The sequence below is a fragment of the Burkholderia sp. S171 genome (assembly GCF_009766085.1).
Taxonomy (GTDB): domain Bacteria; phylum Pseudomonadota; class Gammaproteobacteria; order Burkholderiales; family Burkholderiaceae; genus Caballeronia.
The window spans coordinates 502,085-617,252 of record NZ_LMUF01000052.1 but is presented as its reverse complement, the minus strand read 5'-3'; the positions used below and the strand labels follow the sequence as shown (position 1 = coordinate 617,252).

The 115,168-nt window shown below is 59.3% G+C and carries 101 protein-coding genes and 1 pseudogene; 56 read left to right on the top strand and 46 right to left on the bottom strand.

The features are described 5' to 3' along the window. Positions 1–134 precede the first annotated feature (134 nt). The 6 genes from GSQ93_RS31625 to GSQ93_RS31600 all read right to left on the bottom strand — a co-directional run bounded on the left by GSQ93_RS31625 (position 135) and on the right by GSQ93_RS31600 (position 6,648). The gene (locus GSQ93_RS31625; protein ID WP_174254698.1) at positions 135–1,544 is read right to left on the bottom strand and encodes an MFS transporter; all 1,410 of its coding nucleotides are present in this window, start codon (positions 1,542–1,544) and stop codon (positions 135–137) included. A 100-nt stretch (positions 1,545–1,644) separates the two neighbouring features. Next, positions 1,645–3,090, bottom strand: a complete 1,446-nt coding sequence (locus tag GSQ93_RS31620; RefSeq protein ID WP_158939831.1) for an NAD-dependent succinate-semialdehyde dehydrogenase — start codon at positions 3,088–3,090, stop codon at positions 1,645–1,647. After that, positions 3,087–4,124, bottom strand: a complete 1,038-nt coding sequence (locus tag GSQ93_RS31615) for an aldo/keto reductase (RefSeq protein WP_158939830.1) — start codon at positions 4,122–4,124, stop codon at positions 3,087–3,089. Before GSQ93_RS31615 ends, GSQ93_RS31620 begins: the two co-directional genes overlap by 4 nt. A 61-nt stretch (positions 4,125–4,185) precedes the next feature. Further along, positions 4,186–4,725: a formaldehyde-activating enzyme gene (gene fae / locus GSQ93_RS31610; protein WP_158939829.1), complete on the bottom strand. Its 540-nt coding sequence runs from the start codon at positions 4,723–4,725 to the stop codon at positions 4,186–4,188. Between the two features lie 179 nt (positions 4,726–4,904). Further along, positions 4,905–5,195 carry a DUF1272 domain-containing protein gene (locus GSQ93_RS31605; RefSeq protein ID WP_158939828.1) on the bottom strand — a complete coding sequence of 97 codons (291 nt, stop codon included), beginning with the start codon at positions 5,193–5,195 and terminating at the stop codon, positions 4,905–4,907. Positions 5,196–5,262: 67 nt separating this feature from the next. Continuing rightward, positions 5,263–6,648, bottom strand: a complete 1,386-nt coding sequence (locus tag GSQ93_RS31600) for a gluconate:H+ symporter (protein WP_158939827.1) — start codon at positions 6,646–6,648, stop codon at positions 5,263–5,265. A gap of 1,357 nt (positions 6,649–8,005) precedes the next feature. Between GSQ93_RS31600 and parA the strand changes: the two genes are divergently transcribed. Both parA and GSQ93_RS31590 read left to right on the top strand, forming a co-directional pair. Further along, positions 8,006–8,668 carry a ParA family partition ATPase gene (gene parA, locus GSQ93_RS31595; protein WP_158939826.1) on the top strand — a complete coding sequence of 221 codons (663 nt, stop codon included), beginning with the start codon at positions 8,006–8,008 and terminating at the stop codon, positions 8,666–8,668. Positions 8,669–8,692: 24 nt separating this feature from the next. Beyond that, positions 8,693–9,757, top strand: a complete 1,065-nt coding sequence (locus tag GSQ93_RS31590) for a ParB/RepB/Spo0J family partition protein (protein WP_158939825.1) — start codon at positions 8,693–8,695, stop codon at positions 9,755–9,757. Between the two features lie 85 nt (positions 9,758–9,842). Here GSQ93_RS31590 and GSQ93_RS31585 read toward each other — a convergent pair whose 3' ends face one another. Then, on the bottom strand, positions 9,843–11,192 hold the full coding sequence (locus tag GSQ93_RS31585; protein WP_158939824.1) for a replication initiation protein: 1,350 nt from the start codon (positions 11,190–11,192) through the stop codon (positions 9,843–9,845). A gap of 1,752 nt (positions 11,193–12,944) precedes the next feature. Between GSQ93_RS31585 and GSQ93_RS31580 the strand changes: the two genes are divergently transcribed. After that, positions 12,945–14,159, top strand: a complete 1,215-nt coding sequence (locus GSQ93_RS31580) for a DNA-binding protein (RefSeq protein ID WP_158939823.1) — start codon at positions 12,945–12,947, stop codon at positions 14,157–14,159. Between the two features lie 20 nt (positions 14,160–14,179). On the opposite strand, the gene GSQ93_RS31575 is transcribed toward GSQ93_RS31580, so the two are convergent. Together GSQ93_RS31575 and GSQ93_RS31570 are read right to left on the bottom strand one after the other, a co-directional pair. After that, on the bottom strand, positions 14,180–15,199 hold the full coding sequence (locus GSQ93_RS31575) for a tyrosine-type recombinase/integrase (RefSeq protein WP_158939822.1): 1,020 nt from the start codon (positions 15,197–15,199) through the stop codon (positions 14,180–14,182). A 356-nt stretch (positions 15,200–15,555) separates the two neighbouring features. Then, positions 15,556–15,915 carry a DUF2471 family protein gene (locus GSQ93_RS31570; protein ID WP_158939821.1) on the bottom strand — a complete coding sequence of 120 codons (360 nt, stop codon included), beginning with the start codon at positions 15,913–15,915 and terminating at the stop codon, positions 15,556–15,558. A 260-nt stretch (positions 15,916–16,175) separates the two neighbouring features. On the opposite strand from GSQ93_RS31570, the gene GSQ93_RS31565 reads away from it, so the two are divergent. The 5 genes from GSQ93_RS31565 to GSQ93_RS31545 all read left to right on the top strand — a co-directional run bounded on the left by GSQ93_RS31565 (position 16,176) and on the right by GSQ93_RS31545 (position 21,928). Further along, a complete protein-coding gene (locus tag GSQ93_RS31565; RefSeq protein WP_158939820.1) occupies positions 16,176–16,361 on the top strand; it encodes a CsbD family protein in 186 nt (61 codons plus the stop codon). Positions 16,362–17,140: 779 nt separating this feature from the next. Further along, positions 17,141–17,602, top strand: coding sequence for a hypothetical protein (locus tag GSQ93_RS31560; RefSeq protein ID WP_158939883.1), 462 nt, complete (start codon positions 17,141–17,143; stop codon positions 17,600–17,602). 845 nt (positions 17,603–18,447) lie between these two features. After that, complete coding sequence (locus tag GSQ93_RS31555) at positions 18,448–20,568, top strand: phosphocholine-specific phospholipase C (protein ID WP_158939819.1); 2,121 nt, start codon at positions 18,448–18,450, stop codon at positions 20,566–20,568. Between the two features lie 251 nt (positions 20,569–20,819). Further along, the gene (locus GSQ93_RS31550; protein ID WP_158939818.1) at positions 20,820–21,386 is read left to right on the top strand and encodes an XRE family transcriptional regulator; all 567 of its coding nucleotides are present in this window, start codon (positions 20,820–20,822) and stop codon (positions 21,384–21,386) included. A 5-nt stretch (positions 21,387–21,391) separates the two neighbouring features. Continuing rightward, a complete protein-coding gene (locus GSQ93_RS31545; RefSeq protein ID WP_158939817.1) occupies positions 21,392–21,928 on the top strand; it encodes a GNAT family N-acetyltransferase in 537 nt (178 codons plus the stop codon). A 101-nt stretch (positions 21,929–22,029) separates the two neighbouring features. Here GSQ93_RS31545 and GSQ93_RS31540 read toward each other — a convergent pair whose 3' ends face one another. The 3 genes from GSQ93_RS31540 to GSQ93_RS31530 form a co-directional block, all read right to left on the bottom strand. Beyond that, positions 22,030–22,569, bottom strand: coding sequence for a DUF1003 domain-containing protein (locus GSQ93_RS31540; protein ID WP_158939816.1), 540 nt, complete (start codon positions 22,567–22,569; stop codon positions 22,030–22,032). A gap of 355 nt (positions 22,570–22,924) precedes the next feature. Further along, positions 22,925–23,626 carry a fumarylacetoacetate hydrolase family protein gene (locus GSQ93_RS31535; RefSeq protein WP_158939815.1) on the bottom strand — a complete coding sequence of 234 codons (702 nt, stop codon included), beginning with the start codon at positions 23,624–23,626 and terminating at the stop codon, positions 22,925–22,927. Between the two features lie 155 nt (positions 23,627–23,781). After that, positions 23,782–24,699 (bottom strand): AraC family transcriptional regulator, encoded by a 918-nt coding sequence (locus GSQ93_RS31530; protein WP_254074153.1) that lies wholly within the window; start codon positions 24,697–24,699, stop codon positions 23,782–23,784. Positions 24,700–25,140: 441 nt separating this feature from the next. On the opposite strand from GSQ93_RS31530, the gene serA reads away from it, so the two are divergent. Then, positions 25,141–26,361, top strand: coding sequence for a phosphoglycerate dehydrogenase (gene serA / locus GSQ93_RS31525; protein WP_301952101.1), 1,221 nt, complete (start codon positions 25,141–25,143; stop codon positions 26,359–26,361). A gap of 349 nt (positions 26,362–26,710) precedes the next feature. Here the strand turns inward: serA and GSQ93_RS31520 are convergent, their stop codons facing one another. From GSQ93_RS31520 to GSQ93_RS31510, 3 genes are all read right to left on the bottom strand, one after another. After that, the gene (locus tag GSQ93_RS31520) at positions 26,711–28,063 is read right to left on the bottom strand and encodes an MFS transporter (protein ID WP_158939813.1); all 1,353 of its coding nucleotides are present in this window, start codon (positions 28,061–28,063) and stop codon (positions 26,711–26,713) included. Positions 28,064–28,307: 244 nt separating this feature from the next. After that, positions 28,308–29,240, bottom strand: coding sequence for a 3-keto-5-aminohexanoate cleavage protein (locus tag GSQ93_RS31515; protein WP_158939812.1), 933 nt, complete (start codon positions 29,238–29,240; stop codon positions 28,308–28,310). Positions 29,241–29,280: 40 nt separating this feature from the next. Continuing rightward, a complete protein-coding gene (locus GSQ93_RS31510; protein WP_158939811.1) occupies positions 29,281–30,078 on the bottom strand; it encodes an SDR family oxidoreductase in 798 nt (265 codons plus the stop codon). A 362-nt stretch (positions 30,079–30,440) separates the two neighbouring features. On the opposite strand from GSQ93_RS31510, the gene GSQ93_RS31505 reads away from it, so the two are divergent. Next, positions 30,441–30,953, top strand: coding sequence for a hypothetical protein (locus GSQ93_RS31505; protein WP_158939810.1), 513 nt, complete (start codon positions 30,441–30,443; stop codon positions 30,951–30,953). A gap of 26 nt (positions 30,954–30,979) precedes the next feature. Beyond that, on the top strand, positions 30,980–31,330 hold the full coding sequence (locus GSQ93_RS31500; RefSeq protein WP_158939809.1) for a VOC family protein: 351 nt from the start codon (positions 30,980–30,982) through the stop codon (positions 31,328–31,330). A gap of 58 nt (positions 31,331–31,388) precedes the next feature. Here GSQ93_RS31500 and GSQ93_RS31495 read toward each other — a convergent pair whose 3' ends face one another. Then, entirely contained in the window at positions 31,389–31,724 is a 336-nt protein-coding gene (locus GSQ93_RS31495) for a hypothetical protein (protein ID WP_254074152.1), read from the bottom strand. Between the two features lie 151 nt (positions 31,725–31,875). Continuing rightward, a complete protein-coding gene (locus GSQ93_RS31490; RefSeq protein WP_158939808.1) occupies positions 31,876–32,058 on the bottom strand; it encodes a DUF1289 domain-containing protein in 183 nt (60 codons plus the stop codon). A 211-nt stretch (positions 32,059–32,269) separates the two neighbouring features. On the opposite strand from GSQ93_RS31490, the gene GSQ93_RS31485 reads away from it, so the two are divergent. Further along, positions 32,270–34,777, top strand: coding sequence for a PAS domain-containing protein (locus GSQ93_RS31485; RefSeq protein WP_158939807.1), 2,508 nt, complete (start codon positions 32,270–32,272; stop codon positions 34,775–34,777). Positions 34,778–35,074: 297 nt separating this feature from the next. After that, positions 35,075–37,093 (top strand): AI-2E family transporter, encoded by a 2,019-nt coding sequence (locus tag GSQ93_RS31480; RefSeq protein ID WP_158939806.1) that lies wholly within the window; start codon positions 35,075–35,077, stop codon positions 37,091–37,093. A gap of 75 nt (positions 37,094–37,168) precedes the next feature. Here GSQ93_RS31480 and GSQ93_RS31475 read toward each other — a convergent pair whose 3' ends face one another. The 3 genes from GSQ93_RS31475 to GSQ93_RS31465 form a co-directional block, all read right to left on the bottom strand. Beyond that, entirely contained in the window at positions 37,169–37,402 is a 234-nt protein-coding gene (locus tag GSQ93_RS31475) for a hypothetical protein (RefSeq protein ID WP_158939805.1), read from the bottom strand. An 84-nt stretch (positions 37,403–37,486) separates the two neighbouring features. Then, positions 37,487–38,287: a 3-hydroxybutyrate dehydrogenase gene (locus tag GSQ93_RS31470; RefSeq protein WP_158939804.1), complete on the bottom strand. Its 801-nt coding sequence runs from the start codon at positions 38,285–38,287 to the stop codon at positions 37,487–37,489. A 135-nt stretch (positions 38,288–38,422) separates the two neighbouring features. Further along, the gene (locus GSQ93_RS31465; RefSeq protein ID WP_158939803.1) at positions 38,423–39,823 is read right to left on the bottom strand and encodes a GntP family permease; all 1,401 of its coding nucleotides are present in this window, start codon (positions 39,821–39,823) and stop codon (positions 38,423–38,425) included. Between the two features lie 308 nt (positions 39,824–40,131). Here GSQ93_RS31465 and GSQ93_RS31460 point away from each other — a divergent pair, with 308 nt between their 5' ends. The 3 genes from GSQ93_RS31460 to GSQ93_RS31450 all read left to right on the top strand — a co-directional run bounded on the left by GSQ93_RS31460 (position 40,132) and on the right by GSQ93_RS31450 (position 42,232). Beyond that, positions 40,132–41,577, top strand: coding sequence for a sigma-54-dependent Fis family transcriptional regulator (locus GSQ93_RS31460; protein ID WP_158939802.1), 1,446 nt, complete (start codon positions 40,132–40,134; stop codon positions 41,575–41,577). A gap of 18 nt (positions 41,578–41,595) precedes the next feature. Then, positions 41,596–41,844: a DUF2164 domain-containing protein gene (locus tag GSQ93_RS31455; protein WP_158939801.1), complete on the top strand. Its 249-nt coding sequence runs from the start codon at positions 41,596–41,598 to the stop codon at positions 41,842–41,844. A 121-nt stretch (positions 41,845–41,965) separates the two neighbouring features. Then, positions 41,966–42,232: a hypothetical protein gene (locus tag GSQ93_RS31450; RefSeq protein WP_254074151.1), complete on the top strand. Its 267-nt coding sequence runs from the start codon at positions 41,966–41,968 to the stop codon at positions 42,230–42,232. A gap of 43 nt (positions 42,233–42,275) precedes the next feature. On the opposite strand, the gene GSQ93_RS31445 is transcribed toward GSQ93_RS31450, so the two are convergent. After that, positions 42,276–42,998 carry a helix-turn-helix transcriptional regulator gene (locus GSQ93_RS31445; RefSeq protein ID WP_158939800.1) on the bottom strand — a complete coding sequence of 241 codons (723 nt, stop codon included), beginning with the start codon at positions 42,996–42,998 and terminating at the stop codon, positions 42,276–42,278. A 631-nt stretch (positions 42,999–43,629) separates the two neighbouring features. Between GSQ93_RS31445 and GSQ93_RS31440 the strand changes: the two genes are divergently transcribed. Both GSQ93_RS31440 and GSQ93_RS31435 read left to right on the top strand, forming a co-directional pair. Continuing rightward, the gene (locus tag GSQ93_RS31440) at positions 43,630–43,848 is read left to right on the top strand and encodes a hypothetical protein (protein ID WP_158939799.1); all 219 of its coding nucleotides are present in this window, start codon (positions 43,630–43,632) and stop codon (positions 43,846–43,848) included. Between the two features lie 260 nt (positions 43,849–44,108). After that, a pseudogene (locus GSQ93_RS31435) lies at positions 44,109–44,400 on the top strand (H-NS family nucleoid-associated regulatory protein). Between the two features lie 54 nt (positions 44,401–44,454). Here GSQ93_RS31435 and GSQ93_RS31430 read toward each other — a convergent pair. Then, positions 44,455–45,021, bottom strand: a complete 567-nt coding sequence (locus GSQ93_RS31430) for a lipocalin family protein (RefSeq protein WP_158939798.1) — start codon at positions 45,019–45,021, stop codon at positions 44,455–44,457. A gap of 640 nt (positions 45,022–45,661) precedes the next feature. Between GSQ93_RS31430 and GSQ93_RS31425 the strand changes: the two genes are divergently transcribed. From GSQ93_RS31425 to GSQ93_RS31410, 4 genes are all read left to right on the top strand, one after another. Continuing rightward, complete coding sequence (locus GSQ93_RS31425; protein ID WP_158939797.1) at positions 45,662–46,627, top strand: AEC family transporter; 966 nt, start codon at positions 45,662–45,664, stop codon at positions 46,625–46,627. Between the two features lie 76 nt (positions 46,628–46,703). After that, positions 46,704–46,850, top strand: coding sequence for a hypothetical protein (locus tag GSQ93_RS31420; RefSeq protein WP_158939796.1), 147 nt, complete (start codon positions 46,704–46,706; stop codon positions 46,848–46,850). A 276-nt stretch (positions 46,851–47,126) separates the two neighbouring features. After that, positions 47,127–47,456 carry a helix-turn-helix transcriptional regulator gene (locus GSQ93_RS31415; protein WP_158939795.1) on the top strand — a complete coding sequence of 110 codons (330 nt, stop codon included), beginning with the start codon at positions 47,127–47,129 and terminating at the stop codon, positions 47,454–47,456. Then, positions 47,456–48,784, top strand: a complete 1,329-nt coding sequence (locus GSQ93_RS31410) for a type II toxin-antitoxin system HipA family toxin (protein WP_158939794.1) — start codon at positions 47,456–47,458, stop codon at positions 48,782–48,784. Before GSQ93_RS31415 ends, GSQ93_RS31410 begins: the two co-directional genes overlap by 1 nt. A 91-nt stretch (positions 48,785–48,875) precedes the next feature. Here GSQ93_RS31410 and GSQ93_RS31405 read toward each other — a convergent pair whose 3' ends face one another. Next, positions 48,876–49,163: a DUF4148 domain-containing protein gene (locus GSQ93_RS31405; protein ID WP_158939793.1), complete on the bottom strand. Its 288-nt coding sequence runs from the start codon at positions 49,161–49,163 to the stop codon at positions 48,876–48,878. Between the two features lie 827 nt (positions 49,164–49,990). Here GSQ93_RS31405 and GSQ93_RS31400 point away from each other — a divergent pair. Beyond that, the gene (locus GSQ93_RS31400; RefSeq protein WP_158939792.1) at positions 49,991–50,545 is read left to right on the top strand and encodes an NADPH-dependent FMN reductase; all 555 of its coding nucleotides are present in this window, start codon (positions 49,991–49,993) and stop codon (positions 50,543–50,545) included. Positions 50,546–50,632: 87 nt separating this feature from the next. On the opposite strand, the gene GSQ93_RS31395 is transcribed toward GSQ93_RS31400, so the two are convergent. The 5 genes from GSQ93_RS31395 to GSQ93_RS31375 form a co-directional block, all read right to left on the bottom strand. Further along, positions 50,633–51,895 (bottom strand): hypothetical protein, encoded by a 1,263-nt coding sequence (locus GSQ93_RS31395; protein ID WP_158939791.1) that lies wholly within the window; start codon positions 51,893–51,895, stop codon positions 50,633–50,635. Between the two features lie 196 nt (positions 51,896–52,091). Continuing rightward, a complete protein-coding gene (locus GSQ93_RS31390; RefSeq protein WP_158939790.1) occupies positions 52,092–54,353 on the bottom strand; it encodes a hybrid sensor histidine kinase/response regulator in 2,262 nt (753 codons plus the stop codon). A gap of 358 nt (positions 54,354–54,711) precedes the next feature. Then, positions 54,712–55,530, bottom strand: coding sequence for an ABC transporter ATP-binding protein (locus GSQ93_RS31385; RefSeq protein ID WP_158939789.1), 819 nt, complete (start codon positions 55,528–55,530; stop codon positions 54,712–54,714). After that, positions 55,530–56,606, bottom strand: a complete 1,077-nt coding sequence (locus GSQ93_RS31380) for an iron ABC transporter permease (protein WP_158939788.1) — start codon at positions 56,604–56,606, stop codon at positions 55,530–55,532. The genes GSQ93_RS31385 and GSQ93_RS31380 overlap by 1 nt, the downstream gene beginning before the upstream one ends. 8 nt (positions 56,607–56,614) lie before the next feature. Then, positions 56,615–57,823 (bottom strand): ABC transporter substrate-binding protein, encoded by a 1,209-nt coding sequence (locus GSQ93_RS31375; RefSeq protein WP_158939787.1) that lies wholly within the window; start codon positions 57,821–57,823, stop codon positions 56,615–56,617. A 191-nt stretch (positions 57,824–58,014) separates the two neighbouring features. Between GSQ93_RS31375 and GSQ93_RS31370 the strand changes: the two genes are divergently transcribed. From GSQ93_RS31370 to GSQ93_RS31350, 5 genes are all read left to right on the top strand, one after another. Next, a complete protein-coding gene (locus GSQ93_RS31370; protein WP_158939786.1) occupies positions 58,015–58,728 on the top strand; it encodes a response regulator in 714 nt (237 codons plus the stop codon). A gap of 239 nt (positions 58,729–58,967) precedes the next feature. After that, positions 58,968–59,813, top strand: coding sequence for a presqualene diphosphate synthase HpnD (hpnD, locus tag GSQ93_RS31365; RefSeq protein WP_158939785.1), 846 nt, complete (start codon positions 58,968–58,970; stop codon positions 59,811–59,813). Continuing rightward, positions 59,813–61,096, top strand: coding sequence for a hydroxysqualene dehydroxylase HpnE (gene hpnE, locus GSQ93_RS31360; protein WP_158939784.1), 1,284 nt, complete (start codon positions 59,813–59,815; stop codon positions 61,094–61,096). The genes hpnD and hpnE overlap by 1 nt, the downstream gene beginning before the upstream one ends. Beyond that, on the top strand, positions 61,096–63,075 hold the full coding sequence (shc, locus tag GSQ93_RS31355) for a squalene--hopene cyclase (RefSeq protein WP_158939783.1): 1,980 nt from the start codon (positions 61,096–61,098) through the stop codon (positions 63,073–63,075). Before hpnE ends, shc begins: the two co-directional genes overlap by 1 nt. Before the next feature lie 98 nt (positions 63,076–63,173). Further along, positions 63,174–63,827 (top strand): phosphorylase, encoded by a 654-nt coding sequence (locus GSQ93_RS31350; protein ID WP_158939879.1) that lies wholly within the window; start codon positions 63,174–63,176, stop codon positions 63,825–63,827. 102 nt (positions 63,828–63,929) lie between these two features. Here GSQ93_RS31350 and GSQ93_RS31345 read toward each other — a convergent pair whose 3' ends face one another. Then, complete coding sequence (locus GSQ93_RS31345) at positions 63,930–64,340, bottom strand: DUF2000 domain-containing protein (protein ID WP_158939782.1); 411 nt, start codon at positions 64,338–64,340, stop codon at positions 63,930–63,932. A gap of 639 nt (positions 64,341–64,979) precedes the next feature. On the opposite strand from GSQ93_RS31345, the gene GSQ93_RS31340 reads away from it, so the two are divergent. The 3 genes from GSQ93_RS31340 (at position 64,980) to GSQ93_RS31330 (ending at position 67,612) form a co-directional block, all read left to right on the top strand. After that, positions 64,980–66,101: a pentapeptide repeat-containing protein gene (locus GSQ93_RS31340; protein WP_158939781.1), complete on the top strand. Its 1,122-nt coding sequence runs from the start codon at positions 64,980–64,982 to the stop codon at positions 66,099–66,101. Then, on the top strand, positions 66,101–66,790 hold the full coding sequence (locus GSQ93_RS31335; RefSeq protein ID WP_158939780.1) for a nucleotidyltransferase domain-containing protein: 690 nt from the start codon (positions 66,101–66,103) through the stop codon (positions 66,788–66,790). Before GSQ93_RS31340 ends, GSQ93_RS31335 begins: the two co-directional genes overlap by 1 nt. A 204-nt stretch (positions 66,791–66,994) precedes the next feature. Continuing rightward, on the top strand, positions 66,995–67,612 hold the full coding sequence (locus tag GSQ93_RS31330) for a DUF2971 domain-containing protein (protein ID WP_158939779.1): 618 nt from the start codon (positions 66,995–66,997) through the stop codon (positions 67,610–67,612). A gap of 194 nt (positions 67,613–67,806) precedes the next feature. Here GSQ93_RS31330 and GSQ93_RS31325 read toward each other — a convergent pair whose 3' ends face one another. From GSQ93_RS31325 to GSQ93_RS31315, 3 genes are all read right to left on the bottom strand, one after another. Next, positions 67,807–69,204: a hypothetical protein gene (locus GSQ93_RS31325; protein WP_158939778.1), complete on the bottom strand. Its 1,398-nt coding sequence runs from the start codon at positions 69,202–69,204 to the stop codon at positions 67,807–67,809. A gap of 446 nt (positions 69,205–69,650) precedes the next feature. Beyond that, positions 69,651–70,004 (bottom strand): hypothetical protein, encoded by a 354-nt coding sequence (locus GSQ93_RS31320; protein ID WP_254074150.1) that lies wholly within the window; start codon positions 70,002–70,004, stop codon positions 69,651–69,653. A gap of 201 nt (positions 70,005–70,205) precedes the next feature. Then, positions 70,206–70,517: a hypothetical protein gene (locus GSQ93_RS31315; protein WP_254074149.1), complete on the bottom strand. Its 312-nt coding sequence runs from the start codon at positions 70,515–70,517 to the stop codon at positions 70,206–70,208. 582 nt (positions 70,518–71,099) lie between these two features. On the opposite strand from GSQ93_RS31315, the gene GSQ93_RS31310 reads away from it, so the two are divergent. Continuing rightward, on the top strand, positions 71,100–71,354 hold the full coding sequence (locus GSQ93_RS31310; RefSeq protein ID WP_158939776.1) for a hypothetical protein: 255 nt from the start codon (positions 71,100–71,102) through the stop codon (positions 71,352–71,354). Positions 71,355–71,727: 373 nt separating this feature from the next. Here GSQ93_RS31310 and GSQ93_RS31305 read toward each other — a convergent pair whose 3' ends face one another. After that, the gene (locus GSQ93_RS31305) at positions 71,728–72,639 is read right to left on the bottom strand and encodes a LysR family transcriptional regulator (RefSeq protein ID WP_158939775.1); all 912 of its coding nucleotides are present in this window, start codon (positions 72,637–72,639) and stop codon (positions 71,728–71,730) included. Between the two features lie 94 nt (positions 72,640–72,733). Here GSQ93_RS31305 and GSQ93_RS31300 point away from each other — a divergent pair, with 94 nt between their 5' ends. From GSQ93_RS31300 to GSQ93_RS31285, 4 genes are all read left to right on the top strand, one after another. Then, positions 72,734–73,612: an alpha/beta fold hydrolase gene (locus tag GSQ93_RS31300; RefSeq protein WP_158939774.1), complete on the top strand. Its 879-nt coding sequence runs from the start codon at positions 72,734–72,736 to the stop codon at positions 73,610–73,612. A 5-nt stretch (positions 73,613–73,617) separates the two neighbouring features. After that, positions 73,618–75,039 (top strand): 3-isopropylmalate dehydratase large subunit, encoded by a 1,422-nt coding sequence (gene leuC, locus GSQ93_RS31295; protein ID WP_158939773.1) that lies wholly within the window; start codon positions 73,618–73,620, stop codon positions 75,037–75,039. Continuing rightward, positions 75,032–75,661, top strand: coding sequence for a 3-isopropylmalate dehydratase small subunit (gene leuD, locus GSQ93_RS31290; protein ID WP_158939772.1), 630 nt, complete (start codon positions 75,032–75,034; stop codon positions 75,659–75,661). The genes leuC and leuD overlap by 8 nt, the downstream gene beginning before the upstream one ends. A 113-nt stretch (positions 75,662–75,774) precedes the next feature. After that, positions 75,775–77,103, top strand: a complete 1,329-nt coding sequence (locus GSQ93_RS31285) for a dicarboxylate/amino acid:cation symporter (protein ID WP_158939771.1) — start codon at positions 75,775–75,777, stop codon at positions 77,101–77,103. A 54-nt stretch (positions 77,104–77,157) separates the two neighbouring features. Here the strand turns inward: GSQ93_RS31285 and GSQ93_RS31280 are convergent, their stop codons facing one another. Then, positions 77,158–78,048 carry a VacJ family lipoprotein gene (locus GSQ93_RS31280; protein WP_254074148.1) on the bottom strand — a complete coding sequence of 297 codons (891 nt, stop codon included), beginning with the start codon at positions 78,046–78,048 and terminating at the stop codon, positions 77,158–77,160. Between the two features lie 67 nt (positions 78,049–78,115). Further along, on the bottom strand, positions 78,116–80,731 hold the full coding sequence (locus tag GSQ93_RS31275; RefSeq protein ID WP_158939770.1) for an MMPL family transporter: 2,616 nt from the start codon (positions 80,729–80,731) through the stop codon (positions 78,116–78,118). A 289-nt stretch (positions 80,732–81,020) separates the two neighbouring features. On the opposite strand from GSQ93_RS31275, the gene GSQ93_RS31270 reads away from it, so the two are divergent. Beyond that, complete coding sequence (locus GSQ93_RS31270) at positions 81,021–81,269, top strand: AbrB/MazE/SpoVT family DNA-binding domain-containing protein (RefSeq protein ID WP_158939769.1); 249 nt, start codon at positions 81,021–81,023, stop codon at positions 81,267–81,269. Beyond that, positions 81,263–81,583: a type II toxin-antitoxin system PemK/MazF family toxin gene (locus GSQ93_RS31265; RefSeq protein WP_158939768.1), complete on the top strand. Its 321-nt coding sequence runs from the start codon at positions 81,263–81,265 to the stop codon at positions 81,581–81,583. Before GSQ93_RS31270 ends, GSQ93_RS31265 begins: the two co-directional genes overlap by 7 nt. Positions 81,584–81,594: 11 nt before the next feature. Here GSQ93_RS31265 and GSQ93_RS31260 read toward each other — a convergent pair whose 3' ends face one another. The 3 genes from GSQ93_RS31260 to GSQ93_RS31250 form a co-directional block, all read right to left on the bottom strand. Continuing rightward, a complete protein-coding gene (locus GSQ93_RS31260; protein WP_158939767.1) occupies positions 81,595–82,278 on the bottom strand; it encodes a Fe2+-dependent dioxygenase in 684 nt (227 codons plus the stop codon). A gap of 61 nt (positions 82,279–82,339) precedes the next feature. Continuing rightward, complete coding sequence (locus GSQ93_RS31255; RefSeq protein WP_158939766.1) at positions 82,340–84,580, bottom strand: TonB-dependent siderophore receptor; 2,241 nt, start codon at positions 84,578–84,580, stop codon at positions 82,340–82,342. A gap of 417 nt (positions 84,581–84,997) precedes the next feature. Next, positions 84,998–85,711, bottom strand: a complete 714-nt coding sequence (locus tag GSQ93_RS31250) for a TetR/AcrR family transcriptional regulator (RefSeq protein ID WP_158939765.1) — start codon at positions 85,709–85,711, stop codon at positions 84,998–85,000. Between the two features lie 177 nt (positions 85,712–85,888). Here GSQ93_RS31250 and GSQ93_RS31245 point away from each other — a divergent pair, with 177 nt between their 5' ends. The 6 genes from GSQ93_RS31245 to GSQ93_RS31220 all read left to right on the top strand — a co-directional run bounded on the left by GSQ93_RS31245 (position 85,889) and on the right by GSQ93_RS31220 (position 90,695). Continuing rightward, positions 85,889–86,833: an SDR family oxidoreductase gene (locus GSQ93_RS31245; protein ID WP_158939764.1), complete on the top strand. Its 945-nt coding sequence runs from the start codon at positions 85,889–85,891 to the stop codon at positions 86,831–86,833. Between the two features lie 70 nt (positions 86,834–86,903). After that, entirely contained in the window at positions 86,904–88,544 is a 1,641-nt protein-coding gene (locus GSQ93_RS31240) for an acyl-CoA synthetase (protein WP_158939876.1), read from the top strand. Positions 88,545–88,554: 10 nt separating this feature from the next. Further along, entirely contained in the window at positions 88,555–89,046 is a 492-nt protein-coding gene (locus tag GSQ93_RS31235) for an Lrp/AsnC family transcriptional regulator (protein ID WP_158939763.1), read from the top strand. A gap of 194 nt (positions 89,047–89,240) precedes the next feature. Beyond that, positions 89,241–89,867: a phospholipid-binding protein MlaC gene (locus GSQ93_RS31230; protein WP_158939762.1), complete on the top strand. Its 627-nt coding sequence runs from the start codon at positions 89,241–89,243 to the stop codon at positions 89,865–89,867. A 199-nt stretch (positions 89,868–90,066) separates the two neighbouring features. Continuing rightward, a complete protein-coding gene (locus GSQ93_RS31225; protein WP_158939761.1) occupies positions 90,067–90,303 on the top strand; it encodes a type II toxin-antitoxin system Phd/YefM family antitoxin in 237 nt (78 codons plus the stop codon). Next, positions 90,300–90,695 (top strand): type II toxin-antitoxin system VapC family toxin, encoded by a 396-nt coding sequence (locus tag GSQ93_RS31220; RefSeq protein WP_158939760.1) that lies wholly within the window; start codon positions 90,300–90,302, stop codon positions 90,693–90,695. Before GSQ93_RS31225 ends, GSQ93_RS31220 begins: the two co-directional genes overlap by 4 nt. A 104-nt stretch (positions 90,696–90,799) precedes the next feature. Here the strand turns inward: GSQ93_RS31220 and GSQ93_RS31215 are convergent, their stop codons facing one another. From GSQ93_RS31215 to ispH, 3 genes are all read right to left on the bottom strand, one after another. Beyond that, complete coding sequence (locus GSQ93_RS31215; RefSeq protein ID WP_089162788.1) at positions 90,800–91,051, bottom strand: hypothetical protein; 252 nt, start codon at positions 91,049–91,051, stop codon at positions 90,800–90,802. A gap of 176 nt (positions 91,052–91,227) precedes the next feature. Further along, positions 91,228–92,382 carry an adenosyl-hopene transferase HpnH gene (hpnH, locus tag GSQ93_RS31210; RefSeq protein ID WP_158939759.1) on the bottom strand — a complete coding sequence of 385 codons (1,155 nt, stop codon included), beginning with the start codon at positions 92,380–92,382 and terminating at the stop codon, positions 91,228–91,230. Between the two features lie 13 nt (positions 92,383–92,395). Further along, positions 92,396–93,364: a 4-hydroxy-3-methylbut-2-enyl diphosphate reductase gene (gene ispH / locus GSQ93_RS31205; protein ID WP_158939758.1), complete on the bottom strand. Its 969-nt coding sequence runs from the start codon at positions 93,362–93,364 to the stop codon at positions 92,396–92,398. A gap of 760 nt (positions 93,365–94,124) precedes the next feature. Between ispH and hpnC the strand changes: the two genes are divergently transcribed. Both hpnC and GSQ93_RS31195 read left to right on the top strand, forming a co-directional pair. Continuing rightward, on the top strand, positions 94,125–94,985 hold the full coding sequence (gene hpnC, locus GSQ93_RS31200) for a squalene synthase HpnC (protein WP_158939875.1): 861 nt from the start codon (positions 94,125–94,127) through the stop codon (positions 94,983–94,985). 68 nt (positions 94,986–95,053) lie between these two features. After that, entirely contained in the window at positions 95,054–96,241 is a 1,188-nt protein-coding gene (locus GSQ93_RS31195; RefSeq protein WP_158939757.1) for a glycosyltransferase, read from the top strand. Between the two features lie 52 nt (positions 96,242–96,293). Here the strand turns inward: GSQ93_RS31195 and GSQ93_RS31190 are convergent, their stop codons facing one another. Both GSQ93_RS31190 and hpnA read right to left on the bottom strand, forming a co-directional pair. Continuing rightward, on the bottom strand, positions 96,294–96,818 hold the full coding sequence (locus tag GSQ93_RS31190) for a hypothetical protein (protein ID WP_158939756.1): 525 nt from the start codon (positions 96,816–96,818) through the stop codon (positions 96,294–96,296). Positions 96,819–96,978: 160 nt separating this feature from the next. After that, the gene (gene hpnA / locus GSQ93_RS31185; RefSeq protein WP_158939755.1) at positions 96,979–98,001 is read right to left on the bottom strand and encodes a hopanoid-associated sugar epimerase; all 1,023 of its coding nucleotides are present in this window, start codon (positions 97,999–98,001) and stop codon (positions 96,979–96,981) included. A gap of 209 nt (positions 98,002–98,210) precedes the next feature. Between hpnA and GSQ93_RS31180 the strand changes: the two genes are divergently transcribed. From GSQ93_RS31180 to GSQ93_RS31160, 5 genes are all read left to right on the top strand, one after another. Next, the gene (locus GSQ93_RS31180) at positions 98,211–101,381 is read left to right on the top strand and encodes a response regulator (RefSeq protein WP_254074163.1); all 3,171 of its coding nucleotides are present in this window, start codon (positions 98,211–98,213) and stop codon (positions 101,379–101,381) included. Between the two features lie 12 nt (positions 101,382–101,393). Continuing rightward, positions 101,394–102,236: a protein-glutamate O-methyltransferase CheR gene (locus GSQ93_RS31175; RefSeq protein WP_158939753.1), complete on the top strand. Its 843-nt coding sequence runs from the start codon at positions 101,394–101,396 to the stop codon at positions 102,234–102,236. A gap of 2 nt (positions 102,237–102,238) precedes the next feature. Then, a complete protein-coding gene (locus GSQ93_RS31170) occupies positions 102,239–102,847 on the top strand; it encodes a chemotaxis protein CheB (protein ID WP_158939752.1) in 609 nt (202 codons plus the stop codon). A gap of 32 nt (positions 102,848–102,879) precedes the next feature. Further along, positions 102,880–104,061, top strand: a complete 1,182-nt coding sequence (locus GSQ93_RS31165) for a hybrid sensor histidine kinase/response regulator (RefSeq protein WP_158939751.1) — start codon at positions 102,880–102,882, stop codon at positions 104,059–104,061. 189 nt (positions 104,062–104,250) lie between these two features. Continuing rightward, on the top strand, positions 104,251–104,547 hold the full coding sequence (locus GSQ93_RS31160; protein WP_158939750.1) for an acylphosphatase: 297 nt from the start codon (positions 104,251–104,253) through the stop codon (positions 104,545–104,547). A 399-nt stretch (positions 104,548–104,946) separates the two neighbouring features. On the opposite strand, the gene egtD is transcribed toward GSQ93_RS31160, so the two are convergent. Then, positions 104,947–105,927 (bottom strand): L-histidine N(alpha)-methyltransferase, encoded by a 981-nt coding sequence (egtD, locus tag GSQ93_RS31155; RefSeq protein WP_158939749.1) that lies wholly within the window; start codon positions 105,925–105,927, stop codon positions 104,947–104,949. A gap of 627 nt (positions 105,928–106,554) precedes the next feature. Between egtD and GSQ93_RS31150 the strand changes: the two genes are divergently transcribed. Then, positions 106,555–108,837 (top strand): response regulator, encoded by a 2,283-nt coding sequence (locus tag GSQ93_RS31150; protein WP_216857701.1) that lies wholly within the window; start codon positions 106,555–106,557, stop codon positions 108,835–108,837. On the opposite strand, the gene GSQ93_RS31145 is transcribed toward GSQ93_RS31150, so the two are convergent. Then, complete coding sequence (locus tag GSQ93_RS31145) at positions 108,824–110,125, bottom strand: ATP-binding protein (protein ID WP_254074162.1); 1,302 nt, start codon at positions 110,123–110,125, stop codon at positions 108,824–108,826. The genes GSQ93_RS31150 and GSQ93_RS31145 overlap by 14 nt on opposite strands. Positions 110,126–110,265: 140 nt before the next feature. Next, the gene (locus tag GSQ93_RS31140; protein ID WP_158939747.1) at positions 110,266–111,051 is read right to left on the bottom strand and encodes a response regulator; all 786 of its coding nucleotides are present in this window, start codon (positions 111,049–111,051) and stop codon (positions 110,266–110,268) included. A 247-nt stretch (positions 111,052–111,298) separates the two neighbouring features. Here GSQ93_RS31140 and GSQ93_RS31135 point away from each other — a divergent pair, with 247 nt between their 5' ends. The 4 genes from GSQ93_RS31135 to GSQ93_RS31120 all read left to right on the top strand — a co-directional run. After that, complete coding sequence (locus GSQ93_RS31135) at positions 111,299–112,048, top strand: response regulator (protein ID WP_158939746.1); 750 nt, start codon at positions 111,299–111,301, stop codon at positions 112,046–112,048. 152 nt (positions 112,049–112,200) lie between these two features. Continuing rightward, entirely contained in the window at positions 112,201–112,542 is a 342-nt protein-coding gene (locus tag GSQ93_RS31130) for a hypothetical protein (protein ID WP_089162774.1), read from the top strand. A gap of 273 nt (positions 112,543–112,815) precedes the next feature. After that, entirely contained in the window at positions 112,816–113,187 is a 372-nt protein-coding gene (locus GSQ93_RS31125) for a hypothetical protein (RefSeq protein ID WP_158939745.1), read from the top strand. 167 nt (positions 113,188–113,354) lie between these two features. Further along, positions 113,355–115,168: hybrid sensor histidine kinase/response regulator (locus tag GSQ93_RS31120; RefSeq protein WP_158939744.1), on the top strand; the 1,814-nt coding region annotated here is incomplete at its 3' end.

Genomic DNA, 115,168 nt, shown 5'->3' with positions numbered 1-115,168 from the left:
GGGTGAAACGCGCGCGTTGATGAACGGCACGCCAAAAGCCCCAAAGGCGTCCGCTTGGGACGCCTTTGGGGCTTTAATGAACTCAGATGGGTGAGGGTTTTCGGGAGCGCGGGGTTGCGCGAGGTTTGTTGGGGTTATGAGGAACCGCTTGCGGCGCGCAAAGTGAGGTTACGCGTCTCGGGCGCCCAGGCTATCGATACGATCATGCCAACCAGCAGCACAGCGGCCAGCACCATCATTGTGTAATGGAACCCGATCTCCGCTATGCCAACGGGCAAAAGGAACGTGCCAATCGCCGAACCAAGCCGACTGCATGCAATCGCTAACCCAACACCCGATGCGCGGACTTCTGTCGGAAAGCATTCTGGAGGGAAGACCCCAACGAGATTGCTGAATGCCGACATGGTCAAGGTAAAGACAGCGAAGGCAACAATCATGGCGAGCGTGGAGGACGATGGCAGCAAGCTCATAGTCACCAGCATTGCGCAGGTGACCGCGAACGATCCGATCAGGAAGTGCCGGCGCGGCAGCTTGATGGTCAGCCAAATTCCCAGCACAGCGCCAATGACCAGCACCGCATTGAGCAACAGATCCGCGCCGAAACCGTTGCTCAGGCCGATTACCTTCAGGATGCCGGGCAGGAAAGTGTAGATCGCGAAGTAGGGAATCACGAGGCACACAAAGAACCCGCAATTGAACAGCGTCCTGCGGATCAGGTCGGGCTGAAACAGACGCGCATAACCCTGTTTCGTGGTGACGCTGGCCATTGCATCCTCCGGGTCGAGCGCGACCCCTGGCCCGAAATGCTTAAGCACAATGTCATTCGCCTCCTTGACGCGCCCCTTGCCAAGCAGCCAACGCGGCGATTCCGGCGTACCGATACGCAAGACCAGCACAATAAACGCTGGAAGACTCGCGGACGCGAGAAGCCAACGCCAGGCGTCGGGTCCGGCATCTCCGTACGACATGCCGAGCACGTTCGCCACGACGTAACCAATAGTCCACACTACGCTGAAGGAGCCCAGAAGCGCACCTCGATGCTTTCGCGGCGAAAATTCGGCGAGGATGGCGTGGCCAACCGTGAAGTCACCGCCCATTCCGAAGCCAATCAATACCCGCAACGCGAACAACTCCATAGGCGAGGTAGCGAAGAATTGCAGAAACGCCGCTACTGTGATGATGACAAAGCTGCTAAGAAAGATGCTCTGCCGTCCCAGTCGATCCGACAGCCGACCAAATACGAGGCTGCCGAGAAAAATCCCGATCAAAGCGGAACTACCGATTGCACCCATCCAGAATGAATCGAGTGGCATCTGCCGGTTCATCGATGCGAGCGCGTATCCCACCGTGCCAAGCGCATAACCCTCGGTGAAGTGCGCGCCAAATGTCAGGCCCGCTATTTTCATGTGAAACCGGTTTAACGGAATGTCGTCGAGTAAAACCGGCTTCGGTGTTTGCGGTGCTTGCGCACGAACAGGCGTTGCACCCGCATGAGGCGGCGGACTGATTGGGAATGCACTACTTGAGGTGTCCTGATGACTCACTGCGTCTCCTTACTATATGTTCTTCAATTGCGCTGACGCTGGCGATACGGCGGCGGCAGCACTGCTTGGCGCATAGCCAGCGTCTTTCGGCGTTAAGCGTTCAGTGCTCAGCGCCCATCAGGCCGCTGATCATCATGTACTTCATTTCCACGTATTCATCGAGGCCATACTTCGATCCCTCGCGGCCAAGACCTGATTGCTTGACGCCGCCAAACGGCGCCACCTCCGTCGATATGATTCCTTCGTTGATCCCTACCATGCCCGTCTCGAGTGCGTCGGCCACGCGCCACGCGCGGCCCAAGTCGCGCGTATAAAAATAGGCGGCTAATCCGAACGGGGTGTCATTGGCAAGCGTGATCGCTTCTGTCTCTGTTTCGAAGCGAAAGCAAGCCGCCACCGGTCCGAACGTTTCTTCCTGCGCGATCGACATGGTGCGGTTCGCGTGGACGAGGACCGTCGGTTCGTAGAACGTCCCGCCCAGCGCGTGGGGATGCCCGCCGATGAGTGCGGACGCGCCCTTGCTTAGTGCGTCCGCGACGTGATCGCCCACTTTCCTGAACGCCGCCTCGTTGATGAGCGGCCCCTGATCGACCTCCCGCTCGAGCGCGTCCCCTACGCGAAGCTTGCGTACTGCCTCGGTCAGGCGCTGTGTGAATTCGGCATATACGCCCGCCTGCACGAAGAATCGATTCACGCATACGCAGGTCTGGCCGGTGTTGCGAAACTTCGATGCCATCGCGCCTTGCACTGCAGCGTCCAAGTCGGCGTCGTCGAACACAATGAACGGCGCGTTACCGCCAAGTTCCAGCGAGAGTTTCTTCAACGTGTCCGCGGATTGCGCGGCGAGCAGCTTGCCCACGCGCGTTGATCCGGTGAAGGACAACTTGCGCACCACGGGCGATGCGGTCAAGGTCGCGCCAATTGCGACAGCGTCTCCGGATACGACGTTGAACACGCCCGCCGGGATGCCCGCTTCCGCCGCGAGCGCGGCTAGTGCCAACGCGCTCAACGGCGTTTCCTCGGACGGCTTCAACACCATCGTGCAACCAGCCGCCAATGCAGGGCCAGCTTTGCGCGTGATCATGGCAAGCGGGAAGTTCCAGGGCGTGATGGCTGCGACCACACCGACCGGCTCGCGCGTCACGATGATCTTCGAGCCAGGCTTCGAACTCGGAATCACATCTCCGTAGCTACGTTTCGCTTCCTCGGCAAACCATTCAAGGAAGCTGGCGGCATAGGCCACTTCGCCTTTTGCTTCCGCGAGCGGCTTGCCTTGCTCCCGCGTCAGCAGTTCAGCGAGCGCATCGCGATGCTCCAGCATCAGTTCGCCCCAGCGCCTGACCCGCGCCCCACGCTCTTTCGCGGTGAGTGAGCGCCAAACGGGAAACGCGATCTCCGCGGCGCGGATGGCTTCGTGTGTTTCCGCAGCGCCGGCCTTCGCGACATCTGCGATCACTTCTCCCGTAGCCGGATTGCGGACGGCGTAAGTCTCGGCGCTTTTGTGCCAGGCGCCATCGATGTAATGCTCTTTGCGAAGCAGATTCATGCGGCGTCCTTCATCGGTTGAACAAAGTCACCTTGTGGCGCACGTGATTCGCGCGCGGTGCGACTCCCGGCCGTGTAGTCATTAATGACGTCGCACGGCGTGTAGTTGCGCTCAAGTTCGTACAGTTCGTCCCCGTCCAGGTGAGTGCCGAGCGCGCTGAGCGCGCTATCGAACTGGGCAGGTGAATCCGCACCGACCAGCATGCTGGCGACGCCATCGCGCTGGAGCACCCACGCCTGCGCGATTTGCGCCGCACTCACGCCACGCCGCTTCGCCACACGCGCCACCGATGCCGCAATCTCCCGCGACGCGGCATCGCCGTACATTTGCGACGTGAAGAAGTCGGTCTGGTTACGCGTAGACGCGGGGTCACACGTCAGGAGACCGCGCGCCAGCGGGCTGAAGACGGATACGCCCATTCCCTGGTCGGCGCAATACGGCATCATTTCGCGCTCTTCCTCGCGGTAGGCGAGATTCAACTGCAACTGCATGTTGATAGGCTTGTGCCAGCCATGGCGCTCGCAGATCTGGACAATCTTCGCCAGCTGCCACGTGTACATGGTCGATACCCCGATATAACGGGCCTTGCCCGAACGGACGATGTCGTTCAGCGCGCCCATGGTTTCCTCCACGGGCGTGGTGGTATCGAAGTAATGCAGCATGTAGATGTCGACATAGTCCATGCCTAGCCTCCGCAACGACGCGTCGATACCGTCAAGCACATGCTTGCGCGAATGACCGCCAGCGTTCTGATAAGCGCCCATGTCATAGCCGACCTTGGTTGTCACCACGATTTCCTCGCGCCGCGCGAGACGTCCGAGAATGCGGCCGACGACTTCCTCTCCAACACCAGCCGAATAAAAATCCGCCAGGTCGATAAAGTTCACCCCTGCCTCCAACGCGTGGCGGACGATGGGTTCACTCTTCTGTTCGTCAAAAATCCACGGCTTCCATTGCGGCGTGCCCATGTTCATGGTGCCGAGACACAGGCGCGATACTTTCAGGCCTGACTGGCCTAGGCGGACAAATTCCATTCTTTAAGTCTCCATGACGCGTGGCGACGGTTGCCGACGCACGGCACCGGCGCGCTGATTTTTAGAGGGCTGCCTTCGGCAAGCGGGGGGTGTAGAAGGGATTCGATACTTCGCGCGCGGCGGCGAACACGTCTTCCTTCGACGGCAAGCCGAGCATGGCGGCCGTGATGGCGTTTTTCGTCGCGCGGTAGTTGTTGCGAAAGACCGCGTCGAGATCGTCGGTAGACGGGTTGACCCAGTTCGCCGTTACCACCACCCAATCGTTTTCCGCTTCAGGCGGCAAGGTGCCGTCTTCGAGCGATTCGGCGACGGCCTTCGCGATGCCTGCCTGCGATGCCCCCCAGGTCGCATTGCCGTGAAATTCACCGGCAATGGGGGCCTTGTTGACATACAGCGTGAGCGGTTTGGTCGGCACGCCAGGTTGCGCAATGACGACGAACGGCGCGTGGCCGGCCGAAGGCGTAGCAAGCGCGGTGGCGAACGCTTGACCCGCCGGGCCATTGCGCGGACCGACAAGCACGTTGATGTGAGCGAGATTGACGCCCGGGCCTTCAAAGCCCTCGCCAATATGGAGGGTGCGACCGGTTTGAGGTGTTGGCATGCTGGCTTCCGTTCATGGAGTGGATCGATGAACAGATTGTGCGAGCGAGGGCCGATGAGGAGGAATCGATGATTCGTGCGGACGGGGTATGAGCGCCGCTCAGATCAGGGAATGCCCTGAGGTTGGGGAATGTGACGCATGCGAGGTCATCGGCTGACGGTCATCAGACCCGCTTGCGTTTATCGTTCGTAAGGCGGGATCGCACTGTAGCGATCGAACAATGCGCGATGCGCCTCTTCATTCACGCCGGCCGGGTGCACGTCGGTTGAGGCCGGACGGTGCTCGAGCATGGCTTTCGGCCGAATCGGGCGGAGCTGGAAGCCGCCGCCGCAATTGGGGCACACGTTGCTCAGCCGGGACAACACGCAGGTTTCGCAGAACGTGCATTCGAAGCTGCAGATCATCGCGTCGCGCCCGTCCGGCGGCAGCGATTTTCCACAGCATTCACAAGAGGGGCGCAAGGCAAGCATGATCGATATCTCCTTTTTTGTAGTTTAGGGTCGGAGTGCCCGCTTGCCCTGCCAATCTGCCCACGATTTACGTCAGCACGCCCCACATGACCAGCGTCAACGCGAGGCCGACTACCGAGACGATGGTCTGCAGCACCGACCAGACGTAGACAGTCTGCTTCAACTGCAAGCCGAAATACTCGCGGATCATCCAGAAACCGGCGTCGTTGACGTGGCAGAAAAACACCGAACCCGCGCCGATCGCCAGCGCCAGCAGCGAGTTGTGGGTCGCGCTCAAGCCCGCCACGACCGGGGCGATGATCCCCGCGGTGGTCGTGGTCGCGACGGTCGCCGAACCGGTCGCCTGCCGCAAGGCCACTGCGATCAGCCAGGCCAGCAGGATCAGCGGCATGTGCGAGCCGATGGCGATCTTGCCGATCGTCGTGGCGATGCCCGCTGCGACGAGCGTCTGTTTGAGACCGCCCCCCGCGCCGATGGTCAGCAGCAAAGCGCAGATCGGCGGCAGGCTTTTGCGCAGGATGCCGCCCACCCGGTCACGCGGCATGCCGCGCGACCAGCCCAGCGCGACGATCGCGAAAAGAACGGTGAGTCCCAACGCGATAAGTGGCTCACCGAGAAAATTGAGGGTATCGAAGAGAAGGGTTTCGGGCTGGATCGCCAGTTTCGCCACCGTTCGGCCAAGCATCAGGACAACTGGCAGAAGAATGGTCAGCAACGAGATCCCGAAGCTCGGCGCATCGAGCGTTCCGTTTGCATCGACTTTCGATGAAAACAGCTTGCCCATCTCCTCCGGCTGCTCCACGTGCATGCGGCGCGACAGCCACATGCCATAGACCGGCCCGGCGAGAATCACGGCAGGAATAGCGATGATAAAACCAAGGCCCATGGTGATGCCGAGGTCCGCGTGCAGCGCACTAACCGCGATCAGCGGGCCCGGATGCGGCGGCAGCAGCGCGTGCAGCGTGGTCATGCCGGCGAGCGCGGGAATCGCGATACGCAGGATCGGCTGCTTCGAGCGGCGCGCCATCACGAAGATGATCGGCACCATCATGACGAGACCCACCTCGAAGAACAGAGGCAAGCCGATGATGATGGCCACCAGCGCCATCAGCCACGGCAACGTGCGCGGCGTGGAGTGATCGAGGATGGTCGAGACCAACCGGTCCGCCGCGCCCGATTCCGCCATCAGCGCGCCGAGCATGGCCCCGAGCGCGATGATGATGCCTACATCCCCCAGGATTCCGCCCGCCCCTTTACTGAACGCACCCGCGACGGCTTCCAGCGGCAAGCTCGCCGTGAAACCCGCGACAAAAGTGCCGACGAGGATTGAGAGAAACGGCGCAAGTTTTAGCGCGCTGATGAGAACGATGATTGACGCCAGACCGAGCGCGCATGCAATGAGAAGACGCGTGTCGTGGGCGGACCACGCGGCGAGAGTCGAGGTCAGATGCACTGAAATGCCCTTGGCTAAGTGGAGGGAGTGACTGGTTTGTCCGTTTGCTTTTGTCAGCGATGGCGGTGTTGATAAATCGCAGGCATCGCACGGTCGCCGGATTTTACGAGCGAAGACTTACAAAATACTTGGGATGCTTTCAGATCGTAGGGGTTTGGCGGTGATTTTAAGTGGTGAGGATGACGTTTGATTGGAAGTGGTCGAATTGGCCTCGTTGTTTAGCGGACAAGGGGCGGACACGAGTGCGCGCTTTACGACTTCAGCGTGTCGAGTGGGTTGAGCGTTTGCCCCACTTTTGGTTCGATTCATTTTTGCGTTTTTCGCGTCTTGAAGTTTCGTGGCCGATTAGAGACTTCTTCGCGACTGGCTTTCGAAATTGGCTAACCTTGGCTGTGATACATGAGGTTTACCACGTCTAATAATTTTAATTATTATAATTGCTATATGCATCAGTGAACGTGACGAGCATTACGACCGCAGTGACCCGCGCGAAGAGATGGGCGTCAACGAGAGACGGGCCGAGATTACGAATTTCGATAGCGTCGGGAAATGGCGGCATGCATATGCAGATAGGTTCAGGACTGTGCTTCATCCAGACATCTTGAATTCGATCCGGCCAATTTGAACTGTGCGCATTAAGACGCCGACAGCACTGACTAATCGAGTTTTGCTCCAATCGCCGGGGTGGAACTTCGGGCCCCTCGGCTAGCGAACTCGGAAATCACATGCGTGACGCCAGACTTTATGCGCATAAAGCTCCACCTCCTCGAAGAATTTCCTAGCTTGCTCCCGACGTGCGGGCGCTTGCTGTTAAGCAAGGTATTCACGACAACCAAACGGCTACGACACATAGAGAACGTCAATCGTCATTGAACGGGCCTGACGGCGCTATGTACTTACTTCGCGGTGCGAGGGGGCATTAATCAAAATCAATCAGCATTCTCCAGCGAGGGGACTTCCCGAGCCCGCACTTTCACTCAACACTGGAAGCCGCCAGCGCGCTGCTGAAATATCCAAAACCGAACCAAAACTCTGCAGCCAAATCAGAGTTTCCCGATTCAATCGGACTAGCGGTAGACCCGAATTGTTGCCGACTCGCACCGACTCGTTCGCACACCGACCAAGCATCAAAAGCCAGTGGGTAGGTCAAAGCCAACATTACCTCCTCAGTCCCTTCGCACGATGGCAGATTGACACGCACGACATCCGCATCGGCGCGCAGCCCGACAGCGCGACGTGCCAGACTTTATGCGCATAAACCTCACGGAAATCGACCAAACGGCTAACTAGATGAGTTATCGCTAGAAAAATAGAGTTTTCAATGTAAAATTCGAAAAGCTAAATTTGGGAGCAAAACGTGGCAGCTGAAATCATTGCGATCACGCAGCAGAAGGGCGGAGTGGGAAAAAGCACGATAGCAATGCATCTGGGCGCTGCGTTTCACGAGAAAGGAAAGCGGGTACTCGTCGTCGACGCGGACGGGCAAAATACCCTGGTCCATTGGGCTAGCGCTGCGTCCGACGAAGCCAGCGGCATCCCATTCCCTATCGTGAACTTGTCTGAAGCAGGGGCCCAGATTCATCGAGAAATCAAGAAATTCGTCAACGACTACGACATCATCGTCGTCGATTGCCCGCCTTCAATTACGGAAAAGGTATCGGGCGTCGTCCTTCTCGCTGCAACGGTTGCCATTGTCCCGACATCGTCGTCGCCTGCCGACTACTGGTCCAGCGTGGGCCTCGTCAAACTCATTCAGCAAGCGCAGGTCATGAATGAAGATCTGCGCGCAGTGTTTCTCCTCAACAAAACCGAGGAGAAACGCATGCTGACGCGCGAACTGAAGCGTGCACTGGAAGAGTTGGGATTCCCTTTGCTAAAAACCCAGATTCCGACCCGCGAGTGCTACAAGCAGGCGATGGCACTAGGCCAGACCGTACTTCAGATGAACGACCGCGGCGCCCGATTGGCCGCCATTGAGATACGTGCCTGCGCAGACGAAGTTCTCGCCATGCTTCCCTGACTTTATGCGCATAAAGGATCCTGAATGAAACCTACCCAGTTCGCAAAAGGCTTCAAAGCCCGGCCGGATACGACGAGCAGCGAAAAGCGCACGGCCCTTGATCGCATCAATGCTATCGACGAAATCGTCAATCAAGAGGCGGGAAATGATAAGCAGGCCACCGGCCGCTCCAGCGCTTACACCGAAGATGAGTTTCACGATGACCCAGCGGCGCCGGAGTCGGAAAGTTTCAAGGCGTGGCGCCGGAAAAACCGATACGTACATGGCCAGGTCATTGAGTTGCCGCTAAAGGCCATCAAGCCGAGCCCGTTCAACCCCCGGCATTTTTATCTGAAGGCGTCGATCGCAGAATTGGCCGTCAATCTGGCGAAGCAGGGCCAGCAACAAGCCATTCACGTGATCCCCGATCACGAAAACCCGGGCACATTCTTTGTCAGCGACGGCGGCCGACGGGTACGGGCGCTGAAGGAAGCCAACAAAGAAACCGTGAAGGCGATTGTCATTGACCTTCCCATTGGCATCGAAAGCTACAAGCTGGGTTATGACCTAAACGTACAACGGGACTCGCAAACCGTCTTCGATAACGCCATTGTCTGGAAGCGTTTCCTCGATGAAAAGCACTTCCAGAGCCAGCGGGAACTCGCCGACCACCTGGGCCTCGACGAATCCACGATTGCCGTTGCTTTGGCTATCGCAAAGCTACCTGAGAACGTGATGCATGAAATGGTCGCCCGGCCGGATCGATTTGGTTCAAACATGGGTTATCAGGTTTCACGCTTTCATACGGCGCGCGGTGCGGACGCCACGCTGCGGTTGATCAACAAAATTGCATCGGATGATTTGAGCACCCGGCAAGTCGCCGACATTGTGAAAGGCCGTGCAAGCGCACAAGAAACGCCGAAACCCGCGGGGCGTCAACGCTATGCTCAGCGGTTGGAAATCAAACTGGACGGGCTTGCCGTGGGCGATCTCAAGACGTATGGAGACGACAGGCTTGAGTTGCGCTTACGTGGTTTGTCGAAAGACAAACGCGACGAAATTCTTCAACAGATAGAGAAGATGCTGCAGGCGGATACCGTAAAACAATAAAGCAACAGGAGTAACGGCACGCTAAAACGCATAGAGGAAGGAGGGACACACGCGAGAGTTCGGCGACTGTCCCTCTGGCGTGGTTCTATGCGGTGCGGCTCTGATTCAACGTGAATGCAAGCAGGTCACCGTCGGTCGGCTCTCCCCAAGTCTTGCGCGCAAGCCAGTCAAAAAACGACGTTTCCCCCATTTTTGAATCGAGTCCCCGTTTGCGCCAATCGTCGCGCATGTGGGTGCCGAGCTCGGGCAACACATCTTCCTCAAAGGTTTGACGGGCTAACTCCCGCTCAGACTCACCTTGCTCCTCGTATAACGAGCGCGCTTCCTTCCGGCGAAACACGGAATATTCGCTCAGCAAACGCGCCTTCAGGTCGTCCGCCGGCGCTCCATTGGCTTTCGGCGGTGCCGCTACTGCCGGCAAGGCTTCGACCTGAGGTGCGTAACCCTTCTTCAACGCATCCTTGAAAAGGGCTGCGGCACTTCGCACCGGGGGCAACGACGTGCTTCGCATTCTCTGCTCGGTCATTTGCAACGCCGAACGGATTCGGTTTTCCTCGCTGTCCGCGTAAAGCGTTTGCGCATCTTTCAGCGGAATTCCAATTTTCACCATGCGATCGACCAACGTACTGTCGAAGACGTTCGGATGTTCGTCGAGTGCGAGCATGGGTTGCTTGCGCTCAGTCACGCGAAACTGAATTTCAGCTACCCGACGGCCTTCCCGGTGCTCGATCAATTCGACGAAGATGTTGGTGACGGCGTTGACTTCCGCAATCGCGGGTCGAAGATAGTCGCGCTTAAAATATTTGTACTCGCGCTTGGCTTCATCGCCCGCTTCGGTGTCAGGCGTTCCTGAGAGGATCGGTCGCCACCATTCCCAAGTCTCGCGCATGGTGAGATGGCTCGGATTCGTCAGATAGCGGACGCAGATTTCATACAGCGCGAGGCCAGCGCTGCTGCGGAGCTGGCTTTGAAACTGCAGACTCAAGCGCGCGTATTGCACAGGGTCAAGCAGCTTTTTCTTGATCTTTGGAGCGAAGGAAAACTCGACCCACACCCGGCGCGTGGCGGGGTCTTCGAGAATTTCGGCGTCTGCGATCAACGTCGATATGCCCCACTTACGCCCGGGCTTCAGACTCGACGTGCCTGTGCTCCACTCAACCTGCACCGACACCATACGGCGCAAATGCTCTTTCACCAGGGCTGTGTCGTTGGAATCGAACGCTGCATTTGCGACAATATCCGATAAAAGCGCGCGGTAAGTGTCCCCGGATTCATCAGCCTGCTGAGCGACAGCCAGCAGCACGTTGAATAATTTGCGAGTCAAAAGCGTGATCTTGCCGCTTTTTGGCTGGATAGCGATGGCTTCGACGGCTTTTCTCAGCTCAGCCGAACTCGGACTCACTATATCGGTCTTCTTCGCGCGTTTGGTTGCCATGCTGGAGTCAGGAGAATTTTGGGAAAGCATACTCATGACGGTGAAGCTCGTCTACAGGTGCACACTCACCCTGTAGTGGTGAAGTCGATGTCATGCGCAAAACTCACTGAGGTGCGCTCCTGAAAACCCTCACCTTCACCGTCGTACCTCATCTCATTTATGCCCCGTGCCATGCGGGTAAACGGATTGGGGGCTCGCGAAAACGAATCGAACCGATCCAAACGTGGTCCCGTATCTTCTCACCTGAAATTTTTTTTACGCGTCCCTGTGGTTTTTCCGAAATCTTCCCGGAAGCCGGAAATTCATGAAAACACCGAGAAAGTGCGGTAATTCCTGAGTTATCAGCGCTTTAACTCTTGATAGCACCCCTGTTACCGGGCAATTACTCCCGCAAAAGCTCACCTCGACTCCGGCGGGGAACCCTATTCAACCGAGTTGAGATCTAAATACAGGCTCTCAAAGCTCGCGTCCACCGTCCCGCATAACCTCACCTTTGGACTTCCTTGCACCTGGTAACTTCGGTACGCGTCCCTCATCAGCCCCCGCAAACACTCACCTTTAGAGTCAGAAATCGATGTTTTTCTGGATTTCGGCACGACAGAAGCTCTTTTAGCACCCCAATTCGGCCGAACGCGGCCCCGTAAAAGCTCACCTTTGGCTATTTTTGACACTGAATAGATAGCCGCGCACAGCGGGCTATTACTCCCGAACATCCTCACCTTTGCCGCAATGGCAGCACATGTGATCACCATAAAATCTCTTTAAATCATGCACTTAAGATGTTATCCGTGTACGGGGTACCTGCCGAGCCAGATCTGCAAGCCTTGACCTCGAGACAATACAGTCCCGAAAAGCCTCACCTTTGACCTTGGCCAGAGCTGTCGATGTGATATTCGACGAGCCACAAACTGCTCCCGAAAACCCTCACCTTCAACCCCGTTTCGCAGAAATACCCCTTAAAACCAGCAAGATCGTCAAAATGGGCAGGTCCAAATACTGCCGCCTAACTCTCCCGTATTCCCTCACCCTTGCGGTTTGTGCGCCTTGCTAACTAGCCCTTCCGAGCCACTCACACCCGCATAGTCTCACCGTCGAATTGGTTTGACCCCTGCAAAGCCTCACCTATAAGTAATAATTACCTATTTCTTATTGGAATTTTCGTATTTTCTCAATCCTGCAAACCCTCACTGCGGAAATTGGCGAGTTGTCGCGTGCGGTGCCGCCGCATATGGGCCATAGCCGAGGCGGCCCCTGTATTCCCTCACCGTCCCGAAACGCCTGCCTCCCGAACTCACTCACGTTTGCTCCCGTGACTCCTCACGCTAGTCCCCGAACCTCTTCACCGATAGCCCTGTGTTGTCTCACCTTGTATCCCGCAGACCCTCACCGACGTGCCCGGAAAGCCTTATCAGGTAAGGCTTTGCCGTGGCGTTAACGTCTTTAACTAGGTTTCAAAGGTGTTTACTTCTAATACTCTCAAGCAGCAGAGATATCCGAAAAGAGAGAACCGTGAAACAAGAACTCCGTGGAACATTTGCAGAGATGCTCGAATCGAAAAAATTCACTAGTAATCAAGGGCTTGAAGGAATAACCTCGACATGTTTCACGGATGCCACCGTAGCGCATGTGTGATATAGGCTATCCGGACAAAAAGAGAGTAACCAAGAGCACTAGCTTCTGCACCGATCCTAAATATGTAGCGTTTGATACGTAAAGTATTATTATACGAACGAATTCGACTTGGAGCTTCGTATGAACGATGCAGAACGTCTTGAGCTGCGGGCTGAACTCGCGACAATGCGAACCAGCGGTGCGCGTCGACAAGATCTCTCGCAGCACGCTTGCAAACGGCTTTTCTTCGATTTCGGCATTCGCCCGTCAATGGCCACTGTCAGGGATCTCACCCAAACCGGTAGCGCAAGCGATATCCCAAAGGATATCGACGCGTTCTGGGCTCGGATCAGATCCGCATCGCGCGTTCGTATCGAAAGTGGAGCGATTCCGGAAGGGCTGCAGGAACGAGCCGGAGAATTGCTCGGGCAGCTTTTCCTGGAGGCGCAGGAATTTGCGACTCGATCGCTCGAAAATGAGCGCCATGCTGCGAAAGATGACGTGGATGCTGCGTTAAGCCGGCTTCGCGATGCGGAGGTACGTTGCGCGACGGTCGACGAGGCGCTTCACCGGAGCGAGGCGCGCGCCGATACTGCGCTGGCACGCAATTCCTCGTTGGAGATCGAATTAGCGTCGCTTCGTGGGCGCGCACTGGAGGCACAAAGCGGTTTGCATGCGTCGACTCGTCGATTAGAACGGGAAAATGCTGCGTTGACTCAACGGCTCGAAACAGAGCAAACGGCTAACGCCGCGCTGCGCGATCGTGTGGATGCGTTGAATGGTGAACTGCGACACAACACCGAGCACTATGCGCAACAAATCAAGGATGCAATCAGCGAGGCTGAGAGGCGGGTGAAGCCGATGCTCGTGGAGCTCGATTCTTTGCGTGGTATGGCGGCGACTTATCAAGCCGGCGTGCGTCAAGCAAGCCAGAAGGAATTCGATTTTATTCAACAACTTAGCATCGCGAAGGCGCGTACGGATCGGCTGGAACTGCGAATTCGCGAGCAATCGGACGAGATCGATTCGTTGGCCTTCGAACGTGACGCGTTACTCGGACAAAGCGGAATGAACGAAAACGTTGCCGGGCTGATCTGCTCGATGGTCGAGGAAGGACGGCTATCCGTTCAGGAAATGCAGGCATTGGGAACGGACATCGATGGTTTTGTCACTGTGCCAACCCGTTGTCCCTCGTGTGGCACTGGCGAGCCGGAGCTTACGCAGCGCCATGATGAGTTCGAGTTGTCGTGTCCGGATTGCGATCGGTCGTCAGGAACTGCGTCGTCGCGGTTGATCGCGGTAGCCCAATTTCACGCCATCAAGATCGCCGAGACCAGCGAGCAGACTGAGAGGTGAGACTTTTCGGGAGCAGGCCGCTATTCGAATTTGTGGCTTTCTTCACGGGCGCTTTCTTGCGCCTGCGCTAAATCGCGCTCCCGTATTTCCTCACCTGTCCAGTTTTGCCAGGCTCGATGCAACCGATGCGCTGAGATTTGTTGCTGGAAACCTAACCATTGCCCGACGCGCTCGGGTGCCGTGCCACTTTCGAACAGGTCGGCGGCGAAGGTATTGCGCAAGGTTTGCGGACTGGCGCGCGCCGTTCGTGAATGGGCAATGCCGGCGGCTTCGATCACGGCATCGATCGCGCGCAGCATGGTGGCCTTGTGCATCGGGCGCCCCGATGGCGCGGACGGAAAAAGCAGATTGCCGAGTAATCGTGCTGTCTTGCGCTCGCTGATCCAATGGTCGAGTAACGCAATCGCAAAGGGTGCGAGCCGGGTTTCGCGATGGACTGCGGAGTTAGGTGCCTCGACAGCAAGCCACGGCTGATTCCATGAATAGTCACTAACGGTCAGCGCCGCTGCTTCACCCGTTTTTACCCCGCCGCCCAGGAATGCGCCGACCAGCGCACGATCGCGGCGCTCTCGCCAACGTTGCGCGGCTGGCAGATCGCCGATTGGAGAGAAAAGATAGCTGATCAGGGCTGCTCGTTCACCGTGGGCGAGAAATCCTGTTGGCTCGTTTTCACGTGCATCGCGCCATGGCGCTTCACCGTCCTGGGCGATGAAGCGAGCTGGGTTTGTCGATGCCATTTCAATTTTGCGCACATGGTCGAGTACCCGTTCGATAAGGCGTAAATAGCGAACGCGCTGTGGTTTTCGAATCTTTAATTGGGTGACGAACTGTTCAATGGCAAGTCGATCGACTGTTCGGAGATCAATTCGTTTAACGCTCAGCCATTCGAGGAAGAGGCCCCATTGCGCTCGATAGACGTCCGCGGAAGATGCTTTGAACGCTTGATGCGCCATCCAGGAGTCAAACGCGCTACGCGGATCGGCGTACCAATCGGCGCGCTCGTGATCGAAGATTTCGTGGGTTTCCTCAGGAGTGGTCATCGGCCTGTCGATCCGTTAGTTGTGAAACGCGTACGCAACAGGTTACGCGAAAGCTGACGGCGTTCCAAGGAAACGTGACTGCAACGCGATTGAGGTTCAGCTTCATCTAAGTGCCGCTTGCAAGCGGAAAGGCGCTTTGCCATGCGTTAGCGAGGAAATCGCACATGACGGCGTGCCGACGCGCGTCGGCAATGCGAAGCGTATAGGCGGGCATTCTGGTTTGTCCGGTGCATGACACGCGACGCCACGCTTATGTGCTCAAGTCTGGCGACAAACTCGAGTCGCAGTTGCAAAAGTAATGGCCACCGGTTTCCCGCTGGCCATGCTCGCATTTCGTGCGATCGCGAATTTAGACCTCAATGCGTTAAGGCCACTGCCAGCTCTGGGTGTCCAGCACGGGCGGCACAATCATAGGCATCGACGGCAAATACAAACACGGGCGGTAAAGCATTCGACGCCCCGAAATCGACGAGATCATCGGTTTCGGGAAAAACCATGTCGTCCGGGCGCGCAAACAGGGCGCGGAGTGCGGACTCGTGCCGCCCTGCAAAACCGAGATCCGCGAGCGCTTCTGCCTCAATGGCGAGCAACAATCGCCAAGTCAAACGTACACCTTGCACGATGTAGCGCGCGGCTATGTCGCGCGTAATCCGCTCAAGGTCGCGCACTGTGCGTGCGAATTCGGGGGTGTCCATACGATCTTCGTCGAAGTCCATTGTCTTCTCCTCCATCCATGCCATTGCGCCAAGGTGTGTACTGTACAAACATACAGTGTTTATCGCAATGTTCCTCTAGAGTCGCGCCGAGCGCTTCTCGCGTATGTGCGATTCCGCCTACGTGGGAATCAGACGTGCGCGGCTGTTCTGCGGCGTTCGAAATCGCCATTCTGATTACACGTTCAGGGCGCTTTCCCTGACATGACGCCGCGAATCCCAAGGGACCGGAAATTCGCGCTTCGATACGAAAGGAGATCAAGATGAACAAGGATCAGAAAGACGGTGTGGTGAATCAGGCCAAGGGTAAAGTCAACGAGGCGGTTGGCAAGGTAACCGGCAACAAGAGCCAGGAAGCAAAGGGCGATATGCAACAGGCGGCCGGTAAGGTGCAAAAAGGTGTCGGTGATGCACGCGAAGACGTGAAGGACGCGCTCAAAAAACCTTAATTGGTGAGGGCGGGTTGCGGCGAGCAGGTTGCCCCGTCCCGCCCTAGCGCGCGCTCCGCGTTAGAAATTGGCTCTAAAGTGATTGGCCGTTCCAGAACGATTTGGAACGGCTTTTTACGCTTACGTCTCCGTCACGATGACCGTTGCGTGCGCCGAGCACGATCGTCATCTACTGGCAGCTTGCCGATTCCATTATCAGTGTTGGGAAATTGTCCAGCCAGGTGTGAATGGTCTATCTCGCTTTTCGTACTAATCGAATTGGAAAGCTGAACGAGTCGGAAAGCCGGACTTTACGTGAGCGGCGTTTTTAAACTAAATGCCGTTGCAGGTGGGTCCCCTCCTTGACTTGACGCGCACCGGAAAACTTTATGCGCATCAAGTTCCGGCCATCGGCGGCAAACTGCACGCGCCAACTCCATGCGGTCCGGATCGAGCCAATCGGAGGCAAAGAGTTTCCGCGTCCCATCCCCCAACACACAGCGGGCCACTTACCACAGCGAACTACACATCGACATAAGGATACGGTCTAGCTATCAAGCTGCTAAAAAGCTGAAAGACTTCAGCTAAATATCAAATCCCCACTCAATTTCCATTCGCAAAAACTCGTTCCCCAATTTCACACAAATGCCCATGGCGTTCATGTAAAGTTCCGCTCGAACTTCATATAAAAAGGCGTGGTCAGCGAGACTGCGACGGCAAAACGCACAGGTTTGAGCCGAATGAAAACGTCAGTAACTGTCTCAAAAAAAATCCGTGTTCCGCTCGTGCTGGCGGCCTTGATGGCAATGGGTGCGACATCGAATGTCTTGGCCGCCGAGGTTTGCAATGACGGTTTGTGGGCGGACGCGATGATCAGTTCATATCACGTCCATCCCAAAAAACACTTTGATCAATTCAATCCAGGCATTGGCGTTGAATGCTGGGTTTCGCCGCAGTGGGCGCTGGCCGGCGGCTATTTTCGAAACTCGCTCACTGCCCCTTCGTTTTACGGCGGCGGCGTTTGGGCGCCGGAATTTGCGCATTGGGGTTATGTCCGACTGGCCGCGATGGGCGGATTGATATCGGGATATGACTACGGCAAATGGGGTATCGGCCACGATCACAAGGTCGGGCCGGTCGTCGCGCCGCTCATCATGGCGGAGTACGGTCGTATTGGCGCGAACATCATCCTGATTCCCCCGATCCCTTCTAGCGACTTGCCCTTCACGATAGGGTTTCAGTTGCGAGTCAGATTTTGGTGACATCTCCTCGCGGGCGTTGAGGCGCGAGTCGTACGTTATTTGAGATCGCACGGTAAGGCCGAATCGCCGACAGAAACGCGTGCTTCGTCTGGAGCGTTTCAAGGTATTCCAAACCTTCGCCAATTCCGACCTGTCGACGTTCACCGCTTCCTAGCCTATATTCAGATCCCTCATCTGATCTGGACTCCAGATTAAAAATATGCGCCGCAAAAAGCGCCAATTTCATTGGCTGACAGCGTCTCAGACGGGCTCCCGTATCAGCTCACCTTAAGGCGAAAAGGGTCTGGAAACATCGCGTCCTAAAACGGCTCAGCAGAAGTGCCCCTTCCACACCATGAACCGTGATCGGTGAGCCTTTCCGGGAGTTGGATCCGAACTCACGGCCTTCACGCGGCATCACACTGAATAGAATCGGCTTCGCGACTTTCACGCCCCGACAATCCTTATCGTATCTTTTCAAATCTCCCCACCGGCCTGTCATAAACGGACGGTATTCTCAGCGCCATCGTTTTGGTGCGTCGCTTTGATGGGTATGCGCCGAGCGTATCGATTCCCTCCGATCCTTCCTGAGAAAGTCATGCAAACGTCGAAATTTCGACTCTGTGCGCTCATTGTCGCGTCGATACTTCCCCCACTGTTGCTGTCTGCTTGCGGTAGTTCGGATGCCCCGAGTCAATCGGCGTGCGGTGGCGCGTCCGTATCGGCCAAGATGAGTTGTCCGCCGGCCGCTACACCTGCTTCGTCATCCTGAACGTTAAAAAACTGCATTCGTTAGCTTATCCAAATGGCTGCGCATCACTCGCAAGCGGCCAGTCATTCCTCACAGACACAAAAAAGGTAAGCGCATGGTCACGAAGAGCCGCCGCGATTTTCTGAAAATTTCCGCCAGCCTGGCAGGTGCCGGCGCTGCAGCGTCGCTTTTTCCGGACTCGATCCGCAAGGCGCTCGCGATCGAACCCAATTCCGTTACCGGTACGATCAACGACGTAGAGCATATCGTTGTGTTCATGCAGGAAAATCGCTCGTTCGATCATTACCTTGGACATCTGAGTGGAGTGCGAGGGTATAACGACCGCTTCCCCGTGACGCTTCCAAATGGGTTGCCGGTATGGTTCCAGCCACGGCAGGAGAATCAGGCTCAGACCATTGCTCCGTTCCGCTACGACACGACCAACCCGGCGGTCAACGCGCAATGTATCGGCGGGCTGCCGCATACGTGGGCGACTACGCATGGCGCAATCGACAACGGCCGCGCCGATAAATGGGCGGTGCAGAAGACCGACATGACGATGGGTTATCACGTGCGCGCGGACATTCCGTTCCACTACGCGCTAGCCGATGCATTCACCGTCTGCGACCATTACTTCTGCTCGATACCCGGCAACACGCATCCGAACCGCATGTACCTGATGACCGGGATGGTGGACCCAACCGGGGCGGGCGGTGGTCCGCTTCTCGACAACACCGACTATGTCGATAATCAGTTCGATACGCTCCAGGTGGCACCGTTCAACTGGACGACCTATCCGGAGCGGCTGGAAGCGGCCGGCGTCTCATGGCAGATCTATCAGCAGGGAACGGGCTTCGATAACTACAGCGGCAACTACGGTACCAATGTGCTGGCGAATTTCCAGAACTACGTGAATGCACCGGTTGGTTCAGCGCTGAACACGAAGGCGATGACCGCTCGCACGCTGACGCAACTCAAGGCGGACGTGGTGGCTAATGCCTTGCCGCAAGTCTCGTGGCTGCTGCCGCCCGCCGCCTATTCCGAGCACCCGAAATGGACGCCGCTCTACGGCGCGGAATACATTTCGATGATCCTCGATGCGCTAACCGCGAACCCTGACGTGTGGAGCAAGACGGCACTGTTCATCATGTATGACGAGAACGATGGTTTCTTCGATCACATGGTGCCGCCGCAAGCGCCTACGTTGCCGGGCTCGGGTCTGAGCACGGCGGACATCACGCTTGAGCGCCACAACGTGGTGACCGCGGCGCAAGCGGGGACATACACGGCCGACAACCTGCCATATGGTCTCGGACCGCGCGTGCCGATGACCGTTGTCTCGCCGTGGAGCAAGGGTGGTTTTGTCTGCTCGCAAGTATTCGATCACACGTCGGTGCTGCAATTCATCGAAAAACGTTTTGGGGTGATCGAAACGAACCTTACGCCGTGGCGTCGCGCCATATGCGGCGACTTGACGGCGGCGTTCGATTTTTCCAAGCCTGACGCCACCGTACCGGCACTGCCGAGTACGGCCGGATACATTGCAGCGGCCGATATGCAATGCGCGTTGCCGACCAACCAGACGGCGCCCGCCGCCACCGCGGCGCAGGTTATCGCAGCGCAGGAGCCGGGCACGCGTCCGACGCGGCCCTTGCCCTATGAGTTGCACGTGAACGGCACGCTGCAGGTGCAAGCCCAGACTTACACGCTGACCTTCGCAAATACCGGCAAGGTAGGCGCGAATTTCTATGTGTACACCGCTGACCCGACGGCGATGCCCAAGCGCTATACCGTCGAAGCAGGCAAGCAGCTTTCCGATACGTGGCCCGCCGGTTCGAACGATCAATACGCCTTGAGCGTCTATGGTCCGAACGGGTACTTCCGGCGCTTCACGGGCGCGGTTGCCGCCGACGCCGCCGTGCAACCCGAGACGGTGACCTGCTATGACGTGGCCAACGGCAACGTCTATCTGACACTCAACAATCAGGGCACCGCGCCGGTGGTCTTCACGGTCACCGACCTGGCCTACGGCCAGCCGCCGCGATCTATCACGGTGCCTGCTGTCAAAACCGCGGAGGATCACTGGGACCTGTCGTGCAGCAGCAACTGGTACGACCTGCAGGTCACGATGCCATCGAACCCGGCATTCCAGCGTCGTCTCGCGGGGCACGTTGAAACGGGGCGCGTGGGCACGAGCGATCCTGCTGCCACGGCACCGGTTACGAGACCCGTCTGAAACTGAAAGGCACTGAGGGCGGAGCGCGCCGACTTCTGCCGGGGCGCATCGAACTGATCAGGGCAACGCATTCGCCGAATGAACTGTCGCGATATGCACGGTTTTCCCGGCCGCTTGTCTCGCGTTCACCTTCGGTGTGGTACTCGCTGACGAGCGGCTCTGGAAGACAAACCTCAAGCCCATCAACGCGCTGATGCGCTCGCTTTCAGCGCGTCTTGCACACAACCATATCGTCTACTAAGATAGACGATATGACATCATCAATAGACGATACCGGACCTCGTATCGCTCGCCGAATTCGGCTTGAGCGAAGTGCGCGCGGATGGTCACTAGCGGATCTGGCCGATTCCTCCGGCGTGGCCAAGGCGACCATCAGCAAGATTGAACGCGAGGAAATTAGCCCCACCGCCGTCACGCTGGTGCGTCTAGCCGGGGCGTTCGACTTGACGCTCGCGGGCCTTTTGGTGAGGGCAGAAGGCAATGGAGACCGCTTGTCGCGAGCCGTCGACCAACCGCTCTGGCGCGATCCTGAAACGGCCTATCTCCGTAAGCAGGTGTTCAACAATCCGGACCACCCCGTGGAGATCGTTCAGGTCGATCTGCCGACAGGACAACAGGTGGTGTTGCCGCCATCGTCTTATGCCCATATCCGTCAGGTCGTGTGGGTGTTAGTGGGCGACCTCGTCATCCTGGAAGGCGGGGAGCGGTACGATTTGAGCGCCGGGGATTGCCTGGGATTCGGTCCGCCTTCGGAGGTCACCCTGGCTAACGAAACCGCCTCGACCTGTACCTACCTGGTTGTGCTCGCCCGGACTTAGCCGTCATGTCAAACTTTGAAATCAGCGAACTACGCGCTTCGTCGGTGACCCTCGCGATGCTCAGCGGGCTCTTGATCGAGACGGTTGCAAACGGCGGTTCCGTCAGCTTCATGCATCCGCTGCAGCCCGAAGCGGCAGAAGCGTTCTGGTCCAGTGCGCTGGCTGCCGCGACTCGCGGCGAACGATTGGTTCTGGGTGCATGGGACGGTGAGAGACTGGTCGGAACCGTTACCCTGTTGCTCGACTGTCCGCCTAACCAGCCGCACCGCGCGGAAATCGCCAAACTGATGACTTGTCTCAGCCATCGCGGGCGAGGCGTGGCGGTGTCGCTGATGCAGGCGGCCGAGAATCTGGCCGTGAAGCACGGACGCACGCTGCTGGTTTTAGATACCGCAAGCGATGGCGGAGCGTCGATACTCTACGAGCGTCTCGGGTTCACGCTTACGGGAGAGATTCCAGACTACGCGCTCAAGCCGCATGGAGGGCTGACCGGGACCAAAATTTATTGGAAGCGAATTGGAGCGCGTGTTCCCATCGAGTAAGAATTTTAGATTCAATTCGGATTGCAGATGATATCGAAGTGAGGTTAAACCGCCTTCTGGCGGGACCGTCTTGATGACCTGAAGGCTAATCCTTAACGCCTTTACGGTTTTACGTTTCCCTGCTCAATCCGGTTATGCACTTCGCGCGTCAACGCCTCGATACGTTCGCTCATTTGCTTCGTGACCTCGGTCAATTGGGTGTTCTGCTCAAGCAGGGCAACGAGTTGCTCGGTCTGTCGAGCCGCTTGCAACTGACGTTCCTCATTCGCTGAGGCGAGGTCTTCGCGATGCCGCGCATCGGCGTCGGCATTGACCTTGTCGCGATCGGCCTGGCGCGTTTGCGCAAGCAGAATCAACGGTGCGGCGTAAGCGGCCTGGAGACTAAAGGCAAGGTTTAGAAGAATGAAAGGATAAACGTCGAACTTTGTCAGGCCCGCGACGTTGATGCCAATCCAGGCTGCAACAATAATCGTCTGCCCAACGAGGAAAGTTGGCGTTCCGAAGAAACGCGCAAACCGCTCGGCTTTTAGCGCGAACCAGTCGTCACCGAATACTGACGAAAGGTGGACGTATGGCAGATGAAAACGTAAGTGGTGGTGCTTGTCTTTATGCTTTTCGTCACGCGGAATGGGGCTGTTCATGTTTTGCTCTTTCGCTTGGCGATTAACGGGAATGTGTCGATGTTATACACAGTCGGCACAAGTGTTGCAGCCAAGAATGAAAACTTGCAGAGAGCAGGTCGCAGCCGAAGGTGGTTATCCAAACAACGCGCGGGAGGCGAGTGGCGCTGCCTTATCGACGCTGAGGTGAGTTTATTCGGGAGCGTTGCGCAACGGGCCGAAGAGGGTGTCGAAAGACACGAGGATCGTTGCTATGAAACGGCGAAGCCAGCAAGCGTTAGCGTGCTGGCTCCGCGTTAAACCTTAGCCGGATAACCGTCCGTTGATCAGTAAAGCGTATGAGTGGATTAATTGAGCCAAGCAATCAACCTTGAAATCAGCCTCGAGCCTTGCCGATTTCAAAGTCGAAATCGGCAACACCATCGACACCGCCAGCAACTTTATCGCCGGGCTTCAGTGCACCGACGCCTGCAGGCGTGCCGGTAAAAATCAGATCGCCGGGCTTGATGACAACCGCTTGTGAAACCTGGCTGATGATATCTGCAACCGGCCAGATCATATCGGCGAGATCACCTGTTTGCCGTGTCTCACCATTAACCGTCAACCAAATGCGGCCGCTGCCCGGATGACCGATTGCCGACGCAGGATGGATAGCGGTGACGGGCGCGGATTCATCGAAGCCCTTGGCCCAGTCCCACGGCCGGCTCATTTTCTTAGCGACCGCTTGCAGGTCGCGCCGCGTGAGGTCCACGCCAACGCAGTAGCCGAATATGAACGACAGCGCATCCTGCGGCTCGATTTGTCGCCCCTCTTTTCCGATGGCAATCACCATCTCTATCTCGTGGTGAAGGTCCTCAGTGAGCATTGGGTACGCAAGTGTTCCCGTTGCGGGCACGACAGCGTCGGCGGGTTTCGTAAAGAAGAATGGCGGCTCGCGGTCAGGGTTGGCTCCCATCTCGCGCGCATGATCGGCGTAGTTGCGCCCTACGCAAAAGACGCGGCGCACCGCGAACGAGGCGCTCGAGCCGGCGACGGGTACAACGACAGTTTGAGGGGCGGGGAAGACGTATTCGGTCATATCGGCGAACTCGAAGGTAGGTTGTTTGGCGCGGACGACCGCGGCACCCGCAAACAATATGCTTCGGCTAAGCTTCCGTGCAGGACAAATCCGCCCTACGTCTTGGATTAAATTGCTCTATTGGTGGCCGCGCTAGCGAAAGCCTGCGCAAGAGCCTATAGCTCGAATTGCAATGCGCGGTATTCCGTCGGCGATGTCCCCACTGCCTGGCGAAAGCGTCGCGTGAAATAAGCCTCGTCGCGAAAGCCCACCACGAACGCGATGTCCTTGATGCGGCGGGTATCGTCTGCAAGCAATGATTTTGCCCGGCTGATTCTTTGATCCGTCACCCACTGCACAAAGGTCCTGCCGGTTTCTTTTTTCATCAGGCGGCCGACATAGCCAGGAGTCAACGCCGCTGCTTGTGCTGCCGACCCCAGCGAAAGCGTGTCGTCTTCCAGGTGCTCCAGAACATGACGCATCACTTTGCTGATGGAGTCGCGGCGGCTGACTGCGCGTTCGCTGAGCGCCGCCAGTTGCATGAGCGCGTCCGCGTATCTCGCGCAAACCAGTCCGATCAATTGCAGGAGGTAACCACGAAGCCGGCTGGTCGCACCAAACCCGCGCGCACTATCTATCGCCATCATAAGGTGAACGATACGTTCGACTTCAACGAGATCGGAGTCCGTCAGCTTGAAATCTGTCTCGTCTTGAAAGCGAAAGGGCGCTAGCTCCGGAAACCGGATGATGGGAATACTCGCGAGGTCGATCCGGCCATCGACTGCATCGACATCCAGGCCAAGGAAGTCCAGCGCGAAATTGATCACGATGAACCGCGAGTGTTCAGGGTGCGGAATCATGTGCACCCGGTGTGGCGCGATGAATGCGACTGACCCGCTTGGGAACGGACGCGTTACGTCGCCGATCTGCTGCTTCGTGTCGCCGCCCAGATTGATCTGGATCTGGAAATAGTCGTGCTTGTGCGGTTCGGTGATCGCCGAGCGTAAGGTCTGGTCGCGAATGTAGAAGTCTAGGCGATCACTGCGCTCGGGCATCGCATAGGTCCGGGACGTACCTTTGGCGAATGCGATCATTGGCATGAACTCCTGTCCGAACTTTGCATAAAGGCTGGCGTTCTCAACGGCTCATGACCGAATGCCGTAATCGTGGGTAAGCAATACGCGTTGGCCATCGTAAGGAAAATAACGTTGTTTTGTCTTAGCCGGTTCGATCGGGCGTCGGCCTAAGGCGCACCGGAGATTGGCGCGTGATTCCCGTCCGCTAGCTAAGAAACCAGCGTCAAGCATACCGCTTCGCCCGAAGACCTGCCTTTAGCCCGCAGATAACGTGGTCGAAAGAACGCGCAAGCCTAAAGCCCCATGGGCAGTAGGGTAGAAAATACGATTGCCCGGCAAGCGGTAACATCACCGTGATGTTTGAATCTTGGGCGTCGATTCGTCCGGCGTGATCGAGCGCGACGAAATTGCGAATGTTACCCGGACACCACCTGCTGGGCGTATGCATGGCCCACGTCACTGACACATAAGCGTTCTATGACCTCTGTTCTTCTACTCGAAAATATCCACGACACCGCGGTCGCGCGTTTCAGCGAAGCGAAACTGGAGGTGGAGCGCCGTGCGGGCGCGCTCGCCGGCAAGGATTTAACGAGTGCGCTTCAAGCACATAACCTGGTCGGGATTCGCTCGGCGACGCATCTCGGGCGCGAGGAAATCGATGCCGCGCGCCATCTGCTCGCAATCGGCTGTTTCTGCATTGGAACGTCCCAGGTCGATCTGAACGCAGCCGCTAACGCAGGAATTCCTGTTTTCAACGCGCCGTTTTCGAATACACGCTCGGTCGCGGAACTGGTGATTGCCGAAGCTATCTTGCTACTGCGCCGCGTGCCCGAGAAGAGCGTACTGGCGCATGCGGGAACTTGGGCCAAGGGCGCCAGCGGATCGTTCGAGACGCGCGGCAAGACCATTGCGATCGTAGGGTATGGAAACATCGGCTCGCAGGTCGGCGTGCTGGCCGAAGCCATGGGTATGCGCGTGGTGTATTACGACGTGCAGGCGCGGCTCTCGCTGGGTTCTGCACGTGCGGCGCAATCGCTGGCCGACGCGGTTTCCCATGCCGACGTGGTGACGCTCCACGTGCCCGCAACGGCCCAGACGAGCCGCATGATTGATGCAGCAACGCTGGCGTGTTTCAAAGCCGGTGCGATCCTGATCAATGCATCGCGCGGTTCGGTGGTCGATATCGATGCCCTCGCGCAAGCGCTGCAGGCAAAGCGGCTAGGCGGAGCTGCCATCGACGTATTCCCGGAGGAGCCCAAGACCAATGCGGATATCTTCAAGAGCGTGCTTCAGCATTTGCCGAATGTGATTCTGACCCCGCATGTGGGCGGCAGCACGGAGGAAGCGCAGGAGAACATCGGGACCGAAGTCGCGACGAAACTCATTTCGTTTTTAACGACCGGCGACACCGTGGGATCGGTCAATTTCCCGCATGTCAATCCGGGACCGCTGGACGCGCCCGCACGTCTGCTCAACGTCCATGGCAATGCGCCGGGCGCGCTCGCAACGCTCAACACGCGGCTTGCCGCGGAGGGTGCCAACATCGTCGCTCAGCACCTGCAGACGCAGGGCGAGACGGGGTACGTAGTAACGGACCTGGATAGAACGCCATCTAGCGAGTTAATACAGGCGCTGGCCCGCGAACCCGGCTTTATCCGCACGCGCCTGCTGGTCAAATAATCCGGCGTCATGCAAGGGACCGGCGTTCTGCGGAGCAGTAAACACCGGTCCCCGGTCAGTGCGGAAACGGAGATGCCGGGCGGTTCATCGCTTGGACGTTGCGTATTCCGGAAGCGCGTGTGGTCATGTTGCGGTGGGCCGTGAAGAAACTCCATCGACACAAGATGCAGGAATTTTAAGCTCGCTTCCCGTGCCGGCTAGGCGTGAGATAAAAGAGTTAGGGTCGCTAATTATCCGGACATAAAACGAAAACGACAAACAGGCGAATCGATCAAACTTCTTGCCGAAGTCCGCAATGAAGGAAGAACCGCTCGCAGAGGCGAGCGGTTCGGGCCTTTACTAACAACTGTCAGATGGGCTTACCCGTTGCGGGCTTGCCATCGGTGGATGTTACGCGGTCCTCGGCGCCGTGACGCAACCGCAGGCTGCATAGTGCTGCAACAAAAAGCGCAACCGCGAGGATCACCAGGCCGTTCATGGGGTTGCCGGTTGACTGCTCGATCAGTCCCATGACTGTCGGTCCCACGAATCCGCCCAGCAGGCCGCACGAGTTGACCAGCGCAAGCCCGCCTGCCAGTGCCGGGCCGTTAAAGCGCGACGACGGAAACGTGAAGATGATCGACTGCACCACAAAAAACATGAATGCCGACACACACACGCCGAGCAGCCCGATGACCGGCGTCGAATAGGCTGCTATCACGAGGCCGGCCGCCATCACGATCAGCCCGCCGGTCAGGATCTGCCGGCTGCGGGAAGACGTGCTGGCAAAGCGCGGCAGCGTTGCGGCGCCGATAGCCGCAGCGATCCACGGCAAGGCCGTCAGCACGCCAATAGCGAAGGGCGAAAAATGCCCCGACGCACCAATGATGCCCGGCAAAAAGAAGATGGTCGTGTAAATGGTGAGCTGGTGGCAGAAGTACACGAAGATCGCGAGCCACACTTGCTTGTCGCCGATCACGCTGCGCAGCGAGTGGCTACCGCGGCCGCCGCTTGCCTGGCTTTCGCGCTCAGCCGCGAGCCGGCGTTCGAGCCCTTCAGCTTGTTCCTTCGATAACCACCGGGCCGACGCAGGTCCATCCGGCAGCACCTTCCACACGACGAACGCCAGCAATACGGCGGGCAACCCTTCAACCACGAACAGCCACTGCCAACCGTGCCATCCGAGCAGGCCGTCGAGTTCGAGCAATGCACCACCCAGCGGTCCGCCGACAATGTTAGCCAGACACACGCCGAGCAAGAAATAGCCCGTGGCGCGTGCCCGTTCCTCGCGATTGAACCAGTAGGTGAGATACAGCATCACGCCGGGAAACAAGCCGGCTTCGGCAGCGCCGAGCAGCAGGCGCAACACGTAGAACGAGGTCTCGCCACGCACGAACGCCATCGCGATGGAGAGCAGGCCCCAGGTGATCATGATCCGCGTGATCCACATGCGTGCGCCTAGCCGATGCATGATCAGGTTGCTCGGGATTTCGAGGAGTGCATACGATAAGAAAAACAAACCTGCGCCGAGCCCATAGGCGGCAGCGGACAGGCCCAGATCCACACTCATCGAATGCTTGGCGAGCGCAATATTCGTGCGATCGAGAAAGCTGATCACATAGACGATGACAAGCAGCGGCATCAGCTTGCGGATCATCAACTGCGTAACGGCCGCGTGCGCGAGCGGCGTGGCGGACTGCGGTTTTGTTTGAGGTCTTGTCATGGAAAACTCCGATCAGGATCGACGGAACGCCAGGCGTCCGGTGAAAAAACGTTGAGCGCCCGGGGTGCACGGGACACGTACATCTGGACATCGGCGAAGCAGCGGCATGTTGCGAATGTCACCGCAGATGCCACCGCAAAGGTCACCGCTGATGTTTTTTCCTTCGATCCACATCGTCTTTGTCTCCTACCGATTTTGTTGTTGTTAAAAGCGTTAAAAACGCAAAGGGCCGGTGAAATCCGGCTCAGAAATTCACGTTGTCTGCACCCTTGAGTCCGAGCAGTGCGCGGGCTTCCTGCGGCGTAGCCACTTCGAGCGACAGCCCTTCGATCACCTGCCGGATCTTGCGCACTTGCGCCGCACTCGATTCAGCCAACTGACCCGGCCCGATCCACAGGGAATCCTCAAGACCGACACGAACGTTCGCGCCTTGCGCCACGCCCAGCGTCGCTAGCGGAATCTGGTTGCGGCCAGCGCCGAGAATCGACCAGACGTAGTCCTTGCCGAACAGTCGGTCGGCGGTGCGGCGCATGTGCATCAGGTCTTCAGGATGGCCGCCAATCCCGCCCAGCAAACCGAATACGCTCTGGATAAAGAACGGCGGTTTGGCGAGCTTGCGTTCGACGAAATGGGCCAGGTTGTACAGATGCGAAATGTCGTAGCATTCGAACTCGAAGCGGGTGCCGTTCGCTCCGCACGATGTCAGGATGAACTCGATGTCTTTGAACGTATTCTTGAAGACCAGGTCGCGGCTATTGGCGAGATGCTCGCGTTCCCAATCGTGCTTGAGGTCCTTGAAGCGGTCGAGCATCGGGTACAGGCCGAAGTTCATCGAGCCCATGTTCAGCGACGCTATTTCCGGCTTGAAATGATGGGCGGGCCGAAGCCGTTCTTCCACCGTCATGTGCGGACTGCCGCCGCTTGTCAGGTTGATGACGGCGTCGGTGTTGGCCTTGATGCGCGGCAAGAATTCCGAGAACACGGCCGGGTCTTGCGTTGGCCGGCCGTCCTTCGGATCGCGAGCGTGCAGATGCAGGATGGCGGCGCCGGCTTCTGCGGCAGCGAGCGCGGCATCCCCAATTTCTTGCGGCGTGACCGGCAGGTACGGCGACATGGAAGGCGTATGGATGGCGCCTGTCGGCGCGCAGGTAATGATGACTTTGCGGGTTGAGGCCAAGGTGAATTCCTTTAAAAACGGATTGAAGTGATTCGGCTCTTCAGAGCACTTCGACGTTGCCGCACACGGAGATCGACTGGCCGGAGATACCGCTGCCGCCCGGTGAACACAGGAACAGCGCAGTTGCCGCGATTTCTTCTTGCGTCGTCATGCGGCGCAACGAGATCTTTTCCAGATACTTCGCTTCCATCTCGGGATAGGACAAGCCGAGCTGCTCGGCACGAGCGGCAATCACGCGCTCCATGCGCGGCCCGCGCACAATGCCTGGCTCGATCGCGTTGACGCGAATGCCATGCGGCCCGAGTTCAATGGCAAGGCTCTTGGTCAGTCCGATCAGTGCCCACTTGGTCGCGGAATAGGGCGTACGGAATGCATAACCGAGTCTTCCCGCGACGGAAGACATAGCGATGATCGAACCGCCGTGCGTGGACTTCTTTAGCAGCGGCACCGCAAGGCGTGCAAAGTAAAACTGCGCGGTGAGGTTGATCGCGACGGTCTGCTCCCACTGCTCCACATCCATCTCATCGATACCGCCAGTCGGACCCGCGATCCCCGCGTTATTGAGCAGGACATCCAGGCCGCCGAGCTTGCTTTCCACGTCGGCGAATACGCGGGCGACAGCGGTTTTATCGGCTACGTCGGCCTGTGTGGTGGAAATGGCTTCATTGGCCGGGTCCGAGCGCAGCGCGTCGAGCGCCTGCTGGCTCGCGTCGCAGACATGCACGCGGGCACCCGTTTCAGCGAAGGCCCGGGCGATGACGAGGCCGATGCCTGAGCCACCGCCGGTCACCAGTACGCGTAAGCCTGAACGCGGTTGAAGCATGCTTAAAACGCTCATTGTTTTTCCTTTTCAGTGATGACTCGGGCAACGACAGGCAGGCTGACATTCTCCGATCTACTTAGTGATACTGATAATTTTTGTAAGCTGCACGGCGCTCCTAGGTCGCCCGACGCGCTCGCACGTCATATCGCCGAAAATACTAACTGTGATGTGTGATCACACTTGCGAGCAAGTTTGGTCGCTGGCGGAAAAAATGTCAACGCGGAGTGACCTAGGGAAAACGCTGAAGTCGCAGGAAGGAGAGTCCCTGCGGCCCGCAGGGTTGAGCGGCCCGAGCGGCTGATTCGATCAGTTATATTCACTAAGACGCCTAAGATCGCCTCGAGACACCCCCTCTGGAACCGAGTGAGTAAAAGAAAATGCGATCACTTATTCAACACTGCGCCTGGTGTTTGCTGGTATCGATAGCAAGCCTTCCGGCGCTTGCCGACGACCTGCGCAGTAACCACGGAAACGATCCGTTTTTCCAGATTTCCAAAGCTATCCCTGATTGCCCCGTCCCATTGGGGCCCTTAGAGACGGAACAGGAATGGATAAGCGACGCGCATTACCGGATCGAGCGAGGCAATAGCTGTTGGGTGGAGGGACGGTGTCGTTTATCCAATGCGTATCGCTACGATGCCGAGATTGCCGAAGCGGTTCAGCGTCGGCTTAGCACGATCAATATCGCCACGCATTGGCGCGAACAATCGTCGTTATGGTTGGTGCTGCAGCGCAGGTTTATCTACGTGCAAGGTTGCGTATCACCTGCTTTCGACAAAGACACATTCCTGTCCGAGCTGGCGAAAACGGCGGATGTCGACAAGGTCATCGACAACATGACCGTCGATCCCAAGATCAAGCCCTTACCGTATCCACCGTCGGCACCGTAGAGTCGAAGATCAGGCAAGGAGGTGGCATGAAGGTCAAGCGAATAGTCGCCAATATCGGCGCGCACGACGTGGGCGAAGCCCGGCGGTTCTATCAAGACGTACTGGGTCTGGAGCTGCTGATGGATCACGGCTGGATTCAAACCTTCGGCTCCGCAACAACCATGAGCGTCCAGGTCAGCGTGGCCTCGGAGGGCGGGTCCGGCACGCCGGTGCCGGACTTATCGATTGAGGTGGATGACGTAGACGCTGCCTTCGAGCGCATGAAAGCCGCGGGTTTTCCGATTGAATACGGACCCGCCAATGAACCCTGGGGCGTAAGACGTTTCTACGTCCGCGATCCGTTCGGCAAGCTCATCAATGTGCTTGCACATACCTGAACTGGCAGCCTTAGCGAAGGATCGCGGTCTTCAACATCGATACGCAAAACCGAAAAACCTAATACCCCTGCGGCACATTCGACTTGTTCCCTGCCAGCGGTGAGCCATAACCACCGCTTTGCGTGTTATTGGGCAAGCCGTTGATCAATTGCGCACGTGGATCGGTCGGATTCAGGTTCATCTCACCCGCTTGCTGATTGCCGTGCGTCGGATATTCGCTGCCTAGCGGCGCATTCGGCATCAACTTCGTGCTGTTAGCCGGTGCGAGCATGTTGTCGTTGGGGCTCAAGCCCGTGCTCGCGGTTTGCGCATAGACCGCTTGAGTGGCAAACGACGTAACGAGCACGGCGGCGCAAACCGGTAGAACACGTTTCAACGTAACGATGATGGTCATGACTGGAACTCCCTAAGTAAGTAGGCTTTCGTGTCCTTGTCGTCTTGTCGCGTCAATTAAGCGCGCGTTTTTGTGATGTAAAAATGGTGTACCAAATGACGTATCAAACGGCGCTAGACGAGCCCGATTTCTCGCGCTTCCACCCGTCGCGTCACTTGTTTGCTTTCTTAAGCTTAGCCGCGCGTTTGGGCCGTTCATCGATAATTTTTGTCCGGGTTTTGTTCTTCAATTTTTTCCATTGCTTGCATTCGTCCTTGGTTCGCAAGCAACCTATGCAAAGCCCGGTTTTGCCATCGAATTTGCAGATGTTGATACAGGGCGATTCCACGGCCATTACGAATCCATTGCGCGTACGCTTTATTTAGATGCTCTAAATCTCGCACGATGCATGCCCGTGGACCTAAAACATAATCTGAATGGGGACAATAGGCCCGCCACATGCTCTGCATAAATAGGGCCACCGGGGAAGGGCGATACCGGGTGCTAAGATTTGGGACCTTTCGCTCGTTGCACTGTGCCCGACATTTCGGCTTTTGCTTACGACCATGCAGAAACCCCTTTTGTTTTCCACGCTAAGCCAGCTTGAATTCGAGCGGGCCGTGCTCGGACGTGTCGTTGCAGGCATGCCGTTGCGCGAGGTGCTCGAGCATGTGGTTCGCCGGGTGGAACATCGCTCCGAGCAGCCAATGCGCGCCTCCGTGCTGCTCGTCGATACCACCGGAAAACGCCTGGTCCACGGCGCCGCGCCGAGTTTGCCTGATGATTACAACCGCATTGTGGATGGCCTCGAATTCGGGCCGCTCATGGGATCGTGCGGGGCGGCGGCGTTTCGCGGCGAGCCGGTCATTGTGGAAGATATTCAGACTGATCCGGTGTGGGCAGCGTTCCGCGACATCGCCCGGCAGTACGACCTGCGCGCCTGCTGGTCCATGCCCATACAAGCGGCCGACGGCCGGCTGCTCGGCACTTTCGCCAACTATTACTCGGTTCCGAAAACGCCATCGAGCGAGGAACTGGACAATATCGCGCAAGTGGCGAGCATCGCGGCGCTCGCCATCGAGCGCCATGCGAGCGACCGGGCGTTGCGTGAAAGCGAAGAGCGTCTGCGCATCGCGCAGCAGGCGGGTGGAATTGGCACCTTCGAGATATTTCCGGAGAGCGGGCGGCTGGCGGTATCCGAGGAACTATGCTGGCAATGGGGTTTGACGCCCCGTCATGAATACCACCTCGACGACCTGCTGGATCTTGTGCATCCCGACGACCGCGACCGGGTTCGCGCCGGCCATCTCGACATGCCTGCCGGCGCGCTCGATTATCTGGAGTACCGGATTCGCCGCCCGGACAACGGCGAGGAGCGCTGGATGGCGCGTCGCGGCGAAGCGATCGAAGACAGTGCGGGCGGTTTGCGTTATCTCGGCGTGACTTATGACATCACCGGACATAAGCGGTTTGAAGAACGTCTGCGTGTCAGCGAGGCGCAATTGCGGCGCTTGAACAATTCACTGGCCGCCGAGGTCGACGCACGCACCCGCGAGCGCAACAGCATCTGGCGCAACTCGCGCGACCTGTTCATTGTCGCGAGCAGCGCGGGCGTGCTGCGTGCCGTCAATCCTGCCTGGACCGATATTCTCGGCTTCCGCGAGGACGAGCTCATCGGCAAGTCGTTCGCGGAAATCGTTCATCCTGACGACGTGGAAGCCACCGAAGCAGCGCTGCTTTCGGCGGCCCGTTCGGGGCTGGTGCGGTTTGAGAATCGCAACCGGCATAAGGACGGCTCGTATCGATGGGTGTCGTGGGTCGCCGCACCCGAAGGCGACGCGCTTTACGGCAACGGCCGCGACGTCACCAGCGAAAAGGAAACTCAGCGAGCGCTTCAACAAACCGAGGAAGCGCTGCGCCAGGCGCAGAAAATGGAGGCGCTCGGTCAACTGACGGGCGGGATTGCGCACGATTTCAACAATCTCCTGCAAGGCATCACGGGACCGCTCGAACTGATCCGCCGATACACCCAGCTTGGCCGGACAAACGACATCGACCGCTTCATTTCGATGGCGACCGGTGCGGCAAACCGGGCGGCATCGCTCACGCATCGGCTGCTGGCGTTTTCGCGGCGTCAGCCGCTCGACCCGAAGCCGGTGAACGCCGACGAATTGCTGCATTCCATCGACGATCTGCTCAAGCGCACGATGGGCGAAGCGATCGATACGCGCGTGGTGCCGAACCCGCAGCTCTGGCTCACGCGCTGCGACGCGAATCAGCTTGAAAACGCGCTGCTGAATTTCGCGATCAATGCGCGCGACGCCATGCCGGAAGGCGGCCGCCTGACGCTTGAAACCGGCAACGTGGAACTTGGCCACGACTTCGCGGCGCGTCATCCGGATGTGGTGCCGGGGCCGTACGTGGTGGTATCGGTGTCGGATACGGGCGCAGGCATGGACGCCGACGTCAAGGCGCGCGCCTTCGATCCGTTCTACACGACCAAACCGCTGGGGCAGGGCACGGGGCTGGGTTTATCGATGGCTTACGGGTTTGCGAAGCAGTCGGGCGGGATTGCGACAATCGAGAGCGCGCCGGACGCCGGCACCACGATCCGGCTGTATCTGCCGCGTTTTTCGGGCGATCCGGGCACGCAGGAAATCGCGGGAGAACTCAACGAGGAGCATCGCGCGGCCGGGCGCCACGCGATCCTGGTGGTGGAAGACGACGCGTCCGTGCGAGAACTCGTGTGCGAGATCCTGCGCGACCTGGATTATCAGGTGCTCGAAGCATTCGATGGACCGTCCGGATTGACCATCCTCAATTCGCAAGCGCGTATCGACTTGCTGGTGACCGACGTCGGACTTCCCGGGCTGAACGGCCGGCAATTGGCGGACGCCGCCCGGGCGACGCGGCCCAAACTGCGCGTGCTTTTTATGACGGGTTACGCTGAGGCCGCGACGCGCACGAATGGTTTCCTCGATACCGGTATGGAAATGATTACCAAGCCGTTCACGCTGGAGTCCATGGCGAGCCGGATTCGCAGGATGGTCACCCTGGGCCCGACGGACGAGTAAGCCAAACGACTAAGCGGTATGGCGTGGCCGGCACTCCCGAAAAAGCTCACGGTTCTACTCCCGCAAAGACTCACCTTTCGATGCAAATGGCATGTCCCTTGCTCAACCTTGCACAGATAAGGTTGACGTTCCTTCGACACCGAGCCGCCGGACACCGGCTCGTGACACTCCAGACTCGGAAAACGTGCGCCCGCATTGCGGATCCGCCCCGGATCAGCGAGCGCGTTGCCGCGTGTGATCCCGCGCTGTCCCTTGCGTCATTGATGTCCTTACGCCGTCCTTAATGAGAACGATGTCATGAAGCCAGATCCCGTGCCCCGTCGGCCGTCCACCACGGTCTTGCCGCCCGAAGGACCGGGTTTGCGGGCGCTGACATCGTTAATTACCGGTGTGGTCGTGATTTGCGTGTTGTATTTCGGCCGCGCGGTGCTGATTCCGATCATCCTCGCCGTGTTGTTGAGCTTCCTGGTCGCACCGTTTGTCGACTTGTTGCGGCGGCTGAAGTTTGGACAGGTGCCGTCGGTGATCGTGGCGGTGCTGGTGGCGTTGTCGGTGCTGACGGCTGTTGGCGCGCTGATCGGCGCCCAGGTGGCGCAACTGGCCGGCGACTTGCCGCAGTATCAGGTCGCGGTGGAGCGCAAGATCGACGCCGTGCAGCAGAGAACCATCGGCCGGGCCGATGCGTTTCTAGGGAAAGCAGCGACGGCGCTCAAGCGCCTTTCCCCGAATCGCCAGGACGAGATTCGCAAGAACGAAGAGAATCCCGCAGCCTCGCCTATCGATTCCCCGATGCCGGTCGAAGTGCACGAACCGGCGCCTTCGCCCGTGGAGCTGGCGCAGCGGTTTTTATCACCGGTGATCAGTCCGCTGGAAACCACCGGCATTGTGCTGGTGGTCGCCATCTTCATCTTGTTGCAGCGAGAAGACCTGCGCGACCGGCTGATCCGCTTGTTCGGCTCACGCGACCTGCACCGCGCGACCACGGCCATGGACGAAGCCGCGCGCCGGCTGTCCCGCTATTTCCTCGCGCAGCTTGGCATCAACATGGGCGTGGGCATTGTCATCTCGATCGGGCTGGCGATCATCGGCGTACCCGGCGCGTTGCTGTTCGGCGTGCTCACCGGCTTGCTGCGTTTCGTGCCGTACGTGGGTACCTGGATCGCGGCGTTGCTGGCCGTGGTGTTCGCGGCGGCAGTCGGACCCGGCTGGTCGATGATGATCTGGACCATCGTCCTGTTCGGCGTGACTGACGTGGTCGCTGGGCAGGTGGTCGAACCGCTGCTGTACGGACACAGCACGGGCCTTTCGCCGTTCGCGGTGATCGTTGCGGCGATTTTCTGGAGCTGGATCTGGGGACCGATCGGGCTGGTTTTATCGACGCCGCTGACCTTGTGCCTGGTGATCCTGGGGCGGCATGTGGACCGGCTGGAATTCCTCGACGTGCTGTTCGGCGACCGTCCAGCGCTGACGCCAGCGGAGAATTTCTATCAGCGGCTGCTCGCCAACGATCCCGATGAAGCGCTCGTGCAAGCCGAGTCGCTGCTCAAGGAGCGCTCGCTCAGCGCGTATTACGACGAAGTGGCGCTCGAAGGGTTGCGGATTGCGCACAACGACGTGTTGCGCGGGGTCGTGACCGCAGACCAGTTGAGGCGCATCAACGAATCGGCGATGGACATTGTCGAAGGGCTCGAAGAGGTGGAGGACGTGGTGATGGCGGTCAGGCAGGAGGAGGATCCGCCGGCCAGTCTGGAGATGTCCGATCGCGAAGCCGGCATCGTGCACGAAGCGCCGCCGTCTCACTTCGATGCCGCCCGCGAAGGACACACGGCGTCCGTGCTGTGCATCGCCGGGCGCGGTGTGCTTGACGACCTGGCGTCGGCTATCGCGGTGCAATTGTTCCGCAAGCATGGCCTGGGCGCGGACTTGGCACCGTACGAGCGGTTTTCGCGCACGCGCTTCGACGAGATCGATTTGACGGGCGTATCGCTGATCTGCGTGATTTCGTTCGATGCCGCCGAATCGCCGCCGTATTTGCGCAATTTGCTGCGGCGTCTGCATCAACGGGCGGCCACGGCTGATCTGATCGTGGGATTGGTGCTGCCGAACAGCGCGCTGGAAGGCGAGGCGGTCATTCGCAAGACATCGGCGGCTACGTCGTTCAAGGAATTGGTCGAAGCGTGTGTGGCGGCGGCACGGCGGCAGTCCACCGACGGCATTTCTTGGGAAGGGCTGAATCCGCCCGACGCGGTTGTGTCAGGAGACGTTGAGAGCGCCAAGGAGAAGGCGCCCGTGGTGCCGGTGTTGCGGGGGGCTTGAGGGGGCTTTGCAGATCCATTCGCGGCCAGGCTGTCATCCCGGTTGCGAACGGACCAAACGTTAAATCAAACCCTTCTAGCGGTTTCCGTCGAACAGGTCGTTCAACATGGTGTCGAACGCGGCTTGCGCTTCCTCCAGTTCCTGAAGCGCGGCGTCGAAGGTCTGCAATGCCATCTGCGATGGCCGGCCATCGCCTCCCGGCGGAAAGTGCCCCTGCAACGCCGTGAACGCGGTCTGCACCTGCCGCGTGGCATTGACGATGCGCTCCATCGCCCGCGCTTCTTCTGTTCGATTGTGTTCAGCCGTCATCGGAGTCTCCGTTCTAACAACCCCGATAGTACCAACGGTTGCCACGTCAGGCACGCGCTCCGCTTATCGACGCACACGCGGACATTATTGCGACGTCCACCCGCCATCAATCTGCAGAGCCGCGCCGCGCATTTCATCGGCGCCGTCCGAGCACAGAAACACGGCCAGCTTGCCGATCTGCTCCGGCGTAACGAACTGTTCCGACGGCTGCTTCTCTCCCAGCAACTTCGAGCGCGCAGCGTCCGGCGAAATGTTGTCGCGGGTCGCGATATCGTCGATCTGCTTTTGCACCAGCGGCGTCAGGACGAATCCCGGGCAGATCGCATTCACCGTCACGCCCGTGCGCGCATTTTCGAGCGCGGCCACTTTCGTCAGGCCGACAATGCCGTGCTTCGCTGCCACGTAAGCCGATTTCCCCACCGAGCCCACTAACCCATGTGCCGACGCGATATTGATCACGCGGCCCCAGCCGCTGTCGCGCATCCTGGGCAACGCCACGCGCATGGTATGAAACGCCGAGCTCAGGTTGATCGCGATAATCGCGTCCCACTTGTCGACGGGGAAAGTATCGATAGTCGCCACGTGCTGAATGCCCGCGTTGTTCACGAGCACATCAACGGCGCCGAATTGCTCGATAGCGAAGGCGATCATTACTTCAATCTCGGCGGACTTCGACATGTCCGCGCCGTGATGCACCGCCTTCACGCCGTGCTGTTCGATTTGCGCGATGGCGCCCTGGATGACAGCGGCGTCACCGAAGCCGTTCAACACGAGATTCGCGCCGGCTTGCGCGAGCGCGGTAGCGACGCCAAGGCCGATGCCGCTCGTCGATCCAGTGACAAGCGCGGTTTTACCGGCGAGCGGTGCTGCTGCGGATGAGGTCATGGTGAAGTCCTGTGGGGGAGGAATAGGGACGCGAAAGCGGCTGCCGCAAAGTTTGCCAGATGCGGATGCGCGATGTTGGTTTGCATCGGCGGCTGCTAACTGAAGCCGCCGATGCAAAGGACAAAACCAAAAGCCTTAAACCAGCCCGGTCATGTAGTACACCGCGATCACGAAAAACACGGCCAGCGTCTTGATGATCGTCACGGCGAAGATGTCGCGATACGACTCGCGGTGCGTCAATCCGGTCACGGCCAGCAACGTGATCACTGCGCCGTTATGCGGCAGCGTGTCCATGCCGCCACTCGCCATGGCGACCACCCGATGCAGCACCTCCAGCGGAATGTGCGCCGCTTCCGCGCCCTTGATGAACGTATCGGACATGGCCGCCAGCGCGATGCTCATGCCGCCCGATGCCGAGCCTGTGATGCCAGCCAGCGAACTCACCGAGACAGCCGCGTTTACGAGCGGATTCGGAATGCTCTTGAGCGCATCGCTGACCACGATAAACCCCGGCAATGCAGCGATCACGCCGCCGAAACCATACTCGGACGCGGTGTTCAATGAGGCAAGCAACGCACCGCCGACCGCCGCTTTCGTTCCTGCCGCGAAGCGTTCGCGCACGCGTCCGAACGCCGTCAATACGACCATCAGGATGCCAAGCAGCAACGCGCCTTCCACAGCCCAGATGGCGACGACCGATTTGATTGGCGTGACGACGGGCGCATGAATGCCCGGCAGCACGTTGTCCGCGACGGTATAACTCGCGCCGTACCAGACGGGGATCAGCTTGGTCAGCACGAAGTTCGCGACGCCCACCAGCACGAGCGGTGCAACAGCAAGCAGCGGATTCGGCAGATGCGCGCTTTCCACGCGCTCCGGCTCGTTCACGAGCGACGTGCCGTAGCCTTCGCCCGTGGCCATCACCGAACGGCGGCGCCACTCGAGGAACGACAACCCGACCACCACGATAAACAGCGAGCCGATAGTGCCAAGCCACGGCGCAGCCCAACCGGTGGTCTTGAAGAACGTCGTGGGAATGATGTTCTGGATCTGCGGTGTGCCCGGCAGCGAATCCATGGTGAAGGAGAACGCTCCGAGCGCGATGGCGCCGGGCATCAGCCGCTTCGGGATATTGCTCTGCCGGTACATTTCGGCCGCGAACGGATAGACCGCGAACACGACCACGAACAGCGACACACCGCCGTAAGTGAGCAACGCGCACACCGCGACAATCACCGCATTGACGCGCGTCTTGCCGATGTATCGAATGGCGGCGGCCACGATGGATTCGGAGAATCCCGACAATTCCACCACTTTGCCGAATACGGCGCCGAGCAGGAACACCGGGAAATACAGCTTCACGAAGCCGACCATCTTCTCCATGAAGATGCCGGAAAACACCGGTGCGACGGCCGCGGGTTCGGTCAGCAGGACTGCTGCGAGCGCGGCGAGCGGCGCCACCAGGATCACGCTGTAGCCGCGATAAGCGGCCAGCATGAGAAACGCCAAAGCGGCGAGGACGATGATGAACGACATGAAGTCTCCGTTAGTTGTTGTGTGTCCCGGCAAGCGATGGCAAAAGTAATAGTAAAAGTAATCGCCGTTCGGAAAAGGGTGCGCCCTCTATGCAGCATTCATGCCAAAGACCGGTAACCGTTGTCCAGCAAGGGCGCGCGGTTCCGGCGAGCGGAGCGTGCTTCAAATAATGTCCACCAATCGAGACAGCGCCGTGACGCAAAACTCGCCCGAACGGCCGGTCACATAATGTTTGACGGCGATCTTGCCGTATTTCCACGTTTCGAGATACCCTGTCTCCATATCGAGAAAACCTCACGAGACACTGGATGCATAACGACTGGACGCATGTCCCCGTCGATTACAGCGACGTTTTGCGTCGCGCGATGGATTCGCTTTTCAAGACCTTCGAGAATTTTAGCGAAGGCACTTTTATTGTCGACAAAGAAGCGCGGGTCGTCTGGATCAATAAACGCTACGCGGCACGCTTCGGGTTTTCGGATCCGCAAGAGGCGATCGGCCGCGATTGCGAATCGGTGATCCCGAACAGCCTGATGCGCGAAGTCGTGACAACGGGCAAGCCGATCCTGCTCGATCTGCTTGAAACGGATCGCGAGCCGCTGGTCGTTACGCGCTTGCCGCTGAAGGACGATTTCGGCCAGACGGTCGGGGCAATTGGTTTTGCGCTCTTCGATGAAATGAAGGCGCTGACGCCGCTCTTTTCGCACTACTCGCGCGTGCAGCAGGAACTGATCGCGACACGGCAATCGCTCGCGCAAGCGCGGCGCGCCAAATATACGTTCGCGAGTTTCGTGGGGACGAGTGCCGCGAGCCTCGATGTCAAACGCCAGGCGCGACGCGCGGCGCAAGTCGATTCGCCCGTGCTGTTGTCCGGCGAAACGGGCACGGGCAAGGAGCTGCTGGCGCACGCAATTCACGGCGCATCTGCGCGCGCCGCGCGGCCGCTCGTGAGCGTGAACGTCGCGGCGATTCCGGACACCTTGCTCGAAGTGGAGTTTTTCGGCGCGGCGGCGGGCGCCTACACGGGCGCGGATCGCAAGGGCCGTGTGGGCAAGTTCGAACTGGCCGATGGCGGCACGCTCTTCCTCGATGAAATCGGCGATATGCCGCTCGTGCTGCAGGGCAAGTTGCTGCGCGTGTTGCAAGAGAAGGAGTTCGAGCCGCTGGGGTCGAACCGGATCGTGCGCACGGATGTCCGGATCATCGCGGCGACGTCGGCGGATTTGCCGGCGCTGGTGGCCAGCGGCCGGTTTCGCGCGGACTTGTTTTATCGGCTGAACGTGCTGTCTATCCACGCGCCGCCGTTGCGCGAGCGGGCGGGGGATATCGAGGCGCTGGTGTACGCCATGCTCGAAGAGCTTTCCGCCGATGCCCGCCCGCGTCACGCCGGCCAGTTCGTGCTCCATGACGACGCTCGGCGCCTGCTCGCCGCGTATTCGTGGCCCGGCAACGTGCGCGAGTTGCGCAACGTGCTGGAGCGTGCGGTGATGTTGTCGGACAGTGAACATATCGATGCCCGCGCGCTCGGCGCGTTCATGGGTTCAGTGGGCGTGGCGGCATCGCCTGAATCCGCGGGCGCGCCGGAGGAAACCGATGCAGCGTCCTACGCCGAAGCCATGGCGGCCTTCGAAAAGCGTTTCCTCTCAGAAGCGCTGCGCGCAAGCGGCGGTCGTGTAGCCGAGGCGGCGCAGCGGATTGGCATTGGCCGGGCGACGATGTACAAGAAGATCGTCGCACTGGGCATCGAGGTTTAGATCAATGAGCAAAAACACATGAACAAAGACACGAACAAGACGGTGTTATCCCGCGAGTACGAGGCGCTTGCGATCGACCAGTTGCAGCGCCTGGCGCAAGAACGCTTCGATACCCGGCTTGGACAGTTCGAGGCGAAGGAATGGCTTGACGAGTTATCGAAGATCATCGGCGCGCATTTCTACAACCAGGCACTCGCCGATGTAAAAGCGAAAATCGACGCCCGCGTTGAGATGATCGACAGCGATATCTGGGGGCTTCAAAAGTAGCGCGAACGTATTCACGAAGGGGCCGTTCGATCACACGATCCGCGCTGCAAGGAGGCAAGCCGAAAGCTCCGCGTGGCATACTCGCGGAATCAATAAAAACAGCATTAAAAAGGGGTTCCGGATGAAGATTTCCAGCGTACGAGCATCGCGTTTTCTGGCGCTGTTGCCGCTTGCGGCTGCGGTGTCGGTATTGTCTGCGTGCAGCAGCGCGCCGCCGCTCTTTTCATCCGATGGCCGCCCGACTTCCATGATCCAGTGCCCGTCTAACGGCGGCTGGAGCAATTGCCAGGAAAATGCCCGCGCATTGTGCGCGGGCAGTTACGACGTCCTCGATCAAAGCAGCGACAACGGCCAGAACAGCTTGTTGATCGCGTGCAGGGCGAAGTAACGGCGGGGCTTTGTCCAACCAAGGCTCTACAAAGCTCTAACTTCTAAGCCGGCGACGGACAATCCGGCGCCGGATGCGCGGGCAGGTTGAGCAGCAGGCGAATCAGGTCGACCTGCCGATTCGTTGCCGTCTTCTGATAGATCGCTTGCAACTGCTTGCGCACGGTGTCGTGCTGTACGCCGGTCTGGTTGGCTATCTCCTTCGGCGTACGCCCTTCCGCGATATGACAAGCCACGCGGCACTCAGCCGGCGTGAGGTCGAACGCGCTCGCGAGCAGATCGGGATCGACAATAGGTGGTGAATCCGGGTGATAGAACGTGAGCAATGCGGCGTGCCCGCGGCTCACTGCGACCGGGTGATAAAACACGTAGAGCGCGTCTTGACCGTGCTGCTCCGTCAGCCGAAGCATCTTGTACGCCGGTGTCACGTCCGCCGCCGCCCGACAACTGTCCAGAATCCGGCGTTGCGCCGCGCCCTGCAGTTCGAGCGTGCCGTCGACGACCTGAACCAACCGGGTCCGCCCCAGCATCTGCGCGGCTGCGTCGTTAAAGCGGAGCACCTTTCCGGTCAGTGCGACGAGCATGGCCGGTTGACGCCATTCGTCGAGAAAGGGAACACGCACGAAATGCCCGGGCGCCGCGAAATAACGTGCGTCCTGGAGTCGTGCAGCGCGCGAAAGATGGGGCATCAGGCGATCGAGCCAGCGCGGCTCGGACCCGATAAGAGCCGCCCCTTCCGATACAAACTCGCAGACCAGCGTGATCAACGACTCTCCAGAATCGAGAATAGGCCGAATTGAAACATATCCCGACGCGCTTACCTTCCCGGGCTCAGCACTTTTCTGATCCGATTCGCAGCGCGCAAACGATTCAATTGGATTCTCCGGCGGTCCTGCCGGTTGATATCCGGGGGTGCCGTAATAATCGGTATTTTCTCGATTTCCGAAACTCTCGGAATGAACATTAGCGGGCTGCTTATCGCTTACGGATATCGAGACTGCGCGTGCCCCAATCAAGCCGGCGATCGCTGCACATACCGCAGCCCACCCGTGAGGGTGCGTAAGCGTTCCATATATATCGTTAACAGTCTGGTCATATTGGTCGCTTTCAAATGGCATCCATTTTCTCCCCGTGATGCGGATAATTTGCCGATCTGAAACGTCGGCCTTATTGCATTTTTACTGTTCCGCATTTGCGGAATGTACAACACCCCGCCCGTTTAGTTACTCTATGCGAAGTCCTTCAACGGCCTGTGCTGCCACCTCCGGCGGCGCGCAGCGCGCATGTGTGAACTTCAGAGCATCCAGTTTATGACACCGGAAACGGTTATCTGTTCCGTGTGTCGTCCCGAACTTGTTTCATAAAAAAGTAAAAATAACATCTACCTTGGAGTAGTGAATGAACCATCGGCAAATTGAAACGGATATTCTCCATCTGGAGCAGGTAATCGGAAGAATCTCCACTGACGATCGCATCCCCTTGTCTTACTGGCGTAACCGGGTTGATTTGGTCGCATCCAGTGCGCTTGTGCCCGCGCAGCAATCTCGCATGCAGCGAATCAATGAACGGCTCGAGCGGCTTGAAGCCAGCATCGGATTGAACTGCTCGCTGGTTTGAAGCGGGTGTATGTGTTAGTTGGTCTGAATTCCCGTTTCGTATCACGGAGTTACAAGCTGAGGTAAATCTTCCCTCGAAGCTCATTTCTGGCGTGCTTAAATGATCCGCCGACGCAGCGTAGAACCCTTTCCGATAGCAGCCGTATTCGAGCGCCATCTATATGACTCCCTCGACGACTAAACGGTGACGAGTAAGATCCGATAACTGGCGTTACACGCCATGTTCAATTCGGGCGCATGCCGAACCGCAGAGAGCAGCTTATGGCCACTTATAAGCAACTGACCGCACAACTTGAAAACTGCACAAGGAAGTTGCGATTGCACAGCAGAATGAAGTCGAGGCTGTGATTGAAGATATCAAGCGCAGATCGTTGACTACGACTTGACCGCGGCAGAACTGGGTTTTTCAGCGAGGCGCGGCAGGCCTTCCAGGAAGGCGCCGTTGCCGCCGAAGTGCCGGGATCCGAAGACCGGCGTGACATGGAGCGGACGCGGGCGTCCACCCGGCTGGCTGGCAGGGCGCAACAAGGAACGCTTCCTGATCGGTGCGTGATCGGTGCTTGAGCACCTCGCGCGAGAGCGTCGCAAAGATTCACGCGTGATGCATTCAATGCAGCGTCTCTCGCAACAACGTCACGTCGTAGCCGAGCGAGCGTGCGCGATTGACCAATGCCGTGCGTTGCTCAGCCGATGGTTTCGCTTCACGCGTCAGGATCCACAGGTACTTGCCGCTTGGTTCGCCGACGATGGACCACGTGTAGTCATCGGCGTGATCGAGCACCCAGTAATTGCCCACGTAAAACGGTCCGAAGAACGACACTTTCAGCTTCGTATTGTTCGAATCCGGCACGATCTTCGCCTTCCCTTCGGACGACCTGAATGCGCCGTTCACTCCGCCAGTCCGGCATGAATTGATGATGGAGACCAAGCCGTCATCGCGCTTTGCATAGTTCGCCGTGACCGCTTCGCAACCGCGTTCGAAGCGGTTCTCGTAGCGTGCAAATTCGTACCAGTGACCCAGGTAACGATCGAGATCGACCGGCTTCGCAGGCTCGGGCACATGCGCGTTGCCGCTCTTGTTGCTGCCGCCCATTGTGCAAGCGGCCAGCAGGCCCAGTCCGCCGATCACCAGCAAAGCCGTTGTGCCGATGGTGACGGATCGTTTGAATTTCATAATGGTCCTCGGTGTGTTTAAGCGGTACGCGTCGCTGTATGAGCAAGCTTCATTCCGTTACTTCCAGGTCCCGCATAGCCTCACCTATAGCATGACGAAGTCATCGGAAAGCACTGCCAGCAAGCACTTAAAGCGCACCTGCAGCCATGACAACTGTTTTAACAACAGGTCGCAACTCATTGATGGAGAACACTTTAACGTGTTGCATGCAATACGCCCCAAGACTTGCTCGATGCTCTTCATGTGCTTTCTCAACATCGCAGGATCACCCTCCCGTATAACCTCACCTATAGCGTCACTCACCTGTAACTCACTTCACGCTGACGCGAGCAGAGCAGCGAAACTGTGTCGCGTGTCACCTCTGCGAACCACTAGGAGATCCCGGAGCGAGCTAGAGGGAAAGCCGTAAAGGCCTTATAGATAAAGCCTCACAGCGGTATACCTCAGGCACTTGTTGAAGCCCGGTTACCTCCCCGATCTAGTTAGCGATACTTGCAAATAAGGTGAAGCGTGAGTTTTTGTCAGGTCATGCAACTCACCTCGCGCGACTCCCGAAATCGCTCACCTTTACAAAGTTCGCTCTGCGGCAAGCGAATTCAGCCGCTATGCTCTTGGCCTCGTTCACTTGGCTCCGCTGCTCATGTCGTCGCTGGTCTCGTCGCTTTTCGCACCACTTCTCAGAATCATCCTTCCTGTGTTCGCGTTGATCTTTGCGGGTTACGCGTGTCGCAAGACCAATCGGCTGGGGCCGAATGCGTCGTCGGAATTGAATCGATTCGTGGTTTATCTGGCATTGCCCGCGCTGCTCTTCGACATCATGGCGACCACGCCATGGCATACGCTCGATCAGCCTGCGTTCATCGCTGTGTTTGGTCTGGGTGCGGGCGGAGTATTCCTGCTGACCGTGCTGATTCGATTAAAGCAGTCACGTCATCTCGCCGATGCCAGCCTTGACGGTCTCAACGCCGCTTATCCTTATCCGAATACGGGTTTTATCGGCTTGCCGTTATGCATGCTCGCCTTTGGTCACGCGAGCCTTGCGCCCGCAGTGATTGCAACGATCCTCACGGTATGCGTGCTGTTCGCCGTAGGTATCGTGTTGATAGAACTGGGTTTGCAGACGGATAAGAGATGGGGCGCCACGTTCGGCAAGGTGCTCAGGTCGCTGATCACCAATCCCTTGTTGTTCGCGCCGTTCGCGGGCTGGCTATGCAGTGGAGCGGGGCTCACTATCTCGGGTGGTGCTGACACGTTTCTCAAGTTGCTGGGTGCAGCGGCAAGTCCGTGCGCACTCGTGGCGCTTGGGCTATTCCTTGGCGAGAAGTCAGAAGGCGGCGCAGTGAAGTTGAAGACCACCACGGCGCTGGTCTTCGCCAAGCTCGTAGCGCAACCCTTGCTGACTGGGTGGCTGGCGTTTCATGTGTTCGCGTTGCCCGCGTTGTGGGCGAAGACGGCAGTCATTCTCAGCGCGTTACCCACGGGGACGGGGCCGTTCATGCTGGCGGAGTTTTATCGGCGGGAAGCGGCAGTGACGTCCAGCACCATTCTGTTTTCCACCGTCATTTCGCTGATCACGGTCACGGTGTGCCTTGCTGCGTTGAGTTGAGAGCGGATGTCGAAAGGCTGTGTTCTCGTGAAACGGGAAGCATAGAATTTATCTGCTCCAGACCATGAGGACACACGTGGGTTTGAAAACCAGGATCATGCTGCTGGTGTTCGTGATGACGTTCGTGGGCTGCATTGCGCTCGGCGTTTCGACATTCAAATGGCAAGGCATCGATCTAACACTTGCATCGCGTGGCGCGATCGCAAACGCCCACCCGCGTTAACCGCCGGTCGGGCATCCCATCGGCTCGAAGTAGCTGATCGAGCCGTCCGCAAGGCGTTCTGAAGCCGCTATCCGCATCTGCTGCCCGTATCGCGTGGAGACGGGCCAGTCGATCCCGAAATACCGTTACGATCGTCAGTTAATGTTCAATATAAAGAACATAAAATTTCTATTTACCATTTGTGTTCGTTATATTGAACATTAACATGCGGACGGGTAATGTTTCGTATAGAATACGTTAAGACTTAAATGGCAATTAATGTAAGGTATATTAAACATGAACCTTGCCGAATTGGGTGGAGCCTTCAAGCGGGCCAGAATTGAGGCAAATTTGACTCAAGGGGAAGTCGCGCAGCGTAGCGGCGTTCAACGTGCACGCATCAGTCTCTTTGAGACGGGCGCGTTGGCCGAGTTGGGTGCGGTCAAGATGATGAGCCTTTTCAACGCAGTTGGACTTGAGACGTTCGTGCGGCCGGCGGGTCACCGACGAACGCTCGATGACGTACTCAGCGAGTCAGCAGACGATCGTGCCCCCGCCTCGCGCCAGCGGGTACGGCCCGGCACGGGTCAGCGTCTCATGAAAACCGATGCCGGCAAGGCGTCCTAATGAGCGGACCCGTCCTCGATGTTTACGTCGATTCGAAGCTCGTTGGCACCCTGACGGAAGAGGCCGGCAGCGGTGTGTTCACTTACCTTCCTGACGTCCCGGCGGAGAACCTTGTTTCGCTGCTGATGCCGGTTCGCGCCGAGTCCTATGTCTGGAAAAAAGGACTTCATCCGTTTTTTCAGATGAACCTGCCTGAGGGCTACAAGAAAGACCGCATTCGCGAAACTTTGGGTCCGCATGCGGATGTAACCGATATGGGTTTGCTTGCACTAACCGGTGCTACCAGTATTGGGCGAGTTCAAGTCGTGCCGCGCGGCATCTCGCCTGGAGCAGTGGGCGGTAACCTGCAGATATCGGATCTGCTCGCGTCCACTGACTCGCGCGAGAACCTCCTGCATCTTCTGGATGAGGGGGTGACACAGGGCATTTCGGGTGTCATGCCGAAGGCGCTGGCCAGACGCGAGGACAAGGCAACCGTCTGGACGGGAGAATTTATCCTGAAGACGGGTTTCGACGATATTCCCTGGCTATCCGTCAACGAATACCTCTGCCTCGAGGTCGCGCGCCAGGCTGGACTGGAGGTCCCGGAAACGAGGCTCTCGGATGACGGTCAGGTTCTCGCTATCCGCCGATTCGACCGCACGAAAGGCGGCAAGTGGCTGGCTGTCGAAGATTATTGCGCATTGAAGGGCTTGGATCCTATCGAGAAGTATCGCAAGGGAACCCTTGAAGACCTGGCTAAACTGACACAGGAATTCAGCCTCGGTGGCCACGTCAAGGAAAGCGCTCGCAAGCTCTTTACGCTGCACCTCTTGAACATTGCGCTGAGAAATGCGGATGCACACCTGAAGAATTTCGCCGTGACTTACACGAGCGCGGACGATGTCCGCCTTGCCCCGGTCTATGACATCGTTACGGTGACGGTCTATCCGCGTTACAGGACGAATCTTCCAGCGTTGCCTTTGTACGGCAAGCGTGTATGGGCGTCGGGCAAAGCGCTTGTACGTTACGGCGGCGCGTGGCTAGGCCTGACTTCGGCCGACATGACGGATAGCGTGGAGCGCGTCACCGCGGCCGTGCAGGCTGTCCTGCCCCTTGTACGAGAATCTGTCGACCGTTTCCCTGGCTTTCAAGACGTCGCCAAACGAATGCTCGATGCCTGGGCGCAAGGTCTTGAAGACATCAGGCCTGATGCCAAACCCGGCAAGAGTGTGCCTGCGCCCCTGCGTGAGCAGGCTGGACTGTCAGACTCAAACGAGCCGGAGCGTCGCAAGGAACCCAACCCCTACGCGAGCCTTGACGGGCCGTTCTCGCACAAGGCACGTTAGACATGTAAGCCGCTCACCCTCTGAGCGACCTTCCACCGCTAACGCGAAGTCAACAATTCCGTCCGCCGCGTTACGCCTTCCCCCGTTGCGCTCATTGCGTGCTGACGCGCAGACCATTCGCTTGCGTCACGGTCGTATCCGTTCCCGATGTGACGCGTTCAAAGCGCGCTGTTTGATACGGCAACAACTGGGGATAACTTTCCGAATGGATCGCGTCGAGCTCGCCGCTCTTTTGGGCGGCGATCAGTTCCGCCTTCACCTCGGCCCGCGTTCTCGGCGCGTAGGCGTTTTGCTGAACGGTGTCGGTGGATTGGGCAAAAACAGGTGCCGATGAGACCAGCACGGCGACAAACAAACTTCCGATAAGCGCGCGTTTCATGATGAACCCTTGACTGTTTGGAGATGGCGCGTTTCACGCCATCGATGTGAAGCAGTCTATTCACATCGCTATCGATGACCAATGTCGATTGAGAAAACATATTGTTGTCCATCGCGCATGAATGTGAAGTTTTGTGTCTTCACGCGAGAGATGATCGGTCGCTGATCGGCCCGCAGCATGCCAATCCTTGCGTTTTCGGTAAGGATGAATTCCTTACATCGGCATTTTTCTGCATCCGCTTAATCGATATTCTCGGTTCACCGATCCGGCTCGATCGTTGCCAACTCACCGAGGTATCTCATGAAACGCATACTTTCCCTGTTCGCCGTTATCGCTTTGTTCGCTGTCGCAGGTACTGCCGGCGCTGCTACCAACGCCAATTCACAGTCATCGACGTGCCAAGGTCCGCCGTCGCAATGCAATGTGTTCTTCGGTCAATAACGTCTGATTTAACGCTCCGATAACCGCGCTTTTAACGGTCTTCGTCACGCGTCTAGCCCTATTCCGCCAAACCTTGGGCGGTTTAGTGCGAATTATTAAACATCCACAAAGTTGTCCACAGTTTCTGTGGACAACTTTGTGGAAATCATCTCGAAAATGGCTTGAAACGGGGCTGTCGCCCGGTATCGATCGAAACGCCCATCTCGCAGCAGAATGGAGCAAGACGGCGACAAGAATGGGCATCGCCAGACGCTGGTCCGCACGTCAATCCGACCCAATTCCGATAGCCTTGGCCCCGGTCGAACGCCTATGATGGGTCGGCTGGCGCGCATCACATTCGTGGATGCAGTTCATCATTCCGCTTCATTCAGTCACCGGGACAAGCCATGACCTACAAGATTGCGGTTGTTGTTGGCAGCATTCGCCGAGACTCATTCAACAAGCAGCTTGCGCATGCGGTGGTGTCGCTTGCGCCGCCGGATTTTTCGTTCGAGTTTCTGGATATCGCGAGCCTGCCGCTCTATAGCCAGGACTACGACAGCGACTTTCCCGAAGTCGCGCGAACCTTCAAGGAAAAGATAGCGGCGGCGAATGGCCTGCTATTCGTGACGGCGGAATACAACCGCTCGATTCCCGGCGTGCTGAAGAATGCGCTGGACTGGGGTTCGCGGCCGTGGGGCCACAGCGCGTGGGGCAACAAGCCGGGCGCGGTGCTCGGCACGTCACCGGGCGCAACGGGCACGGCGCTCGCGCAGGCGCATCTGCGAAATGTGCTCGCGTACCTCGATGTCCCTCTCATCGGTCATCCGGAGATGTTCGTCAAGCACGATCTAAACCGTATCGATGCCAGCGGCACGATCGTGAGTGAGGACACGCGCAAGTTCCTGCAAAATTTCGTCGATAAATACGTTGCATGGGTTCAGCGCCTCGCGACGGTTTAGCCTGCAAAACCCGTCAGCAAAACGTCAACGGCCCGCTAAAGCGGGCCGTTGACGTTTCAAACGTTGTCAAACAACAAGCACTAAGAGTTACAGGTGATGTTGATGCCCCGTCACCCGCTCCCAGCCATGACGCACCGCGAGCTTGAACCGCTCCCACGTGTCATGGCCGCCTGAACTACGGCCTTCCCAATCGCGGCGCAGTTCAGTTTCCATCGAATCGTCCCAGTTGCGGCGGTGATAGCGCTCGTCGCTGCCCGCTGTCACGCCGTATCGATACGCTTCCTCGTACTCTTCGTAACGCGTACCCGTCGCCGCGTACTTCGACTCGTAGTCCGTGCGGAACTCGTCTTCGTATTCCATGTACTCGTCCGGCATCGTGCTTCGCGTGCTCGCATGTGTCCCAAGCGATGAGTCACCGGTTTGGCTCAGCGTACCCGGCACCGGCGAACCCGTCGCGCTCATGGCGCCAGCGGCACCCACTCGAGCCGACGATTCGGTTTCATCGAGCGGATCGAGCGGATCAAGAGGATCCACAGCGCGCCAGCCTTGCGCGGGCGTTGTTCCGGTCAACGGATCTTCCGCACCCGCTGCGCGCAATGTTGTCTCGTTCGTGTCACGCCAAGCCGTGCCGCTAGTCATCGGTTCGCCGCCAGTCGTGCGATAAGTGGAATCGCTTTCGCCGGCAAAGTCATCGCGGCTGACCGGACTCAACGGGCTGATCGGGTCGAGCGGCCGCACAGCCGGATCGTCACGATCCGCATGCGGATAAGCGCGTACCCGGCTTGCATCCCGGTTGACGTCGGCGCGAACGGGGTCAAGCGGATCCACTGCCGGATTCACCGGCGCGTGTCCCGGCACCGCGCTGCCCGTGCCCAAGCCGAGTTCGTCGAGCAGCGAATGATCGCGGCTCGCGGCTTCATCGGCGACCGGTGCTCCCGTGCGTGAATGATTCAGCGTGCCCCAGCTAGCCGCGCGTTCGTCTATATCGATTGCGCCTTGTTCGGCCAGCGTCTGGCGCGCGGTATCGGCGAGCGTCTCGGTGGCGGTATCGACGGCCACCAGCACCGCTCCGCGCCGCACGGCCTCGGAGTAATGCGCCACTTCGGGCGGTTGATCGCGGCCCCCGAACAGCATCGAAAAGAAGCGTTCGATGTTTGCCAGCACGCCGCCGGTTTCAGGCGGCTGGCCAATGCCAATGCCCGACGCGAGCGCGGGGTCACCGGGCGAGGATGGGTCCGGCGCGGCCTGGAGTTCGACGTCGGAACGCGCAAACCCCGACGCTACCAGTGCGCTGCGCGCCACTTCGGCTTGGTCGTAGGTATCGAAGATACCAATAACTGTGTGTCGCATGGCTGCCTCCTGGGTGGCCTGGATTGAGTGGCGATGCATCAGACGGATTCGCCGCAATTCCTTCACAGACTCGCAACTCGCGTGCCGGGTCGCGGGCGTGCGCGCTGCAACGCCGTTGACCGCCCAACGCGATCCCGCCCCGCACCCACCGGCGAGCGGATGTTTTTACAAACCATGTGGAAAAAGGCGCTTGTGCTCAGTGCGGCGCTTCGCCGTGTTCGCGATTGTCGGCGCGTGCGCTCAGGTCTTCGCGAATGGCTTGCAGAAGCGAATCGAGCAGGGCGATATCGAACGGTTTGGAGAGCACACGCGCATCGACCTGACGCGCCCGGTCCAGTTCTTCGGCATAACCCGTGACAAGAATCACCGGCACGCGCGGCGTCCAGCTTTGCAGGATCTCGGCCAGGTCGATGCCGTTCAGTTTGCCCGGCATGTGGATATCGGAGAGCACGACGTCGAACGGCAGCGCACCGTCATTGGCGACGTCGCGACGGGCCGCCTCCAGCACGGCGATCGCGCCGTCCGCATTGAAGATATGCGTGACGTCGTGATTCATCATCGACAACAACGCTTCGGTGCCTGCAGCAACTTCTTCGTTATCTTCCACCAGCAGCACGCGCAGCCCGTGCGATTCGCCGGTTGTGGCCGTGTCATGTTGCGTGTCGAGCGCTTCGGGTGCAATTGCACTCGCGCGCGGCAGATAGAGACGCACCGACGTGCCTGCGCCAACCGCACTGTCGATAGTCGCCACGCCGCCCGCCCGCTCGCAGAACGCGAACACTTGCGGCAGGCCCAGCCCGGTCCCCATGCCTTTTGACTTGGTGGTGAACAACGGTTCGAACGCGCGGCCGAGGACGTCGGGACCCATGCCTGCGCCGGTATCTTCCAGCGTCAACTGCACGAATTCGCCGATGATCGGAAAGCCGTCCTCGTGGCGAAAATGCACGTTGTCTGCGCGCACCGAAAAGGTGCCGCCGCTCGGCATGGCGTCGCGGGCGTTCACGGCCACGTTGATCAGCGCAAGCTCCAGTTCGGCGGCATCGACACGAACCGGCCACACGTCGTTAGTCGTTTCCAGATTCAGCGCAACCTTCGCGCCCAGCGACGCTTTCAGCAGTTCACGGCAGGCCGGCAGCCACTTGCCGATGGCAATAGTCTCGTTGCGCAGCGGCTGCTTGCGGGCGACGCCCAGCAACTGGCGCGTCAGCGACTGGCCGCTTTTAAGCGCACGTTCCATGGCCGACAACTCACGATCCAATCCCGTCGCGCCGCGTCGCCGGACAATCTGGACGTTCGTTGAAAGGATCATCAGCAGGTTGTTGAAATCATGCGCGACACTGCCGACCAGATTGCCCAGCGCTTCCATCTTGCGCGCCTGCCGGTAAGCCGATTCGATCGAACGGCGCATCGATGCTTCCGCCTGCCAGCGCTCCCAGGCATCTTCTTCATTGGCGAGGCGGCGCAGCGACAACCAGATCACGCCCCACAACACCACGCACGGGGCGAACAAGGACAACATCAATACGCTGACATGCCGATACCACGCAGCCCAGATGGTTGCGAGGGGATATCCGCTGGAGACATACACCGGATAATTTCCCACCTTTCGAAACGCCACGATCTTCATTTCGTTGTCGAGCCCTGAGCGCATCCGCACGACGCCGTTCCGCTCTCCGGAGGCATACGCTTCGCGCAACGGCGAACTGGCGGCAAGATCCATGCGATTGGGCGGCCGCGTGGGATACCAGGCGAGCACGGCGCCGTCAACGCGTGTGAGGCCAAGCGATACGGTCGAGTTTTCGCCCAGCAACTCTCGGTAAAACGCGCCGAAATAACTCGGACGAAGCGCGACGGTGACAATGCCATCGAAGCGGCCATCCGGGGTCTTGCGCGGCACGGCCGTGTTGAACACAGTTTCTCCCGCGACCTTGCCGAGCATCACGCGGGAGACGTTCTCAAACATCTTGTTGTCGCGGATGCCGACGAAGTCGTCGCGGGTTGCAATCGATACATCCGGCGAGGGGTAAATGCGGCTCGTGGCAATCAGGCGGCCATCCGCGCCAATAATGCTCACCGACGCCACTTGCGGATAACCGCCGCCCATCGCCACGAGCTTGTCGTGAACGGCGAGTTCTTCGCGGTGCAGGGTGTCGTCGTCCACGCCGTCGATCAGGTCGATCACGCGGGCGTTGAGCGTCTCGTTCATGTCGAAGACTTTCAGCGCGTGTTCTTCAGCGACGTGCGCGTTGCGGTCAACCACCTCGGCGGCGTCGGCCTCGCGCCCTTTCAGGTCGCTCCATGACATGGCCGCCACATAGAGGCAGGGCAGGACAATGGCGGCGATCAGCAGGACCCGGAGCGTCATGCGCTGGGCAGCGAAGTTACGCTCCGGTACAACGGGGAATGGCGGCTCGTCTTGCCAATGGTCAGCGCCCGGTTCCTCGCGTTGAGGCGTCATGGTGAGTCGTCGTTCAAATGTGAAAGGCTGAGCGCAGCATCTTTATCAACGATTTATGCACGATGAGCGCGGTGGTTGCAGCATGCGTAATTGCATGCATTTTAGCCGCTCAATTGTTCATCGCCTGTTCATCGCCCGCGCTCGGGAAAGAAAAGGCATGCATAAATCGTGCCTTTCAACCGATGAATCGATGTTCTGCCAAACACACGGTATCGACGTTTAAAGCGCGGGGATTGAGGAGGGGTGACGTCTCGGGAGAGTGGGGAGAGGGCGGTAAAAAGCGCCGGACCGAGTAAAGTTGGCGAGGAATTATCGGCTTTACCGGCGGTCAGGGCAGGGCAACGACGGGACGTTCCGACTAAACCGGGCTGGCGGCGCGCGGCCGGTCCGCAAGGTCGTCGATCAAAACCTGGATATGCCCTTGCGAACACGGCTCAATACGCGCGACCACGCCGAACACTTGTTCGAGCCTCGCTTGCGTCACGACTTCGGCGGGGACGCCGAACCCGACGATACGGCCGCCGTGCAGCAACATTGCCTTATCGCAGGAACGCAAAGCGGTGTTGATGTCGTGCAGCACCACCACGGTCACCATGTTGCGATGACGCGTCTCGCTGCGCAGCGTGCGCATCACGTGGAACTGGTGGTTCAGGTCGAGCGCGGAGAGCGGTTCGTCGAGCAGCAGCACTTGCGGATCGCGTACCAACGCCTGCGCGATACCAACCAGTTGCCGCTGACCGCCCGAGAGCTCATCGAGTAAGCGCGTTGCCAGCGATTCGATACCCAACCGCTGCAGCACGCCATGCGCATGCACGAGGTCATCTTGCGTCGAGCGCTGCGTGCCATACGACGGATGACGGGTCGCGCGATAAGCAACCAGCACCGACTCCAGCACTTGCAGCCGCACGCCGGCGGGCAGCGCTTGCGGCAAATACACCACGCTATGCGAGCGAGCGCCTGATGCGCTCAGCGCAAGCGCTTCGCCGTCGAGCGACAGCGTGCCTGCTTGCGCGCGCGTGAGGCCGGCGAGCGCGCGCAGCAGCGTGGACTTGCCGCTCCCGTTCGGTCCCAGCAGCGCGGTGATTTCGCCGCGCGGCAAGGGACCGGCGCCGAGTGAATCGAGGACGCTGCGCTTGCCGTAGCGCACGCTCAGGTCGTGGATCGAAAGCCCGTTCATCAGAGCTCTCCATGCGACGAAATCACAATGCCGAGGAACAGCGGAATGCCGACCAGCGCCGTCACGATGCCGACTGGAATCAGCACGCCCGGAATAATCAGCTTCGATGCAATCGATGCCAGCGACATCATCAACGCGCCGGTCAGCGCGCTGCCTGGCAGATAGAAACGATGATCCTCGCCGAACAGCGCCCGCGCGACGTGCGGTGCGATCAGGCCGACAAAGCCGATGGTCCCGACAAACGACACAGCCAGCGCCGTCAGTACGGCGACCCGAAGCAACGTGCCGAGCCGTAGACGCCGGACATCGATACCAAAGCTTGCCGCACGATCCTCGCCCAGCCGCAGCGCCGTGAGCCGCGACGCGTTCGATAAGGACATCGGCAAGGCTACCGCGAGGGCCACGGCGAGCACGCCGATCTTCGGCCAGTCCGCCCGCGCCAATGATCCCAGCGTCCAGAAGATCAGCCCTTGCAGCGCGTCGGCGGACGCAATGAACTGCATCAGCGCGACCAGCGCATGGAACGAGAACACGAGCGAGATGCCCATGAGCACCACGCCCGCCGTGCTCATGCCGCGCCAGCGCGCGACCGTATCGAGCAGGAACGCCGACAGCAGCGCAAACGCGAACGCGTTCGCGGAGATGACCCACGCCTGCGCGACGCCGGGGATCGTAATGTTCAATACGATTGCCAGCGATGCGCCAAATGCCGCCGCCGCCGATACCCCGAGCGTGTACGGGCTCGCAAGCGGATTGTTCAGGATAGTCTGGACTTCCGCACCGGATAAGCCGAGCGCTGCGCCGACCAGCAGCGCCATCACGGCATAAGGCAGGCGAATCTGCCAGACGATCACATCGATATCCGTCGCTACAGGGCCGCGATGAAACACGGCGCGCAGCAGGGTGGATACAGATAGGCTCGACGGCCCGGTGCGGCAGTCGAACAACAGCGCGGCAACGATCAGCACGCCAACGATCACCAAGCCGCCGATACGCCGCCGCGTCAGCCGCTTATAACTGGCCACGCTGTCATCGCGGGCGGCCGCGTAGCCGTCGGCAGGAATGAATGTCGACATGGCCGCGTTTATCCTGCTGTCCGGGGCGCCGCAGCGGGCGCGGGGTGATCGATCCAATACGTGCCATCGGACGGAACAGCCAGGAATCGGCGATACAACTCGTCATGCGTCGCCTTGACGCTCAGGTCCTTGAACTGCACCGGATAGATCCACTTCGCCAGCGCTTCGATCGCGATGATGTTGTACGGCGAGTCGTAGTAGTTGTGCCAGATGCCGTGCACGCGGCCATCGTGGATTGCTTTGACGGCATCGAAACCCGGTCTTGCAATGAGCTCTGCGAGGCTCTGGTCGGCGTCCTGCTGGCTCGTAAGCGCGCCGACTCTCACCGACGGCACGCCGGGTCGCGTCCACGAACCTGTCGCTACGTAGACGTCAGGTTTCGAGACGATCAACTGTTCCATGCTGATGTCGCCGAGCGCGCCGGGCAGCAAACCCGCGCCAATATTTCGCCCGCCTGCCGCCTGGATAAATTCGCCGTAGCTGCCGTTGCCCGCTGTGTGGCAGCACGTGCCCCACACCCCCGCCAGCAAGTCGATAAACACCTTCGGACGCTGCGCTTCAGGCACGCCGCTCACCACGCTCCGAACATGCGCCAGATGCTCGGAATAAAAACGGATATAAGCGTTCGCCTCGTCATTGCGATGCAGGACTTCGCCGAGCAATTTCACGCTCGGCAACGTGTTTTGCATCGGATGGATACGGAAGTCGACAAACACCACCGCCGTGCCCGTGGCTTCGAGTTGCTGGACGAGCGCGTTGTATCGGCCGGGGCCTTCGCCGCCATACGTGAAGATCGCGAGATCGGGTTTGAGGCTCAGCGCTTTCTCGTCGCTGACACTCCCTTCGGTTGCCCCGCCGATCAGCGGGATATCGCGGATCTGCGGGAATTTGGCGGCGTAAGCGTTGAAGGTCTGCTGATCGTGGCTCTGCAGATCGCCCTGCCAGCCCACGATATTCTTCAACGGATGTTGCCCTTGGAGCAGCGCCACGGCCATCAGCAAGCGGCTTTCGCCCAGCAGGATGCGCTGCGGATTCGCCGGAATCTTTACCGTGCGGCCGGCGACATCGGTGACTGTTTGCATCGCGTCCAGCGTCGCCGCTCCGGGCGCGTCAGCCGCGTTCGCGGCGCTGTACTCGAGCGCGCCCGCGCCGAGCGTCGCCAGCGCAAAAGCCACGCAGGCCAAGCGTTTCAGCGACAAAAATCCAAAAATCGACATGTGATACCCTGCTGAATAAGAATGATTGCGATTTGCAACACAGACTTTAGCGGGCCGATGTAATGCGCATATATCGAAGTGGGGCTGTTTTGTAATGGAATGTGTTGGCGCGGGATCTGGCCGCTACGCCCATCGCGGAATCAGGCACACTGCCGCGGCGTTTTAGCGTTCACGGCAAGAAGACAGAACACATGGACCAGATACTCGTCGTCGACGACGATCCGAACATCCGCCAGCTCCTGCTCGATTACCTCGGCAGCATGGGTTACGGCGCACAGGCCGCAAAAAGCGGCGCGCAGATGAAGCAGATCATCAATTCGTCGCGCATTGACCTTGTCGTGCTCGACCTGATGCTGGACGGCGAGGACGGCCTCGATCTCACGCGGGAACTGCGCCGCAACAGCACCGTTCCGATCGTCATGCTGAGTGCGCGCGGTGGCCTGCTCGACCGCGTGCTCGGCCTGGAAATGGGCGCCGACGATTATTTGCCGAAGCCCTTCGACCCGCGTGAACTGGTGGCGAAGATCAAGGTGGTATTGCGGCGCAGCCGGGCGATGCCCAATGCGCGGCCGGCGGATTCCATCGCGGGAATCACGTTCGCCGGCTGGCGGCTCGACACGCGCATGAAGCAGATGCTGTCGCCCGAGAGCGTGGTGATCACGCTCGGCGGTTCCGATTACCGGACGCTGCGCACGCTGCTCGATCACCCCAACCGGCCACTTTCGCGCGACTATCTGCTTGACGAAGTATTCGGCAAGAACCATACGCCGCTGGATCGTTCTATCGATGTCTGCATCAGCCGCCTGCGTCAACACTTGAAGGACACGGCACGCGGCGCCGCGTTGATCCGCACGGTGCGTAACGAGGGATACATGCTGACGGCCGATGTTTCGTACGAAGGTTGAAGCCGGCGAAGGCTGCGTGGCAAGCATGTTGAAAGGACGCCGCAGGCCGCCGCAGGGCAACACTCCACAAACTTGATATACTTTTCGCCGCTTCCGGCATGGCTTGCACGCCGCCTGAAGCCGGTATCCAAGCCATGCCGGGCTTGCATTCAGCTTTAAAGCATGTTCCATGAAGCTGGGTGTCCGGCGCCCGATCTAAAACACTTGCTGCCCTTGGGGGCGCCACAGCGGAGTCCGTCTTGGCCGTTTCCAATCTTATCGCCGACGATCCTGCTCCCGACGTTGCCAAGGTAACGTCGGGTAGTTCGTTCTATCTCGCCATGCGCATCTTGCCGGCTGCGCAGCGCGACGCCATGTATCAGGTCTACGCGTTCTGCCGCGCGGTTGACGATATTGCCGACGGCACGCTGCCGCGCGGCGAACGCGCCGCCGCGCTCGAACAATGGCGCGCGGACATAGACGATTGCTACGCGGGTAAGCCGCGCAGGTCGCTGGCCGCGTTGACGCAACACATCCAGGCCTTTCATCTTTCCCGCGATGACTTCATTGCCGTGATCGACGGCATGGCCATGGACGCCGCCGAAGACATCGTCGCGCCCGACGAAGCCACGCTCGACCTGTATTGCGACCGCGTGGCGAGCGCGGTCGGGCGGTTATCAGTGAGGATATTCGGGATGCAAGAAGATGCCGGACGGCGTCTCGCGCACCACCTTGGCCGTGCGCTGCAACTCACGAACATTCTTCGCGACATCGATGAAGACGCCGGCATTGGGCGGGTTTATCTGCCGCGTGAATTGCTGTCGCGCGAAGGTATTTCCACGACCGACATTACGTCCATCGTCAACGATGCCCGCTTGCCGCGCGTCTGCCTGACGCTCGCTGATCGTGCGCGGTCCCACTATGCGCAATCCGACGCAATCATGGCTACCGCGCCGCGTGCTCAGGTGCGGGCGCCGCGCATCATGTCGGGTGCATACAGGTGCGTGCTTGAAGCGAATTTGAAGCGCGGCTTCGATCTCCCGCGCAACCACGTCCGCACGCCGCGTTCGCGGTTGCTGTGGATCGTCGCGCGACATATTTTCTGATGTCGCGTCTCGTTCATGTGATTGGCGCGGGGTTGTCGGGACTCGCCGCCGCGGTCCAGTTGCAGCGCCGTGGAGCGCGTGTGGTGCTGCACGAAGCAGCGCCACATGCGGGCGGCCGCTGCCGTTCTTACTTCGATATCAAGCTCAACGCCACGATTGATAACGGCAACCATCTGGTGCTGTCGGGCAACCACGCCACGCTGAGCTATGCGAAGGCGATTGGCGCTGCCGACGAACTTGTTGGCCCGACCCAGCCCGAGTTTCCGTTCATGGATTTGCGCAGCGGCGCGCGCTGGACGGTGAAGCTTTCTCCGGGCCGCGTGCCGGGCTGGATCTTCGATTCCGCCGCGCGCGTTCCGGGCACCATGCCCGCGGATTATCTGTCGCTGGCGCCGCTGCTGTTCGCCAAACCCGGCCGTACGATGCAGCAAACCATGCGCACGAACGGGCGCTTGTGGGACGCGCTGATCAACCCGCTGTTCCTGGCCGTGCTGAATGTGGATCCGCGTGAAGGCAGCGCGGTGCTCGCCGGCAACGTGCTGAAGGAAACGCTGCTGCTCGGCGGTCAGGCGTGCCGGCCGCTGGTCGCGCGCAACGGGCTGGGCCATGCGTTCATCGATCCCGCGTTGCGCCTGCTGCAATACGGTGGCGCGGAGATCAAGCTCGGGTCGCGGGTGCGCGAGATCGGTTTCGCCGGCACGGATTCGAAGACACGTGTGACGTCGCTTGATTTCGACGATGGCCGCGTGGACATCGGTCTTCACGACGGCGTGGTGCTTGCCGTGCCGCCAAACGTGGCGCAGCAACTCGTGCCTGGGTTATCCGCGCCGAACGAATTCCGCGCCATCGTCAATGCGCATTTCGCTATTGATCCGCCGCTTGCCTTCGAGCCGATGACCGGTTTGCTGAACGGCACCGCTGAATGGCTCTTCGCGTTCGATGGACGTCTTTCGGTGACCATCAGCGGGGCAGATCGTCTCCTCGATACCCCGCGCGAGACGCTTGCGCAGAGCATCTGGCAAGAGGTCGCGAAGGCGGCGCGCTTGCCCGTTGAGCGCATGCCCACTTGGCAAATTGTGACGGAAAAGCGTGCGACCTTTGCGGCTGTGCCGAGCCAGGAAAACCTCCGGCCGGGCACGCGTACGCGCTGGTCGAATCTGATGCTGGCCGGCGACTGGATTGCCAACGGGCTACCGGCCACGATAGAAGGCTCGATCCGCTCCGGCCAGAAGGCTGCGGACCTGCTTATGAATCCCTCGATTGATTTCTCGGTGCAACGCTGATGAACGAAACTGTCCAGCCGCCCGGTCTCCAGCCGGTGACGGCGGCGGCGCTGGAAGCGTCGGTGGCGCGCGCTGCCGATGCCATTCTTGCCGACCAACATCCCGACGGCTACTGGCTTTATCAGCTCGAAGCCGACGCCACTATTCCCGCCGAGTACGTGCTGCTCGTGCATTACCTTGCCGAAACGCCGAATCTCGAACTCGAAGCGAAGATCGCGCGGTACTTGCGCAGGATCCAGCGGGCGGACGGTGGCTGGCCGCTTTTCACCGATGGCGCCATGGACGTCAGCGCCACCGTGAAGGCGTATTTCGCGCTGAAGATGATTGGCGATTTGCCTGAGGCCGAACACATGCAGCGGGCACGCCGCGCAATTATCGCGGCCGGCGGCGCGGAAAAAGCGAACGTGTTCACGCGGATTCTGCTGGCGCTGTTCGGCGTGGTGTCGTGGCGCGCGGTGCCCATGATGCCCGTGGAAATCACCCTCTTGCCCGAGTGGTTCCCGTTCCATTTGTCGAAGGTGTCGTACTGGGCGCGGACCGTGATCGTGCCGCTGCTCGTGCTCAACGCAAAGCGGCCGAAAGCGCGCAATCCGAAGAACGTGCGAATTGATGAACTGTTCTTCGATGCCCCCGTCAACGCCGGCATGGCCGAGCGTGCGCCGCATCAGCATCAGGGCTGGTTCATGTTGTTCCGCTGCGTGGATGCCGTGTTGCGCGCCGCTGATCCCCTGTTCCCGCGCCACACGCGGCAACGGGCGGTGGAAGCGGCGGTGAAGTTCGTCGATGAACGGTTGAATGGCGAAGATGGTCTTGGCGCGATTTTCCCCGCGATGGCCAACTCCGTGATGATGTACGACGTGCTCGGTTATCCGGAAGATCATCCGAACCGGGCGATAGCGCGCAAGTCGATCGAGAAGCTTTTGATTATCGATGAAGCGCCGGGCGGTGAGGCATATTGCCAGCCGTGTTTATCGCCGATATGGGATACGTCGCTCGTCGCGCACGCGTTGCTCGAAGCCGATACGCCTAACGCTCGCGCTGCCGTTTCGCGTGGACTGGACTGGCTCGTGCCGCTGCAGATTCTCGATGTACGCGGCGACTGGATCTCGCGCCGGCCGAATATCCGGCCTGGTGGTTGGGCGTTCCAGTTCGCGAATCCGCATTATCCGGATGTGGACGATACCGCCGTGGTCGCGATGGCGATGGAACGCGCCGATCGTGAAAACGGAACCGCGTTGTATGGCGAAGCGATTGCACGCGGGCGGGAATGGGTTGTCGGCATGCAAAGCAGCGACGGCGGGTGGGGCGCGTTCGAGCCTGAGAACACGCAGTATTACCTCAACAACATTCCTTTCTCCGATCACGGCGCGCTGCTCGATCCGCCTACTGTCGATGTGTCCGGGCGTTGTCTTTCGATGCTCGCGCAATTGGGTGAATTGCCGGCGACGAGTGAGCCGGCGAAGCGCTCGCTCGACTATATTCTGCGCGGTCAGGAACGCGATGGAAGCTGGTACGGGCGGTGGGGGTTGAACTATATCTACGGGACGTGGACGGCGCTGTGTGCATTGAATGCGGCTGGATTGCCTCTCACCGATACCCGCATGCAGCGCGCCGGGCAATGGCTCATCAGCATCCAGAACGCCGATGGCGGCTGGGGTGAAGGCGGGGAGAGTTACAAGCTCGACTATCGTGGATATGAAGCGGCGCCGAGCACGGCTTCGCAGACATCGTGGGCGTTGCTCGGGTTGATGGCGGCGGGGTTTGTCGATCATCCGGCGGTGGCGAAGGGCGTGCAGTATCTGCATGCCACGCAGCGTGAACATGGCTTGTGGGACGAGACGCGATTTACCGCGACTGGGTTTCCTAGGGTGTTTTATCTGCGGTATCACGGGTATAGAAAGTTCTTCCCGCTTTGGGCGCTGGCACGGTACAGGAACATGATGCGCGACGGTACGTCGCGCGTGACGGCGGGCATGTGAGTTCGCGACCGGGCTTTGCTTCTGGCTTTGGCTTGAATTCCGGCTCCGGCTCCTCTGGCTCCGAAGATGCCCGTCTGCCCGTGATTGCTGTGACGGGGATGGCGTTTGAAGCGCGTATCGCGCGTGGGCCTGGGGTGGAGTCGGTGTTTGCGGCGCGGTCGGATTTGCTTGAGCGTGCGTTAAGTGAAGCGTTGGCGCGGGGGTGTTCCGGGATTATCAGCTTCGGGACGGCTGGCGGGCTTTCGCCGGAGTTGGAGCCGGGGACGTTGATTATCGCTAGCTCTGTGTCGGGGCCGTTCGGCGTGCTCGATACCGATCCGGAATGGTCTGCGCGGTTGTTTGCGGCTTTTGCCGGGACGCCGCTGGAGGCGAAGGCGGTTCGAGGGACGATGGCCGGTGTGGCTGCGCCTTTGGCCGGCGAGCAGCAAAAGAGCTCGCTTTATCGGGCTACTGGGGCGTTGGCGGTGGATATGGAATCGCATATTGCCGGGGCGATTGCCACGGCGCGGGGATTGCCGTTTGCGATTTGCCGGGCAATTGTTGATCCGGCTTGGCGGAGTTTGCCGAGTGCTGCGACGGCCGGGTTACGGGACGATGGGACCACGACGATTCTGCCGATTCTGCGCGAGTTGTTGAAGGAGCCTTCGCAGCTTGGCGCGCTGTTGAAGGTCGCGGGGGATGCGCGGGCGGCAAAGACTTCGTTGGTCCAGGCGCGGCATGCGATGGGGGTGGCGGGGGCGTTGGCGGTTTAGGGTTTTTGGTTTTTGGCTTGGCCGTTGCGCGGCTGAGTAGGGAATGGCGGTCGGTGGTTTGGCGTGCGACCGCAATTCGATGTTGTTTCAAACTGGTTTCAATCAACCATGCAGTGATAAGCCTTTGATGGCTTTATCGACTGCTTTCTTCGGTCCTCTTACGGCCAGTCCGACCAGATCGGGCGCATCAGCCGGCTCCTTTAAAAACACCTCCCGATTGGCTTCATCGTGGCCAGTGGAAAACATCGCGCGGACGTAGACGGCGCGGGTTAGTTCTCGTTCGATTGCTTGGCGGAAGGCGCGGAGGAGGTTGGGGGTGTTGGCTTGGTGAATCATGATGGGCTGGCCGAGGAGGGGGGCGTGGGTTCTGCCGGCGGCGTCGATGTAGGGTTCGCCCATTGCGTCAGGGGCCGCGTGCGCTATGCCGGTTGCGAGGAAGGCGGTTACGTTGAGTTTCTGCCAGACGGCAAGGTCGTCGAGGATGATGATCGCTACTTTGGTATCGTATTCCATGGGGTGGAGGCTTTAAGGGGTGGTCACTTTAGGATGGTAACCAAGGTAATGGTCGGGATGGGTGACGCCGTGTCAGAAACGAATGTGCTTCGATGAAGTGAATATTTGACGCCGTCAGCACGCGGTTTGGCTGAATGACGTTCGGCTGAGGGACCACGCCCCAAGGCGGGCTTGGGAGCGCGAATTCGATAGGCTATGGTTTACTCCACGCATAGGTGGCCCGTGGCCTGCCATGATCGGTGGAAGTCGACCTGAACCGACGGTCGACTTTGTTGCTTCAAACTTCCGCCCCCCTTCGGCCAATCCGGTCCAAGCTACAAATTCTCCAACGAGCGACCGCTCTGAGTTGGAGGCGCCTCCAATCGGTCCCTCAACCAATCATTCAAGCGACGGCGATATTTCGAATGTCAGCCCGTAATTCGCCGCTGCTGAAGCCGCAATGGGCTGCAATTGTGTGTAGTTAGCTGTCGACCCATCGATCGGGTTGCAACGACTCCTCGCATGTTTACCTGCACGCCATAGTGGGGGTGAAGTAAACCGCTCGAACAATCCATCGTGATAAGGGTTGACGCACGCTAAAATGGAGCTGTCTCTCTCTGACTTCCTTATTTTCTAAAAGAGCCGCCCTGCGCCCAAAAGATGAACGACCATACACCTGCTGGCCCGTCGCAGTTATCCACCTACCCCATGCAGCCAACTGCCTCGGTCACCATCGAACCAGAGGTTCCATTGCGCGTTCGTGGCAAAAGGTCGAAAAACTATTGGGAGCCTATTTTCGATCCGACGAAGGCTCCGCCAGTAGGTATTCACGATTGGGATGTCTCAGGTAAGACAAGCATTGAAGACCTCTTGTGCCGCTCACAGGAACTCGAAGCGAGAATGAGGAAAAGGTCGCAAACGAGATGGCCGGTCGCTAGCTTCACCTTCAGAAACTGCGATTTTGAGGGAAATTTTTTCAACATTATTTTTAAAAACTGCACTTTTGTTGGTTGTGATTTTGGGTCTTGCAACTGGAAAAATGCGAAATTTTCAAATTGCAGTTTCAAAAAATGCTCTCTATCCGTATGCACTTTTGAACAAAGTCAGTTCATCGGTTGTGCTTGGGATTGCATTGGCATATCGGGTACGGAGACGAAATTTTTTGACACTACTTTGAGCAATCCTTTGGATTTTATAGCTGCCGCGTGGACGAATCTCGAACCCGGAATTCTCGCGCAAAATAATAAAGATGCGCCGTATCAATCAATGCGCCTTGAGGAAACAAAAACAAAAGTTGCGAGACTGATTTTATCCAATAACGAGCGTAGTAGTGACGACAGCACGTACTATAAATCAGTAGAAGCGTATCTTAGACAGATTGTTGGATCCAAACTTTCGAATTGTAAATATAACATTAAAAATAAAACCAAACTTTGGAGCAACATTCCTGCGCTGCCTATTTTTTACGCCGAATCGATATTCTTAAGGATTTCCGGTGCGGTGAATAATTGGGGCGCAAGTGTGGCACGTCCGGCGCTGGTCGGATTTTTCATAGGCGTCGTGTTTACCGCGTGGTACCACTTTTTTGGAATAACGCCATCATTTAAAATCGCTGCAATGAAGTCATTTGATGTCACATTGTTGTTCGGCTATACAAAACACGCCACAAGCAGCATATGTTTTTTCGAGCAAATTTCATATGCAGCAAACGCTTTTTTGGGCCTTTGGTGGTATGCGATCTTTGTTCCAACGATTATAAATCGCATAAGTCGAGTACGGTAATGTCAATTTTATCTTTGGCTTTGTACGGCAGTCGTGCCAGACAGGACGAGGTAGAAGGTTCTGATATTGATTTGTTTTCGATATCGGACGACGCGCAATATCGCATGATTGTCCACGGCAATACCAACATTGCTAGTTACCCACGCCAGCTGGCTGTTGAAAGAGCCGAGCAAGGCGATCTGTTCATGCTACACATCGTGAGTGAATCTCAAACGCTCTACGATCCGCGCGAATATATGAATGAACTTAAGGATGCCTTTAATTTCAGATCGAATTACGATGCTGAAATTAAATTCGCCTCTGACATAGCGTGGATGCTGATTGATCAATCGCAAGTGAGTAACAATTTTTCTTTTTTAAATCGCCGTACAGCATGGTGTGTTCGGACGATTTTGATCGCGAAAGCCGCAAATAAACGATTTCCTATATTCTCCGCACGAGGTCTCGCTGATTTTTCTGGATCGAGTTTGTCTTTCCCGCTCATAAACGGCAAAAATGATATTGGACCTCGAGAGGAGTCCGTCAGGGAGCTGGAACTCTTTGTTGGCGAATTCGGCCATAAACGACCGCTCCCGAAAGGTAGTCTGTCGTTACATGACTACGCGCAACTATTTGCGCAATCGGAAAATGTCATGGGCGACAAAACTTTAACTATGCTGCAGAGTACCGCTGAAGATTTCTATAATTAAGAGCTTGCATGATGGATAAGTTACGAGCGACACTTGTTTGAAATTAATCTGCAATAGTAGGTTGCGGCCGATCGCGGAAAGCGGCTGATCCGTCGAAGCGTTTTCCTCGTCGGCCTATGCGCTGACTTCTTTGCTTACTGAAACATGCGACTTTACTATCTGACAGCAGAGCGGTGGGCGAAAAAAGTCATCGAGGAACGACGCGTGAAAATTTCGTTGTTTGGCGAACTGAATGACCCGTTCGAATTACTGCCTCACGTCCTGCCGACTAAGAATCACCGCAGGGTCGCCAACATCCTGCGCGACCATCTGGCAGGGCAGCGCGGGGTCATCTGCTTTTCGACAAACTGGGAAAATCCGGTCATGTGGGCACACTACGGGCACAAGCACTACGGTATGTGCCTCGGGTTCGACATACCCAATGAACTCGCCATGCAAATAAGCTATGAGCCAAAGCGCCTCACCTTCGATGTTGATCTGTCGAAATTTAACGCTGGACTTACGCCGGAAATTGTCAAGGCCATGCTTCTGACGAAGTTCGAAGCATGGCGTTACGAAGGCGAATACCGAGTGATGGCAGACTTGAAAGACAAGGAAACAGACGGTCACTACTACGCAAGTTTTGGAAAGACCTTGATGCTTCGAGAAGTCATCATCGGGGTCCGATGCGAGACGTCCCAGCAGGAGGTCGTATCGTGGATTGGCAAAATTGGGCACGACATCCAAATTCGAAAGGCACGGCTAGCATTCAACGATTTCAAGGTTATAACGCAAAAAATGCAGCCCGTAGTTCTGACGGGCAAGTCTGGTCACGATGTGTGATCGAGCATTGCATGGGATGCGTCTGCCCCAAAATCAATGAGGATAATTCATTCACCCCCGAAACCCGATTTTTGAAAGCAATGCGTCCCACCAGGAAACCTTCGCCCGATGCTTTGCCGAACTCCATGACTACTTCGCGGCGATGCCTTATGGCCAGTATTTGCACGGCTACGCATGGGATGGACTCAGGAGGACTAACGCCTTTCGCTAACTGCCTCGAGAGCCTTTGCGCCCGGCTTCAAAAATCCACAGGAAATTAGATACTCGATATCGGCACTGTGCCCCCGAAGTCCTTCAAACGTTGCCTCTAGAGCGGTCTGTTGCCAGACTAGCTCATCCACAGGATCAAGAGCAGGACCTGTGACGGTGATATCTCGTGAGCTCCTTTCTTTCACGCGAGCTATGGCGAAAGGAGAGGCGGGTGCTTTATAGATATAGGTGCGTTCTTGGTTGAGAAGGTCCGTCAGTGAATTTGCGCGCTGCACCAAGTCGCTGGGTATATCTTGACCACTCTGCATCCGTGCAGCGACCGCAAGGCGAGCTTTCAGCGATGTGATTGCCGGAAGGACAAAATCCCGTATCTCAAAGTACCGAGACATCTGTGCGGAAAGGGCATCCTTTCCGGATGTTCGGAATCCATCGTCTTTACCTTGTGAGGCGGGAATTCTATATTTCGAATTCGGGCACTCATTTCTTGCGACCTCCACAGCGCGACTTTCGAAGAACTCCGCCATCTCAACTGCAATGAGGAGTTGACGGAAATCACCGTCTAAATAGCTATTCGCCGCGACGACCTCGTTGAATGCCTCTACATTCATAATGCCGGCAAGTTCATCTTGTTGCTGCTGTAAACGCTTGAGAGGGGCTTCTACCGGTTTTGCGCACGTCTCGCGTAGACGTCGCGAGAACACGAACGCTTTGCCGTTCATCGACGAAATACAAGCGCCGTATGCATCCTGCAGTTCCTCCAAAGTGGCAACAACCGCTTGCACTCCCTTTACTGTCGTACGCCGACTTGCATCCTTCAAAGCGAACAATTGTCCGATCCGCTGAGAACCGACAAGGCCGACCGAACCAAGCATTACCGCGATCGCAATCAAAGATGCAACGAACTTGAACGAAGGTCTCGTCCACCATTCGCCGTAAAAGGTGCGTAGCACTCCAGGGCAACTTCTAATTTGATCAGACATAGACTGCCATCCCCACAGCGACACACTAAATTCTCCGGCTGCTTGCCGAGCGCTGCTTAACTGAATGACATACTGTTGGAGGGCGACCTCGTCGTTGGCGGTTGTAACAATGAAAAACTCATCCAATTTTCCGCTATATGTTTCCGCCTCTGCTATCGCGTCATCGATATTCTTTTCCGTTAGGCGTTTGCCTAGTGAGGACGTGCGCCCCTTGCACTGAACGGCTACTAGAGTCCCGTCTGAGAGATGGCCAATCACATCGATGCCACTTTGGCGCTGGCCTTCGCGACCAAACCGGGCAAACCCGGCATGTTTGGCCTCACTGAATACTGCCCTTGCGAGCCGTTCAAAATGCTGCCAATCCAACGGCTTAGGAATGTCTATCGATGCGGGTGATGTCATAACAGTTCTATTTTCCTGTGACGATGTGCAAAGAGCCGTGATAGTGCCTTTTTACCTGAGCGTCACTCGTCCAGCCAAGATCAGTTTTCGTGGTGATAAATGGCCGATTTTACGCAGCTTGAGGATCGTTTATATCCGCTAGCAAAAGAAGAACATGTCTCCAACAATTTCCTCAGGTGAGTACGTCGTTCACAGACGGTTCCAAAAACTCAACGATCAGCCATTCAAGAGTCCTTGTTTATTCATCGTATCTTCATCCCGACAGCGGCCCTGACGCCGAATCATTCAGAAGTGGAAATTCGTCGCCATCGCATTGCAGCCAGGAACAACCGCAATGACCAAAGAACCCTCGTTCGACGGAAAATCCGTACTACTGCCGCGCGGGCAACCACCGCCAATTGCAAGCTGTCGGCCACGGGTCGTCCCAACACTTAACTCACACGCAATCACGCATCCCCAAACGGATTCCCTTTCTTAGTCGCCGGCGTTTGGTTCTTCGTCGCCAGATGATTCTGCAACCAGAACATCGCTTTGTTCAACCCTTGGGTATGCCAGTCCTGGCCCATTTCGCAGATGAACACCCGATCGTCTGCCGCCGTCGCACGCGAAAACGAACCGGCCAATTCCTTGGCATTGCGATCCGTGTTCAACACCAGGAACGCGCCCATTTGATGCAAGTGCAAGAACTCATAATCGTCACCTGACACTTGCGCTGCGATGTCTTTGATCTGAGCGTGCTGCTGTGTCGGAGTACCGATAAATATGCTGACCAGATACGTCACTTTCTTGTTGATGTTCATGTTCTTCCGCCGTGCCGTAGTTGGATGGATCAGGAACTTTGATTGTCACACAACGGGAAGCCGTATCTCTCGAAGACGCGGACCCAACATCAGCGAGAAAGCTGCGAACCACCACAACCATCCCCAAAAACAAAAAAACTGGCGAGCCACCCACGCTCGCCAGTCTATCCACCCTCACCGGGTCACCAAATCAAACCACCCCTACTTCCCATGCCCCGCATCCAACGGCTTATGCTGCTCCGCTCCTGACCCGGGGAAGAACGTATCCCAGACGGCTCTAACCCCTTCCGCCGCCGTCACTTCAGCTTCAATACTCTCCGCCCCATCAACCTTACTCGGATCGCCGGAAAGGCCGCGCCAGTGAGTGAAGACGAGCATCGGTTTTTCGGTCCATCCGTCCGTACCAAACTTCGCGAATGCCGTTTCGCCGCTCGCGAGTTGCACCTCGTACCATCCGTCGCGCACCGGTGTGAAATCGCTCAACGGAAACCATGCAGTCGGATCAAGTTTCACAAGCTCCCCCATAGGTCATTAGGACATTGCTGTCGGTGTAAGGATTGCGCGCATATCACGTGCCTGACATCGAGACTAAAGCGCCCCAAAACGTAGTCACATTCGCCAAGCAAACCTAAGCGTCAGAATACGCGAAGGGAAAAAGGCATTGCAGAATCTCCCTGCCGGCCGCGTGTCATCGAAGCGACCGGGACGGGAATCACTCGGCCAGCCGCCGCCGTCTCGCGGCAACCTGCAGCCAAGTTCAGCAACCGCAACAACAGCCAACCCCGCAATCACCCTTCGCCACCAGAAGCATTAACCGCACAACCACTGTGCATCCATGCGTTGTCCCACGTATCTCATCAAATTGACATACTCTGTTTGTATAAGCGTCTCTTCTATCTGTTGCGTGCACCAAATGCACTCAATAAATGAAGTACCCGCCACATAATGCCGGGCTAATTCCACGTATAAACCCTCAACAGGGAAAATCCGGTTGATTCTTGTTTTTTGTTTATTGATAATGCCTAAACACAATGTCGTGCCAGACCAACTGGTGCGCTGAGAGAGTAGAGAGTCGTCAACTTGGGGGATTCAGTCATGCAATACGCTGAGATCGCTTACGAGAATGTCGTCTTGATTCCGCTGGCCGCGTACGACGATGGCTTGTACGCAGCCATGCTGATCGTCAGGGAGGTTGATGGCGTGCAGCGCGCGACGGGCGTGCTGGGCCATTTCCCGTGTCCTGTCGATGCCCGTAAGTTTGCCCTTGCGTATGGCATGGCGGAAATAGACGAACGTCGGCATGCGCCGCAACATCGAGTAATGCAGCAGTCTTTCGATCAGGCCGCGTAAATCCGGCCTTCCAAACCGAAAGTCAAAGCCAAGCCGCTTTGAAACAAACCGTATCGGTATAGATAAAACACGCCCGTCAAAAACGGGCGCGTTAAATATGGGCATTTGCTCATTGGCGATACAAATAATCACATTAAAATGATTTAATTAAACGCTGCTTTTTTCTGCCAATCACAAGCCGCATCGAATAAACCATTTGCCGCGATGAAAGATAGATGAGCGTCTCGTTACTTAGGAAAACATCATGCATCCGGCGGAAAGAAGTGGCTCGTAGTCCGTAACGCATGCCTTGCCCGACGTCGGCCAATCGGTCTGTCTGCTCCGCTTACTTGCGTCGTTGTACCCGGACACGAGCACGCTCAACCCACCGATATTAAGCATCGCTTGTCTGCCCCGCCGTAGCCCTTAACTCTTCCCCCAAGAACTCCACGAACGTCCGCAACTTCGCGGACAATTGATGCCGCTCTAAATAGATCGCGTGGATATCCGCGTTCGGCAGCGCCCAGTCGTTCAGCAGTACCACGAGCTTCCCGTCGCGCACCAGCGCCTCCGTTTCCCATTGCGAGCGCACGGCAATGCCGCGTCCATCCAGCGCCCATTGCAGCACCGCGGTGCCGTCATTGCTGCTGAGCGGCCCATCGACCTTGACGGTCTCCATCTTTTTGCCGCGCGTGAAATGCCACGCGCCATACGCTGATTCGTTCTCGCGCAGCACGAGGCACGCGTGCCGCGTCAGGTCGTGCGGCGTGGCGGGCAGCCCGTGTTTCTCCACATATCCCGGCGATGCACACACAACCCGCCGGTTCCTGAGCAGCAAACGCGCGTTGATGCGAGCGTCGGGGACATCGCCGAAACGGATGCCCAAGTCGAACCCTTCCTCCTGCAAATTCACCGGCCGGTCCGACAGATGAAGCTGAATCTTGATCGCCGGATATCGCTCGATGAACTTCGATACCGCCGGCGAAATCCGGCTGCGCCCAAATCCAAACGATGCGTTCACGCGCAGCAAACCCGTCGGCTCCGCCCGGCTTTTCGTGACGAGTTGTTCCAGTTCGGCGAGTTCATCGAGGATGCGGGAACCGTTCGCCAGATACAGCTCGCCCTCAGGCGTGAGGCTGACACGCCGTGTGGTGCGGTTTAAAAGCCGCACGCCGAGCCGTCGTTCGAGTTGCGCGAGCCGCTTGCTGATGGAAGGCGGCGTCACGCCGAGATCACGCGCAGCCGCCGCCAAATTGCGATGCCGCGCGACCAGCGTGAACAGATTGAGGTCCGAAAAACCGTCCATCGATTAGTTCCTGGAAGTTAAGTCTGGATTGCCTGAATAGAAACTGTATCGGGAAATGCATCAATTAAACTTCATAAAACTGCGGGAGACAATCATGTTCGATGACTTCAAGGACGTATCGGCAACGGTCGATGGCGTCAGGATCAAGGCAATACAAGGCGGAAACGGCCCGGCGCTGCTGCTGCTGCATGGCCACCCGCAAACCCACGCGATCTGGCACAAGGTCGTGTCTGAGCTGACCAAACACTTCACCGTCGTGGCGGCGGATCTGCGCGGTTATGGCGACAGCGACAAACCAGAAGGCTTGCCCGATCACAGCAACTATTCGAAGCGTCGTATGGCGCAGGATCAAGTCGACCTGATGCGCACGCTGGGTTACGAATCGTTCGCTGTGCTCGCGCATGATCGCGGTGGGCGAGTAGCGGCGCGGATGGCGCTGGATCATCCGACTGTGGTCAACAAACTGATCACGCTCGACGTAGCGCCGACGCTCGCGATGTACGAGAAAACCTCGTTCGAATTTGCTCGCGCTTATTGGCACTGGTTTTTCCTGGTCCGTCCCGCGCCGTTCCCCGAGACGCTGATTTGCGCGGACGCCGACCTGTATTTGAAGCAGACCATCGGCGCGCGCAGCGCGGGGTTGAAGCCCTTCACGCCCGAGGCGTACGCGGAATATCTGCGCTGCCTGCAACAGCCGGGAACCGCTCATGGCATCTGCGAGGACTATCGCGCTAGCGTCACCATCGATCTGGAACATGACCGCGATTCGTTGGCGAAGGGCCAGAAGATAACCTGCGATTTTCTCGCGCTATGGGGCGCGGAAGGCGTCATCGAAAAGTGCTTCGATCCTATCGCCGAATGGAAGCATCTCTCCGATAACGTCAGCGGCCACTCGCTGCCCTGCGGCCACTACATTCCGGAAGAGGCGCCCGAGTTGCTGCTTGAGCGTGTGCTGCCGTTTCTTCGGGGTTGAGCATCATGTCGAACCACACTACCTTTTATAAAAAACTCGTCGACTCGCATACGGTTACGCGTATCGACGATCAAAACGTGCTGCTCTACGCCGATCTGCATTTGATGAACGAGTACACGAGTCCGCAGGCGTTCAGCGGGCTCGCTGAAAAATCCAGGCCGGTGCGTCGTCCTAAGCAACAACTCGCAGTCGTGAGCCACATCATTCCGACGCACGCAGAATCGCCGCGCATTATTCGCGATGCCGCTTCGCTGCTGCAAGCCGAAAACCTCGCGCGCAACTGCGACAAGGCGGGCATCCGGCTGTTCGCGGCGAACGATCCGCTGCAGGGGATTGAACACATCATCGCGCCGGAACTGGGGTTGATCCGCCCCGGCATGGCGGTGCTCTGCGGCGATAGTCACACGACCACCTACGGCGCGTTGGGTGCGCTGGGGTTTGGTATCGGTACGTCAGAGGTTGAGCACGTTCTCGCGACGCAGACGCTGGTGTATCGCGTGGCGCAGACCATGCGTATCACTATCGATGGCGCGTTGCCTTATGGCACGGCATCGAAGGACGTAATCATCTGGATCATCAGTCAGATTGGCGCTCAAGGCGCACGCGGTTATGCCGTGGAGTTCACGGGCACGACTATCGCGTCGCTCTCGGCGGAAGCCCGCATGACCTTGTGCAACATGACCGTGGAAGCGGGCGCGCGGGCGGCGTTGATCGCGCCGGACAAGACGACGTTCGACTATGTCCGCGCGCATGCCACATCGCTTGATGAAGCTGCCTGGCAAGCCGCGCTCGCCGACTGGAGCGATCTAAAATCCGATGCCGATGCCACCTTCGACGCCGAATATACCTTCGATGCACGCGACATCGCGCCCTTCGTCACGTGGGGCACGAGCCCCGACCAGGCGATGCGTGTCGATGCCCTCGTGCCCGATGCGCGCTCACAAGCCACGCCCGAAGCCGCTGCCGCATTGCGTCGTGCGCTCGACTACATCGGCCTTGAATCGAATCAACCAATCGCGGGAACGCCGATCGACCGTGTGTTTATCGGCTCGTGCACGAATGGGCGGATCGAGGATTTGCGTATCGTCGCGTCGATTGTGCGGGGGCGCAAAGTTGCCCAAGGCGTGCGCGCGATGGTCGTGCCGGGCTCTGGCTCGGTGCGTCGGCAGGCTGAAGCGGAAGGCATCGCTCAGACTCTAAAAGCCGCCGGCTTCGAATGGCGCGAGCCGGGATGCTCGATGTGTCTCGCGATGAACGATGACTTTCTCGAAGCCGGCGAACGCTGTGCATCCACGACGAATCGCAACTTCGAAGGCCGGCAAGGACGCGGCGGCCGCACGCATTTGATGAGTCCCGCGATGGCCGCCGCCGCCGCGCTGACCGGCAAGATCACCGACGTCCGATCGCTGGAGACGCAGCATGACTGATGTGTCAAATAAGCTAACGAAAATTGAAGGCAACGCGGTGCCGTTGCCAATCGAAAACCTCGACACCGATCAGATCATGCCGAAGCAGTTCCTTCGCATCATCGATAAAGCGGGTTTAAGCAAAGGTTTGCTCTACGACCTGCGTTTCGATGAACACGGCGAACCGGTCGCAGATTGCGTGCTTAACCAGCCTGCGTATAACGGCGCGCGCATTCTGATTGGCGGTGCAAATTTCGGTTGTGGATCGAGCCGGGAACATGCGGTGTGGGGACTTCAGCAATACGGTTTCGACGCCGTGATTGCACCCAGCTTCGCCGAAATCTTCTACTCCAACGCGATGAACAATCGCCTGCTGCTCGTGCAACTCGATCGTGAAGCGGTGGACGGTTTGCTGAGTGAATCGACGGATGATCCGGGCTCGAAGATTCTCATCGACCTGGAAGCGCAGACGGTTCACTCAGCGACTAAGAATCAGATCTTCAAGTTCCCATTGGGCGCGCGGCACAAGCGCATGGTGATCGAAGGCATGGACACGATCGACCTGACGCTGACCGCGCTCGCCGACATAGAAGCCTTTGAAAAGCGCCACTTCGAGCGCTATCCCTGGGCCGCCGTGATGTAGTTCGCGCGGCCGCAGCCGCACTCAGTAAGACACCGTGAATCCGGCCGCACTGGCGAAAGCGAAAGCTGAAACCAACGCGGCAGGGACACGTTTTGCCCAAAAAAGGAGGAGACATGAAACGCAAGCCGTTCTACCGGATTCTGTACGTGCAGGTGATCGTCGCTATTTTCGCGGGCGTGCTACTAGGCCATTTCCTTCCCGTCGATGGCATCGCGATGAAACCCCTCGGCGATGCCTTCATCAAACTCGTTCGCATGATCATCAGCCCGGTGATTTTCTGCACGGTCGTGACGGGGATTGCGAGCATGCACGACATGCGCAAGGTCGGGCGCGTCGGTGGCAAGGCGCTGCTGTACTTCGAAGTTGTATCGACGGTAGCGCTCGCCATTGGCCTGCTGGCGGCGCACGTGCTTCAGCCCGGCAAGGGCTTCAACGTCGATCCCTCCACGCTCGATGCCAGCGCGGTATCCGGATACGCCGCACAAGCGACGCACGGCGAAGGGCTCGCCGGGTTCTTCATGCACATCATCCCTGACACCTTCGTCGGCGCATTCACGCAGGGCGACATCCTGCCGGTGCTGCTGATCGCGATGCTATTCGGCTCCGCGCTCGCCGTGATGGGCGAACCGGCAAAGCCGGTGATCGGCTTGATCGAGGCGCTATCGAAGGCGTTCTTCAAGATCGTCCACGTGATCACGAGTCTCGCGCCAATCGGGGCGTTCGGTGCAATGGCATTCACCATCGGCAAGTACGGCATTGAATCCCTGCTGCCGATGATGAAACTCATCGGCACGTTCTATCTCACCGCGTTTTTGTTCGTGACCTTCGGGCTGGGCATGGTGGCGAAGGCCTGTGGTTTCAGCATTTTTCGTTTTCTTGCGTATATCAAAGACGAGTTGCTGATCGTGCTGGGTACGTCGACATCGGAAGCCGCATTGCCGCAGTTGATGGAGAAGCTTGAACGGCTCGGATGTTCGCGAGGAATTGTGGGATTGGTCGTGCCGACGGGGTATTCCTTCAACCTCGACGGCACCAACATCTACATGACGCTCGCCGTGCTGTTTCTCGCCCAGGCCACGAACACGCATATGACCGTGATGCAGGAGGTGACGCTGCTCGCGGTGACCATGCTGACGTCGAAGGGATCCACAGGCGTGACCGGTGCGGGATTCATCACGCTGGCTGCGAGCTTGTCAGTCGTGCCAACCGTGCCGGTCACCGCGATGGTGCTGATCCTCGGTATCGACCGGTTCATGTCGGAATGCCGGGCGCTGACGAATATTGTGGGGAACGGGGTGGCGACGATCGTCGTGGCGTCGTGGGAAAAGGAACTGGATCGCGGGATGCTGCGCGCTCAGCTCGGGATGCCGCAACACGTGGAAGAGGAACGCTCGACGCTGGTTAGCCGATGGAAACAACGCAAGGCCGAGCGGTCTTTATAAAGCTAAAGCACTCGCGATACGGCAGCCGTATCGCGAGCTAAAACTAAAACCAAATTACTTTGCAGCCGGTGCAGACGCCGGTTCGGCCGCGCCCGGATCAGCGTAGTTCGGCAAGCCTTGCGAGCTGCTGCTTCCGCCCATGCCCGGCTTCGCCGGCGCAGCCGTCGCGCTTGCAGCACCCGCAGGCGCTGCGCTCGCACCGCTGTCATCGCCGTAATCCGGCAGTGCCGCGTTCGCCGCGCCCGTCAGCAGGTATTGACGCCGCTGCGTGTAGGCATCGCGGACGAACGCATATTTATCCAGCGCGGCTTGCGACAAGATATCTGTTGCGCCCAGCAAATCGGCCCGCGCGCTCACGAACCGCACGACAAACATCGACACGCTCGCTTCCGTACTCAGGTAAGTACCCGGATTGAGCGGATAGCTCGCAATCCAGTTCGTCGAATCGCGCACCGAACTTGGCCCAAGCAGCGGCAACACCAGATACGGTCCCGACGGCACGCCGTAATGCCCCAGCGTCAGCCCGAAGTCCTGATCGTGTTTCGGCAGCCCGGCGGCCGAAGCCCAGTCGATCAAGCCGCCAATACCGAACGTGGAGTTGATCGCGATGCGCATCAGATCTTCGCTCGCATCGGTGATCTTCAACTGCAGCAGGTTGTTCGCGAAGTTGCCAATGTCGCCAATATTCGAAAAGAAGCTGCTGATCGCCGTGCGGAGCGGGGCCGGCGTGACCTTCACGTAGCCGGTCGCAATGGGGCGGGCGACGTATTTATCGGCGGCGTCGTTGAACTTGAAAATCTCGCGGTTCATCGGCTCCAGCGGATCGCCCGGCTTGGCGGTCGGGCCGGTGGCGCAACCGGACAGGGCGAAAGCAGCGGCGAGCAGCACGCCGCCGGAGAGCGCTCGCAGGGCGCGGGCGGCATCAGGCGTTTTTGCCATCCTCATGGGTCGGTTTCCTTGGGTCGTGCGTAAGTAGTTAGTGCGTTAAGGGACGGTTCAAAGAGGGACGGTCTTAAACGGTGTCGGTCACTGCTTTTGGCTTCACGCGGGGTTTTCCCATTAGAACCGGCTGAAATACCACTGCGCCAATTAACGTCGTAAAAAGCGCCAGGACCAGGAGCCTGCCCATGCTCGATGTGCCCGGATGATGCGAAAACCACAAACTGCCGAACGCCGTTGCCGTGGTCGCGGCGCTGAACATCACGGCATGCGTGAGGCTGGACTGCAGCAGACCGGTTTGCCCGGAGCGCCACGCCATCACGAAATAGATCTTGAACGCCACGCCAATGCCCAGCATCAACGGCAACGCAATGATGTTCGCAAAGTTCAGCGGCATGTCGAACACCACGCATAACTCCAGCGTGACGACGGCCGAGACCAGCAAAGGTATCAAAGTTCTCAGAACGTCGCCGATACGGCGCAAAGTCAGCCACAGCAGGATCGCGATGGCGATCAGCGACCACGCCGCCGCCTGCTCGAACGCCTTGATGATCGTATTGGCCGAATGCAGCACCGAGATCGGGCCGCCGATCGCGTTCGGTTCGACTTTCTGCACCGCATTGGCGAAGCGGGCGAGCAGTTTGTCGTCGTCGCGGCTCTTGCCGTCCAGCGCTTTCGGCGACGCTTCCACGAGCGCGTGGCCGTCGGCGGCGAGCCAGCCTTCGGTCATCGATTTAGGCAGCGACGCCAGCGTGACCGGCGACGGTTGCAGCAGCGCGCGCATCTGGCCCAGCGCGATGCGCAGCGGGTCGGACATGGCGTGCTCGGCACGGTCGCGGGTGGCGGGATCGGCGGCGGCGAGCTTTTTCAGCGTGTCCGACAAATGGCGTGCTTCCGCCTCGCCGGGGCCCGAATGTTCATCGGCGGCGAGTGCAAGCGTGTTCGACAGGCGTTTTAGCGTGGCGATGCGCACCGCGTCATTAGCGGGCGTGGCAACCCGCTGGTCCAGCGAGGGCAAAAGCTGCGTGGCCGCGGCGGTAATCAGATCGAGCTTTTGCGGTTGATCGGCGGGAATAAGCGTCGATAAAGTCGTCGCGCGCTCCACTTCCGGCAGCTTCTCGAGCTTCGCCGCGATCTTGTCCGCTTCCTCGAGCGAGGGCGCGAGCACCTTCACGTCGTTCACGGCCGCTTCGGGCGCATCTTTCAGCGAGAGCAGCGTGGCCATGGACTCCGTTTTCGGGTCCTTCAAGTTCAGCGGATTGAAGTCGAAACGCAGATGCAGCAGCAACGGCAGCGCGCAGATCACGACCACCAGCGTGCCGATCAGCACCGGCTTACGATTGCGCGCGAGGTAATCGTCGACCGGCGCGAGCTTCGGGAAGCCCGGCGAGCCCGCTTCACCCGGCGGTCCGAACACCTTGATGAGCGCCGGGAACAAGGTCATGTTGGTGATGTACGCGACGATCATGCCCACGCCCGCAATCTGCCCGAGTTCCGACACGCCGCGATACGCGGTCGGCAAAAACGAGAAGAAACTCGCGGCCGTCGCGGCGGCCGCGAGCGTCAGCGGCACGCCAACATGGCGCGCCGTATTCACGAGCGCGACGTCCAGCCGGTCATCCTTGAAGCGTTCCTCGCGATACCGCACGCCGAACTGGATGCCGAAATCCACGCCGAGCCCGACGAACAGCACCATGAACGCGATCGAAATCAGGTTCAGCGCGTGCACCATGAGCAGCCCGATCGCGGCGGTGATCGCCAGCCCGACGAACAGCGTGATGAACACCGAGATGATCATCTTGCCCGAGCGCAGCGCGAGCCAGAGGATCACCAGCACGACAATAGCCGTCAGGATGCCGTTTAGGACGGCGCCGTCTTTCAGCGACGCGAATTCTTCGTCGGAGAGCGGCTGTTCGCCGGTCAGCCGTACAACAGCCCCATATTTCTCCGATAACTTCAGTTCATTTGCTGTCGCGCGAATCGCATTCGATCCGCTCGCACCGGGTTCCAGCGCGTTGTAGTCGACCACCGGCTGCACGGTAACGAATGCACGCGCGGGATGCGTGGCGGAGGTGTCGACCAGATTGCGCCACGAGAACACGGCGGGTTGATTGGCGATGACTTTATCCAGCACATCCGAGCTCTGGCCCAGCAGCTTCGACATTTGCCCAAGCGTCACTTGCGCAAGTTGCAGGGGCAAGTTAAGGCTGGTGTTGAGCGTGCCGGCCAGACCGGTGAGCGTGGGGTCATGCGCCAGCGCGTTGATCAGCGGACGCGCTTTCACGAGTTGCTGGGTGGTGTCGGCGACTTTATCGGTGGACAGGTAAAGCAGGCCGTTGTGCTCGAAGAAGTCGCCGCCCGAGGGTTGCGACACCGCTGTGAAGTGAACGGTGTTCTTGGTCAGCGCGGCGGCTAGCTCGTTGGCGGCGGCATCGGCGAATTCAGGCGCTTGCGCTTCGACCACCACGAGCACGGTGGATCCCCGTTGCGGAAAGGCTTCGTCAATCGCGTGGCTGCGCGCGGCCCATTCGGGTTCCGTTTCGATCAACTGGCTGATGTCGGTGCTGATCTTGAAGTGATGCACGACGTAATAGCCGCTCAGCACGGCGATCAGCAGCGACAAAACAATGATCCAGCCGGGTCGGCGAATCGATAATGTGACGAGACGAGCAATGAGAGGCGTGAGCATGAAGACGGATGCCTCGGAGGGCGTGTTCTGGTGTTTTGCTGATTGGACAGGGGGCCATGAGGCGCCGCGTGAGTATACCGGGCGTGAGGAGATGCTCGCAGAAGGAACGTTCGCGCTACGTGTGCAAGCTGGGCGCCGCCGTCGGACAAAAACTTCTCGATCGCACTAGCAGTTTGCGGACCGGGTTCTGGCGAGAGCTGAGGTCAACGCACACTTAATGACAAATTGTACTAACATTGTGTAGCCGCCCAGTTCGTTTACGGACTAACATTGTCATTACGGTGAAGCGATGAAAACAACGATTCGCAGGATGGGTAACTCGCAAGGCGTGTTGATTCCGAAACCCATCCTGGCCCAACTTGGGCTGGAGGATGAAGTGGAGATGGAAGTGGAAAACGACGCAATTGTTCTAAGAAAGCCGCAGAAGAAGGCCCGCCAGGGGTGGTCTGATGCAAGCAAGGCCATGGCCGAAGCGGGTGACGACGAGCTGGTGATGGGCGAGTTTCCGAATGCGGATGATGCGGAGCTTTCGTGGTAGCGCGCGGAGAGGTCTGGCTCATTAACCTGGACCCTACCGTCGGCAGCGAGATCCAAAAGACGCGGCCTTGCGTGGTGATATCGCCGCCTGAGTTGCATGACCATCTGCGTACCGTGATCGTCGCGCCCATGACGACCAAAAGCCGGCCGGCGCCGTATCGTGTATCCGTGGTTTTCAGCCAGAAGAAGGGGCTGGTCCTGCTCGATCAAATTCGCACGATCGACAAAACCCGTCTGGTCAAGAAGCTCGGCGCTGTGCCGGCGAACACGCTGTCGGTCGCATTGCGGACCTTGCAGGAAGTCTTCGCAGTTTAAGAAGCTTACCCCTACGTCTCGCTCCAAAGCCTCAGCAGGTTGTGATAACAGCCCACGAGCGTTCGCCGCGCGGCGTCGTCGGCGTTCTGTGCATTGAGCCTTTGAATGGCGTTGTCCATATCGAATAGCAGGCTGCGGCGGGTATCGTCGCGAACCAGGCTCTGCGCCCAGAAGAAACTCGCTACCCGCATTCCCCGCGTCACCGGCCGCACCTCGTGCAAGCTGGTCGCCGGATAAACAATCGCATGCCCCGCCGGCAGCTTCACTTCCTGCACGCCGTACGTGTCCTCAATCACCAGTTCGCCGCCGTCGTAGTCCTCCGGCGGCGTGAGAAACAGCGTAATCGATACATCCGTTCGTACTCGCGTGCCATGTCCCGGCACGAGCCTGATTGCTCCATCCACGTGACTGCCGAAATGCATCCCGCCTTCGTACCGGTTGAAGAGCGGTGGATACAGCTTGTTGGGCAGCACGCCGCTGATGAACAACGGATGCCGTTCGAGCGCGCCAATAATGATGTCGCCGAGTTCGAACGCAATCGGCGCTTCCTGCGCGATCTGCTGGTTGCGCTTGACCGGCGCGCCCTGATAGCCGGCCGTCGCGCGGCCATCCACCCACGCATCCGATGCTTCAAGCCGCTGGCGCATGGCAGCGGCGTCCTCGGGGCTTAGGACGTTGGGTATCGAAAGGATCATGTTTTTATGGGGCCAGCGGCCGCGCAATTCGCATCGCGCGGCTCGCGTGTCCTACGGTGGATCAATAGAACCGGTAGTTTAGCGTTGCGAGGAATGTCCGGCCGTAACCCGGCACCGCGCGACCGCCATCCGATGGAATCAGCGCATCGTAGTAATGCTTGTTAGTCAGGTTCTGCACGTTGAGCTGGACGTCGTAATGTTTCTGGTGGAACGCGGCCATGGCATCCCAGCGCGTGTATGCAGGCACTTGCACGAAGTCGTTGCTGGCGGCGTATCGCGCCGATGTATAAACCGGGCCGCCGCCGAAGGTCCATTGCGGCGTGAGGTCATAAGTCGTCCACAACGTGATCATGTTGCGCGGCGTGTTCGCGAGCGTCTTGCCGTTGGTGTTGTCCAGCGCCTTCACCACCTGGCCGTCCATGTACGTGTAGCCGCCAAAGACCTGCCACTTGTTGGTGATGTGGCCCGCCAGACCGAGTTGATAACCCCGTACGCGCACGTCGCCATCGAGCGAATAGCTGCCATCGGCCTGGAGCGTGCGGGCATTGGTTTTATCGATATTGAACAGCGACTGCGTCACCGACAACCCGCCGTTCAGCAAATCCCACTTCGTGCCCACTTCATAGGAACGGTTCGATTCCGGCGGCGTGTTCTGCTGGTTGTTGGTCAGCGTCAGCGCTTCCAGCGACGGATTGAACGACGTGCCGTACGACACGTAGTACGACTGCCAATCGGTCGGCTGGAAAATGATCCCGCCGCGCACGCTGGTGAAGTAATTGGTCTGCGTGGCGTATGAAGGCAGGTTGAGCGTGTTCTTGATCGATGCCTCGTAACGGTCCCAGCGCAAACCGCCCACCACCTTCCAGTACTGGCCGACAGACACCGTATCGTTGGCATAAATGCCCACGCCGTTTGCGCTCGATTCCGCCAGGTTGGTCGCGACTTCCCGCGTATTGGCGGGCCGCGTGGTGTATTGCGGATTGAGCAGCGGAACGATCGCGATGGTGTTCGACGGCAGGCCCGGGGTCGTCGCGGTGAACGACTGGTTGCTATAGGTCTCGTGGCTCAGGTCAATACCTGCAATCACCTCATGCTTGAGGAAACCCGTGTTGAACTTGTAGTCGATATCGGTCGTGTTGTAGACCGAGTGATCGTTGATGTTCCGGTCCTTGCCCTGCAACTTCACATACAGCGACGACAACGGCAACGACGTGTAATTCCCGTTAGCGAGTGCCGTCGATGTCCCCAGCGGCCCGGTCAGGACAGCCGCCGCGTTGGTCGCGGTCGCTTCGGTGCCGTAGTGACTGAACTGGGTCTCGTTGCGCAGCGTGAGGTTGTCGTTGAAACGATGCTGGATGCGCGCCGACAGCGTCTGCACATCCTGGATCGTCCGATCGCCTTCGAAGCCGTAGAACTGGCCCTTGCTCACCGGTACCGGCGCACCGTTCACCGGCGGAATGCCGTAATCCGGCTGGTCGCGGTTGTGCTGGATCAACGCTGACAAGGTGACTTCCGTTGGCGTGCCGATACCGAAGCGCACCGTCGGCGCGAAGCCGTAGTCCTTGCTCTTCATCACGTCGCGCGTGGAACCGAGGTCTTGCCCAAACGCGTTGAGCCGCACGGCGGATGTGTCGGACAGCGGCTGGTTGATGTCGAACGTGGTGCGGTAACGGTCGCTCGTACCGACCATCGCGGACACTGAGGCATGCGCTTTCAGCTCCGCCTGCTTGCTCACCTGGTTGATCACGCCGCCCGTAGAGCCGCGGCCAAAATAAAGCGATGACGGGCCGTACAGCACATCGATGGATTCAAGGTCGAACGTGTCCCGATAGTACTGGCCACGATCGCGGAAGCCATCGAGATAAATGTCGGTGCGCGCCGAGAACCCGCGCAAGTTGATGTTGTTGCCGATCTGCCCGCCTTCCGCTGCGCCAATGGTGACACCCGGGACGTTGCGAAGGGCATCGGAGAAAGAGGTCGCTGCCTGGGACTGCAGCACGGCTTTCGGGACCACCACGGCCGCTTGGGGAATATCGCGCAATGCGGTCGGCACCTTGGCGCCTACGCTCGACTTTTCGGGCTGGAAATCAGGGGTGATGGCCTGACCGGACACATGCACAGCCGGCAGCTCGGCGTTTTCAACGAGAGGCGTGGCTTGTGCGGGTTGTGCGGATTGTTCCGCCTGGGCGGTCTGATCGGTCTCGCTGACCGGCGCAGCCTGCGCGTGAGCATATAGCGGAATGGCAGCAGGAGCAGCCAGCGCGGTCATGATCGCCGCGGCAAGCGGTGTCTTCCTCAACATGTGTTTCCCCGAGTACTAGATGGTCGATAGCCGACGCTGGTGCGCCATGCCAGTCAATTGCTTCCGTGATGCCCGCGGCGGCGTGAGCCGTTGGCAAAAGGCACGGCCGATGCAGCAGTCCATCATGGCGACCGATGTACGCCATCGCCCTGATGTTCCGAAATGCGAATCAATATCATTACATAGGTAAGAATTGTTTTCAATACGACTTCGGGAACTATGCGGATAGCTGACGGACAAAGGCCGCGCAATTTTCGCGAGGCGGGTTTATCGGGTGAGATGAAACGCGCCGTGGAGGACGGGGCGTTATGGGGCGGGAAGGTGCGGGGAGCGCGGGGTTATGCCGGAGCATTTAGGGCAGCAGATGTTGCCGCCTAGGGCGCGGTCAACCGTAATAATCGTGTGAAATCAAAGCTTTCATTCAGGCGAGTGTGTGGTGTTTTCAAACGTTTTGAGCGCTGCCGCCATGTCGCGTTGTAATTGTCCAAGGGCGGCGATTTGCGGATTGGGCGGCTGCAAACCCTGCCAAAGCAGCAGGGATAACCGCTTCGACGTCTCCTCGATATCCACCGTTTTCTTGCTGATCGCGTCCCAAAGCACGTGTTCCATCGGTCCATAAATGCTCGAGCGCAGCAGGCTTAAGGGCAGATCGTCGCGGATATCGCCGGCTGCTACGCCGTCCGACAGCACCTGCATCAGCGGCGCGGTGTAGCGTCGCTGGAGTTGCACGATTTCATCGCCGAAGGTGTCGTCTTTCGCGCGCCCTTCGGACAGGATCAGCGCGCATAGTCCCGGCCCATCGATCATCAGCCGGTACAAGTGCGTGCGGATCAGGAAAGTCAGCTTGGCGCGCGTGCCGGTGATATGCGGCAGTGTGGTTTCGATCTCCGCGATGATCTCGTCGTACCAGTCGCAGATCACCCGCACGCACAGGTCGCGTTTGCCGGAGAAATACGTGAACACCGTCGCCTCCGATACCCCAAGCCGACGCGCCATATCGATCGTCGTCGCCGATGCATATCCGCGCTCTGAGAACACCTGCCGTGCCACGAGCAGGATGTCCTTGATGCGTTGTTCGGACTTGACGCTTGACGGTGCGCGACGGGCGGGGAGGGTTTTAGGCTGGGTCATATAGGCGATGAAAGTCGACCGTCAGGGGAAGTATTTTGAGTTTAGCTCAATTAAGGTTAAGGGGAAATTTTTAGCAGATTTGTAATAAAAATTAAGGTTTAACCGGCTTGACGTTGTCATGTAGTTGAGTTTTACTCAAACGTATTGAGGCGCACTTGCCCGGTCACGTTGAGAGTCATGGAATCCAATCCGAACCATCCCGGCGGTCAGCATCAATACCGCTCCGTCTTCCGTCCCGGCCTGTTCGCCGGCAAGGTTGTCATGGTGACGGGCGGAGGCAGTGGGCTTGGCCGATGCACCGCGCACGAACTCGTATCGCTGGGAGCTTCGGTGATCCTGATCGGGCGGTCGCTGGCAAAGCTGGAAGCCGTGCGCGACGAACTGGCCGAGGATTACCCCGAAAGCGCCGAACGCGTGCGCTGCTACTCGTGCGATATCCGCGACGAAGCGAGCGTCAAACAAATCGTCGCTACGGCACTCGCTGATTTCAACCGGCTCGACGGTCTCTTCAATTGCGCGGGCGGCCAGTTTCCCGCGCCGCTCGACAAGATTTCCCTGAACGGCTGGGACGCTGTCGTGCGCAATAACCTGCACGGCACTTTCCTGATGTCGCGCGAATGTTTTACGCAATGGATGCGCGATCACGGCGGCGCGATCGTCAACATGCTCGCGGACATTTGGGGCGGCATGCCCGGCATGGGCCATTCGGGCGCCGCGCGGGCCGGCGTCTGGAACTTCACGGAAACGGCCGCGTGCGAATGGGGTTACGCCGGCGTGCGGGTGAATGCCGTGGCGCCGGGATGGATTGCATCGGCGGGGATGGATAGTTACGACGAACGTTATCGTGCGTTGCTGCGCGAGCTCAAGCAGAAAGTGCCGTTGCAGCGCTTTGGGACTGAATCCGAACTGGCTGCGGCGGCGGTATTTTTGTTGTCGGAGGCGTCGGCGTTTATCAACGGGACGGTGATTCGCGTCGATGGCGGCGTGCCTAACGCACGGCATTCTTGGCCCTTGGCGGCCGCTGGGCGTACGCTGGAATTCAACGGTTTTTCGCGTTATCGGCCGCCGGCGGGGTTGGAGGAATTGGCCGCCGCTACGGACTCAAACGAATCAAGCGATTAAGCGACTCAAACGATCAATCCGCGCCGTCCGGCGCCGGCGAGTGAGACTCAACCAGAACCAGGGAGAAGCGATGCTTCCCGCAGCCGATTCATACGAAACCCTCGCCGCGGCCTTCGCGTGGAAGGTGCCCGCGCACTACAACATCGGTGTGGACACCTGCGATAAATGGGCCGACGGTTCCGGCCGCCTCGCGCTCATCTACGAGACCCGCGAAGGCGCGGAAACGCGTTTCACCTTCGATAACCTCAAGGCGCTCTCCAACCAGTTCGCCAACGCGCTTGCCCGCGCGGGGCTTAAGCGCGGCGACCGCGTGGGGATATTCCTGCCGCAGTCGCCGGAGACGGCCATCGCGCACCTGGCCATCTACAAGGCGGGTTATATCGCGGTGCCGCTGTTCCAGTTATTCGGCGTCGATGCCATCCAGTACCGGCTCGCCGACAGCGGCGCAGCGGCGTTGATCACGGACCACGCGGGTTTTGAAAAGCTGCAGCAGGTTCGCGAGACGCTGCCGGACCTGAAAGCGGCCTATTGCGTCGATACCACCACCCACGAAAACGCGCATTCCTTCTGGGATGCACTGCGCGCGGAAACGGACGCTTTCACCCCAGCGGACACCTCCTGCGACGATCCGGCTGCGATCATCTACACCTCCGGCACGACGGGAAAGCCCAAAGGAGCGCTGCTTGCCCACCGTGCGTTACTGGGACATTTACCGGGCGTCGAGATGTCGCAAGGTCTTTTCCCGGCGCAGGCCCGGCTGATGTGGACGCCCGCCGACTGGGCGTGGATTGGAGGCTTGTTCGATGTCTTGCTGCCCGCGTGGCATCACGGCGTCACGGTGCTCGCGCGGCGCTTCGAGAAATTCGATGGCCCCGCTGCTTTCGATTTGATGGCGCGCCACGGCGTCACGCACACGTTCCTGCCGCCGACCGCGCTCAAGATGATGCGCGCGGTGGCGCGTCCCGAGCAGTGGCGGCTGTCGTTGCGCGCGGTAGCGAGCGGCGGAGAGTCTCTCGGCGAAGAGTTGATCGCGTGGGGCCGGGCGGCGCTTGGCGTGACCATCAACGAGTTCTATGGGCAGACCGAGTGCAACGTGGTGGTGTCGTCGTGTTCTGCGTTGTTCGAGCCGCGCGCGGGGGCGATCGGGCGCAGCGTGCCGGGACATCGCGTGGCAATCGTCGACGATGAAGGCACGGAGCTTCCGCCTGATACTCCCGGCAATATCGCGATTGCCGCGCCCGACCCGGTCATGTTCCTGCGCTACTGGAATAACGAAGCGGCCACGCGCGATAAATTCCGCGGCCAGTTCCTGCTGACCGGTGACCTCGGTTTATGCGATGCCGATGGTTTTATCCGCTTCGTCGGCCGCAACGACGACGTGATTACCAGCGCGGGTTATCGGATCGGTCCTGCGCCTATTGAAGATTGTTTGCTGCGCCATCCCGCTGTCAGCATGGCGGCGGTGGTGGGCGCACCGGACGCGACGCGTACGGAGATCGTGATGGCGTTCATTGTGCTGAACGCGGGGTTTGTTCCGGATGAAACGCTGGTGCGCGAGCTTCAGCAGCACGTCAGGACACGGCTGGCCGCGCATGAATATCCGCGCGAAATTCGGTTTGTCGACGCGTTGCCGATGACCCCAACCGGCAAAGTGATGCGCAAGGAATTGCGGGCGGGGTTGCCGGGTTTGATTAGTCCAACCAAGCCATGAGGATCCGCCGATGACCTCGGAAACGGCCCCGCGCAAACGCCAACCTTCCGCCGCTGCCCTCGACGCAACCGATCGCAAGCTGTTGGCCTTGCTCGCCGAAGACGCCACGCGGACCTATGCCGAGCTTGGCCGCCTGCTGCATTTGTCCGCGCCTGCCGTGCACGAACGGGCGAAGCGCCTGAAGCAAGATGGTGTCGTCAAGGCGACGGTGGCGACGCTCGACGGCGCTTGCGTTGGCCGGCCGCTGCTGGCGTTCGTTCACGTCGATACCTCCAGTTGGGCCGTCACGCGCCAACTACTGCAACTGACGGAGTTTCCGGACGTCGAAGAGATTCATACGGTGACTGGCGAAAGCGCGATGCTGCTGAAAGTGCGAACCCGCGACACGCAAACGCTCGAACACCTGCTCGAACGCATTCATTCGATAGAAGGGTTCACCGGCACGCGCAGTTACATCGCGTTGACGACGTACCTGGAGCGCGGGCCGAGTCCGCAGGTTTGAGCGTGGCGGACGACGCGTAGAAGAGCCAGCAATCCGCGGTTTTTCGTTTCCCTGATTCCCTCGCCAGCCGAAGACCCGACAATCCTTCGAGCGCTGAACTGTCACGGCAGACGCAGGTCGATATACTGACTGCGTATTCCGCTAACTCGGTGCGCCGTGCTGAACGCCGCCCTCTATAACTCGATAACGGTCGTATGAAACGCTACTTGCCTGTCCGTGTTGTCCTGTTCGCCGTGGCCTTGTCGGCGGCGCTGTTTTCCAGCACGTCGTTCGCGCAGGCGAGCGCCGATGCTGTCGTTAAAAGCGCTGTGGAAGGCACCGTCAACGCGATGAAGGCTGATCCTGCCGCGCGTGGCGGCGACATGGCCAAGATCACGCAGTTGGTGCAGACGCGTTTCGTGCCGGCCACCGATTTCCAGCGCACCACGCGAATTGCCGTCGGCAAGGCGTGGAGCACGGCGACGCCCGACCAGCAGAAGGCGCTCTACGAGCAATTCCAGACGTTGCTGGTGCGCACCTACACATCGTCGCTCTCGCAATTACGCGATGAAGACGTCAAGTTCCAATTCGATGCCCCGACGCTCGATGCCGGCGGCAAAGACGCCGTCGTCCAGTCGCATGTGTATTCGACCGGCGGCGATAACCCGGTGCGTTATCGCCTGGAAAAGACGCCGGACGGCTGGAAGATCTATGACATCGACATGATGGGCGCATGGCTGATCCAGGTGTACCAGACGCAATTCGCGGGTCAGTTGTCGAAGGGCGGCGTGGATGGTTTGATCAAGTTCCTGACCGCTCATAACGCGCGGACGGCGGAGTGACTTTCAGCTGGGTTGGCGCCGGGATTCGCTCATAAAGCGTGGAATAGCGAGTCCGGTAGATCATGGTTCAGCAGAAAAAGGGCGCATCTGGCGACAAGCTGGAAGCGCCTTTTTTGCGTGGTAATTGTCAACGCATAACCATTTACAAAACACTCGACACTGACTAATATGACCATAGACATATGACCAGGGGCATAAAATGCCAAATCGGCAAGTATCTAAATCTGAGTTCAAGGCGAAGGCGCTTGAGTTCTTCAGGTTGGTGGAGTCGTCGGGGGAGAGTTTGATTGTGACCGACCATGGCCGGCCAACGCTGGAGTTGCGGCCGTATCGCGCCGACGCACGGGACCCGCTGGATCTTCTGCGCGGCTCGCTGTTGCGCTATGACAATCCTACGGACCCAGTAGGGGAAGACGATTGGGAGGCTGCGCAGTGATCGTTCTGGATACGCACACGCTGATCTGGTGGGTAACCAGCGATGCCGCGCTGAGCAAAAAGGCTAAGGCTGCGATTGAACGTGAACGGGCCGGCGGCGAAATCATTGTTTCGGCGATTTCGGTTTGGGAAATCGCCATGCTCGTAGAGCGTGAAACGGTAGCCTTCTCAATGGACGTGGAAAACTGGCTCGCGACCGTGCAGCAAATTCCTGGTGTGCGGTTTGCCCCTGTCGACGTCGATATTTCGGTGAAATCCGTCCAACTACCAGGCGAGTTCCACAAAGACCCGGCAGACCGGTTAATCGTAGCGACGGCCCGGAAGTTTGCAGCGCCACTCGTGACGAAGGATCTCAAGATAAGGGCTTACGCCCACGTGAAGACGATTTGGTGAGCTAAATCGCGAAGGGAGGGATGTCGGAGCCCTCGGCCCCCAAGTGCTCACGCATCGAAACTTTATGCGCAGCAAGTTCCACCCTCACAGCATTCACCCGCGCCTCAACATTCCGACACAAGCACCATCGCCTTCGACGAAACGCTCTTCGCCGACTTCAGCGCTTTCTCTCTCACCGCGGTCATGTTTTCGGTCTCACTCGAGTACTTGAACGACGCCGGCAACAGCCGATAATCCGCCGCCACTTGCGCGGCTTTCGTCTCGCTGAAGCCGGTCTTGTGCAGCATCTTCGCCAAGAGAGAGTAGTCGTCCAGATCGGCTTTGCCGAGATTGATCATTACGCTAAATTCAGCCATTGCTTCCTGCTTGTTTGCTTTGAAAACACGCGATGCTACACGGGTGCGGCGCATACGCATCTTGAAATACAAAACGGGTGGATAACGCCGCTCATCGCGACCTTATCCACCCGTTCTTTTTTGCCGCCGCGATAAGCTCGAGCCTCACACCCCAGCCCGAGCTCACGTATTCAAACTCAGGCCGCGATTGTCGTTTGCTTGCCGCCCTTGTTGTTCTTCGCGCGGCCGATTTCTTCCAGCTTGATCTCGACGTGCTTCGAGAACACGAATTCCGCCGGGCGTTGGTTATCGACCGGCAAGTCCTTCGCGTAAGCACCTTCGGTGCGCGGACCGCGCAACGCAACGAGCGCTGCCTTCAGCGGATGCGCAACCGTATCCATTACGGCGGTGGCTTCAAAGCCGCAATGCACCATGCAGTCGGCGCATTTCTCGTACTTGCCCGTGCCGTACTTGTCCCACTCGGTGGTTTCCATCAATTCCTTGAAGGTCTTCACATACCCTTCACCGAGCAGATAACACGGACGTTGCCAGCCGAACACGGTACGCGCCGGGTTGCCCCAAGGCGTGCATTCGTAGGTCTGGTTGCCGGCGAGGAAGTCGAGGAACATGCTCGACTGGCTGAACGACCAGCGCTTGCCGTTATCGCCGCGCTTGAAGATGTCGCGGAACAACGACTTCGTCTTCTCGCGGTTCAGGAAGTGCTGCTGATCCGGCGCGCGTTCATACGCATAACCCGGCGACACCGTGATGCCGTCCACGCCCATCGGCCCGAGCGTGTCGAAGAAATTCGCCACGCGTTCCGGGTCGGCGTCGTTGAACAGCGTGCAGTTGATGTTCACGCGGAAACCACGGCGCTTCGCTTCCTTGATGGCCGCAACCGCCTTCTCGTACACGCCGTCTTGCGAGACCGAATGGTCATGCGCCTGCTTGTCGCCATCGAGGTGAACCGACCAGACGAAGTATGGATTCGGCTCGTAGTCGTCCATCTTCTTTTCCATCAGCAGCGCGTTCGTGCAGAGATAAACGAACTTCTTGCGCGCGATGATGCCCTTCACGATCTGGGGCATTTCCTTGTGCAGCAGCGGCTCGCCACCGGCGATAGACACCACCGGCGCACCGCATTCATCGACGGCCGCGAGGCAGTCTGCCATCGAGATGCGCTGGTTCAGGATGGGATCCGGATAATCGATCTTGCCGCAGCCGTTACACGCCAGGTTGCAGCGGAACAGCGGCTCGAGCATCAGCGCGAGCGGATAGCGCTTGTTGCGCATGAAATGCTGGCGCGCGATGTAAGCGCCAACCCGGACTTTTTGCAGCATCGGAATAGACAATTGCGTGTGCTCCTTAATCTTCGCGAAGGGCGCCGGCGGATGCCGTTGCCGCAGCCAGCGGCTTCGTCAGCTTCGCGGGGAGTTTGAATTCAACTTTTTCTTCGCGGCCGGACATTGTCGATACTTCGACAGGACCCAGCGCGCGCAGTGCATTAATAACGTGCTTGACCATTTCTTCCGGCGCGGATGCACCGGCCGTAATCCCGACAGCCTGCGCATTTGCAAACCAGTCGGCTTTCACTTCCGAGCCGTCTGCCACGAGGTAGCTCGGCACGCCGGTTTCGGCGCCGATCTCGCACAGACGATTCGAATTGGAACTGTTGGTCGCCCCGACCACCAGCAACACGTCGACTTGCTTGCTCAGCTCGCGCACTGCCGCCTGGCGGTTTTGCGTGGCGTAGCAGATGTCGCGCGTATCCGGCCCGACAATGTCACTAAAACGGCGATGCAGCGCGTCGATGATGTCGCGCGTATCGTCCACCGACAAGGTGGTCTGCGTGACATACGCGACAGGCGCATCGACAGGCAACGCGAGCGTTGCCACTTCAGCTTCGCTTTGCACAAGCACGACCGTGCCGGGAATCTGGCCGATGGTCCCTTCCACCTCCGGGTGCCCCGCATGGCCGATCAGGATCAGCGTACGGCCCTGCGCGACATATTGCCGGCCCTGTACGTGGACCTTCGTCACCAGCGGGCAGGTGGCGTCGAGCACGTCCAGACCGCGCGCTTCTGCGTCGGCTTCCACCGTTTGCGCTACGCCGTGCGCGCTAAAAATAGCAACGGCGCCATGCGGCACTTCGTCGAGTTCTTCGACGAAACGCGCGCCCTTGCTACGCAGGTTGTCGACGACATGCCGGTTGTGAACGATTTCATGGCGCACGTAGACGGGCGCGCCATGTCGTTCAAGAGCGCGATCGACAATCTCGATCGCGCGGACCACGCCCGCACAAAAGCCGCGGGGTTGAGCAAGGATAATACGCATATTCGGGCGAACTCCGACTGGCGCGGGTTTCGAATGGAACCGGCTATAAGCTTCGATCAAATCCGGTTGATTTGTTGTAAGCAAAATTAAAGCTTCTTGGAAATTCTCGGAAAAAGCTTTGGGAAACAATTGGCTGGCAATGGGCCATTCGTTTCAACTTTAAGGCCGAAGTTGACCGCGTATTCTAACTCGTTCAGTTTTTGGATGCTTGTAAGAGGGTGTTTCCGTTTCTACCGGCAGGGTTGAATTACTGCGCGGACGCGGAAGCCGGTAAACTAGCGCTTTCGCCGGATTGTCTGCGAAGCGGCCTTGATCCCGGCGTGGCGCTGCAGTGAACGCGCTTTTAAGCCGCTGCAGCACGCGGGTGCGGGCAGCCGAACCTATACAGCGCGGCACGATGAAACGCCCCGGGTAAATGCCCTGCCAGGCAGAATCAGCGGGGGTCCGCGGCTGTCGAAGCATTGGTCCCGGATCCAAGCCACACCGCGTTGGGCCAGATGCCGGGTAACTCACCCAAGCGGGCTGCATAAGCGGGCTGAACAAGAGCACCGGATTCGCCTGGATTTTCACCTGGTTCCCAACGGGTTTTCGGGCAGCGCACGACAAGCATTCATTCCGTGTCGAGCCGTTGCGCTTAACCAACATTTAAATCGCGCTGGAGCGGAATGTTGTTACGCGTCAGCGACCCGGCACGCACGACCTGCGTGCGTCGATGTCCATTCTGGCATCCGCGCGCCGTGTCGAATACCTGGACCGTCTTATGGAAGTCGATCATTACGAAAATTTTCCGGTAGCCAGCATATTGCTGCCGAAACGGCTGCGTGCGCCGGTCGGCGTGATCTATCACGTCGCGCGCACGGCAGACGACATTGCCGACGAAGGTGTCTTCGACCCGGCCGAACGCCACGCCCGCCTCGCCGATTTCCGCGCCGGGCTGGATGCGGTGGCCGCTGGTGATCCGGCGCCGGTTCATCCCATGTTGTTCGAGAAACTGGCCGGCACCGTTGCGCAATACGGGCTGCCGCTCGGGCCTTTCTACGATCTCGTCTCGGCGTTCGATCAGGATATCGACACCACCCGGTATGCCGACTGGCCTGCGCTGATGGACTATTGCCGGCGCTCGGCGAACCCGGTCGGGCGGCTGATGCTGCATCTCTTCGACGCCAGCACGCCCGAGAATCTTGCCGATTCCGATGCGATCTGCACTGCGTTGCAGCTCATCAACTTCTGGCAGGACGTGGGTATCGACTGGAAGAAGAGCCGCATTTACATGCCGCTGTGCGACCTGGAGCGTTTCGGCGTGACCGAACGGCATATCGACGAGCAAATCTGCGACGATGCCTGGCGCGCGCTGATGCGTCATGAAGTCGACCACGCGCGCGCGATGATCGTTGGCGGCGCGCCGCTGGCCGTGCGCATGCCCGGTCGCTTCGGACTGGAACTGTGCAGCGTCGTGCACGGCGGCTTGCGAATCCTCGAAAAGATCGAACAGGCCGACTATGACGTGTTCCGCAAGCGTCCGGTACTGAAAGGCCCGGACTGGGCGGTCATCGGCGTACGTTCACTCGCGATGCGGCTGCGTGGCCGGGTGGGTGTGCAATTGCGCTCGGTTGAAAGCTGACCCAACCGGGCAGTGGCGCCCCTCTTGATGTTGAATCTGCTTAATCATCGACCTGCTCCAAATTGACGATGCTCCTGATTGCCTGGTTGTCCCTCCTCATCTGGCTTGTCCTGTTGTTTGGCCGCGGTGGCTTCTGGCGCGCGCAGGCCCTCGAACGGCTCAGCGAAAGTACCGTTCACGCGGTCGGTCAGGCCGAAATTGCGCGTCGTGGCGCATGGCCTGCCGTGGTCGCGATCGTGCCGGCGCGCAATGAAGCCGACGTGATCGGCCGTGCGGTGACGTCGCTGCTCGCGCAGGACTACGCGGGATCGTTCCATCTGATCGTCGTCGACGACCACAGCACCGACGGCACCGCCGACGCTGCTCAGGCCGCCGCGCGCGACGGCGGTTTCGAAGACCGCCTGACCGTGCTGACGGCCGCGCCTTTGCCGTCCGGCTGGTCCGGCAAGGTGTGGGCGCAGTCGCAAGGGATTGCGGCTATCGACGGGCTGGGTTTTCCGGCCGATTACCTGCTGCTCACCGACGCCGACATCCGCCATCCCGCCGATGCCGCCTCGCAACTCGTCGCGCGCGCGATCCTGGAAGATCGCGATCTGGTCTCGCTGATGGTGCGGCTGCGCTGCGACTCAACGTGGGAAAAAGCGCTGATTCCCGCGTTTGTATTCTTCTTCGCCAAGCTGTATCCGTTTGCGTGGGTGAACAACGTGAGTAACCGCACGGCGGCCGCCGCGGGCGGTTGCATGATGGTGCGGCGCGCGGCGCTGGTGGAGGCGGGCGGGATCGAATCCATTCGTGGCGAACTGATCGACGATTGCAGCCTTGCTTCGCGCATCAAGTTTCGCAACGGCGTCAACGCAGCGCGGCCGATCCGTCTGGATCTTGCCGGTGACAGCGAATCGCTGCGTCCCTATGACGACTGGCGCGAAGTCTGGAACATGATCGCGCGCACGGCGTTCACGCAGTTGCGTTATTCGGCGGTGCTGCTGGTCGGGACGGTGCTTGCGATGTGCGTGATCTATCTCGCGCCGCCGGTGCTTGCGTTGACGCTCGGCGCGAAGGGATGGCCGGCGTGGCTGGCGTGGATCGCCATGTGCTGCGCCTATTCGCCGATGCTGCGCTACTACCGCCGCTCCATGCTCTGGGCGCCGCTATTGCCGGCAATAGCGCTGTTTTATGTCAGCGCGACAGTTGGCTCGGCCATACGGTTCTGGCGCGGCAAAGGCGGGCAGTGGAAGGCGCGGGTCCAGGCGCCCTGAGCGAGAAAATACGATGAGTCGTATGGGCAGAACTCCACCCATACGGTTCAACTCACCGCTTCGTCAGCAGCGCATACATCTCGATGATTGTGTCGGGCGAGAAAGAGAACGGCACCCAGCCGTGTCCGGTATGGCGCAGCACTAGCAAACGGTCGCCGTTCGCATAACGTTGCGTGGCCATCACCGGGTTTTTCGTCGCGACAAATTGCCAGCCGTTCGGGAGGCCGGTCGGCTGTTCGACGTCCATCGAAGCGCGCGCGTTCGATAATTCCTCGATCAACTCCGATACCCCTTCGGGGCTCAATGGCACCGTTACGCCGCCAATTGTCATCGCGATCAGGTTCTTTTCAGGGCGCGAGACGTTCAGTGTGGGCTTTTCTCCAGCCACGGGCGGTTGTCCTTCAGCCACGGGCGAAGCCGCCGTTGCCGGTTCGACGGCAGAGTCCGCAACAGAAGCAGTAGACGACTCGGGAGAACCGGGAATAGAAGCGGGAATAGAAGCGGGAATAAAAGCAGCAGCGGAAATCAGCTCATCGAGGCTCGATTCCAGCGTGCCGAGTTGGTCAGTTAAGTTCATGCGTTGTTTGCCTTGCTAGCCTTGCATCGAACCTGCGATTTTAACTGCTGCGTACCGCGCTACGTCGCTACACGTTGTAACAAAATGCGTGGTTGACGCATAAAATGCAATCAAAACAACAGGCAATGCGTGGCGCGCGTCATCGCTTCATTTCATCGCTTCATTTCTTCAGGTAGCCGTTCGCGCGAAACCAGTCCAGCGCGTGGCTCAGGCCTTCGCCATACGGCCGTGCCCGATACCCCAGGTCCCGCTCCGCTTTCGCCGACGTGAAGTACATCTTGTTCTTCGACATCCTCAAGCCATCGACGGTGACAAACGGCTCCTTGCCGCTGAACTTGGCAAAAAGCTCCGCGCCGATTGCGAGCGGATACAGCGGCCCGCGCGGCAACTTGATGGTCGGCGGCTTGCGCCCGGCGAGTCCGGCAATGTCCGCCAGCATCTGCTGCAGCGACAGATTTTCGCCGCCGAGAATATAGCGTTCACCAATCACCCCGCGTTCCAGCGCGAGCAAGTGACCGATCGCCACGTCGTCCACGTGCACGAGGTTCAGGCCGGTATCGACGAAAGCGGGGATCTTGCCCGTCGCCGCTTCCACGATAATCCGCCCGGTCGGCGTCGGCTTGACGTCGCGCGGACCGATCGGCGTGGACGGATTCACGATCACCGCCGGCAAGCCGTCATTCGCAACCATGCGCTCGACCGCGCGTTCCGCCAGCACCTTGCTGCGTTTGTACGCGCCAATGGTCTGATGGGCCTGCGCAGGCTTCGTTTCATCGACAATATCTCCCGCCGGGCTCACCTTCAGCGTCGCCACGCTACTCGTGTACACGATTCGCTCGACGCCCTCAGCCAGCGCTGCGCGCATGGTGGCCTCGGTGCCTTCCAGGTTCGCGCGCTCGATCTCGCCCGGATCGCGTGCCCAGATACGGTAGTCGGCGGCAACGTGCAGCAGATAGCGCACGCCTTGCATCGCGGCGCGCATGGAGGCTTCGTCGCGCATGTCGCCGATCACGACTTCGGCGTCGAGACCTTCGAGGTTTTGCCGGGAACTGGTCTTGCGTATGACTACGCGAACGTCAAAACCGCGTTCCCGCGCGATGCGGGCGACTGCCGATCCGACGAATCCGGATGCGCCGGTGACGAGCACGCGTCCACGGGCGAACCCACCTAACGGGTCAGTCATTTTTGCCTCTTTTTGTCTTGCAAAGGTAACAGTTGCGCGTCTTTCGAAGCGTGTCGATTAGCCGCCAACCCATATGTGACAAGGGCTTGCGGGTCGTGCTATGGTCCGGTGCTGCTTCAGTCCGCTACATCTCAAATTTAAAGAAAATTCTTTAGCCAATGTTCAAAGACAGTCGAAATCGATCCGTGTGGCTGACCTTCGCGATCGCGATGTCGCTGCTGGTCATCTTTGCGGTCGACTGGCTCACGCCGCTGCGCGTCGCCATCTGGGTGTTCTACATGCTGCCGGTCGCGCTCTGCATGTGGGTCGACCGGCCCAACATGCCGTTCATTACCGCTGGCGTGGCCTCCGTGCTCATGCTCACGGGTTATATCCTCACGAACGCCGACGCGCTCACCGGCGGCTCGATTGCGCTGCAAATCAACCGCGTGATCGGCGTGATCGTGATGTTCGTGCTGGCCGGCGTGGGGCATCTCTATATCAAAACGCGGCTGAACCTGCAACGCACCGCGTGGCTCAAGCAGGGCGAAGTCCAGATCGGCTTGCAGATGCGCGGCGATCTCGACCCCGCGGCGATCGGCAACGGCATCCTCGGCTCGCTAGTGCCGTTTGTGGGCGCGCATGTCGCCGTGCTGTACAGCCGTGAAGGCGATACGCTCGAGCGCATCGCGGCGTGGGCGCTGCCCGCTGACAATGCCGTGCCGCAGCAGATCCAGCGCGGTCAGGGGCTGCTTGGGCAAGTGCTCGACGAGAAGCGGGCGATCGAGGTCAGGGGCGCGGGATCGAATTTCCTGACGGTCGGCTCGGCGCTGGCATCGGCGCCTGCGACCCATTGCGTGATTGCACCCATGATGGCCGATGGCAACGTGATCGGCGTGCTGGAAGTGGGTTTTATCGGCGATGAAAACGCGGTCGACGATACCCGCGAGTTGCTCGAAAACGCCGCCGAAGCCATGGGTATGGCGCTGCGCTCGTCGCAATATCGCTCGCGGATGGTCGATTTGCTGGAGGAAACGCAGCGCCAGAGCGAGGAATTACAGGTTCAGCAGGAAGAGCTTCGGGTATCGAATGAAGAGCTTGAGGAGCGCGGCCGGGTCTTGATGGAAACGCAGGCGCGGCTGGAAACGCAGCAGGCGGAGCTTGAGCAGACCAACGTACATCTTGAGGAATACACGCAGCACCTTGAGCGGCAGAAAACGGAACTGGTGCGCGCGCAAAAGGAGCTGGAATCGAACGCGATGGCGCTGGAACGGGCGAGCCAGTACAAGTCCGAATTCCTCGCGAACATGTCGCACGAGTTGCGCACGCCGCTGAACAGTTCGCTGATCCTCGCCAAGCTTTTGCAGGACAACAAGCACGGCAATCTCTCCGATGAACAGGTGCGTTACGCCGCGACCATTCATTCGTCGAACAGCGACTTGCTGTCGCTGATCAACGACATCCTGGATTTGTCGAAGGTGGAAGCGGGGCAGATGGACGTGCAGTTCGCGCCGGTTGCCATCGACGGGATGTTGCAGTCGTTGCGGCAATCCTTCGCGCCGATCGCCGACTCGAAGCGCCTGAAATTCGTGACCGAGCGCGCGGAGGGCGTGCAGGAGTATTTCGTCACCGATAACCAGCGTCTCCAGCAAGTCCTGCGCAACTTGCTATCGAACGCGTTCAAGTTTACCGAGCACGGTCAGGTGACGGTGTCGGCGCACAAGGCGGACAACAACGAAAACGCGCTGCGCTTCGATGTGCGCGATACCGGCATCGGCATTCCGCGCGACAAGCAGGACCTCATTTTCCAGGCGTTCCAGCAAGCCGATGGCACGACCAGCCGCAAGTACGGCGGCAGCGGTTTGGGTTTGTCGATATCGCGGGAATTCTCGCGGTTGCTGGGCGGTTCGGTGAGTGTGTCGAGCGAGCCGGGCAAGGGCAGCGTATTTTCGGTCACGCTGCCGCTGACTGTTCAAGAGGGCACGGTCACCGCCAAGCTCGATGTGATCGGGCATATGAGCGAGCCGGAGACTGCCTTAGCGACTGATACGGCCGCCGCCGCGAGTGTCGCTCCTGTACAGAGCCATGCGCCCGCGCACCTCGCGGCAATGGCATCGGCTTCATCTTCATCTTCTTCTCTTGAGCCGTCGTCCTGGCGTGCGCCGAATGCGAATTACCCGGCGCCGCAACCCATCGCCGATGACCGCGCCAACCGCAAGCGCCCGGATCGCGTGATCCTGGCGATTGAAGACGACTTGCGTTTCGCGCACATCCTGCACGACCTCGCGCATGAACTCGAATTCGACTTCGTGCACGCGACCACCGCGACACAAGGCGTCGAACTAGCCCGAACCCTGCAGCCGAACGGCATCCTGCTCGATGTCGGCTTGCCTGACCAGTCCGGCCTGACCGTGCTCGAATGGCTCAAGCACGATCCGCTCACGCGCCACATTCCGATTCACATCGTCTCGTCGACGGATCATGCCGATGTCGCGCTGCATCTCGGCGCGATCGGCTACACACTCAAACCGAGCGCACGCGACACGCTGGCGGGCGCAATCCGCAAGCTCGAAGCGCGCTCGGCGCAAGGCACGCGGCGCGTGCTGGTGGTCGAGGACGACCCCGCGCTGCGCCAGAGCATCCATGCCTTGCTGAAAAGCGCGACGGTCGAGATCGTGGAAGCCGGGACGATTGCCGAAGCGCTGGAGCAGATGAACCGCGCGACCTTCGATTGCATCGTGATGGACCTGGCCTTGCCGGATGGCTCGGGTTACGACTTGCTGGAGCGGGTATCCACGTCACAAGAGCATGCGTCGCCGCCGGTGATCGTCTACACGGGGCGCGTGTTGTCACCGGACGAGGAGCAGCGCCTGCGCCGTTACTCCAAGTCGATCATCATCAAGGGCGCGAAGTCGCCGGAACGTCTGGTAGATGAAGTGACGTTGTTCCTGCACAGCGTGGAGAGCGCGTTGCCGCCCGAGCAGCAGCGCATGTTGCGCGCGGCGCGCCAGCGCGACGACGTATTCGAGGGCCGCACGATCCTGCTGGCCGAAGACGATGTCCGCAATATCTTCGCGCTGTCGCATGTGATCGAGCCGCTGGGGGCGAAGCTGGAAATTGCGCGTAATGGCCGCGAGGCGCTGGATTCGCTGGCCCGTCATCCGGACATCGACCTCGTGCTGATGGACATCATGATGCCGGAAATGGATGGTTTCGCCGCCATGACCGAAATCCGCAAGAACCCGGAGCACGCGCGGCTGCCGATCATCGCGCTGACCGCGAAAGCGATGGCGAGCGATCGCCAGAAGTGCCTGGAAGCAGGCGCGGACGACTATATTTCGAAGCCGATCGACGTCGACAAGCTGGTGTCGCTGTGTCGTGTCTGGTTGCGCCAACGGTAGCCGCCACCCGCCATGCCGCATCGAAACCTGAAGAATACGGAAGAGGCGATTTTCGACATCGAGTTGAAGCTGCTGCTCGAAGCCGTTTATCTGAAGTATCAGCACGACTTCCGCCATTATTCGGTGAGTTCGCTGCGGCGGCGTTTGACGCAGGCGCTGCACGACCTGGGTTTTACGACGCTGTCGCAATTGCAGGAGCGCATTCTCCGCGACGCCACGCTGTTTTCGCGCCTGTTTCAGTACCTCACGGTGCAGGTCAGCGAGATGTTCCGCGACCCGCCCTATTTCCGCACCATTCGCGAGCAGGTCGTGCCGATCTTGCAGACGTATCCGTCCATCAAGGTGTGGGTGGCGGGGTGCAGCAGCGGCGAAGAATTGTGGTCGCTTGCGATCATGTTCGCTGAGGAGAACATTGCGGACCGTACGGTTTTGTACGCCACCGATATCAACGCCGACGCCTTGCGCCAAGCCGAAAGCGGGATTTACCCGCTGGATCGGCTGGCCAGTTTCAGCCAGAATTACCTGGCGGCAGGCGGCAAACGCTCGCTCTCCGACTACTACCACGCGGCCTACGGCGCGGCGAAATTTTCGCAGACGCTCAAGTCGCGCGTGGTGTTCGCCGATCACAGCCTTGCCACCGACAGCGTGTTTCTCGAAGCGCATCTGGTGTCCTGCCGCAACGTGCTGATCTATTTCGACCGAGCGCTGCAGGACCGTGCGCTGGGTCTGTTCAGCGATTCGCTGGTGCGGCGCGGATTTCTCGGGCTGGGCAGCAAAGAGAGCCTGCGGTTTTCAAAACACGCGGACAGCTTCGCCGATTTCGATGCGCGCGAGCGTTTGTATCAAAAGGTCTAGCGATGACACCGTCGACTGATTCCCTGGATGCAATCGAAGCCGTCGTGATTGGGGCATCGGCGGGGGGCATCGAAGCGTTGAATCACCTTCTGCCCGCGCTGCCGGCCAATTTTCGCCCTGCCGTGCTGGTGGTCGTGCATGTCAGGAGCGAGCCGCCCAGCCTGCTGCCCGCGTTGTTTTCCGCGCGTTGCCAGTTGCCGGTGGTCGAGCCCGACGACAAGAACGAGATCGCCGGCGGCACGATCTATGTTGCGCCGCCGGGGTATCACATGCTGGTCGAGCCGGACTGCACGATCTCGCTTTCCGTCGATCCGCCCGTGCGGTTTTCGCGGCCGTCGGTCGATGTGCTGTTTGAATCGGCGGCGCTATGTTTTGCGAATACCCTGCTCGGCGTCGTGCTGTCCGGTGCCAACGACGACGGCGCGCGCGGGCTGGTCGCGATCTCGCGGGCAGGCGGGCGCTGCTGGGTGCAGGACCCGCATACCGCCGTGGCCAAGGCCATGCCGCTCGGCGCGATCGCGCGCGGCGGCGTGCACGACATTCTCACGCTCGACGTCATGGCCGCCCGCTTGGCGCGCATGGCCGCGGGCACGCGCCGCGAACCCCGTTGACTTGAAGCTGACACGCTAATGGAACTCCGCTAATGGAACACATCAGGCAATCTGTCAGGCAGCCGCTCAGGCCGCCCATTTACGTCCTGATCGTGGACGATGTGCAGAACAACATCACTGCACTGGAAGCGTCGCTGGCGCGGCCGGATATCTCGGTGCTCGCGGCCAGTTCCGGGCCGGCGGCGCTCGAACTGCTGCTCAAGCACGAAGTCGCGCTCGCCATTCTCGATGTCAACATGCCCGGCATGGACGGCTTCGAACTGGCTGAACTGATGCGCGGCAGCCCGCGCACCGCGCATGTGCCGATCATCTTCCTGACCGCGACCGCGCAGGACACCGGGCGCACGTTTCGCGGTTACGAAGCGGGCGCGGTCGACTTCCTGTACAAGCCGTACGACTCGCGGATCCTGAATTCGAAGGTGGATGTGTTTATCCAGATCGAGAAGCAGAAGCAGCAACTCGCCACGCAACTCGCGACCGTCCAGCAACTCCTCGATGCCAACGAAATGCTCATGGCCGTGCTCGGCCACGATCTGCGTACGCCGCTGTCGGCGGTGATTGCATCGGCGGAATATCTTGCGCGCTTCGTGCCCGATGAAAACGTGGCGAATATCGGCACGCGCATCAAGAGCAGCGGCATGCGGATGGTGCGCATGGTCGACCAGTTGCTCAATCTCGCGCGGCTGCGCGGCGGGCGCGTGACGCTGCAACCGCGGGCGGTGGAGTTGATGACGCTGGCGAAGAATATTGTTGAAGAGTACGAGGCGCGGGTGGGGAAGGGCCGCATCTTTATTTTCCGCGATGGCGATACGCTGTTGCAGGGCGATGGCGATCTGTTGTCGCAGGTGTTTTCGAATTTGATCGGCAACGCGCTGACGCATGGGCGTGATGGCTCGGCCATTCAGGTGCGCCTGAACGGCGACGCTGCCGACGACGTCCTGATCAGCGTGCAAAACGCAGGCGAGATTCCCGTCGATGTATTGCCGACCATTTTTGCGCCGTACCGGTCGGGACGGCCGCAACAGGAAACCGGCGGGCTTGGACTGGGGCTCTACATCACGCGAGAGATTGCGCAGATGCATGGTGGACGAGTCGAAGTCCGCTCCGACGCGGAGAGTGGCACGGTATTCGAAGTGACGTTGCCGCGCGAAGCGGTGGCACGGCGGGTGGGAGTCGATACGGCTGAAGGTGCACAGCCATTCCGGCTGGGGTGATGCTGAGCGGGTGCGTCAGTCGTAGCGTTGTGTCATGCGTCGATTTCGTGCTGGATGGTCCCGGTAATCCCATGCGAACTGCCGGCTTTCCCGGTCTTGTCTAAAATGCGGCCTGATGGCGTTTGCTGGGGTGTGCCTTTGGCACCCATCTGGCGGCGTGACGAATCAGCACTAATCGGGAGAAGCAACATGCCGAGTCCGGATCTGGATACTCGAATAGAGACGTATTACGTGCACGTGAAGGGTTTGGTGCAAGGAGTGGGTTTTCGCCATGCGACGTTGCGCCGGGCGCATGCGCTTGGTGTGCGCGGCTGGGTAGCCAACCTGGAGGACGGATCGGTTGAAGCGATGATCCAGGGACCGGCGAATCAGGTCGACCTGATGCTCGAATGGTTACGCAGAGGGCCGCCGCATGCGCGGGTCACGGATCTGGTCAGCGAGGAGCGGTATATCGAGAAGCGGTTTGAGCGGTTTGAGCAGCACTGAAGGGGTGGTTTAACGGAAGCCGGCGGCAAACGCATCCTGGTAAGTCGAGGACCCGGTCATATCCCGTTTGCAGACGAGACAAGGCCTCACCCGGTGTAGACGGCGCCGGATGCTCCACATGGATAACCACGCCAGTTCGGGAGCGCCCCCCGGTCATCAGCGGACCGGCTTTCCACACCGGTTCCAGATGCGCGACAGCGTTGTACCGACGCCATAGCGATTGCTCAAGGCTGAGTGAAATTGATTGCGCAGCGCGATCCCGGTAAACCCAAGCGCTTTCGAGAGCGCAGAGGAGATGGCCTCGTTCCAGCAGTAGAGGCCATACGCTGCACGATCGTCGGCGGCGGCAAAGAACGTGCGGTAGTTCCTTAACCTTGCGTGAGATATGCCTTCACCGCATTACTTTGCTACCAGCAAACTCTCGGCAAATCCCCATTCGTCGTCCAGCCATTGCCGCGTGCATTCGAATCCCGCATCCGCTGCTAATGGCTCGACTTCCCCAGGAAGATACTTGTGGCTGCTTTCCGTCCAGATCGTTTCCCCCTGGCGGAATTCCACGCTTAATCCCGCTGCGCGAATGGTGGCCTTCACCGGGCGCTTGGCACGCAAATGCATCTCCACGCTGCGGGCATCGGGATTGAAACGCGCAAGATGCTCGAACGCGTCTAACGGAATGTCCGCGTCCAGTTCGCGATTGATCCGTGCAAGCAGATTCAGGTTAAACGCGGCCGTTACGCCGATAGGATCGTCGTATGCCGCGATGAGCACCTCCAGCGGCTTGAGCAAATCCATTCCGAGCAGCAAAGAATCGCCCGGCTTGAGCATGCCGCGAATCGACTTCAAAAACCGCGTGGCCGCCAGCCGCGCAAAATTTCCGATCGTGCTGCCGAGAAACAGCACGAGCAACACTTCGCCCTCTTTCCGGTTGGCACTGACTTCCGCCAACCCGGCCAAATAATCGCGCTCGTAACCCACAATCGAAATTCGTTCGATATCGCCCAACTCTCGCCGGCACAATTGCAATGCGGTCGGCGAAATTTCGATCGGACAGTATTCGGTCGGCCGCTTCTTGCACAACGCCTCCAGGATTCGCCGCGTCTTCCGGCCGCTGCCGCTGCCAAGTTCGGCAACGGTCACGTTTCGCGGCAACGCGGCCACGATATCGGCGGCATGCGCGTTCAACACGCGCTCCTCGGCACGCGTCACGCCGTATTCCGGCAACGCGGTGATGACTTCGAACAAGGCAGAGCCGACCTCGTCGTACAAATACATCGATGGCAATTCTTTTTGCGGTGCGTGCGTGAGCCCGTCGTGAACGGCTGCGGCGAACGGGGAGGAAAAGCGCGGCGACTGAACGGCCTGCGTCGTGGCTTGAGGCATGAAACGTCTCCATGTTGTCGCAGCGCAGAGCGCGCGGCGGGTTATCCATGACGAGAATTGCGCGTCGAAAAACGCGTGACGAGAATAGTGCGATCTGCGTTCCGGCCGTGAGGGCTGTGCCAGATGCCACGCGACCGGGAAGCGAAACCTTAGGGTGAGCAAGAAGCGCGCACGGCGCTTTCCTATTCTGTTTCTAAGACGTGCATCGTCACGATGGTCGTGCGGCTCAATGATCCAAAACGTGCCCTCTCATCGCCGCCTGGCAAAAGCCACAGGGACATTGGCGAAAATACGTCGTGGTCCGCTCCAGAATTTTCGCGTGATAACCGACTGTACCGGTGTCTTCGATATCACGCTGAAGCCATCCCGGAACCAGGCCATTGCGCAACAACTACGCAACAACTACGCAATAACTACCCGTCACCGGGTTGGTTTTTACACGTGTTGTGTGAACGAAGTGCGGCGATCTCTGAGGGAAGCGGGTGCTTCAAAAGCCTCTGCCATGCGTGCTGCCGTGCTGCGTCGCACTGGCGCAATGCTTGCTTTCCCTTGCCGATCACGTTGCAGCGCATCGACTTGAAAAACACCTCGCGCTGTCCTCGCCTTTCTCTCTTCAGTGCCCGATTCATGACCGACTCCGCTAGTCCCGATCCCGTCATCGCACGTCTCGACGACACGGGTGCGTACAGCATTCCGGCGCCGGTCCAACTGCCCGAGCCTGCGGCACCACCCGACAAGCCGTTCGGTTTTCACGGCGCCATCCCGGCTGCGCCCGAGCCGGAAACCGGACTTGCTACTAACGGTCAGCCCGCTAACACGCCAGGCTTTTCGCTCGATTCCGGCGGGTTTTTCCTGAGCGTGCTGAACGGCAGCACGGATTGCATCAAGATCCTGCGGCTCGACGGTACGCTCGAATTCATGAACGCCAACGGCATCTGCCTGATGGAAATCGATGATTTCGCGCCGCTCAAGGGCAAGTCGTGGGCGTCGCTATGGCCGGAGGAATCGCGGCATGTGCTGGTCGAAGCAATCGATAACGCCCGGCAAGGCCATCATTCGCGCTTCGAAGCGCTCTGCCCGACAGCAAAAGGCACGCCGAAATACTGGGACGTGTCGGTGTCTCCGGTGAAGGAGCCAAGCGGTGCGCAATGGTTCGTGTCGATTTCCCGCGATATCACCGAGCGCGTGCTCGGCGTGCGTTCGCTCGACGCCGCGCTGCAGGAGCAAAAGCGCTTGAGCGAGGTGCTGGAACGGCATCGAGAGACGCTGGAGGCCCGCATTGAAGAAGCGCTGGCAGCATTGCGGGCGAGCGAGGTGGAGCGACGCGAAACAGCCGCCGCGTTGGCGCAATCGCAGAAAATGGACGCCGTCGGCAAGCTGACGGGTGGCGTGGCCCACGATTTCAACAACGTGCTGCAAGTGATTGGCGGAAACCTGCAACTCGCTATACAGGAATCGGACGGCAACGAAACGCTCACGCGGCGTCTCACCTGCGCGCATGAAGCCGTCGAGCGCGGCGCGAAGCTCGCGTCGCAATTGCTCGCGTTCGCGCGACGCCAGCCGCTTGAACCGGTGGCGCTCGATATCTCGCGGCTGCTGCGCAGTTCCGACGACATGCTGCGCCGCGTGCTCGGCGAAACCATCGAAATGGAAACGGTGGTATCGGGCGGCTTGTGGAACACGCTGGCCGATCCGAATCATCTGCAGAACGTGATCGTGAACCTGGCGATCAATGCGCGTGACGCGATGGACGGCGCGGGCCGCCTGACCATCGAGGCGGGCAACGCGATGCTCGACGACGATTACACGCGCCATCACGACGACCTGGCGAGCGGCCAGTACGTGATGGTTGCCGTCTCGGACACCGGTTGCGGCATGTCGCCGGAAACGCTCGCACGCGCTTTCGAGCCTTTCTATACGACGAAGGCCGAAGGCCGGGGAACCGGTCTGGGCTTGAGCATGGCGTACGGTTTCATGAAGCAGACCGGCGGCCATATCAATCTGTATAGCGAGCCTGGCCACGGTACGACGGTCAAGCTTTATCTGCCGCGCTCGATGAAGGACGAGGTGGTGCGCGTGGAAGCCGCGAATGATCCGGTGACGGGCGGCACGGAGACGATTCTCGTGGTGGAGGACGATCCGAACGTCCGCGCGACCGCCGTGGACATGTTGACCCAGCTTGGCTACCGGGTGCTGAAAGCCGTGGATGCCCAGAGCGCGCTGAGCGTGCTCGAAAGCGGCGTGCACGTCGATTTGCTGTTCAGCGACGTCGTGATGCCGGGACCGATGCGCAGCGTCGAACTGGCTCGGCGCGCGCAGGACATGCTGCCGGCGCTGGAGGTGTTGTTTACGTCGGGTTATACCGAAAACGCGATCGTGCACGGTGGCCGTCTTGATGCGGGCGTGGCGTTGATCAGCAAGCCGTATCGGCGGGATGCACTGGCCCGCAAGGTGCGCTGGATGTTTCGTACGCGGGTTTATGAGGCGCCCGATATGCCGGACGCGCCTCACGCTCCCGTAGTGGCTGAAGTGGCCGAGCCTGAAACACAGCCTCAGCCACTACGCGTGCTGATTGTGGAGGACGACGCCAACACCCGCGAAGCGACGCGCGAGCTGCTGGAGTTGCTCGATGCGAAAGTGCTCGCGGTGGACAGTGCGCAGGCCGCGCTCGACCTGATCGCACAGCAATTATTCGATGTCCTGCTCACCGATGTCCGCATGCCCGGCATGTCCGGCCTCGACCTGGCCCGCGCGATGAAGCGTTTGCAGCCGCGTGTGCATGTGGTGCTGGCATCCGGCTACGGGACGGGCATTGCGGCTGAGCTTCGCGACGAGCTGAGCGGCGCGACCCTGCTTCCAAAGCCGTTCAGCTTCGATGAACTCGAACAGGCGGTGTTCAGGAAGCCATGACGGCTTCGGGCACATGGGCGGTGTGTAAAACCGCGCCGAAGCCCGCGTGGGCGGATTCGTCCATCGGAATGACGATCCGCACGGTCAGTCCGCCGTCTGCCGCGTTGCCGATATCGCAGCGGCCGCCAAGCTCATGTGCAAGGCGTCCGACGATGGCAAGGCCCAGTCCGCAATGACCATCGCCCGCGCGCGCCGGGTCCAGGCGGACGAAGGGCTTGCGGGCATCGTCCAGACGCTCGGGCGGGATCCCGTCGCCGTAATCGCGCACCGTGATGAACCACTCGTCATTGCGCTTGCCCGTAGTAATGTCGACGGGCGGGGCGCCGTGTTCCAGCGCGTTATCGACCAGATTGGTGACCAGCCGGTCCAGCAAGGTGCGCGGCAAGTGGAATGCATGGCCAGCGCCCAGGTCGAGGCGGAACAGGGGCGAATCGCCGGCTTCATCTTGCGCGAATTGCTCCGCGAGAAAATCGTCCACGCTGACAGCGGGTCCGCTCGTCGGCACGTTGGCCGCAAATTCCAGGAACTGCTGCACGATGCGTGTCAGCGAGTCGATGTCGCGGATAAAATGCGCCCGCTCGGCGTCATCCTGCACCAGGACACTGGCCCGCAGTTTCAGGCGCGTGAGCGGCGCTTTCAGGTCGTGCGCGATGCCGGCGAGCATGACGGCTTTCTCGTCATCGGCGTCGTTGATCCGCCGCATCATCTGGTTGAACGCGCGGATCAGGTCGCGTAGCTCACGCGGTCCGCGCTCGTCTACCGGGACCGGCCGCTCGCCCGCGCCGAACTGACGCGCGCCTTGCGCCACGCGCGACAACGGCCGCTGCAATTGCCACGCCGCAACCAGCGACAGGATGACGGCCGCCATCAACATCCCCACCGATTCAATCAGGATAGGCGGCGCGGGCGGCAGGTCGACCGGCGTCACGATCCAGTTCGGACTGTTCGGATAACGCACCCAGAGACGCTGCGCGTGCTTGGGGCCATCGACGGCGAGCCGCGTACCCGGCGGCAGCACGTTCCTCAACTCACGCAGCAAATGCACGACGGGGCCGTTGTCTGGCTCGCGCAAGGTGATGCCTTCAGGCAGGTTCGATGACAACACCAACTGCACGCTCAGCGCAGGCGCGAGCCGCACGCCTTGACGCGCGTCGTCGTTCGCAGCGGCGAGTACGAGCATCAATCCCCGCGCGTAACCTTCCGCGTCGTGATGCGGCCGCTGCACGGTGAGCACGGCGAACCAGCAGGCCTGCACGGCAAACAGCACGACCAGCGAAATGAGCGCCATGCGCCCGAACAGCGTGTTGAACGGATTGCCGCGACCTGAACGGTTGCGGCTCCAGGCACGCGCTGACGCGGCACGACCTGACCCGATGCGGGCGCTGTTGCTGCCGCGCGAATCCTGATCTCGCGCCGTGCCAAAGAGTTTCATACCGTAGAAGCGCGGTCGGGCGTGGAGGAAGCGGGGATGTCCGGCGCTGATTGCGGCTCCGTATTCGCGTTGCGGGCACCATCGGGATCGGGAATGAAGACATAACCCTGACCGCGCACCGTCTGCACATGACGCGGGCTGGCCGGATCTTCCTCGATAATCCTGCGCAACCGCCAGATGGGTACGTCGAGACTGCGGTCGCTAAACGTGCTGTCGTCGCGATGCACGAGATCATGGATCAGCACGCGAGACAACACTTTGTAGGGATGCCGTACGAGCACCTTGAGCAACGCGAATTCGCTGTCGCGCAGCGGAATGCGCTCGTTGGCGCTCACCAGCGCACGCGTGACGAAGTCGAGCTCGAAGCGCCCGAACCGTTCGCTTGCACAGGCTTCCGGCCGTCCCGTTGACGCGGGCGCGCGCCGCCGCAATACCGTGTCTATGCGGGCGAGCAGTTCGCGCGGATCGAAGGGTTTCGGCAGGTAATCGTCCGCGCCAAGTTCCAGCCCTTCCACCTTGTCCGTCACGCTGTCGCGCGCGGTGACGAAGATCACGGGGATGTCGTCACCGGCGGCGCGCACCTGGCGAAGCGCAGCGAGGCCGTCCATGTCCGGCATCATGATGTCGAGCACCACGATGGACGGGCGTGCATATTCCAGCCGCCGGCGCAGGCCGGTGCCATCGTGAAGGACGGAAACGTCCAGTCCGCGCGCTTTCAGGAAGCGGCTGAGGAGGTCGCAAACCGCCGGGTCGTCGTCGACGATCAATACGGATGTAGTCATGGTGAAATTTTAGCTGGCATCGTAAAAGTACGGTTTTTCATCTACTCAAAGATAGTTACCGATTCTTACCCGAAACTCCCGCAAAAATGACCTGTTGGCGTGGCACGAAAAGCCCGCACGCGTTGACCCGGGCGGGTAAGCGCTTTGATCAGATGATTGGGGTACTTTCTTGCCGTGCAATTCGATGAAAGAAGCGGAAAGGAATCAGTGTCGCGAAAAGGCGCTTTGGCGTCTTAGAATGAATCGCATGACCCATCATGTTCTCCTCGTCGACGACGATCCCGTAGTGCGCGACCTCGTTCGCGAATATCTGCAAGGCAACGGCCTGGCAGTTTCGGTGCTGCACGACGGTACAGGTCTCAAACGACGTCTCGACGTCGAGCGGCCTTCAATTGTCGTGCTCGACGTGATGATGCCCGAGCAGGACGGCATCAGCGCGTTGCGCGAATTGCGTGCGGCCGGCGACGACATCCCGGTGATCTTCCTGACGGCGCGTTCGGACGTGATCGACCGTGTGATCGGACTCGAATTAGGCGCGGACGATTACCTGGCCAAACCCTTCGATCCACGTGAATTGCTCGCTCGCATCCGTACGGTGCTGAGGCGTCGCGACGCGGCGGCGCCGGGTGCGCCGGAAGACCGGCCGCCTTATCGTTTTGGTCCCTACGAAGTCGATTTCGCCGCGCGCGAACTGCGTCACAACGGCGAACGAGTGCCATTGCGTTCCGGCGAATTCGCCACGCTGAAGATCTTCGTTAAAAACGAGATGGTCGTGCTCACGCGTGCGCAGCTGAACGAGAAGCTGCGCGGTCAGGCGGGAAGCTACAGGGACCGCAGTCTGGACGTGTCCATATGGAGGCTAAGGCGCTTGCTGGAAGCCGATCCATCGGACCCCCGCTATGTCCAGACGGTCTGGGGACAGGGCTACATCTTCGTGCCGCATGGCGAGACGGGCGCAGTGGAGCGGGCTATCCGGCGGGCATCGACTGAAGCGTGAAGGACGCTCGGCCTTTCTGAACTGTGTGCGTAAAAAGCTGCCCGTGAATATGTATCCGCTGAAATGATCCGTTACCAACTGCATCAGTTATTTCTTCTGTACCCGCATAAGATCAGTTCCATAGTCCCGACCCAGGGATCTGGAGAACTCAAATGAAACGCGTAGCAGCAGTGTTGGTGTTGGCCGGAAGTCTTGCCATGTCAGGTCAGGCGTCCGCACACGGGGGTGGCGGAGACGGTGGTGCGGTAGTCGGCGCACTGTTGGGCGGCGCGGTCATTGGTGCGCTGGTGGGGTCCGCTGTAGCTCAGCCGGTCTACGCACAACCTGTCTACGCGCAGCCGGTGTATCAGCCGGTTTATGCGCAACCTGTTTATGCACAGCCGGCCTATCAACCTGGCCCGCCGCCGGGATATTGCTTCGACGATTACCGCCGTGCTTATGTACCGTGCGGACCGCAGCCGCAAGCAGGTTATTACCAGCAACAAGGCTGGTAAGACCGAAACTTCGCATTGAAAAAACCGGGCTGACAAGCCCGGTTTTTTGTTTTGGACGTGCCTAAATCAATCGGCGTGCCGGGCAAAAACTAGTCAAAAACCAAACCAAGGTCACAAGTACTGCGGGCATACGATCCCTGAAACGCCCGCCAGGCAAGCGTTACCGCTTATAGAATAGCTGCTGCCGCGGCATGCCCCTTGCACTGATTGGAGAGCGAGCGTTGCGACCTGAGTCCTGCGCAACGCACCCAACGGTATTTCAAGGAGGCTGCAATGAAACACGTATCGAAGAAGATTTTGGTGTCTGCGCTGGTACTGGGTCTGTCAGGCGCTGCGGGCGGTGTGTATGCGCAGGCGGGCGGTGCAGGCGGAGGCGGCGCAGGGGGTGGCGGTGCTGGAGGCGGTTCAGCGGGGGGAGGCTCGGCCGGTGGTGCAGGCGTGGGCGGCGGCGGGGCGGGCGGAACGAGTGGCGGCGGGTCCAACGGAGCGGGAATGAGTGGCGCGCCGGGTGGCAACGCAGTGGGTGGCGGCATGGGAACGGGTACTGGCTCCACGCCGAATATGAAGAGCAACGGTTCCAGCGCAAATAGCAACTCGACCACTGCGTCACCAAATGGTAGTGGGACAATGTCAAAGCCGCAGTAACAGGGTTGGGCGTTTCGCTCGGCCCCAGGTGATCAGGTTTTCGAGGTCTTTTCGAGCTATGCCAGTTGCCAGTTGCCAGTTGCTGGTTGCTGTTGCTGGCAGAGCTGCCCCGAGCGCGATATAACCAATCCCGGTACGAGCGAACCCAATCTTGGAGCCCTGACGCTTTGCACTCTTCGGATTCCGCCGCACTCGACCTGCCATTGCCGTTGCGTAATTTTGCCGCGACCCGGCGAATCCTGCTGGTCGTGCTGGCGGCATCGATCCTTTTTCCTATCGTGTTCCTGCTTGGCTACGGCTATTACGATTACCAGCGTCGCATGATCGAATCCAACGATATCGCCGACCGTGTAGCCCGTGTCGCCGATGAACAAGCGGTCAAGGTGCTCGACCTCAACCGCGAAATATCGACACGCATAGTGGAAATGCTCGCCGATAGCGACGACGCCGAGATCCACGCAAATCAGAAAGCCATCCATGATCGCCTGAGCGTGATCGGCGAATCGTTTGCCCAGGTGGCGGCCATCACCATTTTCGGCGTGACGGGCGAGATGCTCGCCAGCAACCGCTATTTCCCGGTGCCAACAGTCTCGATTGCTAATCGCGACGACTTCACCTCTGCTCGCTCCATCCGCCCGGACCCTTATTTTTCCCTGCCGCTCCTCGGCAGCGTCCAGCAAGCCGATGTATTTACGACCAGCGTCGGGCGCAGCCTGAACGACGGCCGTTTTGCGGGCGTTGTCTCGATCGCGCTCAAACGCGATTATTTCGCGGGGTTTTATCGCGATCTATCGACTGGTGAACCCGGCATGAGCGTTGGCCTGTTTCGCCGCGACGGCGGCATTCTCGTGCGCGAGCCGCCTAACCGCGCCAGCATCACACACGTCCGCGACACGGCTTTCACCAGCGCCATGCATAACAACGAACTGTTCGGACGCGTTCGGATACGCTCGAGTGTCGATGGCGTCGAGCGCGTGGTCGCGTTTCGTCGCGTGGGGGACTATCCGCTCTATGTGACAAGCGCCATTCCGACCGCTGCGATCTTTGCCGAGTGGCGGCAGCACTACTCGCTGATAGCCGTGATTACAGCGGCGCCGTGCGTCGCGGTCTGGGTGCTCGTGTTGTTTTCGCTGCGCCAGTTGCGCGCGCAGCAGGCCGCATGGGAACGCTGGCAGGCGGAAGTCGCCATGCGGCTCTCGGCCGAGGCATCCAGCCGGCAGTTACGGCGCATGGGCGCGCTCGGCAATCTGGTGGCCAACGTGGCGCATGACTTCAATAATTTGCTAATGGTGGTGGCGGCGAATATGGAGCTTGCGCGGCGCAAGAATTTCAACGGGCTCGAGCGGGAAATTTTGGCGGTAGAGCGCGCGACCGCTGGCGCCGAAGCACTCGCTCGACGCTTGCTCAGCGTCGCCCGCAAGCAACCGCTCAAGCAGGAGCCGATCGACCTCGCCGTCTGGCTGCCCGCAGCGGCGGGGTTGATCGAAACGGCGGCCGGCGAGAAGGTCCAGGTGAAAGTGCAAGTGTCGCCGGACATGTGGCAGGTCCGCGCGGACGCGACTGAACTCGAATTCGCGATCATTAATATTGCCGTGAATGCCCGCGATGCAATGCCTCGCGGCGGCCGTTTTGTCATCCGCAGCCAGAACGTTCGCGTGACGGCCGACAACGCTTTGCCCGATGGTGAATACGCGCTGCTTGCGTTCACCGACAGCGGCGAAGGCATGCCAGACACAACAGCGCGGCGTGCGTTCGAGCCGCTTTTCACGACCAAGTTGAGCGGTTCGGGTACGGGCCTGGGGCTGGCGCAAGTGCTGGCGGCGTGCGAGCAGGCGGGCGGTACCGCGCGCCTTGACAGCGTGCCGGGGCGGGGCACGACCGTGCGGCTTTATCTGCCGCGATACTACGTGCCGTCCGCCGCGCCGGTGACTGCGCTGGACGACGCAGCTCACACGGCTGATTCGCTGGATTCACCGGACAT

What these genes read in the sequence shown, in the direction of transcription:
- GSQ93_RS31620 (WP_158939831.1), bottom strand. Translation starts at nt 3,090, where the DNA reads ATGAATCTGCTTCGCAAAGAGCATTACATCGATGGCGCCTGGCACAAA.
- GSQ93_RS31615 (WP_158939830.1), bottom strand. Translation starts at nt 4,124, where the DNA reads ATGGAATTTGTCCGCCTAGGCCAGTCAGGCCTGAAAGTATCGCGCCTG.
- fae (WP_158939829.1), bottom strand. Translation starts at nt 4,725, where the DNA reads ATGCCAACACCTCAAACCGGTCGCACCCTCCATATTGGCGAGGGCTTT.
- GSQ93_RS31605 (WP_158939828.1), bottom strand. Translation starts at nt 5,195, where the DNA reads ATGCTTGCCTTGCGCCCCTCTTGTGAATGCTGTGGAAAATCGCTGCCG.
- GSQ93_RS31590 (WP_158939825.1), top strand. Translation starts at nt 8,693, where the DNA reads ATGAAACCTACCCAGTTCGCAAAAGGCTTCAAAGCCCGGCCGGATACG.
- GSQ93_RS31585 (WP_158939824.1), bottom strand. Translation starts at nt 11,192, where the DNA reads ATGGCAACCAAACGCGCGAAGAAGACCGATATAGTGAGTCCGAGTTCG.
- GSQ93_RS31580 (WP_158939823.1), top strand. Translation starts at nt 12,945, where the DNA reads ATGAACGATGCAGAACGTCTTGAGCTGCGGGCTGAACTCGCGACAATG.
- GSQ93_RS31575 (WP_158939822.1), bottom strand. Translation starts at nt 15,199, where the DNA reads ATGACCACTCCTGAGGAAACCCACGAAATCTTCGATCACGAGCGCGCC.
- GSQ93_RS31570 (WP_158939821.1), bottom strand. Translation starts at nt 15,915, where the DNA reads ATGGACTTCGACGAAGATCGTATGGACACCCCCGAATTCGCACGCACA.
- GSQ93_RS31565 (WP_158939820.1), top strand. Translation starts at nt 16,176, where the DNA reads ATGAACAAGGATCAGAAAGACGGTGTGGTGAATCAGGCCAAGGGTAAA.
- GSQ93_RS31560 (WP_158939883.1), top strand. Translation starts at nt 17,141, where the DNA reads ATGGCAATGGGTGCGACATCGAATGTCTTGGCCGCCGAGGTTTGCAAT.
- GSQ93_RS31555 (WP_158939819.1), top strand. Translation starts at nt 18,448, where the DNA reads ATGGTCACGAAGAGCCGCCGCGATTTTCTGAAAATTTCCGCCAGCCTG.
- GSQ93_RS31550 (WP_158939818.1), top strand. Translation starts at nt 20,820, where the DNA reads ATGACATCATCAATAGACGATACCGGACCTCGTATCGCTCGCCGAATT.
- GSQ93_RS31545 (WP_158939817.1), top strand. Translation starts at nt 21,392, where the DNA reads ATGTCAAACTTTGAAATCAGCGAACTACGCGCTTCGTCGGTGACCCTC.
- GSQ93_RS31540 (WP_158939816.1), bottom strand. Translation starts at nt 22,569, where the DNA reads ATGAACAGCCCCATTCCGCGTGACGAAAAGCATAAAGACAAGCACCAC.
- GSQ93_RS31535 (WP_158939815.1), bottom strand. Translation starts at nt 23,626, where the DNA reads ATGACCGAATACGTCTTCCCCGCCCCTCAAACTGTCGTTGTACCCGTC.
- GSQ93_RS31530 (WP_254074153.1), bottom strand. Translation starts at nt 24,699, where the DNA reads ATGATCGCATTCGCCAAAGGTACGTCCCGGACCTATGCGATGCCCGAG.
- GSQ93_RS31520 (WP_158939813.1), bottom strand. Translation starts at nt 28,063, where the DNA reads ATGACAAGACCTCAAACAAAACCGCAGTCCGCCACGCCGCTCGCGCAC.
- GSQ93_RS31510 (WP_158939811.1), bottom strand. Translation starts at nt 30,078, where the DNA reads ATGAGCGTTTTAAGCATGCTTCAACCGCGTTCAGGCTTACGCGTACTG.
- GSQ93_RS31505 (WP_158939810.1), top strand. Translation starts at nt 30,441, where the DNA reads ATGCGATCACTTATTCAACACTGCGCCTGGTGTTTGCTGGTATCGATA.
- GSQ93_RS31500 (WP_158939809.1), top strand. Translation starts at nt 30,980, where the DNA reads ATGAAGGTCAAGCGAATAGTCGCCAATATCGGCGCGCACGACGTGGGC.
- GSQ93_RS31495 (WP_254074152.1), bottom strand. Translation starts at nt 31,724, where the DNA reads ATGACCATCATCGTTACGTTGAAACGTGTTCTACCGGTTTGCGCCGCC.
- GSQ93_RS31490 (WP_158939808.1), bottom strand. Translation starts at nt 32,058, where the DNA reads ATGGCCGTGGAATCGCCCTGTATCAACATCTGCAAATTCGATGGCAAA.
- GSQ93_RS31485 (WP_158939807.1), top strand. Translation starts at nt 32,270, where the DNA reads ATGCAGAAACCCCTTTTGTTTTCCACGCTAAGCCAGCTTGAATTCGAG.
- GSQ93_RS31480 (WP_158939806.1), top strand. Translation starts at nt 35,075, where the DNA reads ATGAAGCCAGATCCCGTGCCCCGTCGGCCGTCCACCACGGTCTTGCCG.
- GSQ93_RS31475 (WP_158939805.1), bottom strand. Translation starts at nt 37,402, where the DNA reads ATGACGGCTGAACACAATCGAACAGAAGAAGCGCGGGCGATGGAGCGC.
- GSQ93_RS31470 (WP_158939804.1), bottom strand. Translation starts at nt 38,287, where the DNA reads ATGACCTCATCCGCAGCAGCACCGCTCGCCGGTAAAACCGCGCTTGTC.
- GSQ93_RS31465 (WP_158939803.1), bottom strand. Translation starts at nt 39,823, where the DNA reads ATGTCGTTCATCATCGTCCTCGCCGCTTTGGCGTTTCTCATGCTGGCC.
- GSQ93_RS31460 (WP_158939802.1), top strand. Translation starts at nt 40,132, where the DNA reads ATGCATAACGACTGGACGCATGTCCCCGTCGATTACAGCGACGTTTTG.
- GSQ93_RS31455 (WP_158939801.1), top strand. Translation starts at nt 41,596, where the DNA reads ATGAACAAAGACACGAACAAGACGGTGTTATCCCGCGAGTACGAGGCG.
- GSQ93_RS31450 (WP_254074151.1), top strand. Translation starts at nt 41,966, where the DNA reads ATGAAGATTTCCAGCGTACGAGCATCGCGTTTTCTGGCGCTGTTGCCG.
- GSQ93_RS31440 (WP_158939799.1), top strand. Translation starts at nt 43,630, where the DNA reads ATGAACCATCGGCAAATTGAAACGGATATTCTCCATCTGGAGCAGGTA.
- GSQ93_RS31430 (WP_158939798.1), bottom strand. Translation starts at nt 45,021, where the DNA reads ATGAAATTCAAACGATCCGTCACCATCGGCACAACGGCTTTGCTGGTG.
- GSQ93_RS31425 (WP_158939797.1), top strand. Translation starts at nt 45,662, where the DNA reads ATGTCGTCGCTGGTCTCGTCGCTTTTCGCACCACTTCTCAGAATCATC.
- GSQ93_RS31415 (WP_158939795.1), top strand. Translation starts at nt 47,127, where the DNA reads ATGAACCTTGCCGAATTGGGTGGAGCCTTCAAGCGGGCCAGAATTGAG.
- GSQ93_RS31410 (WP_158939794.1), top strand. Translation starts at nt 47,456, where the DNA reads ATGAGCGGACCCGTCCTCGATGTTTACGTCGATTCGAAGCTCGTTGGC.
- GSQ93_RS31405 (WP_158939793.1), bottom strand. Translation starts at nt 49,163, where the DNA reads ATGAAACGCGCGCTTATCGGAAGTTTGTTTGTCGCCGTGCTGGTCTCA.
- GSQ93_RS31400 (WP_158939792.1), top strand. Translation starts at nt 49,991, where the DNA reads ATGACCTACAAGATTGCGGTTGTTGTTGGCAGCATTCGCCGAGACTCA.
- GSQ93_RS31395 (WP_158939791.1), bottom strand. Translation starts at nt 51,895, where the DNA reads ATGCGACACACAGTTATTGGTATCTTCGATACCTACGACCAAGCCGAA.
- GSQ93_RS31390 (WP_158939790.1), bottom strand. Translation starts at nt 54,353, where the DNA reads ATGACGCCTCAACGCGAGGAACCGGGCGCTGACCATTGGCAAGACGAG.
- GSQ93_RS31385 (WP_158939789.1), bottom strand. Translation starts at nt 55,530, where the DNA reads ATGAACGGGCTTTCGATCCACGACCTGAGCGTGCGCTACGGCAAGCGC.
- GSQ93_RS31380 (WP_158939788.1), bottom strand. Translation starts at nt 56,606, where the DNA reads ATGTCGACATTCATTCCTGCCGACGGCTACGCGGCCGCCCGCGATGAC.
- GSQ93_RS31375 (WP_158939787.1), bottom strand. Translation starts at nt 57,823, where the DNA reads ATGTCGATTTTTGGATTTTTGTCGCTGAAACGCTTGGCCTGCGTGGCT.
- GSQ93_RS31370 (WP_158939786.1), top strand. Translation starts at nt 58,015, where the DNA reads ATGGACCAGATACTCGTCGTCGACGACGATCCGAACATCCGCCAGCTC.
- hpnE (WP_158939784.1), top strand. Translation starts at nt 59,813, where the DNA reads ATGTCGCGTCTCGTTCATGTGATTGGCGCGGGGTTGTCGGGACTCGCC.
- shc (WP_158939783.1), top strand. Translation starts at nt 61,096, where the DNA reads ATGAACGAAACTGTCCAGCCGCCCGGTCTCCAGCCGGTGACGGCGGCG.
- GSQ93_RS31350 (WP_158939879.1), top strand. Translation starts at nt 63,174, where the DNA reads ATGGCGTTTGAAGCGCGTATCGCGCGTGGGCCTGGGGTGGAGTCGGTG.
- GSQ93_RS31345 (WP_158939782.1), bottom strand. Translation starts at nt 64,340, where the DNA reads ATGGAATACGATACCAAAGTAGCGATCATCATCCTCGACGACCTTGCC.
- GSQ93_RS31340 (WP_158939781.1), top strand. Translation starts at nt 64,980, where the DNA reads ATGAACGACCATACACCTGCTGGCCCGTCGCAGTTATCCACCTACCCC.
- GSQ93_RS31335 (WP_158939780.1), top strand. Translation starts at nt 66,101, where the DNA reads ATGTCAATTTTATCTTTGGCTTTGTACGGCAGTCGTGCCAGACAGGAC.
- GSQ93_RS31325 (WP_158939778.1), bottom strand. Translation starts at nt 69,204, where the DNA reads ATGACATCACCCGCATCGATAGACATTCCTAAGCCGTTGGATTGGCAG.
- GSQ93_RS31320 (WP_254074150.1), bottom strand. Translation starts at nt 70,004, where the DNA reads ATGAACATCAACAAGAAAGTGACGTATCTGGTCAGCATATTTATCGGT.
- GSQ93_RS31310 (WP_158939776.1), top strand. Translation starts at nt 71,100, where the DNA reads ATGCAATACGCTGAGATCGCTTACGAGAATGTCGTCTTGATTCCGCTG.
- GSQ93_RS31305 (WP_158939775.1), bottom strand. Translation starts at nt 72,639, where the DNA reads ATGGACGGTTTTTCGGACCTCAATCTGTTCACGCTGGTCGCGCGGCAT.
- GSQ93_RS31300 (WP_158939774.1), top strand. Translation starts at nt 72,734, where the DNA reads ATGTTCGATGACTTCAAGGACGTATCGGCAACGGTCGATGGCGTCAGG.
- leuC (WP_158939773.1), top strand. Translation starts at nt 73,618, where the DNA reads ATGTCGAACCACACTACCTTTTATAAAAAACTCGTCGACTCGCATACG.
- leuD (WP_158939772.1), top strand. Translation starts at nt 75,032, where the DNA reads ATGACTGATGTGTCAAATAAGCTAACGAAAATTGAAGGCAACGCGGTG.
- GSQ93_RS31285 (WP_158939771.1), top strand. Translation starts at nt 75,775, where the DNA reads ATGAAACGCAAGCCGTTCTACCGGATTCTGTACGTGCAGGTGATCGTC.
- GSQ93_RS31280 (WP_254074148.1), bottom strand. Translation starts at nt 78,048, where the DNA reads ATGAGGATGGCAAAAACGCCTGATGCCGCCCGCGCCCTGCGAGCGCTC.
- GSQ93_RS31275 (WP_158939770.1), bottom strand. Translation starts at nt 80,731, where the DNA reads ATGCTCACGCCTCTCATTGCTCGTCTCGTCACATTATCGATTCGCCGA.
- GSQ93_RS31270 (WP_158939769.1), top strand. Translation starts at nt 81,021, where the DNA reads ATGAAAACAACGATTCGCAGGATGGGTAACTCGCAAGGCGTGTTGATT.
- GSQ93_RS31260 (WP_158939767.1), bottom strand. Translation starts at nt 82,278, where the DNA reads ATGATCCTTTCGATACCCAACGTCCTAAGCCCCGAGGACGCCGCTGCC.
- GSQ93_RS31255 (WP_158939766.1), bottom strand. Translation starts at nt 84,580, where the DNA reads ATGTTGAGGAAGACACCGCTTGCCGCGGCGATCATGACCGCGCTGGCT.
- GSQ93_RS31250 (WP_158939765.1), bottom strand. Translation starts at nt 85,711, where the DNA reads ATGACCCAGCCTAAAACCCTCCCCGCCCGTCGCGCACCGTCAAGCGTC.
- GSQ93_RS31245 (WP_158939764.1), top strand. Translation starts at nt 85,889, where the DNA reads ATGGAATCCAATCCGAACCATCCCGGCGGTCAGCATCAATACCGCTCC.
- GSQ93_RS31240 (WP_158939876.1), top strand. Translation starts at nt 86,904, where the DNA reads ATGCTTCCCGCAGCCGATTCATACGAAACCCTCGCCGCGGCCTTCGCG.
- GSQ93_RS31235 (WP_158939763.1), top strand. Translation starts at nt 88,555, where the DNA reads ATGACCTCGGAAACGGCCCCGCGCAAACGCCAACCTTCCGCCGCTGCC.
- GSQ93_RS31230 (WP_158939762.1), top strand. Translation starts at nt 89,241, where the DNA reads ATGAAACGCTACTTGCCTGTCCGTGTTGTCCTGTTCGCCGTGGCCTTG.
- GSQ93_RS31225 (WP_158939761.1), top strand. Translation starts at nt 90,067, where the DNA reads ATGCCAAATCGGCAAGTATCTAAATCTGAGTTCAAGGCGAAGGCGCTT.
- GSQ93_RS31215 (WP_089162788.1), bottom strand. Translation starts at nt 91,051, where the DNA reads ATGGCTGAATTTAGCGTAATGATCAATCTCGGCAAAGCCGATCTGGAC.
- ispH (WP_158939758.1), bottom strand. Translation starts at nt 93,364, where the DNA reads ATGCGTATTATCCTTGCTCAACCCCGCGGCTTTTGTGCGGGCGTGGTC.
- hpnC (WP_158939875.1), top strand. Translation starts at nt 94,125, where the DNA reads ATGGAAGTCGATCATTACGAAAATTTTCCGGTAGCCAGCATATTGCTG.
- GSQ93_RS31195 (WP_158939757.1), top strand. Translation starts at nt 95,054, where the DNA reads ATGCTCCTGATTGCCTGGTTGTCCCTCCTCATCTGGCTTGTCCTGTTG.
- GSQ93_RS31190 (WP_158939756.1), bottom strand. Translation starts at nt 96,818, where the DNA reads ATGAACTTAACTGACCAACTCGGCACGCTGGAATCGAGCCTCGATGAG.
- hpnA (WP_158939755.1), bottom strand. Translation starts at nt 98,001, where the DNA reads ATGACTGACCCGTTAGGTGGGTTCGCCCGTGGACGCGTGCTCGTCACC.
- GSQ93_RS31180 (WP_254074163.1), top strand. Translation starts at nt 98,211, where the DNA reads ATGTCGCTGCTGGTCATCTTTGCGGTCGACTGGCTCACGCCGCTGCGC.
- GSQ93_RS31175 (WP_158939753.1), top strand. Translation starts at nt 101,394, where the DNA reads ATGCCGCATCGAAACCTGAAGAATACGGAAGAGGCGATTTTCGACATC.
- GSQ93_RS31170 (WP_158939752.1), top strand. Translation starts at nt 102,239, where the DNA reads ATGACACCGTCGACTGATTCCCTGGATGCAATCGAAGCCGTCGTGATT.
- GSQ93_RS31165 (WP_158939751.1), top strand. Translation starts at nt 102,880, where the DNA reads ATGGAACACATCAGGCAATCTGTCAGGCAGCCGCTCAGGCCGCCCATT.
- GSQ93_RS31160 (WP_158939750.1), top strand. Translation starts at nt 104,251, where the DNA reads ATGCCGAGTCCGGATCTGGATACTCGAATAGAGACGTATTACGTGCAC.
- egtD (WP_158939749.1), bottom strand. Translation starts at nt 105,927, where the DNA reads ATGCCTCAAGCCACGACGCAGGCCGTTCAGTCGCCGCGCTTTTCCTCC.
- GSQ93_RS31150 (WP_216857701.1), top strand. Translation starts at nt 106,555, where the DNA reads ATGACCGACTCCGCTAGTCCCGATCCCGTCATCGCACGTCTCGACGAC.
- GSQ93_RS31145 (WP_254074162.1), bottom strand. Translation starts at nt 110,125, where the DNA reads ATGGCGCTCATTTCGCTGGTCGTGCTGTTTGCCGTGCAGGCCTGCTGG.
- GSQ93_RS31140 (WP_158939747.1), bottom strand. Translation starts at nt 111,051, where the DNA reads ATGACTACATCCGTATTGATCGTCGACGACGACCCGGCGGTTTGCGAC.
- GSQ93_RS31135 (WP_158939746.1), top strand. Translation starts at nt 111,299, where the DNA reads ATGACCCATCATGTTCTCCTCGTCGACGACGATCCCGTAGTGCGCGAC.
- GSQ93_RS31130 (WP_089162774.1), top strand. Translation starts at nt 112,201, where the DNA reads ATGAAACGCGTAGCAGCAGTGTTGGTGTTGGCCGGAAGTCTTGCCATG.
- GSQ93_RS31125 (WP_158939745.1), top strand. Translation starts at nt 112,816, where the DNA reads ATGAAACACGTATCGAAGAAGATTTTGGTGTCTGCGCTGGTACTGGGT.